At 73.2% G+C, this 112,763-nt stretch carries 99 protein-coding genes (2 of these 99 cut by a window edge); 48 read left to right on the top strand and 51 right to left on the bottom strand.

Going from position 1 to position 112,763, the window contains the following annotated elements; all coding sequences use genetic code 11:
* From HD595_RS27080 to HD595_RS27105, 6 genes are all read right to left on the bottom strand, one after another.
* Positions 1–316, bottom strand: partial view of an LLM class flavin-dependent oxidoreductase gene (locus tag HD595_RS27080; RefSeq protein WP_253773737.1) — the beginning only. 743 nt of this gene lie to the left of the window's left edge; only the first 316 of its 1,059 coding nucleotides appear in the window; its start codon is at positions 314–316; its stop codon lies off the left edge, out of view.
* 97 nt (positions 317–413) lie between these two features.
* Positions 414–1,283: a TauD/TfdA dioxygenase family protein gene (locus tag HD595_RS27085; RefSeq protein ID WP_253773739.1), complete on the bottom strand. Its 870-nt coding sequence runs from the start codon at positions 1,281–1,283 to the stop codon at positions 414–416.
* A gap of 22 nt (positions 1,284–1,305) precedes the next feature.
* Entirely contained in the window at positions 1,306–2,097 is a 792-nt protein-coding gene (locus tag HD595_RS27090; RefSeq protein WP_253773740.1) for an ABC transporter ATP-binding protein, read from the bottom strand.
* On the bottom strand, positions 2,081–3,115 hold the full coding sequence (locus HD595_RS27095; RefSeq protein ID WP_253773742.1) for a taurine ABC transporter substrate-binding protein: 1,035 nt from the start codon (positions 3,113–3,115) through the stop codon (positions 2,081–2,083). Before HD595_RS27095 ends, HD595_RS27090 begins: the two co-directional genes overlap by 17 nt.
* Positions 3,116–3,146: 31 nt before the next feature.
* A complete protein-coding gene (locus tag HD595_RS27100) occupies positions 3,147–4,025 on the bottom strand; it encodes an ABC transporter permease (protein WP_253773744.1) in 879 nt (292 codons plus the stop codon).
* Between the two features lie 160 nt (positions 4,026–4,185).
* Positions 4,186–4,812, bottom strand: coding sequence for a lactate utilization protein (locus HD595_RS27105; protein WP_253773746.1), 627 nt, complete (start codon positions 4,810–4,812; stop codon positions 4,186–4,188).
* A 117-nt stretch (positions 4,813–4,929) separates the two neighbouring features.
* Between HD595_RS27105 and HD595_RS46095 the strand changes: the two genes are divergently transcribed.
* Positions 4,930–5,361 (top strand): winged helix-turn-helix transcriptional regulator, encoded by a 432-nt coding sequence (locus HD595_RS46095; protein WP_301309607.1) that lies wholly within the window; start codon positions 4,930–4,932, stop codon positions 5,359–5,361.
* 286 nt (positions 5,362–5,647) lie between these two features.
* Here the strand turns inward: HD595_RS46095 and HD595_RS27115 are convergent, their stop codons facing one another.
* Positions 5,648–5,980 (bottom strand): DUF3140 domain-containing protein, encoded by a 333-nt coding sequence (locus HD595_RS27115; protein ID WP_253781324.1) that lies wholly within the window; start codon positions 5,978–5,980, stop codon positions 5,648–5,650.
* Entirely contained in the window at positions 5,980–6,210 is a 231-nt protein-coding gene (locus HD595_RS27120) for a hypervirulence associated TUDOR domain-containing protein (protein WP_253773748.1), read from the bottom strand. Before HD595_RS27120 ends, HD595_RS27115 begins: the two co-directional genes overlap by 1 nt.
* Before the next feature lie 154 nt (positions 6,211–6,364).
* On the opposite strand from HD595_RS27120, the gene HD595_RS27125 reads away from it, so the two are divergent.
* The gene (locus tag HD595_RS27125) at positions 6,365–6,919 is read left to right on the top strand and encodes a hypothetical protein (protein ID WP_253773749.1); all 555 of its coding nucleotides are present in this window, start codon (positions 6,365–6,367) and stop codon (positions 6,917–6,919) included.
* A 12-nt stretch (positions 6,920–6,931) separates the two neighbouring features.
* Here HD595_RS27125 and HD595_RS27130 read toward each other — a convergent pair whose 3' ends face one another.
* Positions 6,932–7,645, bottom strand: a complete 714-nt coding sequence (locus tag HD595_RS27130) for an ArsR/SmtB family transcription factor (RefSeq protein ID WP_253773752.1) — start codon at positions 7,643–7,645, stop codon at positions 6,932–6,934.
* A 73-nt stretch (positions 7,646–7,718) separates the two neighbouring features.
* Between HD595_RS27130 and HD595_RS27135 the strand changes: the two genes are divergently transcribed.
* Both HD595_RS27135 and HD595_RS27140 read left to right on the top strand, forming a co-directional pair.
* A complete protein-coding gene (locus HD595_RS27135) occupies positions 7,719–9,062 on the top strand; it encodes an MFS transporter (protein WP_253773754.1) in 1,344 nt (447 codons plus the stop codon).
* A gap of 271 nt (positions 9,063–9,333) precedes the next feature.
* Positions 9,334–10,737: a mycothione reductase gene (locus HD595_RS27140; protein ID WP_253773756.1), complete on the top strand. Its 1,404-nt coding sequence runs from the start codon at positions 9,334–9,336 to the stop codon at positions 10,735–10,737.
* A gap of 125 nt (positions 10,738–10,862) precedes the next feature.
* On the opposite strand, the gene HD595_RS27145 is transcribed toward HD595_RS27140, so the two are convergent.
* Complete coding sequence (locus HD595_RS27145) at positions 10,863–11,426, bottom strand: hypothetical protein (protein ID WP_253773758.1); 564 nt, start codon at positions 11,424–11,426, stop codon at positions 10,863–10,865.
* A 272-nt stretch (positions 11,427–11,698) separates the two neighbouring features.
* A complete protein-coding gene (locus tag HD595_RS27150; RefSeq protein ID WP_253773760.1) occupies positions 11,699–12,700 on the bottom strand; it encodes a hypothetical protein in 1,002 nt (333 codons plus the stop codon).
* A gap of 403 nt (positions 12,701–13,103) precedes the next feature.
* Here HD595_RS27150 and HD595_RS27155 point away from each other — a divergent pair, with 403 nt between their 5' ends.
* Positions 13,104–14,225, top strand: a complete 1,122-nt coding sequence (locus HD595_RS27155; RefSeq protein WP_253773762.1) for a sensor histidine kinase — start codon at positions 13,104–13,106, stop codon at positions 14,223–14,225.
* 115 nt (positions 14,226–14,340) lie between these two features.
* Complete coding sequence (locus HD595_RS27160) at positions 14,341–14,982, top strand: response regulator (protein ID WP_308211242.1); 642 nt, start codon at positions 14,341–14,343, stop codon at positions 14,980–14,982.
* 122 nt (positions 14,983–15,104) lie between these two features.
* On the opposite strand, the gene HD595_RS27165 is transcribed toward HD595_RS27160, so the two are convergent.
* Both HD595_RS27165 and HD595_RS27170 read right to left on the bottom strand, forming a co-directional pair.
* Complete coding sequence (locus HD595_RS27165; protein WP_253773764.1) at positions 15,105–15,806, bottom strand: helix-turn-helix domain-containing protein; 702 nt, start codon at positions 15,804–15,806, stop codon at positions 15,105–15,107.
* Between the two features lie 755 nt (positions 15,807–16,561).
* Positions 16,562–17,779 (bottom strand): helix-turn-helix domain-containing protein, encoded by a 1,218-nt coding sequence (locus HD595_RS27170; protein ID WP_253773765.1) that lies wholly within the window; start codon positions 17,777–17,779, stop codon positions 16,562–16,564.
* 194 nt (positions 17,780–17,973) lie between these two features.
* On the opposite strand from HD595_RS27170, the gene HD595_RS27175 reads away from it, so the two are divergent.
* Complete coding sequence (locus tag HD595_RS27175; protein ID WP_253773767.1) at positions 17,974–19,188, top strand: FAD-dependent monooxygenase; 1,215 nt, start codon at positions 17,974–17,976, stop codon at positions 19,186–19,188.
* Positions 19,189–19,234: 46 nt separating this feature from the next.
* Here HD595_RS27175 and HD595_RS27180 read toward each other — a convergent pair whose 3' ends face one another.
* Complete coding sequence (locus HD595_RS27180; protein ID WP_253773769.1) at positions 19,235–19,579, bottom strand: VOC family protein; 345 nt, start codon at positions 19,577–19,579, stop codon at positions 19,235–19,237.
* A gap of 85 nt (positions 19,580–19,664) precedes the next feature.
* Complete coding sequence (locus HD595_RS27185; protein ID WP_253773772.1) at positions 19,665–19,922, bottom strand: VOC family protein; 258 nt, start codon at positions 19,920–19,922, stop codon at positions 19,665–19,667.
* Between the two features lie 158 nt (positions 19,923–20,080).
* Here HD595_RS27185 and HD595_RS27190 point away from each other — a divergent pair, with 158 nt between their 5' ends.
* Together HD595_RS27190 and HD595_RS27195 are read left to right on the top strand one after the other, a co-directional pair.
* Positions 20,081–20,548, top strand: a complete 468-nt coding sequence (locus HD595_RS27190; protein ID WP_253773774.1) for a cupin domain-containing protein — start codon at positions 20,081–20,083, stop codon at positions 20,546–20,548.
* Between the two features lie 130 nt (positions 20,549–20,678).
* Positions 20,679–21,752, top strand: coding sequence for a hypothetical protein (locus HD595_RS27195; protein ID WP_253773776.1), 1,074 nt, complete (start codon positions 20,679–20,681; stop codon positions 21,750–21,752).
* Between the two features lie 54 nt (positions 21,753–21,806).
* Here the strand turns inward: HD595_RS27195 and HD595_RS27200 are convergent, their stop codons facing one another.
* On the bottom strand, positions 21,807–22,280 hold the full coding sequence (locus HD595_RS27200) for a hypothetical protein (RefSeq protein WP_253773778.1): 474 nt from the start codon (positions 22,278–22,280) through the stop codon (positions 21,807–21,809).
* A gap of 83 nt (positions 22,281–22,363) precedes the next feature.
* Here HD595_RS27200 and HD595_RS27205 point away from each other — a divergent pair, with 83 nt between their 5' ends.
* Both HD595_RS27205 and HD595_RS27210 read left to right on the top strand, forming a co-directional pair.
* A complete protein-coding gene (locus HD595_RS27205; protein WP_253773780.1) occupies positions 22,364–23,011 on the top strand; it encodes a TetR/AcrR family transcriptional regulator in 648 nt (215 codons plus the stop codon).
* A 35-nt stretch (positions 23,012–23,046) separates the two neighbouring features.
* On the top strand, positions 23,047–23,811 hold the full coding sequence (locus HD595_RS27210) for an NAD(P)-binding domain-containing protein (protein WP_253773782.1): 765 nt from the start codon (positions 23,047–23,049) through the stop codon (positions 23,809–23,811).
* Between the two features lie 32 nt (positions 23,812–23,843).
* Here the strand turns inward: HD595_RS27210 and HD595_RS27215 are convergent, their stop codons facing one another.
* Together HD595_RS27215 and HD595_RS27220 are read right to left on the bottom strand one after the other, a co-directional pair.
* On the bottom strand, positions 23,844–24,680 hold the full coding sequence (locus HD595_RS27215) for an SDR family NAD(P)-dependent oxidoreductase (RefSeq protein WP_253773784.1): 837 nt from the start codon (positions 24,678–24,680) through the stop codon (positions 23,844–23,846).
* A gap of 89 nt (positions 24,681–24,769) precedes the next feature.
* A complete protein-coding gene (locus HD595_RS27220; RefSeq protein ID WP_253773786.1) occupies positions 24,770–25,357 on the bottom strand; it encodes a TetR/AcrR family transcriptional regulator in 588 nt (195 codons plus the stop codon).
* A 70-nt stretch (positions 25,358–25,427) separates the two neighbouring features.
* Here HD595_RS27220 and HD595_RS27225 point away from each other — a divergent pair, with 70 nt between their 5' ends.
* Complete coding sequence (locus tag HD595_RS27225; protein ID WP_253773788.1) at positions 25,428–26,975, top strand: FAD-dependent monooxygenase; 1,548 nt, start codon at positions 25,428–25,430, stop codon at positions 26,973–26,975.
* 95 nt (positions 26,976–27,070) lie between these two features.
* Positions 27,071–28,081: a BtrH N-terminal domain-containing protein gene (locus HD595_RS27230; RefSeq protein WP_253773790.1), complete on the top strand. Its 1,011-nt coding sequence runs from the start codon at positions 27,071–27,073 to the stop codon at positions 28,079–28,081.
* A 100-nt stretch (positions 28,082–28,181) separates the two neighbouring features.
* Here the strand turns inward: HD595_RS27230 and HD595_RS27235 are convergent, their stop codons facing one another.
* From HD595_RS27235 to HD595_RS27260, 6 genes are all read right to left on the bottom strand, one after another.
* Complete coding sequence (locus HD595_RS27235; RefSeq protein ID WP_253773792.1) at positions 28,182–28,757, bottom strand: hypothetical protein; 576 nt, start codon at positions 28,755–28,757, stop codon at positions 28,182–28,184.
* 194 nt (positions 28,758–28,951) lie between these two features.
* Positions 28,952–29,458 carry a DUF1707 SHOCT-like domain-containing protein gene (locus HD595_RS27240; RefSeq protein ID WP_253773794.1) on the bottom strand — a complete coding sequence of 169 codons (507 nt, stop codon included), beginning with the start codon at positions 29,456–29,458 and terminating at the stop codon, positions 28,952–28,954.
* Positions 29,455–30,258, bottom strand: coding sequence for an ABC transporter permease (locus HD595_RS27245; RefSeq protein WP_253773796.1), 804 nt, complete (start codon positions 30,256–30,258; stop codon positions 29,455–29,457). The genes HD595_RS27240 and HD595_RS27245 overlap by 4 nt, the downstream gene beginning before the upstream one ends.
* A complete protein-coding gene (locus HD595_RS27250; protein ID WP_253773798.1) occupies positions 30,255–31,220 on the bottom strand; it encodes an ATP-binding cassette domain-containing protein in 966 nt (321 codons plus the stop codon). Before HD595_RS27250 ends, HD595_RS27245 begins: the two co-directional genes overlap by 4 nt.
* Before the next feature lie 31 nt (positions 31,221–31,251).
* Entirely contained in the window at positions 31,252–32,157 is a 906-nt protein-coding gene (locus HD595_RS27255; protein ID WP_253773800.1) for a DUF4097 family beta strand repeat-containing protein, read from the bottom strand.
* A gap of 32 nt (positions 32,158–32,189) precedes the next feature.
* Positions 32,190–32,708, bottom strand: a complete 519-nt coding sequence (locus HD595_RS27260; RefSeq protein ID WP_253773802.1) for a toxin-antitoxin system HicB family antitoxin — start codon at positions 32,706–32,708, stop codon at positions 32,190–32,192.
* 160 nt (positions 32,709–32,868) lie between these two features.
* Here HD595_RS27260 and HD595_RS27265 point away from each other — a divergent pair, with 160 nt between their 5' ends.
* The 3 genes from HD595_RS27265 (at position 32,869) to HD595_RS27275 (ending at position 34,397) form a co-directional block, all read left to right on the top strand.
* Positions 32,869–33,057: a hypothetical protein gene (locus HD595_RS27265; RefSeq protein WP_253773804.1), complete on the top strand. Its 189-nt coding sequence runs from the start codon at positions 32,869–32,871 to the stop codon at positions 33,055–33,057.
* Positions 33,054–33,797, top strand: coding sequence for a YqjF family protein (locus HD595_RS27270; protein ID WP_253773806.1), 744 nt, complete (start codon positions 33,054–33,056; stop codon positions 33,795–33,797). The genes HD595_RS27265 and HD595_RS27270 overlap by 4 nt, the downstream gene beginning before the upstream one ends.
* A gap of 129 nt (positions 33,798–33,926) precedes the next feature.
* Positions 33,927–34,397, top strand: a complete 471-nt coding sequence (locus HD595_RS27275; protein WP_253773808.1) for a cellulose binding domain-containing protein — start codon at positions 33,927–33,929, stop codon at positions 34,395–34,397.
* Between the two features lie 10 nt (positions 34,398–34,407).
* On the opposite strand, the gene HD595_RS27280 is transcribed toward HD595_RS27275, so the two are convergent.
* From HD595_RS27280 to HD595_RS27295, 4 genes are read right to left on the bottom strand one after another with little or no spacing between them, the layout of a single operon-like run.
* On the bottom strand, positions 34,408–35,541 hold the full coding sequence (locus HD595_RS27280) for an NAD(P)/FAD-dependent oxidoreductase (RefSeq protein ID WP_253773810.1): 1,134 nt from the start codon (positions 35,539–35,541) through the stop codon (positions 34,408–34,410).
* Positions 35,542–35,562: 21 nt separating this feature from the next.
* Positions 35,563–36,327, bottom strand: coding sequence for an amino acid ABC transporter ATP-binding protein (locus tag HD595_RS27285; protein ID WP_253773812.1), 765 nt, complete (start codon positions 36,325–36,327; stop codon positions 35,563–35,565).
* Positions 36,324–37,169, bottom strand: a complete 846-nt coding sequence (locus HD595_RS27290) for an amino acid ABC transporter permease (RefSeq protein ID WP_253773814.1) — start codon at positions 37,167–37,169, stop codon at positions 36,324–36,326. Before HD595_RS27290 ends, HD595_RS27285 begins: the two co-directional genes overlap by 4 nt.
* Before the next feature lie 2 nt (positions 37,170–37,171).
* A complete protein-coding gene (locus HD595_RS27295; protein WP_253773816.1) occupies positions 37,172–38,062 on the bottom strand; it encodes an ABC transporter substrate-binding protein in 891 nt (296 codons plus the stop codon).
* Positions 38,063–38,294: 232 nt separating this feature from the next.
* On the opposite strand from HD595_RS27295, the gene HD595_RS27300 reads away from it, so the two are divergent.
* Positions 38,295–39,221 (top strand): LysR family transcriptional regulator, encoded by a 927-nt coding sequence (locus HD595_RS27300; RefSeq protein ID WP_253773818.1) that lies wholly within the window; start codon positions 38,295–38,297, stop codon positions 39,219–39,221.
* A gap of 67 nt (positions 39,222–39,288) precedes the next feature.
* Here the strand turns inward: HD595_RS27300 and HD595_RS27305 are convergent, their stop codons facing one another.
* Complete coding sequence (locus tag HD595_RS27305; RefSeq protein ID WP_253773819.1) at positions 39,289–40,443, bottom strand: CU044_5270 family protein; 1,155 nt, start codon at positions 40,441–40,443, stop codon at positions 39,289–39,291.
* Positions 40,440–40,994 (bottom strand): RNA polymerase sigma factor, encoded by a 555-nt coding sequence (locus tag HD595_RS27310; protein WP_253773821.1) that lies wholly within the window; start codon positions 40,992–40,994, stop codon positions 40,440–40,442. The genes HD595_RS27305 and HD595_RS27310 overlap by 4 nt, the downstream gene beginning before the upstream one ends.
* Before the next feature lie 175 nt (positions 40,995–41,169).
* Between HD595_RS27310 and HD595_RS27315 the strand changes: the two genes are divergently transcribed.
* The 3 genes from HD595_RS27315 (at position 41,170) to HD595_RS27325 (ending at position 44,067) form a co-directional block, all read left to right on the top strand.
* Entirely contained in the window at positions 41,170–42,414 is a 1,245-nt protein-coding gene (locus tag HD595_RS27315) for a hypothetical protein (RefSeq protein WP_253773823.1), read from the top strand.
* Positions 42,415–42,589: 175 nt separating this feature from the next.
* Entirely contained in the window at positions 42,590–43,135 is a 546-nt protein-coding gene (locus HD595_RS27320) for an RNA polymerase sigma factor (RefSeq protein WP_253773825.1), read from the top strand.
* Positions 43,132–44,067, top strand: coding sequence for a hypothetical protein (locus HD595_RS27325; protein WP_253773827.1), 936 nt, complete (start codon positions 43,132–43,134; stop codon positions 44,065–44,067). Before HD595_RS27320 ends, HD595_RS27325 begins: the two co-directional genes overlap by 4 nt.
* Before the next feature lie 19 nt (positions 44,068–44,086).
* On the opposite strand, the gene HD595_RS27330 is transcribed toward HD595_RS27325, so the two are convergent.
* The 4 genes from HD595_RS27330 to HD595_RS27345 form a co-directional block, all read right to left on the bottom strand.
* Positions 44,087–44,485, bottom strand: coding sequence for an ADP-ribosylglycohydrolase family protein (locus tag HD595_RS27330; protein WP_253773829.1), 399 nt, complete (start codon positions 44,483–44,485; stop codon positions 44,087–44,089).
* Between the two features lie 75 nt (positions 44,486–44,560).
* Positions 44,561–54,205, bottom strand: coding sequence for a non-ribosomal peptide synthetase/type I polyketide synthase (locus HD595_RS27335; protein ID WP_253773831.1), 9,645 nt, complete (start codon positions 54,203–54,205; stop codon positions 44,561–44,563).
* On the bottom strand, positions 54,202–58,899 hold the full coding sequence (locus tag HD595_RS27340; protein WP_253773833.1) for a non-ribosomal peptide synthetase: 4,698 nt from the start codon (positions 58,897–58,899) through the stop codon (positions 54,202–54,204). Before HD595_RS27340 ends, HD595_RS27335 begins: the two co-directional genes overlap by 4 nt.
* Before the next feature lie 157 nt (positions 58,900–59,056).
* The gene (locus HD595_RS27345) at positions 59,057–59,779 is read right to left on the bottom strand and encodes a GntR family transcriptional regulator (RefSeq protein WP_253773835.1); all 723 of its coding nucleotides are present in this window, start codon (positions 59,777–59,779) and stop codon (positions 59,057–59,059) included.
* Between the two features lie 77 nt (positions 59,780–59,856).
* Here HD595_RS27345 and HD595_RS27350 point away from each other — a divergent pair, with 77 nt between their 5' ends.
* Positions 59,857–60,558 (top strand): N-acetylmannosamine-6-phosphate 2-epimerase, encoded by a 702-nt coding sequence (locus HD595_RS27350; RefSeq protein ID WP_253773837.1) that lies wholly within the window; start codon positions 59,857–59,859, stop codon positions 60,556–60,558.
* Positions 60,555–61,466 (top strand): ROK family protein, encoded by a 912-nt coding sequence (locus tag HD595_RS27355; protein ID WP_253773839.1) that lies wholly within the window; start codon positions 60,555–60,557, stop codon positions 61,464–61,466. Before HD595_RS27350 ends, HD595_RS27355 begins: the two co-directional genes overlap by 4 nt.
* Positions 61,467–61,573: 107 nt before the next feature.
* Here the strand turns inward: HD595_RS27355 and HD595_RS27360 are convergent, their stop codons facing one another.
* The gene (locus HD595_RS27360; RefSeq protein WP_253773841.1) at positions 61,574–63,742 is read right to left on the bottom strand and encodes an MMPL family transporter; all 2,169 of its coding nucleotides are present in this window, start codon (positions 63,740–63,742) and stop codon (positions 61,574–61,576) included.
* Between the two features lie 65 nt (positions 63,743–63,807).
* Between HD595_RS27360 and HD595_RS27365 the strand changes: the two genes are divergently transcribed.
* On the top strand, positions 63,808–64,269 hold the full coding sequence (locus tag HD595_RS27365; RefSeq protein WP_253773843.1) for a MarR family winged helix-turn-helix transcriptional regulator: 462 nt from the start codon (positions 63,808–63,810) through the stop codon (positions 64,267–64,269).
* 31 nt (positions 64,270–64,300) lie between these two features.
* Here the strand turns inward: HD595_RS27365 and HD595_RS27370 are convergent, their stop codons facing one another.
* Entirely contained in the window at positions 64,301–65,245 is a 945-nt protein-coding gene (locus HD595_RS27370) for a diacylglycerol/lipid kinase family protein (RefSeq protein ID WP_253773845.1), read from the bottom strand.
* Positions 65,246–65,343: 98 nt separating this feature from the next.
* On the opposite strand from HD595_RS27370, the gene HD595_RS27375 reads away from it, so the two are divergent.
* Together HD595_RS27375 and HD595_RS27380 are read left to right on the top strand one after the other, a co-directional pair.
* Complete coding sequence (locus tag HD595_RS27375) at positions 65,344–66,093, top strand: phosphatase PAP2 family protein (protein WP_253773847.1); 750 nt, start codon at positions 65,344–65,346, stop codon at positions 66,091–66,093.
* Positions 66,077–66,784, top strand: coding sequence for a phosphatase PAP2 family protein (locus HD595_RS27380; RefSeq protein WP_253773849.1), 708 nt, complete (start codon positions 66,077–66,079; stop codon positions 66,782–66,784). The genes HD595_RS27375 and HD595_RS27380 overlap by 17 nt, the downstream gene beginning before the upstream one ends.
* Here HD595_RS27380 and HD595_RS27385 read toward each other — a convergent pair.
* The 4 genes from HD595_RS27385 to HD595_RS27400 all read right to left on the bottom strand — a co-directional run bounded on the left by HD595_RS27385 (position 66,763) and on the right by HD595_RS27400 (position 74,295).
* Positions 66,763–67,644: a DNA-3-methyladenine glycosylase family protein gene (locus HD595_RS27385; RefSeq protein WP_253773858.1), complete on the bottom strand. Its 882-nt coding sequence runs from the start codon at positions 67,642–67,644 to the stop codon at positions 66,763–66,765. The genes HD595_RS27380 and HD595_RS27385 overlap by 22 nt on opposite strands.
* A 101-nt stretch (positions 67,645–67,745) precedes the next feature.
* On the bottom strand, positions 67,746–70,796 hold the full coding sequence (locus HD595_RS27390) for an N-6 DNA methylase (RefSeq protein WP_253773860.1): 3,051 nt from the start codon (positions 70,794–70,796) through the stop codon (positions 67,746–67,748).
* Between the two features lie 223 nt (positions 70,797–71,019).
* Positions 71,020–71,910: a diacylglycerol/lipid kinase family protein gene (locus HD595_RS27395; protein WP_253773862.1), complete on the bottom strand. Its 891-nt coding sequence runs from the start codon at positions 71,908–71,910 to the stop codon at positions 71,020–71,022.
* 234 nt (positions 71,911–72,144) lie between these two features.
* Complete coding sequence (locus HD595_RS27400; RefSeq protein ID WP_253773864.1) at positions 72,145–74,295, bottom strand: protein kinase domain-containing protein; 2,151 nt, start codon at positions 74,293–74,295, stop codon at positions 72,145–72,147.
* A 214-nt stretch (positions 74,296–74,509) separates the two neighbouring features.
* Between HD595_RS27400 and HD595_RS27405 the strand changes: the two genes are divergently transcribed.
* Positions 74,510–75,340: a hypothetical protein gene (locus HD595_RS27405; RefSeq protein WP_253773866.1), complete on the top strand. Its 831-nt coding sequence runs from the start codon at positions 74,510–74,512 to the stop codon at positions 75,338–75,340.
* A 46-nt stretch (positions 75,341–75,386) separates the two neighbouring features.
* Positions 75,387–76,895, top strand: coding sequence for a cobyric acid synthase (locus HD595_RS27410; RefSeq protein ID WP_253773869.1), 1,509 nt, complete (start codon positions 75,387–75,389; stop codon positions 76,893–76,895).
* A 43-nt stretch (positions 76,896–76,938) separates the two neighbouring features.
* Here HD595_RS27410 and HD595_RS27415 read toward each other — a convergent pair whose 3' ends face one another.
* Positions 76,939–77,565, bottom strand: a complete 627-nt coding sequence (locus HD595_RS27415) for a LysE family translocator (protein WP_253773871.1) — start codon at positions 77,563–77,565, stop codon at positions 76,939–76,941.
* A 90-nt stretch (positions 77,566–77,655) separates the two neighbouring features.
* Between HD595_RS27415 and HD595_RS27420 the strand changes: the two genes are divergently transcribed.
* Positions 77,656–78,870 carry a low temperature requirement protein A gene (locus HD595_RS27420; protein ID WP_253773873.1) on the top strand — a complete coding sequence of 405 codons (1,215 nt, stop codon included), beginning with the start codon at positions 77,656–77,658 and terminating at the stop codon, positions 78,868–78,870.
* A 4-nt stretch (positions 78,871–78,874) separates the two neighbouring features.
* Here the strand turns inward: HD595_RS27420 and HD595_RS27425 are convergent, their stop codons facing one another.
* On the bottom strand, positions 78,875–79,822 hold the full coding sequence (locus tag HD595_RS27425; RefSeq protein WP_253773875.1) for a quinone oxidoreductase family protein: 948 nt from the start codon (positions 79,820–79,822) through the stop codon (positions 78,875–78,877).
* Positions 79,823–80,039: 217 nt separating this feature from the next.
* Here HD595_RS27425 and HD595_RS27430 point away from each other — a divergent pair, with 217 nt between their 5' ends.
* Genes HD595_RS27430 through HD595_RS27455 form a run of 6 tightly spaced genes read left to right on the top strand, consistent with a single transcriptional unit; the run spans position 80,040 to position 85,486 of the window.
* Positions 80,040–81,650, top strand: a complete 1,611-nt coding sequence (locus HD595_RS27430; RefSeq protein ID WP_253773877.1) for an ATP-binding protein — start codon at positions 80,040–80,042, stop codon at positions 81,648–81,650.
* A 7-nt stretch (positions 81,651–81,657) separates the two neighbouring features.
* Positions 81,658–82,113, top strand: a complete 456-nt coding sequence (locus HD595_RS27435) for a roadblock/LC7 domain-containing protein (RefSeq protein WP_253773879.1) — start codon at positions 81,658–81,660, stop codon at positions 82,111–82,113.
* Positions 82,110–82,460, top strand: a complete 351-nt coding sequence (locus HD595_RS27440) for a DUF742 domain-containing protein (protein WP_253773881.1) — start codon at positions 82,110–82,112, stop codon at positions 82,458–82,460. The genes HD595_RS27435 and HD595_RS27440 overlap by 4 nt, the downstream gene beginning before the upstream one ends.
* On the top strand, positions 82,441–83,019 hold the full coding sequence (locus HD595_RS27445) for a GTP-binding protein (protein WP_253773883.1): 579 nt from the start codon (positions 82,441–82,443) through the stop codon (positions 83,017–83,019). The genes HD595_RS27440 and HD595_RS27445 overlap by 20 nt, the downstream gene beginning before the upstream one ends.
* Complete coding sequence (locus HD595_RS27450; RefSeq protein WP_253773885.1) at positions 83,016–84,341, top strand: cytochrome P450; 1,326 nt, start codon at positions 83,016–83,018, stop codon at positions 84,339–84,341. The genes HD595_RS27445 and HD595_RS27450 overlap by 4 nt, the downstream gene beginning before the upstream one ends.
* Positions 84,245–85,486, top strand: coding sequence for a cytochrome P450 family protein (locus HD595_RS27455; protein WP_253773887.1), 1,242 nt, complete (start codon positions 84,245–84,247; stop codon positions 85,484–85,486). The genes HD595_RS27450 and HD595_RS27455 overlap by 97 nt, the downstream gene beginning before the upstream one ends.
* A gap of 275 nt (positions 85,487–85,761) precedes the next feature.
* Here HD595_RS27455 and HD595_RS27460 read toward each other — a convergent pair whose 3' ends face one another.
* Both HD595_RS27460 and HD595_RS27465 read right to left on the bottom strand, forming a co-directional pair.
* Positions 85,762–86,703, bottom strand: a complete 942-nt coding sequence (locus HD595_RS27460; protein WP_253773889.1) for a Vgb family protein — start codon at positions 86,701–86,703, stop codon at positions 85,762–85,764.
* Positions 86,694–88,658 (bottom strand): ATP-binding cassette domain-containing protein, encoded by a 1,965-nt coding sequence (locus HD595_RS27465; protein ID WP_308211244.1) that lies wholly within the window; start codon positions 88,656–88,658, stop codon positions 86,694–86,696. The genes HD595_RS27460 and HD595_RS27465 overlap by 10 nt, the downstream gene beginning before the upstream one ends.
* Positions 88,659–88,797: 139 nt before the next feature.
* On the opposite strand from HD595_RS27465, the gene HD595_RS27470 reads away from it, so the two are divergent.
* Positions 88,798–89,379 (top strand): TetR/AcrR family transcriptional regulator, encoded by a 582-nt coding sequence (locus HD595_RS27470; protein ID WP_253773891.1) that lies wholly within the window; start codon positions 88,798–88,800, stop codon positions 89,377–89,379.
* 80 nt (positions 89,380–89,459) lie between these two features.
* Here HD595_RS27470 and HD595_RS27475 read toward each other — a convergent pair whose 3' ends face one another.
* The gene (locus HD595_RS27475; RefSeq protein WP_253773893.1) at positions 89,460–91,157 is read right to left on the bottom strand and encodes a serine/threonine-protein kinase; all 1,698 of its coding nucleotides are present in this window, start codon (positions 91,155–91,157) and stop codon (positions 89,460–89,462) included.
* 210 nt (positions 91,158–91,367) lie between these two features.
* Here HD595_RS27475 and HD595_RS27480 point away from each other — a divergent pair, with 210 nt between their 5' ends.
* Together HD595_RS27480 and dnaE are read left to right on the top strand one after the other, a co-directional pair.
* Entirely contained in the window at positions 91,368–91,634 is a 267-nt protein-coding gene (locus HD595_RS27480; protein ID WP_253773895.1) for a DUF6504 family protein, read from the top strand.
* Positions 91,634–95,503, top strand: coding sequence for a DNA polymerase III subunit alpha (dnaE, locus tag HD595_RS27485; RefSeq protein WP_253781327.1), 3,870 nt, complete (start codon positions 91,634–91,636; stop codon positions 95,501–95,503). The genes HD595_RS27480 and dnaE overlap by 1 nt, the downstream gene beginning before the upstream one ends.
* 61 nt (positions 95,504–95,564) lie before the next feature.
* Here dnaE and HD595_RS27490 read toward each other — a convergent pair whose 3' ends face one another.
* Positions 95,565–96,275: a DUF4328 domain-containing protein gene (locus tag HD595_RS27490; protein ID WP_253773897.1), complete on the bottom strand. Its 711-nt coding sequence runs from the start codon at positions 96,273–96,275 to the stop codon at positions 95,565–95,567.
* Positions 96,276–96,321: 46 nt separating this feature from the next.
* Complete coding sequence (locus HD595_RS27495) at positions 96,322–96,969, bottom strand: response regulator (RefSeq protein ID WP_253773899.1); 648 nt, start codon at positions 96,967–96,969, stop codon at positions 96,322–96,324.
* 91 nt (positions 96,970–97,060) lie between these two features.
* Here HD595_RS27495 and HD595_RS27500 point away from each other — a divergent pair, with 91 nt between their 5' ends.
* Together HD595_RS27500 and HD595_RS27505 are read left to right on the top strand one after the other, a co-directional pair.
* The gene (locus tag HD595_RS27500; RefSeq protein WP_253773901.1) at positions 97,061–97,738 is read left to right on the top strand and encodes an ABC transporter ATP-binding protein; all 678 of its coding nucleotides are present in this window, start codon (positions 97,061–97,063) and stop codon (positions 97,736–97,738) included.
* Positions 97,735–99,732 carry an FtsX-like permease family protein gene (locus HD595_RS27505; RefSeq protein ID WP_253773903.1) on the top strand — a complete coding sequence of 666 codons (1,998 nt, stop codon included), beginning with the start codon at positions 97,735–97,737 and terminating at the stop codon, positions 99,730–99,732. Before HD595_RS27500 ends, HD595_RS27505 begins: the two co-directional genes overlap by 4 nt.
* A 95-nt stretch (positions 99,733–99,827) precedes the next feature.
* On the opposite strand, the gene HD595_RS27510 is transcribed toward HD595_RS27505, so the two are convergent.
* Positions 99,828–100,829 (bottom strand): LLM class F420-dependent oxidoreductase, encoded by a 1,002-nt coding sequence (locus HD595_RS27510; protein WP_253773904.1) that lies wholly within the window; start codon positions 100,827–100,829, stop codon positions 99,828–99,830.
* A gap of 79 nt (positions 100,830–100,908) precedes the next feature.
* On the opposite strand from HD595_RS27510, the gene HD595_RS27515 reads away from it, so the two are divergent.
* Complete coding sequence (locus HD595_RS27515) at positions 100,909–102,360, top strand: sulfatase family protein (protein ID WP_253773906.1); 1,452 nt, start codon at positions 100,909–100,911, stop codon at positions 102,358–102,360.
* Between the two features lie 19 nt (positions 102,361–102,379).
* Here HD595_RS27515 and HD595_RS27520 read toward each other — a convergent pair whose 3' ends face one another.
* A complete protein-coding gene (locus HD595_RS27520; protein WP_253773908.1) occupies positions 102,380–103,081 on the bottom strand; it encodes a FadR/GntR family transcriptional regulator in 702 nt (233 codons plus the stop codon).
* 71 nt (positions 103,082–103,152) lie between these two features.
* Between HD595_RS27520 and HD595_RS27525 the strand changes: the two genes are divergently transcribed.
* Genes HD595_RS27525 through HD595_RS27535 form a run of 3 tightly spaced genes read left to right on the top strand, consistent with a single transcriptional unit; the run spans position 103,153 to position 105,859 of the window.
* Positions 103,153–103,890 (top strand): (Fe-S)-binding protein, encoded by a 738-nt coding sequence (locus tag HD595_RS27525; RefSeq protein ID WP_253773910.1) that lies wholly within the window; start codon positions 103,153–103,155, stop codon positions 103,888–103,890.
* Positions 103,887–105,272, top strand: a complete 1,386-nt coding sequence (locus HD595_RS27530; RefSeq protein WP_253773912.1) for a lactate utilization protein B — start codon at positions 103,887–103,889, stop codon at positions 105,270–105,272. Before HD595_RS27525 ends, HD595_RS27530 begins: the two co-directional genes overlap by 4 nt.
* Positions 105,269–105,859, top strand: a complete 591-nt coding sequence (locus HD595_RS27535; protein WP_253773914.1) for a LutC/YkgG family protein — start codon at positions 105,269–105,271, stop codon at positions 105,857–105,859. The genes HD595_RS27530 and HD595_RS27535 overlap by 4 nt, the downstream gene beginning before the upstream one ends.
* Before the next feature lie 69 nt (positions 105,860–105,928).
* Here HD595_RS27535 and HD595_RS27540 read toward each other — a convergent pair whose 3' ends face one another.
* Together HD595_RS27540 and HD595_RS27545 are read right to left on the bottom strand one after the other, a co-directional pair.
* Positions 105,929–106,945: a baeRF2 domain-containing protein gene (locus HD595_RS27540; RefSeq protein WP_253773916.1), complete on the bottom strand. Its 1,017-nt coding sequence runs from the start codon at positions 106,943–106,945 to the stop codon at positions 105,929–105,931.
* 3 nt (positions 106,946–106,948) lie between these two features.
* Positions 106,949–107,356: a DUF2795 domain-containing protein gene (locus tag HD595_RS27545; RefSeq protein ID WP_253773918.1), complete on the bottom strand. Its 408-nt coding sequence runs from the start codon at positions 107,354–107,356 to the stop codon at positions 106,949–106,951.
* Between the two features lie 87 nt (positions 107,357–107,443).
* On the opposite strand from HD595_RS27545, the gene HD595_RS27550 reads away from it, so the two are divergent.
* From HD595_RS27550 to cobA, 5 genes are all read left to right on the top strand, one after another.
* Positions 107,444–108,523, top strand: a complete 1,080-nt coding sequence (locus tag HD595_RS27550; protein WP_253773920.1) for a GNAT family N-acetyltransferase — start codon at positions 107,444–107,446, stop codon at positions 108,521–108,523.
* A 136-nt stretch (positions 108,524–108,659) separates the two neighbouring features.
* Entirely contained in the window at positions 108,660–109,835 is a 1,176-nt protein-coding gene (locus tag HD595_RS27555; protein WP_253773922.1) for a bifunctional cobalt-precorrin-7 (C(5))-methyltransferase/cobalt-precorrin-6B (C(15))-methyltransferase, read from the top strand.
* A 66-nt stretch (positions 109,836–109,901) separates the two neighbouring features.
* Positions 109,902–110,744 carry a sirohydrochlorin chelatase gene (locus HD595_RS27560; RefSeq protein WP_253773924.1) on the top strand — a complete coding sequence of 281 codons (843 nt, stop codon included), beginning with the start codon at positions 109,902–109,904 and terminating at the stop codon, positions 110,742–110,744.
* Between the two features lie 34 nt (positions 110,745–110,778).
* Positions 110,779–111,849: a nicotinate-nucleotide--dimethylbenzimidazole phosphoribosyltransferase gene (cobT, locus tag HD595_RS27565; protein ID WP_253773926.1), complete on the top strand. Its 1,071-nt coding sequence runs from the start codon at positions 110,779–110,781 to the stop codon at positions 111,847–111,849.
* Positions 111,850–111,983: 134 nt separating this feature from the next.
* Positions 111,984–112,763, top strand: the 5' portion of a protein-coding gene (gene cobA / locus HD595_RS27570; protein ID WP_253773929.1) for a uroporphyrinogen-III C-methyltransferase. Its footprint extends 453 nt past the window's final position; only the first 780 of its 1,233 coding nucleotides appear in the window; the start codon lies at positions 111,984–111,986; the stop codon falls past the right edge of the window.

The following is a 112,763-nucleotide window of genomic DNA, read 5'->3' on the forward strand; positions in this document are numbered from 1 at the left end:
TGATCAGCACCCGTCCCCCGCTGAGATGGTCGAGGGTCGCGGCGGCGGAGGCGAACTTCGCCGGATGCCAGTAGCCGGGCCGGACGGCGATCAGCGGCTGGAAAGTCGTCGTCCGCGCGGCCAGGGCGGTGGCGACCGTGAAGGTGTCGGGCCGTCCCCAGCCGGTGCCGATGAGCGCCCCTGCCCATCCGTGCTCCTCGAGGGCCTTGGCCTGGCTGGTGAGGGTCTCCAGGCTGTTGTGATTCTCGATGACGACGTCGCCGCGGTGCCCGGGCTGCGCTTGGTTGGGGATGTACCAGAGGAACCGGAGATTCATCAGTCGGTCTTCCTGCTCGGTGGTCCAATGACTCAGATCGCTCTGGCCCGGTGCGTTCGGCCACCGCCTCCGGCAGGCAGGGGGTGGGCCGTTCCCTTCAGCGGGGGGACGATGGCCCGAACGGGCGGTCGCCGCGCAGAGTGATGCGGTGCATGACCCGGTGGGCGGTGCTGTAGTCGCGGTTGGCGTAGTGAGATGTGCTGCGGTTGTCCCACATGGCCACGTCGCCGATGCTCCAGCGGTGGCGGACGATGTGCTCCGGCTTGGTCAGGTGAGCGTAGAGCAGGTCGAGGATGTGACGGCTCTCGGCCTCGGAGACGCCGACGACGTGCGAGGTGAAGCCGGGGTTGACGAACAGGCCCTTGCGTCCGGTCTCGGGGTGGACGCGTACGACGGGGTGCTCCACCGGGTCCAGCCGGGTGACGACCTCGCCGTCCCAGACGCTGCCCTTGCCGCCGCGCCGCTGGGCCAGGTAGTAGCCGAACTCCCGGTTGCCGTCGTGCACCGCGGTGAGCTGGTCGGCCAGTTCCCGTACGGGCGCGGCAAGGGAGTCGTAGGCGAGCTGGCTGTCGGCCCAGCTCGTGTCCCCGCCGGTGGGAGGCAGGACCACGGCACGCAGGATCGAGCCGAGCGGTGGGCGGGGCATGAAGGTGACGTCGGTGTGCCAGACGTCGGCGAAGCCGTTGTCGGCGCTGTCGAGCGCGTAGATCTCCGGGTGCGCCTCGTCCACGCCGCCGACGACGGGGTGGGATGCGGTCAGCTCGCCGAGGCGGCGGCCCAGGGCGACTTGGCCGTCCTCGTCGAGGGTCTGCCCGGAGAAGAAGAGCACCTTCCGCTGGACGAGTGCGGCTCGTACCGCGGCCAGCTCCTCGTCGTCGGCGGTTGCCAGGTCGAGCCCTTCTATCTGAGCGCCGAAGTGCGGTCCGAGCGGGCGCAGGGTGAGCTTGGCGGCCAGGGGTGTGGACATGTGCGCTCCTGTTCTGTGGTGGTCATCCGGCGGCGTCGCGGACGGCATGGCTGACGGTGGCACGCAGGGCCGCGTACTCGGGGAGGGCGCGGAGTTCGTCGGGCTCCAGGCCGGTGCGGGGCAGAGGGACGTCGAGGTCGAGGGCGATCTGGCCGGGCCTGCTGGTGAGCACGACGACGCGGCTGCCGAGGAAGACCGCCTCCTCGACGCTGTGGGTGACGAACACGGAGGTGCGGCCCGTCTGCTCACTGACCCGGCGCAGGTCCTCCTGCAGCCGCTCGCGGGTGAGCGCGTCCAGGGCCGCGAACGGCTCGTCGAGCAGCAGCAGCGGATTGTCGCCCGCCAGCGCCCTGGCGATGGCCACGCGCTGTTGCTGACCGCCGGAGAGCTGCCAGGTCCGGCGGTGGGCCACGTTGTGCAGGCCGACCCGTTCCAGGAGTTCCGGCACCCGGCGGGCGCGTTCCTCGCGGGGGACGCCGGCGTAGCGCAGCGCGAGCCCGACGTTGCCGCCCACGCTCTTCCAAGGGAACAGCCGGGGCTGCTGGAACACGATCCCGGCGCCGGCGCCGGGCACTGGCGGAGCTCCGGCGGTGCGGACGACGCCGGCGGTGGGCCGCTCGAAGCCGGCGATCAGGCGCAGCAGCGTGCTCTTGCCGCAGCCGGACGCCCCGACGATCACGAGGAACGAGCCCCGGGGGACGTCCAGCGAGATCGGGCCGAGCGCGGTCACGGCGTCCACGCCCGTCCCGTACACGTGCACGACCTCCTCCACGTGCACGGCGGCGTCCGTACCGAGCTCAAGGGGTGAGGACATCGGGCAGGCCCTTGTTGTAGACGGCGTTCCGCACGGTCGCCAGATCGGGGACGGCTTCGATCTTCTGCAGGTCCTTGAGGAACTGCGCGGCGCTGACGAGGTTCTCGGCCAGCGCGCCCGGCCGCTCCGGCGTGCCGAGCCATTCGGCGGAGGCCAGGTCGGAGGGCTTGAGGAAGACGCCCTGGGTGAGCTGGTCCTCGGCGTCCGCCTTGGTCAGGTTGAGCTCGGCGGCGACGGCCGCGGCGGCCTCGGCGCGATTGCCGGTGATGAGCTGGAGAGCCCTCGCCTCGGCCTTGCGCCAGGCGTCCACCGCGTCCGGATGCGCCTTGAGGAACGTGGTGGACACCACCCCGAGGTCCAGCGTGGGCTTGCCGGCCGTGGCCAGCTCCCGGCTGGTGATCAGGACCTTGCCGTCCTTCTCCAGCTCCTTCAGGGTGGGCAGCCAGGTGTAGGCGGCGTCGATGTCGCCGCGCGTCCAGGAGGCGAGGATGTCCTGCGGTTCGAGGTCGACGATGGTCAGCTCCGACTCGCGCACCCCCGCCCGGTCGAGCGCGGCCAGCAGGCTGTAGTGGGAGGTCGAGGCGAACGACGTGGCGACCTTCTTCCCGCGCAGGCCCTCGATCGCCGACACGCCGCTGTCGTTCCTGACGACCAGGGCCTCGTTGTCGCCGGCCACGTCGAGCACGAACGCCACCTGGTACGGGATGTTCAGCGGGGCCGACAGTCCGCGGGCCACGGGGCTGGAGCCGATGGCGGCGATGTCCACGCTGCCGGCCACGAAGGCGGTGTTGATGCTGGCGCCGGAGTCGAACTTCGTCCACTGGATCTGGTAGCCGGGCAGCGCCTCCTCCAGCCACCTCTTGTTCTTGACGATGAGGTCGCCGCTGGGGAACGCCTGGTAGGCGAGGCGGATGCGGTTGGCCGCCGCGACGGCACCGCCTCCCCGGGACGCGGTGCCGTCGCCGCAGGCGGCCAGGACCGTGATCAGCACGAAGGACAGCAGGAATCTCAGACGCATGGCGGTTTCCTCGTGAGGGACGTGCGGCGGGTCACGAGCGGCCCCGCCAGGGGATGAGCCGTTTCTCCGTGACCCGCAGAAGGCCGTCGATGAGCAGGCCCGACAGGCCGATGGCCAGCAGTCCCAGCACCACGACGTCGGTCTGCAGGTAACGCTGGGCGTCCCGCACCATGCCGCCGATGCCGGGCACGCCGTTGACCGTCTCGGCGGCGACCACGGACGAGTACGCGATGCCGACGGCCAGGCGCACGCCGGTGAAGATCTCCGGCAGGGCGTTGGGCAGCACCACGTCCCGGATGACGTCGCGCCGCCTGGCGCCCAGCGCCCTGGCGGCCTCGACCAGGTCGGACGGCGCGCCGTGCACCGCGGCGGCGGTGGCCACCGCGACCGGCGGCAGCGCTGCGATCGCCAGCAGCCACAGCTTGGGCGTCTCGTCGATGCCGAACCAGATGATGAGCAGGCTGAAGTACGCCAGCGGTGGTAGCGCCCGCACGAACGTGATCACGGGCTCGGCCACGACGCGGATCCACGGCACGGTGCCGAGCACGGCGCCCACGACGAGCCCGCCTGCCACGCCGATCGCGGATCCGATGAGGATGCGCCGCAGGCTGATCCCGAGGTGCTCGATGAGCAGGCTGCCGCTGTAGCCGCGGATGCCGTCGTGCGTCGTGGACAACCGCAGGAGCTGCTCCCACACGGCGCCGGGGGAGGGGATGAAGGAGGGGTTGGCCGCCGCGGTCGCGGCGAGCTGCCACAGGCCGAGGAGTGCGGCCGCGGCGAGCACGCGCACCACGATCCTGCGTGTCGCCGGTCGCCGTCGCCGGGTGGCGGACGCCGGTCCGCCGTCGGGAAGGGCGGTCGAGGGGGCGGCCGTCGAGGTGGGCGAGGTCACCGTCTCAGACGGGCTCATGACCACGAAGCTACGGCGACACCTCGCTAAAGTCAACATTTCCTACTAGTTTTATGGGTTATCCCCCGCCTCGCCCGAGCTGCGGGCCGGCGTGCTCGGGGGCTGCGTGACCCACATCTTCCTCTGATCGTCCGGGTCCGGGCCGCGGCGCCGTGCGCGCTCAGAAGCCGATCGGCTCACGCACCAGCACGACCGTGGCCCGCTCCGGCAGGGCCTCGCGCTCGACGATGAGGATCTTGCCGATGAACGACGACTGCCCGAACTTTTGGAGGCGCCGGTGCTCGCGCGGCAGGCTGTACGAGCGGACCCGCCGCAGCGCCGTCTCCAGGTCCGGCACCACCTTCTGGGCGCCGGCCACCCAGACGACCTTGCGCGCTCCCGACGCGTACGGCGCGAGCTGGCTGCCGCTGGCCGAGGCGATGACCAGGTGGCCCTCCTCCGTCACCGCGTGCACGCTGCCCACGACGTACTCGGCCGTGGCGCCGAGGCGGACGACCGCCTGCACGTCGCCCTTGGGGTCCTCGGCCCCGGCCCGGACGGAGGCGAACCGGCCCGACTCGTCGAGGTCCGCGGCGATGCCGGACAGCCGGAGCGTCTCGCTGGAGGTGGTGAAGACGCTCTCGTCGCCGGGGATCAGTCCGGTGACGAGCTCGCGGGCCTCGGTGGCGCTGTCCACGACGTGCACGATGAAGCCGTTGTCGCGTAACGCGGCGGTCGCGCGGTCCAGTTGCCCGGCGGGCGCGGGGGCGGCGAACGTCTCGTCGGGCACGACAGTTTTCACGGACATGATGTATCCCCTGAGATGAGCAATGGTTCCGACTGGTAACCGGCACCATTCTGAGTAACGCTGAATCCCTACCGGAAGTAGGCACTTTTTTCTGCCTCAGTGAAGCGGAGGGAACCCATGAACGCTGACGGACCCGCCGGCGGCGCGAGCTCCGTGCTCCAGGCGCGCGACGAGACGACCTGCCAGGTGCGCGACGTCCTGAACCGTGTGGGGGACAAGTGGACCCTGTCGGTCGTCAACGAGCTCGGAGCCGGCCCCCGCCGCTTCAACGAGCTCAGGCGCACCGTTCCCGGCATCAGCCAGCGCATGCTGACCGCCACTCTGCGCGTGCTCGAACGAGACGGGCTGGTCACCCGCAGCGTGTACGCCGAGGTGCCGCCCCGCGTCGACTACGAGCTGACCCCGCTCGGTCGCACGTTGCTCGAGCGGGTCTGGGGGCTGATCGACTGGGTCATTGAGCACCACGAGGACATCGAGGGTGCCCGCAGCCGCTACGATGCCCGGCGCGCGCCTGACGGATCACAACCTACGGAAACAATCGGAACATAGCCGCGTGCAGGATCAGGTCCGCCGCCGTAGACGAGGAGCACCGCAGGCACCTCGCCGGGTACCTGGCCGTACGTAGGCGGTGGCCGGCTCGCCGCTGCAGGCCGAGCGCCACGAAGAGGTCAAGGGCGGTCCCGCCCGGGCCCCGACCCGAAGAGCGCGCTCATTCGATGCTCTCCTTGACGCTTCTCCGACAGACCGACCGAGACAGGGCGCTACACCTACACCGTCGAGTGGACGGGAAACGCCGGCTATACGCCCGCGAAGGGGCCGGGCGGGGGCGTCAGCGTCACCTGAGAGGGTCGTGGCCCCAGTTCATCAGCGAATACCGCCACCTGGTCTCGCGGACGTCACCCGAAGGCCGTTGCGCCAGGTGACGGTGGACGTAGCCGATCACCTTACGCATGTGCGCGTAGTCCGGTTCGGTGAGGGACGCCTTCTTCGCGTGCAGCAGTTCGACGATCTTGCGACCGGACTCGTGCCCGGTCGACTCGCCGCCGTCGCTCTTCTGCCCCACCGCCTTGGACTCGTCGGTGGCCAGCCAGCTCTCGAGCTCCTCGGCGGTCATGTTCACCACCTGCCCGAACTCGGCCGCGATCGCCCGCTCCTCCTCCTCGGTCATCACGAGCCCTTGTCCTTGCGCAGGGCCGACGGCTTGTGGACGGCCTTCTTGCCGCTCTTCTCGCTGCGTACCACGTACTGCGGGTCGTCGGGCGAGGCGGCGACGGTGCGTCCGGCCTCCTTCCGCCGGTCGGTGATCTTCTTCTCGACCTTGCCCCGGGCGGTGGATCCATGGCTCTGCCAGGTGACCTCGTCGCCCACCGCCGGGTCGTCCTCGTTCTTCTTCGCCATGAGCTGCGCCCTACCCCGACGTCCGCGCGCACGCCGCGCCGCGGTCATGGATACGCCCAACTCCGGGTCAAGGAACGTGGGTTCCCCCGGGCGGGGGGGACCGGTCGCCCGCTCAGGTGATCTGCCGAGGCCGCCGGCTGAAGACGCTGGAAGCATGACGATCAAGCTGCTGCACAGGGCGCCCGTCGCGAGCGACACCGAGCGCGACGTCCCCCGCTGGGCGCTGCGTGCCGCCTACGCGGTTCCGCTGCTGGTGCTGCCCTCCTGTCTCTGGCGGCTTCCGTTCGTCCTCGACTTCCCGATGGGCCAGATCCACGACGCGCACATGCCGGCGCTGTGGATCAGAATCCCCTACATCTTGGGGCTCAGTACGCTGTCGGAGCTGGCGGCGTTGCTGAGCATCGGGCTGGTGCGCCGGTGGGGTGAGGTCGTCCCGGGCTGGGTGCCGTTCCTCGGGGGCCGGCGCGTCCGGCCGATGGCGGCGATCGTTCCCGCGGCGGCCGGGGGTGTGATCCTGTCGGTGCTGCCGGTGCAGACGGTGCTCCAATGGATGGGCGCCGTCGACGAGGTCCCTTACGAGAACGTCTGGTGGAAGATCCTGGCCAACGTCTGCATCACCCCGCTGAACCTGTGGGGCCCCCTCGTGCTCGCGCTCACCTGCGCGTATTACGTGCGCCGGTGCCGCCCTGGCATGACGATGCGAGCCTGACCCACTTCGGCGTCATTCCGCCTCGTCCCAGTCGAGCGGCACGCCGAAGGTCTCGTTCAGGCCGGTACGTCCCTCGTCGGTCAGGTGCACCACCCGCCGCGCCCGCCCCCGCCGCAGCCACCCCAGGGCGAACAGCCGGTCGGCCACGGCCGCGCCCAGGGCGCCCGCGAGGTGGTGGCGCCGCTCGCCCCAGTCCACGCAGTAGCGGATCGCGGGCCGCCGCCGCGAGAACTCCTCGACCTCGATCCCGAACGCGGCCAGCCTGCCGAGCCCCGCGGCCGTGATCCGGTAGCCCCCGGCGGCCGTGCCCGTCAGGACGTCGCCGTCCACCAGCGCGGCCAGCAGCACGACGCCGAGCCGTCCCGCGAGATGGTCGTAGCACAGCCGGGCCCGCATCAACGCCTGGTTGCGTACGCTGTCGCGCAGGGACGTCACGGGCAGCGGCCGGGCGATCCTGGCCAGTTCCTCCAGCGCCCGCGCCACGTCGGTGCTGGCCAGGCGGTAGTAGCGGTGACGTCCGTCGTGCTCGACGGTGAGGAGCTTGGCCTCGCGCAGCCGGGCCAGGTGGCCGCTGATCGTGGACACGCTCACCCCGGCCTCGGCGGCCAGTGCGCTGGCGGGCAGGACGCCGCCGCCGGCCAGCGCCATGAGCACCTTGGCCCGCGACCTGTCGCCGATGGCCGCCGCCACCTCGGCGATGTCCGCGTCCGTCGCCGTCTGCCACATGCCTCCAGTCTAGGCAGTCCAGAACGGCGACATTTCGGTGAACGCCGTAGCGATCGCGTACCAGGTTGGAGGTATGACTCTCTCCACGCTTTCGAGGCTTCCGCTGGTGGCGGTCTGCCTCGGGTACTTCCTGGTCATCCTCGACGTCACCGTGGTCAACGTGGCCGTACCGGTGATGGGGTCGGACCTGCGGACCGGATTGACGGATCTGCAGTGGATCGTGGACGGGTACACGCTCACGTTCGCCGGACTGCTGCTGCTGTGCGGCGGGCTGGGCGACCGGCTCGGCGGCAAGCGCGTGTTCCTGGCGGGGCTGGCGGTGTTCGTCGCGGCCTCGGCCGGGTGCGGGCTGGCGCCGTCCGCGGGCCTGCTGACCGGGGCGCGGCTGGTGCAGGGGGCCGGGGCGGCGATGATGGTGCCCGCCTCGCTCGCGCTGCTGGCGGGCGCCTACCCGGAGCGGGCGGCGCGGGCGCGGGCGTTCGGGGTGTGGGGCATGGTCGCCGGGTTCGCCGCCGCGGCCGGGCCGGTGCTGGGCGGGGTGCTGGTCTCGGCGGTCGGCTGGCGTGCGGTGTTCTTCGTGAACCTCCCCTTCGGGCTGGCCGGGCTGTTTCTGACCGCCCGGTACGTGCCCGCGGCCGCCCCGGCAGGCAGCCGTGACGGCCTCGACGTGCCCGCCCAGCTCGCGGGCGCGCTCTGCCTGGGCGGGCTGACCTGGGCGCTGATCGAGGCCGGGCCGCACGGCTGGGCCTCTCTCCCGGTGCTGGGCGGCCTGGGGGTGTCCGCGTCGGCGTTGCCGGCGTTCGTGCTGCTCGAACGGCGGGCACGGGCGCCCATGCTGCCCCTTGAGCTGTTCGGCGCGCGGCGGTTCTCGGCGTCGGCGGTGGTCGGCGTCCTGCTCAACCTCGGCTTCTACGGCCTGCTGTTCGCGGTGCCGCTGTACTTCCAGCGGGGGTGGGGGCTGAGCGCGTCCATGACCGGGCTGGCCATGGCGCCGATGGCGGCGATGCCGATGCTCTCCTCCTCGCTCAGCGGCCGGGTCGCCGCGCGGACGGGCCCGCGGGCGCCGATGGCCGCCGGGCTGGTCATCGGCGGCGCCGGCCTGCTCGCCTGGCTCGCCGCCGGCCGCGGCACGAGCTACTGGACGTTGCTCGCGCCGCTGGTGCTGACCGGGTTCGGCGTCGGGTTCACCATGCCGGCGGCGACCGCGTCCATCATGGAGGCCGCCCCGGCCGCGCTGGCCGGGGCGGCGTCGGCCGTCTTCAACGCCGCCCGCCAGACGGGCAGCGCGATCGGTGTGGCCCTGGTCGGCACGCTGGTCGCGCACGGCGGCCTCGTCGCGGGCCTGCACGCCGGTGCGCTGATCGGCGGCCTGGGGTTCCTGGCCGGCGCCGCGCTGACCTGGGCATCGGCCAGGTGACCCACGACGAGGGTGAGGGCGTTTCCGACACGGGTGCCTCCTGGTGATCGTTGCTCTCGGTGTTCGTGGGAGCCGGCCCGCCCCGTGCGGGAAGAGGGGCGGGCCGGTGCGGTGTTCAGCACAACCGGACCCCTCAGGAGGTGCACGACATGTCAGGACCCGACGGCCGGCCCTTCGGAGAGCGAGCGGCCATGTCCGCACTGGCGGCGTCCCCCGCCCCGAACAGCCGCGACAACCCCCTCACCCCCACCAGCCGTTAGGGATCCCCTCCATGGACCAGCATTTCGACCTCGTCGTCATCGGCTCCGGCTCCGGAAACCCGATCGCCGACAAGCGGTTCGCCGACTGGAAGGTCGCCATCGTCGAGAAGGGCGTCGGCCCGTTCGGCAGCTTCGGCGGCACCTGCCTCAACGTCGGCTGCATCCCGACCAAGATGTTCGTGCACACCGCCGACACCGCGCGCGCGCCCGAGCACGGTGCGGCGCTGGGCGTCGACCTGGAGCTGCGCGGCGTCGACTGGCCCGCCGTACGCGACCGGATCTTCGGCCGCATCGACCCCCTCGCGGCCGGAGGCGAGCGCTACCGCGCGACCGGGCGCGAGAACGTCACCCTCTACCGCGGCACGGCCCGCTTCACCGGCGAGCGCCGCCTGGTCGTGGACACGGCGGACGGGCCCGTCACGATCACCGCGGACCAGGTCGTGGTGGCCGTCGGCAGCCGCCCGGACATCCCCGACATCCCCGGCCTGGACCAGGCGCTCGGCTACCACACCAGCGACACCGTCATGCGCATGGACCGGCTCCCGCGCCACCTGACCATCCTCGGCTCAGGGTTCGTGGCCACCGAGATGGCCCACGTGTTCTCCTCCCTGGGCGTCGAGATCAGCGTGATCGCCCGCAGCGAGCTCCTGCTGCGGCACGAGGACATGGACGTGGCGCGACGCTTCACCGAACTGGCGCGCGACCGCTGGGACGTCCGCCTGAACCGCAAACTGCTGAGCGCCGCCAGACAAGGCGACAAGCTGCTCCTCGACCTCGAAGGGCCCGCGGGCGCGGAACTGCTGGAGACCGACGAGCTGCTGGTGGCCACCGGCCGCCGGCCCAACTCCGATCTCGTGGACGCCGCCGCCGGAGGGCTCGCCCTGCACCCGGACGGCCGTGTCGTCGTGGACGAGCGGCAGGCGACCTCGGTGCCCGGAGTGTGGGCCCTCGGCGACGTCTCCTCCCCCTGGCAGCTCAAGCACGTCGCCAACCACGAGGCACGCGTCGTCCAGCACAACCTGCTGCACCCGGACGACCTCCGCGCCTCCGACCACCGTTACGTCCCCCACGCGGTGTTCTCCTCCCCGAGGATCGCCTCGGTGGGCCTGACCGAGCAGGAGGCGCAGGCCGCCGGGCGCGCGTACGTGACCGCCATACGGGAGTACAGCGGCATCGCGTACGGCTGGGCCATGGAGGACACCACCAGCTTCGCCAAGGTGCTGGCCGATCCCGCCACCGGTGAGCTGCTCGGCGCGCACATCATCGGCCCCGAGGCGCCGGCGCTGATCCAACCGCTGATCCAGGCCATGTCCTTCGGCCTGGACGCCCGCTCCATGGCCAGGGGGCAGTACTGGATCCATCCGGCCATGCCCGAGGTGGTGGAGAACGCCCTGCTCGATCTGCCGCTCGACTGATCGAGCGGCAGTCCATGGTCGTGGCCGCGGCCCAGCCCCCCGGCGCCGGCGAACCCGCCCGGAACCAGGCGCCGGTGGGCCCGGTCAGCTCACCGGACGGCGTCTCCAGTTCGGCCGCATTGCGTTCATCCGAGGTGAGGTCGACCACAGGGGGCCGGCCCGGGGTTCGCGGTGAAGTACGGGCTCAGCAACGGGCCCAGCGCGGTCGCCATCAACAGGTCACTCGGCTCGATGGCGCGCCGATCACCGTCGAACGGCACCCCCAGGGTGCTGACCGCGCCCGTGGCCGGGGACCTGACGACGATCTTCAGCATGTCGTCGATGCCGTGGTGGCGCAGGAACGTGTCGGAGAAGTCGCGCTCCGGCTCGGTCGCCCGCGGGCGGAGTCGTCCGAGCGTCGCCACACCATGGCGGGTCAGGCAGGCGATCCCGTCGCGCGAGGCGAAGGGGTTGCTCAGGCGCCAGCGTTCGACGTATTCCTCCACGAAGGCCGGCCGGAACATGGTGAGGTACTGTTCCTCGCCGGCGCCTCCCGGCGCCAGATACGCGGGGTTCTCGGCCACGAACGCGTCGATCCACCCGAGATGGACGGCCACGGCCTCGGCCAGCACCGGATAGAGCTCTCCCTGCCGAGCCCCGGCCACTTGCTCCAGCACCTTGATGAGCCTTCGGTATTGCAGCTGTTCCACGGATCCGCCATCGCACTCTGTTGATCGCTTCGGGGGAGCAGCCGGTACGGCGGGCTGCGGCGTTCTCGCCTGCTCAAGGATTCCGTAACGGGTGGCCGTTCATCCATCACTTGGCCAAGGAATCCTGTTCGAAGGCTCATGTCTCATGGCGCTCCCCGGTCGCGAGTGATGGCAGATCCGGCAAATACTCCAATCGGCGGAGCGCCCGCCGCGAGGGCCGGGCGCTCGAACCGCTCCGTCGTCAGGGACCCGCCGCCGCGCCGCACGCCGTGTCAGCGCGTACGCCTGGCGAGCAGGGCCAGCAGGACGGTCATGACGACGCCGAGCGCGGCGAGCGACACGCGGTCGGTGGTGGTCGCGCCGTTGGCGATCACCCCGAACGCGGTGTGCGCCACCAGCGCCCCGCCGGCCAGCGCCAGGCTGTGCCGGTCGCGCCATCCGCCGTGCGCCGTCCACCGGCGCAGCAGCAGCCCCGCCGCCACCGCCAGGAGCGCCGCCGCCGCCATCGGGACCGCCACCCAGCCGCCCCGCGTGAAGGCCGGGTGGTGGGCGCCGCCGAAGGGGAACAGCAGCCCGAGGTATCCGAACGCCGCCACCCCGGCCAGGCACGCGATGACCGGCGGCGCGGGGACAGTCCGGGGCGCGGCGGCCGTCCGGGGCGCGGCGGCCGGCGGGTTCGGCGGGCGGGGGAGGACCCGCAGCGCGAGCACCGCGAGCGCCGCGATCACCAGGACGAACGCCACCAGCGCCGCCGGCGGCGCCTGGTAGCCGGGGTCGACGAACGCCGTCGTCCACCGCAGCAGCAGGGCGCCCAGCACGAACACCACCGCCGCCACGACCAGCCCCGTGCGCCCGAGATAGGGCCGGTGGCGAAGGGCCGGGACGACGAGATCCACCAGCAGGATCGGCAGCGCCACGCTGAAGACCGCGTGGTAGGGGATGTTCAGCTCGGTGTAGGCGCTGTTGAGGCCGAGGACCCTGGGCGCCCAGCCGGCCACGCCGTAGAGGGTCGGGCTGGTGAGCGCCTGCAGCGCCAGCCCCTCCTCGACGATCCCGTACGCCGCCCCGAGCAGCAGGACGGCGTACCAGCCCCGGCCGGCGCGGCGTACCAGCTCGCGGATCAGGACGGTGCCGGCCCCGTAGATCGGCGTCCACAACAGCAGCAGCCACGCCTGGCGGAGCGGCGGATTGCCGAGCGTGAGCTCGGCGACGACCGGGGTGAGCCCGGCCAGCAGGAGCGCGGCCCACCGGCCGCGTGCTGGTGAGGTGACCATGCGCTCACGGTCTCCCGCGGCGGGCGGGGCGCGCTGCTGCCGTGGGGCCGGTCCGTGGCCCCTTCGGTCGCTACCGGGTGGTGACTTTGGTTGCCATGGCGGGGCGGCGATGGAGACCTTGGTTGCTTACCGGGCGGAAGGCCGGTGGATACGATCCGTGGTTGTGTTCGCAGCACAGGGTCACGCGGAGCAGGGCCGGGACGAGCGCCGAGGGGGCTCGGCGGCGGGTGGTGGCGACCCGGGTCGCGGGCGGTCGTGGCGTGACCGGGCGGCCGGTGGTGAGCCGAGTCCGGGGCGGTCGTGGCGTGATCGGCTGGCGGGTGGTGATTCTGGTCTGGGGCGGGCTCGGCGTGATCCGGCGGCGGGTGGTGAGCCGGGTCCAGGGCGGGCGCGGCGTGACTGGGTGGTCGGGGTCGGCGGCGTCGTGCCGGCCGTGGCCGGGGCCGTCGCGGTGGTCTGGGGCGACCTGGTCCCGGGGACGCCCGGCTGGTACCTGTGGGCCGACCTCGCCGGCGGGGTCCTGGCGTGTGCGGGGCTGTGGCTGTGCCGGCGGTGGCCGATCGCCGCCTCGCTGGCCGTCGTCGCGCTGTCCGTCCCGGCCGCGGCCGCGTCGGTGGCCGCGGGGATCGCCACGCTGGTCGCGGCGCTGTACCGGCGACCGCCGGCGGCCGTCGCGGTGGGGGTGGCGTGGGTGGCGGCGACGCTGGTCAGGTTCGCGCTGCGGCCCCCAGGGCTGGCGCCCTATCCGGTGTGGGCGCTGGTCGGCGTGCTGTTCGGCGGGGCGATCACCGGTTGGGGCATCCTGGCCAGGACCCGGCGGGAGCTGCTGGCGTCCCTGGCGGAACGGGCCCGCCGCGCCGAGGCCGACCAGCGGCTGCGCGCGGAGGAGGCGCGCCGCGCCGAACGCCTCGGCATCGCCCGCGAGATGCACGACGTGCTCGCCCACCGGCTGTCGCTGCTGGCGGTGCACGCCGGGGCGCTGGAGTTCAACGCCGGTGCCAGGCCGGACGAGGTCGCCGAGGCGGCCGGGGTCATCCGGGCCAGCGCCCACCAGGCCCTGCAGGAGCTGCGCGGCGTCATCTCCGTGCTTCGCGAGAGCCCGTCGGCCGAGTTCCCGCTGACCGGGCTCGCGCCGCTGGTGGAGGAGTCGCGACGGGCCGGGATGCGCATCGAGCTGCGCGAGCACGACGTCCGATTCGCCGACCTGCCGGAGGCGACCCGGCGCACCGCGTACCGCGTCGTGCAGGAGGGGCTGACCAACGCACGCAAGCACGCGCCCGGCCGGCCCGTCACCGTCGTGGTGTCCGGCGCGGCCGGTGGCGAGCTGACGGTCGAGGTGCGCAACCCGCTCCTCGCCGGGCGGGAGGCGGAGGGACTGGCCGAGACCGGGGCCGGGGCGGGGCTGGCCGGGCTGGAGGAGCGGGTCACGCTGGCGGGCGGGAACCTGGAGCTGGGACCCGCCGACGGGGGCTGGTTCCGGCTGGCGGCGCGGCTACCATGGCCACGTGAGCGGCCCGATGAGTGAGCCGGTGAGCGAGGCGGTGGGCGAGCCGATGGGTGAGCCGGTCAGTGGGTCCGCAGGGTCCACTGGGTCCGCGGGGACGCCCGGGGGTGCGTCCGCCGCGATCCGGGTTCTCATCGTGGACGACGATCCGCTCGTCCGCGCCGGGCTGACGCTGATGCTCAAGGGCGCGCCCACCCTCCAGGTCGTGGGCGCGGTGGCCGACGGCGCGCAGGTCCAGGCCGCGGTCGCCGAGCACGCCCCCGACGTGGTGCTCATGGACATCCGGATGCCCGGCGTCGACGGCATCGACGCGACCCGCAGGCTGCGCGCCCGCAGGGACGCGCCCGAGGTCATCATCCTGACCACGTTCGACGCCGACGAGCACGTGTTCCGGGCGCTGCGCGCGGGTGCCGGCGGGTTCCTGCTGAAGGACACCTCGCCCGAGGGGATCGTCGAGGCGATCCGGCGCGTCGCCGCCGGCGAGCCCAGCCTGTCGCCGAGCGTCACCCGGCGGCTGATCGCCCACCTGATGCCCGAGGAGGACGACCGGCGGCGGGCCGACGCGCGGCGGGTGCTGTCGGCGCTGAGCGAGCGCGAACGGGAGGTGGCGCTCGCGGTCGGCCAGGGCAAGACCAACGCCGTCATCGCGGGTGAGCTGCACATGAGCGTGGGCACGGTCAAGGGCTACATCTCCCGCATCCTCACCAAGGCGGGCCTGGACAACCGCGTCCAGCTCGCCCTGGTGGTCCACGACGCCGCCCAGGACGGCCGGCCGTAGTCCAGGAACAGGGTGTCGTGCCCGCCCCGTTCGAGCTCGGCCTCCCGCTCGGCGCCCCGGCGGAGGCGGTGGAGCCACGCGCGCACCCAGTGGATGATCTCGCCGACGCGTTCTCGGCCGGGTCACGATATGCCGGGTGGAAGGTCGTTGATGAGATCCAGCCCCGCTGTGGTTCTCGGGAGGGCCGCATCCTCCAGAACACGGCTGTCGCCGCGTCGCCTGCGCTCCCTCGTCGCCGGAAACCGAGCGAAGGGCATGTCCGGCGTGTTCGCGATGTCTCTCATGCGTCTCGGGTTGAGTATCGACAGTGAAGAGTAGCCGGTGTCCACCAGGCCGTCGCGGCGCCAATGCCCGAGAACACGGGCGACCGAGGAGTCGCTGGCGCCCACCCACGCGGCCAGATCCGCCTGCGACAACGGAGGAGCGAGCGCGTTGCGGTCCTTCAGTGTCCGCTCGCCGAATCGATAGAGCAGGTGGAGCAGGAGGCGGGCGAGACGTACCTCTACATCGAGTCGGGCGGCGGCGCGCAATTGCACGACGAAGTGCAGATGTTCGCTCTGCAGTACTCCGATGAGTCGCGTGACATTGGGCAGATCCCCGAGCACCACGGGGACGATCTCACCGGCCACCTCAAGAATGTGGCCGCGGGAAAGGACGCGTCGCTCGATTCCCGTCAGCTCTCCCAACCAGTGAGGGGCGTCCGGATGCGTCGCGTGGATGGCACTGCAGAGGTCGCCGGGGCCGGCTATGTCGATGATGCCGCGAGCCGCGGCCGAGCGGCCGGTCTGCAGGCGGATCCAGCAGCCGGACATCAGGACCGTCATGCTGCAGCCTTCGGGAACGGCCAGCGTGTCGCCTGCGTAGACGCGTCTCCTGGACCCGAGGCGTTCGAGGGCCTCGCGTTCCAGAGGGGAAAGGCGGTTCCAGAAGTTGAGCTGTCCTGCTCCTCGAAGGGGTAGTGGTTCCATGGGCCGGCCGATCATGCCCCGTAGAGGGCGTAAAGGATCGGGGGGATGGCCCCGAGCGCGAGCGCGAGCGCCAATAGTGCGCGTACGAGCGCTTTGGGCGCGGATTGGGCGAGTTTGATGGCGGCGTAGCTCACGACGCACACAATGGCGATCGCTACTGCGGCGCAGATGCCTGTTATGTACAGATTTTGCATCTCGGATCCAATTGCCTCATGTGCCAAGCATGTTGGGTATGCCGGGTTGGTAGGGGTCCGGCGCCGTGCATGACCTTAGAGGCAACGCCGTGTTCTGTGCCAGTGGCGGACAATCACTCACGGAATTGCGTGGGAACCGTGCTTTTCACCTGCGGGAGCGCCAATATTCTGCTTCATGTGACAGGGTTCGCGGAGCAATAAAGCACTCCCATGGGAGGAGCCTTCCTGCTTGGAGGAGAAGGAAACTCTCCTGAGCATTCCGTGTCGTAGTAAGGTTCAGATTGCGCGCTGATGTCTCATGCCTCTTTGCCAAGCATGTTGGGCTTTCAGTTTGCGACGGGGTGAGGATGCGGGGGTGGTAGCCCGCGTCCTCACCCCTTACTCCGCCGCCGGAGCGCCGGGCTCGGCGGCCGGTCTTCATTCGCCGCCGGTGCGGGCCAGTGACTCGGCGGCGTGGCGCCAGATCTCGGCGGCCAGGTCGAAGTTGGCCCGCTCCTGCGCCCGCTGGGCCAGCGCGCGCAGCCCCCGCATGCCTTCGTCCTGCCTGCCGTCCAGCAGCAGGAGCTGGTTGCGCAGCACGTCCAGGCGGACCTGTTCCTGGTAGGCCAGGTGGTCGTGGGCGTCGGCGAGCCGGTCGAGCAGGGCGCGGGCCTCGTCGGTGCGCCCGGTGTGGAAGGCCAGGCGCGCGCGCAGCGCGAGCAGCTCCTGCTCGACCGTGGGAGTGCCGGCGAACGGCAGGCACGCCTCGACCTCCTCGATGCGGCGTCGCGCGGGTTCGGTCTCGGGCGGGGTGCAGTTGAGGTGGAGGCGGGCGGCGACGACGCGCAGCCGTACCCACATGGCCGGGTCGAGGCGGCCCTGGAGCTGCTCCAGCGCGTCGCTGACCAGCTTCAGCGCCACCTGGGGCTCGCCCTGCCGGAGCCGGACGCCGGCCACGGTCCACACCGCCTCCGCCAGGAGCCTGCCGGCGGGCAGGGCCGCGACCAGGGCGAGGAGCTCGTCGGCGTGCTGCCGCGCCTCCGCCATGCGGCCCGCCTCGGCCAGCGCGGACACCAGCGCCAGGAGGGTGTCGGCCACGATGCGGGGCGACAGGCCCTCGTCGCTCGCCAGGCGGTAGGCGCTGAACGCCGTCTCGACCGCGGCCGGCACCTCGCCCGCCGCGCGCTGCGCGCGCGCCAGCCGGGCCCGGGCGCGGGCCCGCAGCTCGGGCAGGCCCAGCTCGTCGGCGAGCGTCACCAGCTCGTCCAGGCAGGCGCGCTCCTCGTCGTGCTCCTCGTTGTGACGCCGCCATTCGGCGACTTGCCACAGCGCTTGCCAACGCAGCAGGGGGTCCTCGCCACCCGCCGTACGCAGGGCGCGGGCCAGCGGCTCGCCCGCCTCGTCCACGTCGAGGCCGGCGGTGGAGGCCAGGCTGCGGGCCAGTGACCAGTCCGGCTGTTCGGCCAGGTCCTCCGGGGCGACGCCGAGCTGGCGGGCCAGGTGGGCCACGGCGTCGTCGGTCGGGGGACGGGCCCCGGACTCCAGGCGGGAGAGGTAGCCGGTGGACATGCCCTCGCCCGCGAGCTCGGCCTGGGTCAGGCCGCGCTCGGTCCTGAGCTGTTTGAGCCGTCGGCCGAAGGCCGGCTGCGTCAGCATCTGTCGTCTCCTTGCCAGGTCGGAGCGCGGGCCGCGCGGCCCTCCGCCGCAGCTCATGTTAGCCACCCCGATACCCGGCTGGCAAACAGTTGCCAAGGGCTTTGGCGGGTCTGGCGAGGCTGGTCCGACCCTCCCTGGCAATCGCTGAGGAAAGCTGTTGCCAATCGCTTGGCAAGACTGTTACGGTTTTTGGCATGACGAACTCACGGCGACTCGCCAACCGCACCGTCCTGATCTCCGGCGCCAGCGTGGCCGGCCCCGCCCTGGCCTTCTGGCTGCGCCGCCACGGCTTCACCCCCACCGTCGTCGAACTGGCCCCGGAGCTGCGCGAGGGCGGCTACAAGGTCGACCTGCGCGGCGTGGCCATGCAGGTCGTCGAGCGGATGGGCATGCTGGACGCCGTCCGGCGGTCGAGCACCGCCATCCGGGGCGGCTCGTGGGTCGCCAGGAGTGGCAAGCCGCTGGCAACCCTCGGCCCCGACCTCATCGGCATGCGCGCCCCCGGCGACGACGAGGTGATGCGCGGCGACCTCGCCCGGCTCCTCCACGAGGCGACGCGTGACAGCTGCGAATACCTGTTCGGCGACACCATCACCGGCCTCCACGAGGGCCCCGACGGGGTGGACGTCACCTTCCGCCACGCCCCGCCCCGCCGCTTCGACCTCGTCATCGGCGCCGACGGCCTGCACTCGACCGTGCGCCGCCTGGTGTTCGGCCCGGAGGAGCGCCACGTCCACCCCCTCGGGATGCACGCGGCCGTCTTCACCGTCCCCAACCACCTCGGACTCGACCACTGGGAGCTGCTCTATCCGACGCCCGGCAAGGTGGTGAACGTCTACGCCACCCGGCCCGACACCGCGAAGGCGCAGTTCGTCTTCCCCAGCCCGGCCGTCCTGCCCGGCCGCTACGACCGGGCCGCCCAGCAGCGGATCCTGGCCGAGGCGTTCGCGGGCGTCGGATGGGAGAGCGAGACCCTGCTGCGCGCCATGCCCCACTCGCCCGACTTCTACTTCACGCCGGTCAGCCAGGTCCGCATGGACCACTGGTCCGCCGGCCGGGTCGTGCTGGTCGGCGACGCCGCCTACAGCCCGTCCCCGCTGTCCGGGCAGGGCACCAGCCTCGCGCTGGTGGGTGCGTACGTGCTGGCCGGTGAGCTGAGCGCGGCGGCGGGCGACCACCGTGCGGCCTACGCCGGATACCGGGAGGCGATGCGCTCGTACGTGGACGTGAACGTGGCGCTCGGCGCGAGCAACGCCGCGCAGATGGTCGCGGGCAGCCCGATGCAGATCAAGATGCAGACCACGATGATGCGGCTGGTCAACCGCCTGCCGTGGAAGGACCTGGCGATGCGGCCGATCATGAAGCCGCTCAACGAGGCCGCCAACGCGCTCACGCTCGCCGCGTACTGAGGGGTGTGCCGACGATGGCGCGCGCGGGGGCCGGCCGGGAGGCCGGCTACCGGGTGGGCGCCTGCGCGAGCGACAGGCTGTTGCCGTCCGGGTCGAGGATCTCCACGTGGCGCACGCCGTTGCCGTACGTCTCCACCGGCTCGTGCCCGATGCCGTGTGCGGCCAGCCGGGCCAGGATGTCGTCGAGGTCGGACACGCCGAGCGTGATCATGGTGCCGCCCACCCGGGCGGCCCGCATGTGCCGGTCGTCGACGACGACCCACGCGTTCTCACCGACCTGCCACAGGTGCTCCTCGCCGATGACCTCGTCCGCCGGCCGCCCGAAGAAGACTTCGTACCACTTCCGCGATGTCGCCCGGTCACGTACGCACACGACGCTGTACAGGTCCACCGGAGCCGCTCCTTCCCGTCGTTCCGGAAGTGAGACCCCTCTCGCTTCCGGAACTCATCGGCGGCCGGACGCGGCACCGGCCCGCTCACCGGACCGGCTGGCCGCCACCCAGCAGGTTCCCCTCGCTGTCGCGGAACCAGGCGCCGCGCTCGCCCCGCGCGTCCTTGCTCGGGTAGTTCCCCTCGATCTCCGCGATCCCGTCGCGGGTCGGGAATCCCGGTGCGTCGACCTCCTCGAACACCACCCCGCGCCGCCTGAGCTCCGACACGACGGCCTCGATGTCGTCCACCTCCCACGCCATCTGGGTGAACGTGTCGGGCGAGGATCCCGTCGACCGGAACACCACGAACTCCGCGCCCCCGCACCGGTACAGCAGCCCGCCGGGCCGTTCCTCGACCGGCTCCAGGCCGAGCCGCTCGGAGGAGAAGCGCCGCGCCCGGCCCAGGCGCCGCGGCGGGCCTGCCCGAAAGCCTTCCGGCGCTTTCGGCCGATAATGCTGGGATGATCGACAACCAGATGCCGGAGCCGCGCGCCCTGCTGCGCCGCCCCGAGGACGGCGAGCTGATCGACGTGGCCGGAGTGGCGCACTTCTTCCGGCTGACGGGCGAGCACACGGAAGGCCGCTTCGCGTTCGAGGAGTTCACCCTGGAAGGGGGCACGATCGGGGCCCGCCCGCACGTGCACCACGGCCACGACGAGTACTTCTACGTCCTGCGGGGCGAGCTGACCCTGCACAACGGCGACGGCGAGGTGACGGTCGGCCCCGGGAACCTGCTCGCCGCCGTCCGCGGGACCCCGCACGGCTTCCGCAACGCCGGCACCGAGCCGGTCCAGGCCCTGTGCCTGTACACGCCGGCCGGGTACGAGGGCTACTTCCGCGAGGTGCACGCCGCCGTGGCGGCCGGCGCCGAAGTGACCGACGAGCTCCTGGCGGAGTTCCGTGCCCGCCACCGCACGACCTCCTACTAGACACCGGGCCAGGGGCGTCCGGCGGGACGCCCCCAGGGGTTGTGCGCGGTTTCGCGGACATCCGCGGTCCCGGCCGAATACGGTGGCCCGTGGACGACCGGCCACGCCCGTAGACCCCCGGAGCTTCACCATGCGCACCGCAGCGGCAATCCTCTCCTTCGTCCTCGCCGTCACGATCCTGCCCGCGGGCTCAGCCGCGTCCGCCGCGTCGGAGTCCGCCGCTTCCGCTGCTTCCACCTCGGCCGCGGTCGCCGCCACGTCGCTGCCGGGAGGCAAGGCCACCTTCGTCGTCTCGCAGGGCCACCTGAAGGCCGCGTCCCAGCAGAACTGGGTGCGCCTGGGCACCTACCGCTTCGCCGCGAACGGCACGGTCAGCGCCGCCATGTACCTGTGGTGGCAGCGTCATCCCACGGCCAGGCAGCGCACCGGCACCGTCCCCGACCCGAGCTGCACCACCAGGGCGGGCGGCAGGCAGTCGCGACCCCGCGCCTGCGAGGTGCTGACCGCAGGTGGCTTCACCGGCGCCCCCGGCGAGAGCCGGACCGGGGCGTACACCGTCGCGGGCAACGTGCTCACCATCCGGTGGAACATCGCCCAGCAGTGGACGGAGCAGTGGTACGTGCGGACCTCGTCCGACGGCAAGCTGGCCCGCCTGGACCTCAAGCAGAGCACGCTGGCCACCAACGGCTACGGCTACGGCAGCAACGCCGCGATCGACACCCGGCGCGCGATGAGCTCGGTGCGGGCGTTCCCCGGCTCGCTCAGGCAGGACCTCACGAGCTGGGCGAGCGGCAGGCTCGTCACCTCCGGCGACCAGCCGTTCGGCCACTCCTCCTTCCGCGCCTGCGCCGCCACCACCTCGTGCCTGACGTACCTGCAGCCGTCCTCGCGCGGCGCGTGCCAGAAGTCCGGCGGCTGCCCCCGCTACGGCGGCGGGACGCGGGCGAACATCAGCTCCATCCAGTACTACCTCACGATGATCTCCAAGACCGACCGGCGGGACACCCTGTGGCACTGGTGCACCTGCCTGGCGATGGAGCGCCACGAGTTCTGCTACACCGGCAACTCCCACGTCAAGCCGCTCATGCAGATCATCGACGACACGGGCGCGTTCCGTGGCTGGGTCGGCGTGGAGGCGTCCTTCTCGACCGGCTCGCGGGCGACGGACATGCTCGCGGTGCTGCGCATCTCCGACTTCCGCTGATCTGACCTCCGCTGATCCGACCTCCGCTGAGCGGCCGGGCGCCGGTGGCGGCGGTCACCGCCGCGGGGCCGGCCGGCCCCGCCGCCAGACGGAGACCACGGCGGCGAGCCCGGCGAGGCAGGGCAGCAGCGTCAGCGTCCCGTAGGCGTACGGCACGATGACGTCGTAGTGGTCGCCGCCCAGGCCGAGGTCGGTCAGCGCCACGAGGGCGCCGGCGGCGAAGGCGGCGGTGGTGGCGGCGCGGCCCCAGCGCCTGCCGGTGGTGACCGCCCAGGTCGTCAGCAGCCACAGGAGCGTCCCCACCGCGCCGGTGGCGACGAGGTAGATCGCGATCGCGTCGCGATCGGCCTCCACCAGGTTCGGGGGCCAGCCGGGGTACGCGTCGCGGACGTGGCCGGACAGCGTGTCGACGGTGGCGATGTCCAGCAGCGGCGCGAGCGTGGCGAGGACCGTCAGCGCGAGCCCGACGTACATCGCGGTGGGGCGCCTGGCGTGCGTCGAGGAGGGACGGCCGGCGGTTGTGGTCATGGCATGCTCCTTTTAAATCTACGTCGTAGGTTTCGCTCGGCACGGTATATTCTACGGCGTAGGTTTGCAAGGGAGGAGTGGACGTGGCCAGACGCACGCGCGGCACCTCGGCGGGGCTCGACCGCGAGCGCATCGCCGCCGCCGCCGTCGCGCTCGTCGACCGGGACGGCCTGGAGCGCTTCGGGGTCCGGCGGCTCGCGGAGGAGCTCGGGGTGGACCCGATGTCGATCTACCACCACATCAGGGGCAAGGCGGCGCTGCTGGACGCGGTGTCCGAGGCCGTGCTCGCCGAGGTGGCGGCCGACGCGGGCGAGGCGTCGTCCGGCTGGGAGGAGGTCGCCCGCCGCACGGCGCACGGCTACCGGGACATGGCCTACCGGCACCCCAAGGTGTTCCCGCTGCTGACCACCCGCGCCCAGACCTCGCCGGTGGCCCTCGCCGCCCTGGAGCGGCTCTTCGCCGCGATGCGCGCGGCCGGGCTGCCCGACCAGGTGGTCGCGGACGCGCCGATGGTGCTGTTCAGCTTCCTCAACGGGCACCTGCTGGCACGCACCGGCGGCGGTCCCGACGGGCCCGGTCCCATGCCACCCCTCGACGCCGGGGCGCACCCGACGATGGCCGCCCTGGCGCCGCTGCTCGCCGACTTCGGGTCCGCGGCGGAGTTCGACCGGATGCTCGACGTCGTACTCCAGGGCATCCGGGACCGGGCCGCCCGCGAGGAGACCCCGTGAACGAACGACCACCGGCAGAACGACAGGGAGACACAGTGCGGGACATCGGCATCATCGGCGTCGGCGAGATCGGCCGGGCCATCGTGGACGGCCTGTGCGACGGCGTCGAGGACCCGCCGCGGATCCACCTCTCGCCGCGCGGCGCCCGGACGGCCGCGGAGCTGTCCGAGCGCCACGAGGGAGTGCGGGTGTGCGCCGGCAACCAGGAGGTGGTGGACAGCTCCGAGATCGTGGTCATCGCCGTACGCCGCCAGGACCGGCACGAGGCGCTGGCCGGCCTGAAGGTGGACGACGGCAGGATCGTGGTCAACGTGATGGCCGGCGTCGGCAACGACGACCTGCGCCGGACGCTGGCCACCGACGCCCCGCTGGTACGGGCCATCCCCCTGCCCGCCGTGCGCGAACGCCGCTCGGTCACGGTGACGTACCCGTCGCACCCGGCCGTGGACTCGCTCTTCGAGCGGCTGGGCGGGACGCTCCCGGTCGCGGACGAGGCGGCCTTCGACGTCTTCTCCGCGCTGACGGGAACGCTGACCACCCACTACGCGTACCTCGCCACGCTCACCTCGTGGGCCGCCGGCCACGGCATCCCGCCCGAGGCCGCGGAGACCTATGTGCGCGGCCTCTTCCAGGGCGTCGGCCGCTCCCTGGGCGACGGGACGCGTTCCCTGCGGCGGCTGGCGGCCGATCACGAGACCCCGAACGGCAGCAACGAACGCATCCGCACCACGTGGTTCGACCGGGCCAACTCCGAGGCCCTGACCAGGGCGCTCGACGCCCTCCTCGCCGATCTCGCGTAGCCGGGCCGGCGAGGCGGGCGCCGGTGCCCGGCTCAGGCGGCCGGGGTCGCGGGGGTGTGTCCGTGCGCCTCCACCGAGAGGGCCTGCCAGTCGGCCCAGGTCGTGAGCCGGTCGGCGTAGACCTGGCGGACGATGTCGTGCCCCTGGGTGCCGAAGAACACGCGCAGGGGCGGGTTGGCGGAGTCGGCGATCCGGAGGAGCGCCCGGCCCGCGGCGGCCGGGTCCCCGACGTCGAGCGTCCCGGCGAACGCGGCGAAGCTCTCCCGCAGGCCGTCGTAGTGCGGGTCGGCCTCGGCCCGGACGACGGCGGCGTTCACGCCCGTGGCGTAGGAGCCGGGCTCGACCAGGGTCACCTTGACGCCGAAACCGGCGACCTCCTGGGCGAGTGACTCGCTCAGCCCTTCGAGGGCCCACTTGGAGGCGTGGTATCCGCCGCCGAGCGGCATCGCGGTGACGCCGCCGACCGAGGATATCTGGATGATGTGGCCGCCGCCCTGCTCGCGCAGGTGCGGCAGCGCGGCCTGGACGACCCACACCGTGCCGAACAGGTTGGTCTCCAACTGGTCGCGCAGGTCGCGCTCGCTCAGCTCCTCGACCGCGCCGAACAGGCCGTAGCCCGCGTTGTTCACGACGACGTCGAGCCGGCCGAAGCGCTCCCTGGCCCGCCGCACGCTCGCGAAGACCGCGGCCCTGTCGGTCACGTCCAGCTCCAGCGCGAGCACCGCGTCACCGTAGGAGGCGACCAGCTCGTCCAGGCTCGCGGTGTCGCGGGCGGTCGCGGCCACCCGGTCGCCGCGGGACAGGGCGGCCTCGACGAAGCTGCGCCCCAGGCCGCGGGACGAACCGGTGACGAACCAGACCTTGCTCATGATGTGCTTCCCTTCGCTCTCCAGACGCGCATGTCTGTCTCCGCCACCCGGGACGAGACAGCCCGCCCGCCTGTGACATGCGACCCGTGTCACACGGCGCCGAGGAGCGGGAGCCACACCTCGTCCACGATCTCGACGATCGACTCGTCCGGCACCGCGCGCATCGTCGTGAGCAGCTCATGGCGCAGCAGGTCGAACGGCAGGTTCACCACGCGGGGCGAGCGGGCCACGTCGGGCAGCTCGCCGCGCCCGACCGCTTGGGCGACGATCGTCTCGAACGCGGTCGCCCGCCCCGGCGGGAGAAGGGTGTCGCGCAGCTCGCCGAAGCTGCTGCCGGCGTCGCGGAAGTAGTCCGCGAGCTGCACGGTCAGCAACGTGATCGTGGGCGCGCGGTCGGCGTTGGCGTTGCGCAGGAAACCGATCGCGTCGTCGCGGAGGCTGCCGGTGTCGGGCACCGCGATCGGCCGCCAGAACCGGGTGAGGGTGGCCAGCAGCAGGTCGTCGCGCCGCGGCCAGCGCCGGTAGAGCACCGGGCGGCTCGTGCCGGCGCGGGCGGCGACCGCCTCGAAGGTGAAGCCGTGGTAGCCGTGCTCGACCAGCACGTCCCACGCGGCGTCGAGGATCGCGTCCTGGAGTCCGGGACCGCGCCGACGGGATGCGCCGCGTTTTAGATTCACTTGCGTATCTTATCGCGCTGATCTACGGTGGCCGCCATTAGATACGGCTGTGTACCTTAAGGATGCGTCAATGACGTTCGACGTCGTCATCGTCGGCGGTGGACCCACCGGCCTGTTCCTGGCCTGCGAGCTGCGCCTCGCGGGCGTCCGCCCTCTTGTGCTGGAACGGCGACCGGACCCCGACCCGGCCGACAAGGCGCACGGCCTCACCGGCCAGGTCGTGCGGTTGCTGGACAACCGCGGCCTCTTCGAGCGCTGCGGGGGACGCGGGGTTCCGGCGCCCGCGCCCGGGTTCTTCTTCGGCGGGATGCCGCTGCCGCTGCACGTGCTGGGCGCGGACAACCCGATGCACCTCCTGCCGGTCAACCAGCGTGATCTCGAACGGGTGCTCCACGAGCGGGCGGCGGAACTCGGCGCGGACGTCCGGCACGGCTGGGACGTGCTGTCCTTCGGCCAGTCCGACGACCAGGTCGACGTCGTGGTCCGCGCGGCGGACGGGACGGAGACGACGGTGACGACCCGGTATCTCGTCGGCTGCGACGGCGCCCGCAGTCTGGTCCGCAAGCAGGCGGGGATCGCATTCCCCGGCGACGGCGACGACGGCGTCGTGGACCGCTCGGCCCTGATCGGGCCGAGCGACAGCATCCGGCCGGTGCCGGGGGGACGGGTCGTGATCGACGGTCTCGGTGAGATCCCGGCGCACTTCCACCGCACCGACAGGGGGGTCTTCACGCTCCTCGCGCACGACCCGGAACGGCCGCTGGTCAACACGGCCGAATGGGAGGACGACCCCGCGGGCGACTTCCCGGGGCCGGGCGCGCCGATGACGTTGGCCGAGATGGGGGACAGCGTCGAACGGGTCCTCGGCGTGCGCCTGCCCCTGACCGCGCCGCCCGAGGGCGCGCCCACCATGCTGCGCCGCCTGTGCGGCCGCACCTTCCGGCTCGCCGACCGCTACCGCGCCGCGCGCGTCCTCATCGCCGGGGACGCCGCGCACGTGAGCCACGGGCCGACCCTGAACCTGGCGCTGCAGGACGCCGCCAACCTCGCCTGGAAACTCGCCGCCACCCTGCGCGGGCAGGCCCCGGAAGGTCTGCTGGACAGCTACGAGAGCGAGCGCCGCGCGAGCGGCGAACGCGTGCTCATGCACACCCGGGCCGCGAGCGCGCTCATGGCGCCCGGAGGCGGCGTCACCGCACTGCGCCTGCTCTTCGCGGAGCTCCTCGGCAGCGCCGAGAACCTGCGCGCGGTGGCGGCCCTGATGGCGGGCGCCGACGTCCGCTACGACATGGGGGAGGAGCATCCCGCCGCGCCCACCGGCTGGTTCGTGCCGCCCCTCGACCTGATCACCGGCGACGGACGCGCCCGGCGTCTCGCCGAGCTCCTGCGCGACGCGCGCCCCCTGCTCCTCGACCTGACCGGCGGGAACGACCTCGCCGTCGCCGCGGAGCCCTGGGCCGACCGGGTACGCCGCGTGGCCGCGACGGCCGACGACGCCCCGGCGCCCGCGTTGCTCGTCCGGCCCGACGGCTACGTCGCCTGGGCGGGTGAGGACCCCGACGGCCTGAAGGCGGCCCTCACCCGCTGGTTCACCCCGGAGCGGACGTCCTCGGGCTGACCGCCGGCCAGGGCGACCTCCTCTGGACGGTCGTCACCCGCGACTCCGGCGCGTGGTTGGACTCTTCCCTCGTGGGAGGGTCCACCATGAGGGGCATGACCAAGGTGAAGGACATCGACGCCCGCGGTACGCAGCACTGCGAGACGTCGGCACTGGGAGTGCTGCTGCGGCACCAGGGGCTGGACCTGTCCGAGCCCATGCTCTTCGGCCTCGGCTCCGGTCTGTCCTTCGTCTACTGGGACAGCAAGGGCATGGACTTCCCGTTCCTCGGGGGACGGGTCAAGCCGTTCGAGCTCACCGAGAACCTGGCCGCCAGGCTCCGGCTGGAGCTCGTGGTGCGGGAGACCGGCTCGCCCCGCAAGGCGTGGGAGAACGTGGCGGCCGTCATCGACGCCGGCCACCCCGTCGGGCTGCAGCTCGACAGCTACCACCTCGACTACTTCGGGTCGAAGGTGCGCTTCGGCGGTCATGTCGTCGCCATGTACGGCTACGACGACCACGACGCCTACCTGGTGGACACCGACCAGCAAGGCGGCGCGGTGTCCACGAGCCTGGCCGGCCTCGCCGAGGCCCGCGCCGCGCGCGGCCCGATGACCGCCAGGCACCGCTCGTTCACCCTCACCGTCCCGGGGAGCATGCCCACCCCGCGGGAGCGGATCGTCCCCGCCATCACCGCCTGCGCCGACGCCTTCCTCGACCCGCCCATCGCCAACCTGGGCCACCGCGGCATCGCCAAGGCCGGCAAGCTGGTGCCCACCTGGCTCCAGCGGGCCGGCGACCCGCTGCGGGCCCTCCCGCAGGCCGCCCTGCTGATGGAGCGGGGCGGCACCGGCGGCGCCCTGTTCCGCAACCTCTACCGCGACTTCCTCGCCGAGTGCGCCGGGCTGCTCGACAGCGGCCACCTGCGCACCGGCCACCGGCTGTACGCCGAGGCGGCCGCGATGTGGACCGAGGTCGCGGCGCTGATCGCCGAAGCCGGCGAGTCGGGCGACGCGCGGTGCCTCGAACAGGCGGGCGCCGTCCTGTGCGACCTCTCCCGCGTCGAGCGCGAGGCCATGCTGGCGCTGAGCCGCCTCGGGAGCGAGACTCCCGGTACCGGGGCTTGAGCCGCCTCGGGAGCGAAGCCCCCGGCGCCGGGGCCTGAGCCGCCTGGGGAGCGAGTCACCCGGGCGCGCTCCGACGCTCCGGCCCGGACCGGCGGGCCCGCTACGCGACCGAGTGGCGGACGACGCCGGTGTAGGTGCCGGCCACGGCCTGGGCGGGGACGTCGATGACGATCGTCGGGTTCCAGGTGGCGGAGTTGTTGCCCGAGCCGGTGGTCTTGGAGAAGGCGATGCGGGTCTGGTCGAGCACCACGGAGGAGGCGGCGTTGGCCTGGCCGGGGACGAAGGTGCCGGTGCCGGTGGTGGCGGTGGCCGGGCCGGACCAGTAGCTGACGCGGGAGTTGGCGATGGTCTCGGCGGCGCTGCCGCCGCCGGTGGTGAAGTCGGTCGCGACCACCTGCGCCACCCAGGTGGCGGTGACCGCGGCCCGCTGGTCGGAGACCGTGATCGAGCCGAGCTGGCCGCTGATGGTGCCGCCCGGGCTGCCGGTGCCGACGCTGAGCGGCCCGTTCGGCACCGTGATCTGCAGCCCCGCCCCGGCGCTGACGGTGAAGGTCACCGTGGTGTTGCAGTTGACCGAGGCCGCGCAGGTGTCGGCGCGGGCGGGCACGGCGGTCGCCGTGGCCGCGAACGCGACGGCCAGCGCCGTCGCCACGCCGCGGCGGCGGATGTGGGACATGACCGGAACTCCTACAGGCTGCCGGGGGCTCATCGTCAGTGATCGCATCGTGGACGCCGGACGGCGGGAACACCGCGCCCGCCGCGCGACATGAGGGCGCCGTTTGCCGTGATCTGTCATGTCTTGGCGTGAGCGGCGGTTTGCCGGGTGTGCCCGCGATCCGGAGCCGGGTGTGCCCGCGATCCGGAGCCGGGTCACCTTCGGGCGGCGCGGACGGTCAGGCGGCCGTAGGTGAGTTCTCCGGTGACCCGGACGTGGAGCGTGTCCGGGCGGGGGCGGCCCGGCGCCTTGCAGGCCACGCGGCCCCACGCGGTGCGCACGCCGTCGGTGTTCGCGCTCGCCCCCGCGGGCAGGATGATCACCGCGCCGCCGTAGGTGAGCCGGAGCTCGATGTCCACCCGCCCGTACGGGACGTGGGCCCGGGACAGGTCGAGCCGGGCTCCGCCGTACTCGGAGTCGACGATCAGCCGGCGCGGGACCTGCCAGTCGCCCGCCCGCGTGACGCGCCCGCCGGTGGTGGTGAGCCGGACCACCTCGTCCGGCAGGTCGGCGACCACCGGCTCCAGGTCGCGGGCGGAGGTGGCGGTGAGCGCGCGTTCGAGCCGCCGCTCCAGCTCGGCGGGGTCGAGCCGGCCGTCCGCGTACGCCTGCTGGACCAGCTCGACCGCCCGCTCGCGGTCCACGTCGGGAAGGGCGTTCATCGGCTGACGGCCCTCTGGTACAGCCGCGTGGCCAGCGGCACGAACACGACCAGCAGCAGGAGCGACCACAACAGCGACACCGGCACCGCGTGCCGCAGCGGCCAGGCGGCGGGCACGGGCAGGGCCGGGCTGGTGTTGCCGAACAGCTCGCGCGCGGCCTGGACGAGCGTGGAGACCGGGTTCCATTCCGCGACCGCCTTCAGCGGCCCCGGCAGGCGCGAGCTGTCGACGAACGCGTTGGACAGGAAGACCAGCGGGAACGACAGGATGGTCGCGAGGTTGTTGAAGACCTCGGGCGTGCGCAGGGCCAGCGCGACCGTGGCCGTCACCCAGGAGAAGGCGTAGGCGAACAGCAGCAGCATCAGGAACCCCAGGGCGGCCTCGGCCGGGGAGGAGCGGACGCGCCACCCGGCGAGCAGCCCCACGAGTGCCATGGTGACGATGCTGGTCACGTTCATGATCACGTCGCTGACGGTCTGGCCGGTCAGCACCGCCGAGGGCGACATCGGCAGGGTGCGGAACCGGTCGAAGACGCCCTTCTGGAGGTCCTGCGTCAGCGTGTAGCCGGTGATCTGCGCGCTGGTGACGATCGTCATGACGAAGATGCCGGGCAGCAGGTACTCCCCGTACGACATGCCGGGCAGGCTGATCATGCTGCCGAAGACGTAGGTGAACAGCAGCACGAACACGATCGGGAGCATGACCACGCCGCCCAGCAGGTCGGGGGCCCGGCGGATCTTCAGGGCGTTGCGCCTGGCGATCGTCATGCCGTCGGCGACGGCGAGCTGCACGGCGTTCATCGGACGCTCTCCTCGGTCTTCTCGTCGGCCTGGTGTCCCGTGAGGCTCAGGAACACGTCGTCCAGGGTCGGCCGGCGCAGGCCGGCGTCGCGTACGGTGATCCGCTCGGCGGCCAGGCGGCCGAGCGCGCGGGTGAGCGCGGCCACGCCGTCGGCGACCGGGATCGTCACCTGGAGGGCGGCGGCGTCGATCCGCAGGTCGCCGGCCGCGAGCGGCGCCAGCGTCCGGGCGGCGTCCTCCAGGCCCGCCGCGTCGGCCAGCGAGAGCTCGACGCGCTCGCCGCCGACCTGGTGCTTCAGCTCGTCGGCGGTGCCGAGCGCGATCACGCGCCCGTGGTCGACCACCGCGATGCGGTCGGCCAGCCGGTCGGCCTCCTCCAGGTACTGGGTGGTGAGCAGCACGGTGGTGCCCTCCGCGACGAGCTCGGCGATGACGTCCCACAGGCCGATCCGGGCGCGCGGGTCGAGCCCGGTGGTCGGCTCGTCGAGGAACAGCACGGGCGGGGCGGCGACCAGCGCGCCGGCCAGGTCGAGCCGGCGTCGCATGCCGCCGGAGTAGCCCTGCACGGGGCGGTCGGCCGCTTCGGTGAGGTCGAAGCGCTCCAGTAACGCGCGGGCGCGCCGGCGGCTGTGGCCGGCGCCGAGGTGGTAGAGGCGGCCGACCATCTCCAGGTTCTCGGCGCCGGTGAGGTGGTCGTCCACGGCGGCGTACTGGCCGGAGACGCCGATGTGGGCGCGCAGCCGGGCGGCGTCGCGGACGACGTCGAACCCGGCGACCGTGGCGTGCCCGGCGTCCGGCCGGAGCAGCGTGGTGAGGATGCGCACCGTGGTGGTCTTGCCGGCGCCGTTCGGGCCGAGCAGTCCGAGCACCGTCCCCTCCGGGACGGCCAGCTCCATCCCGTCGAGGGCCGCCACCTCGCCGTACTTCTTGACCAGCCCCTCGGCTGTGATCGCGTCAGGCATGACCATCTCCTCGGTCGTCGGGAACGGGTGTTCAGGAACGGTGGATGGCGATGTCGCCGTACGTGGTGTGGGCCCGCACCTCGACGGTCCGGTCCGTCTGGGCGGGGGCGTCGGCGGGGGAGAGGGAGACGTCCACGGTGCCGTGCGTGGAGCTCACGTCCAGCCAGGCGGCGGTGCCCTCGCGGACGCCGAGCTCCAGGCCGCCGCCGGTGGTCTCCATGACGACCGAGCCGGACGTCACCTCGCCGATCTCCACGCTGCCGTACGACGTCCGGGCGGTGACGCCGGCCCCGGCCCGGTCGACGGTGACGTGGCCGTGGGCGCTGTTGAGCCGCAGCTCGCCGGTCACCTCGCCGATGCGGACGTCGCCGTGAGAGGTCCTGACCGCGGCGGTCCCGTCGATCTCGCCGATGCGGATGTCGCCGTGGGTCGTGGTGACCTCGGCGGGCCCGGACGCGTGGCTGACCGAGATCTCGCCGTGGGTGCTCTTCAGCCGGAGCCGGCCGGCCCGCTCGATCCGGACGTCGCCGTAGGACGAGGTGAACGACACCTCGCCGAGCGGCCCCCGGCAGCGCAGGTCGGCCGCGGACCTGGCGTCGACGCTGGAGCCGGCCGGCAGGCCGATCGTCACGTCGATCGAGCCCGGGCCGTGCAGCAGCGAACGCGCCCAGTCGGCGGGCGACTCCACGAGCTTGTCGAGCGACAGTCCCCAGCCGGAGCCGGGGCCGGCCTGGTCCTTGCCGGCCCGCACCAGGAGCCGGCCGTCGGCGTACTCGACGTGCGTGTGCCGGGCCGCCCGCACGTCGGCGTCGTTGTGCTCGTCGCTCGGGCGGACCTCGACGACGGTGTCGGCGCGGTCGCCCGCGTCGATCCTGATGGTGGCGCTCGCCAGGTCGAGGACGGCGACGATGGGGTCGGGGGTGTCGAAGGTCGGCATTGCGGTTCCCCTGTCGTGGGTCGGCGTGGTCATCAGCGCACCCAGCCGCTGTAGCGGTTGCCGCTCTGCCGGGTCCGGGGCGGGCCGGAGCGGCGGGCGGCGTCGCCGGGGTCGAGCGCGGCGGAGACGGCGCGGACCAGCCAGGCGTTGACCGACAGGCCGTCGCGGGCGGCCGCCTCCTCGATGCGCGGCTTGAGGTGCTCGGGGACGCGGAGCGAGATCCGGGACGTCCCGCCCTCGTCGGCGTCCGGGGGCGGGGGCGGGGCGGGCGGCCCGATCTCGCCTTCGTCGGCGAAGGGACGGGCGCTCGGCGGCGGGGTCACGACGAAGGCGGGCTCGCGCCCGCGCAGCCGCACCTCGACCGAGCCGGGCGCGAGGTCGTGGGTGATCTCGTCGGCGGCGGCCGAGAGGGCCTCCAGCAGCGCCAGCCGGGTGGCCGACTCCAGCGTGGCGGCCAGGCGTTCGGCCAGCGCCCGGGCCTCCTCGCCGCCCGCCCCGGCGGCGATCGCGAGCTCGCGGCGGAGGTGATCGACATACGGCGAAAGATCCATGGCGTCATAGTGACACCACTTTGACGTCATTACAACCGTCTTCATGCACTGGCTTGACGTCATGTGGCGTCACTGCGGGTCGGGCTTCCGGTCGGGCGCGTGCGAAGGCGTGCCTCGCCTCCCGCCGGGTAGCCGACGCGGACACGGAGGAGGCGCTGCCATGACGGCCCACGAGACGGCTTTGGAGACGACCGACCAGACGGACGTCATCGAACTCCTGCTGGCCCAGCACAGCATGATCAGAGACCTGTTCGACGAGGTCGAGAAGGCGCCCGCCGACCGGCGGGCGGAGGCGCGCGCCCGCGTCGTCATCCGCCGGGCCATGGGCAAGAAGCCCCGACGTCCATGACTCGACGCGACGATTCGGCTCGCCACCAGGCCCCGCCCCCTCCGCGGGTCGCCTGGCCGGTGATGTATCACCGCTGGTCGCAGATCACGTTCCTGCACTGGCGCTACCCGGTCGAGGCGGTGCGGGCGCTGGTGCCGGAGTCGCTGACGGTCGAGACGTTCGACGGGACGGCCTGGGTGGGACTGACGCCGTTCCGCATGGACGACGTGCGGACGCCGGGCCTTCCCACGCTGCCGTGGCTGTCAAGCTTCCCGGAGACGAACTGCCGCACCTACGTGCGCGACGAGCGCGGCCGGCCCGGCGTCTGGTTCCTGTCGCTGGACGCCGGAAGGCTGGCGGCCGCGATGGGCGGGCGGGCCGGCTTCTGGCTGCCGTACTTCTGGTCCGACATGTCGGTGCGCACCGAGGGCGACCGCAGGCGGTACCGGTGCCGCAGGCGGTGGCCGGGACCGGACGGGGTGCGGTGCGACGTGGACGTGCGCGTCGGCCCGGCGCTGGCCGAGGCGGAGGACGACGAGCTGGCGCACTTCCTGACCGCCCGCTACCGGCTGTTCAGCGTCGTGGCGGGACGGACGGCCGCCGCCGAGGTCGAGCATCCCGTCTGGCCGCTGCGGCACGCGGAGCTGACCGGCCTGGACCAGAACGTGCTCCAGACCGCCGGCCTGCCGGCGCCGGCCGGCGACCCGGTCCTGCACGCCTCGCCGGGAGTGCCGGTGCGCGTCGGCATGTGGAGCTGGTGACGCGGCCCCTCGCTGAAAGTTTCAGCCTTCCCGGCGTGTTCTCCCAGCTCGCGCCCACCTCCGCTTGACCGCCCGGCGTCCCGCGGGGAGGTTCGTTCGGGTGCGGGACGTCACGGACAGGGGGGGCGCGTGTACAGCTTCACGCTCCCGGCGGCCTGCGACCCGCGGTGCGGCGCGGCGTACACCAAGGTGAGCTACACCACCTCGAACGGCTCCACCCCCGCCCCGACCCCCGCCCCGACCCCCACCCCGACCCCCACTCCGACGCAGACCGCCACCCCCACGCCGACGGGCGGCACCGGCGTCTCCTGCGGCGTGACCTACCAGGTCGCCAACGCCTGGCAGGGCGGTTTCACCGCCGACGTCACCGTGCGCAACACCGGGACCACCACCTGGAACAACTGGGCGCTCACGTGGACGGCGCCGGCCGGTGTGACCCTCACCAACGCCTGGAACTCCACCATCACGCCGTCGGGCGGCACCTGGACGGTCAAGGCGCCGAGCTGGGCCACGAGCCTGGCGCCGGGCGCGTCGGCCGCCTTCGGCTTCCAGGCCGGCGGCCCGTCCACGCCCGGCCCGTCCGGCATCACCTGCACGTAGGGGCGGGTGCTCAGCGCGTGGTCATGAGGGTCAGGCTCTCGTCCTTCACGGACGTCGCGACGCCACGGGTGACGCGGTAGTCGGCGAGGCCGGGCCCGTCCCCGCCGATGATCTCCTGAGCCGCGAGGCGGCCGAGCTCGGGCGCGAGGTTGACCCCGCTGTGGGTGACCAGGTGGTACAGGCCGGGGACGCCGGGGTGCGTGCCCGCCAGCGGCAGGCCGTCCGCCGGGACGGGCCGGACGCCGAGGCGGACGCCCGCCAGCCGGGCGGCGCGCAGCGCGGGAAGGACGCGCTGGCCGCCGGCGTGCAGTCGCCCCGCCAGGGCGTCGTCGTCCTGGCCCGCCAGCAGCGCGTCGACCGGCCAGGAGATGGAGCAGATCCGGTCGCCGGGGGCGGGCCGCAGGTCCACCTCGGGCGTGGCCAGGATGGCGCCGAGCCGGAGGCCCGGGATCGGGGTGCTCTCCCCGACCAGCCCGGGGATCCGGGTCATGGGCAGGTCGGTGCCGGCGAGCGCCGCGACGCGGTCGGCGTCCGGGCCGGTGCAGTTGACCACCCAGTCGGCCTCCCAGCGCCGCGTGCCGGTCTCGACGCCGGTGACGGCGTCGCCGTCGCGGATCAGCGCGTGCGCCCGCAGACCGTACCTGATGTCGGCGCCGAGCTCGGCGGCCCGGTCGAGCAGGCGCTGGACGAACAGCGGGGCGTCGTACCACGCGCTCTGGTCGTGGACCACGAGCTCGTCGGCCGTGCACGCCGCGGGATCGACGTCGGGGGCCAGCTCGCGCAGCTCGGACGGGTCGGCGATGCGGCAGGGGTGACCCCAGGCCATCAGGCGGACCGCGCGCTCCCTGAGCCCCCGCCGGCTCTCCTCGCTGTCGCCCCACTGGATGGCGGGCATGGGGTGCCGCCACGACGGGCCCCCGAGCTCCTCGGCCAGCGTGGCGTGCAGGGCGGCGCTGGCGCGGTTCAGCTCGTAGTAGGCGCGCGGGGTCTTCAGATGGGTGACGTCCATGGAGAAGGTCGCGCTGGAGGTGCCGGCGGCGGGGCCGCCGGCCTCGATGACGACGACCTGGGCCCCGGCGACGGCCAGGTGGTAGGCGACGGAGGCGCCGAGCACTCCGGCGCCGAGGACGATGACGCGGGACACGTGGGTATCCACCCTTCGGGGTCAGAGAACCTTGCTGAGGAAGGCCCGGGTGCGCTCGTGCCGGGGGTCGCCGAGCACGGAGGCCGGCGGGCCGGATTCCACGACGACGCCGTCGTCCATGAAGACGATGGTGTCGCACACCTCGCGGGCGAATCCCATCTCGTGCGTGACGATGATCATGGTCATGCCGTCGGCGCGCACGAGGTCGCGCATGACGTCCAGGACCTCGCCCACGAGCTCGGGGTCGAGGGCCGAGGTCGGCTCGTCGAACAGCATGAGGCCGGGCCGCATCGCCAGGGCGCGGGCGATGGCGACGCGCTGCTGCTGGCCGCCGGAGAGCTGGTCGGGACGGCTGTGCGCCTTGTCGGCCAGGCCCACCCGGGCCAGCAGGGCGTGGGCGCGCTCGCGCACCTCGGCCTTCGGCTCCTTCTTGACCATGACCGGCGCCATCATGACGTTCTCGAGCGCGGTCATGTGGGGGAAGAGGTTGAAGCGCTGGAAGACCATCCCGATGTCCACCCGCTGGGCGGCGATGGCCCGGTCGGGCAGCTCGTACGCCTTGCCGCCGCGCTCCTCGTAGCCGATCAGGCGGTCGCGGAAGTAGAGGCGGCCGGCGTCGATGCGTTCGAGGTGGTTGACGCAGCGCAGGAAGGTGGACTTGCCCGACCCGGACGGGCCGATCAGCGCCAGCACCTCCCCTTCGGCGAGCTCCAGGTCGATGCCTTTGAGCACGTCGAGCGTCCCGTAACGCTTGTGCACGCCTTCCGCGCGGACGAGGGTCGTCATCTGCTGAACCTGCGTTCGATGTAGTGCTGACCGGCGTTCATGACGGTCGTGGCCACGAGGTACCAGAAGCACGCCACGGTGAGCAGGGGGACCTGCTGGAAGTTCCTGGAGTAGATGCCCTGGATCGAGGTCAGGAGCTCCGGTACGGCGATGGCGAAGACGAGGGAGGTGGTCTTGAGCATGGAGACCACCTGGTTGCCCGTCGGCGGGATGATGACCCGCATGGCCTGCGGAAGGACGATCTTCCGCAGGGTCTGGGCGCGGGTCAGCCCCAGGGCGTGGGCCGCCTCCGTCTGGCCGGGGTCGACGGAGGCGATGCCGGCCCGCACGATCTCGCCCATGTAGGCCGCCTCGTGCAGGCCGAGCCCCAGCACCGCCGCGGTGAGCTGGGTGATGATCATGTTGGTGTCGAACTGCACGAACGTGGGGCCCCAGGGCACGCCCAGCCCGATCGTCGGCACCACCGCGGACAGGAAGTACCAGAACAGCAACTGCACCAGCAGCGGCACGCCGCGGAAGACCCAGATGTAGAACCCGCTCAGCGACGACAGCAGGGGGTTGGGCGACATGCGCAGCACGGCCAGGACCACGCCGCCCGCGATGCCGACGACCATGGCGAGCAGCGTGAGCAGCAGCGTGGTGCCGACCCCGCTCAGGACCGCCGGGGAGAAGAGGTACTCGCCGACCACCTCCCACTGCATGCGCGGGTTGGCCACCCAGCCCTGCACCAGGAAGATCACCACGAAGCCGAGCACGCCCGCGCCCACCCAGCGCCCCGGATGGCGCAGCGGCACGGCCTGGATCTCCGCCCGGGCGGCGGGGCGCGCCGTCTGCTGGCTCACGGTCACGACTCGCCGCCGTTGATCACCGCTTGGTCGAGGGCGCCCGGCGACATCTTCCACTTGGCGAGGATCTTGGCGTAGGAGCCGTTGTCCATCAGCTTCTGCAACGCCTGCTGCACGGCCTTGGAGAGGTTCTGGTCCTCCTTGTTGACGAGGATCCCGTACGGCAGGAAGCGGTACGGCTCGCCCACCTGCTTCATCCGGCCGCCGGACTGCTCGGCCTGGTAGGTGATGGTGGGGGTGCCGCCGATGAAGGCGTTGGCCCGGCCGGTGGAGACGGCCTGCAGGCAGCCGACCGTGTCGGGGAACACCAGCACCTTGACCGCGGGCTTGCCCGCCGCCGTGCACTTCTTGTTCTGCTGCTCGGCGTCGTCGGCCTGGGCGGTGCCCTGCTCGACGGCCGCCGTCCTGCCGCACAGGTCGTCGAGCGACGTGATCGCCTGGGCGTCCTTGTCCTGGACGAGCAGCGAGCTGCTGGTCTTGAAGTAGTCGACGAAGGTGACCTTCTCGCGGCGTTCCGGCTTGTCGAGCATCGCCTGGATGGCCAGGTCGTACCGGCGCGCCTGCACGCCGGCGATGAGGCTGTCGAAGCTGGCCTGACTGAAGGTCACCTCGACGCCGAGCACCTGGCCGACGGCCTTCATGAGCTCGGGTTCCAGGCCGACGACCGACTTGTTGTCGGTGCCGAGGAAGACCAGCGGCGGATAGTTGTGACCGGCGGCGACGTTGAGCGTGCCGCTCTTCTTGATCTTGTCGGGCAGAAGGTCGTGGAGTTCCTGACTCTTCTGCTGCGCCGGCGCGGCCGCCTGGGAAGCGGCGTCGCCTCCGGAGCAGGCGGTCAGGGACAGGAGTCCCGCCAGGCCGAATGCGGCGGCTGCTTGGGTGAACCGCATCGCGCAGGACACCCCCTCTCGGGCTTGGTGCTACGTTCCGTGCACACCAATATTGGGGGTCCGTTCAGATCCGACAAGGTGATGGAGCATGCGCGTTGGTGCACATGCTGTTCACTCCTCCTTATCCTTTTCGCCGATCTCACCAGCCCTGTCGTTGCTGCTGAGCGATCGCGGGGCCCTCCGGTGGCCGGCGATCTGGTGATGCAAGTGGCCGGACTGTTAAGTTGGGGCGATGCTCACCCCGGTCCAGTTGCAGGCCATCCGCGAAGTGGTCGCCACCGGCTCGCTCCGGACGGCCGCCAAACGCCTCGGGTTCACGCCGTCGGCCATCTCGCAGCAGGTCTCCTCGCTGGAGCGAGCCCTGGGAGTGCAGCTGTTCGAGCGCCTGCCGCGCAGCGTCCGGCCCACCGCGGCGGGGGCCGAGCTGGCCCGCAAGGCCGCCCGGCTGCTGGCCGACCTGGAGGCGGCGGAGGAGGAGATGCGTTCCTTCGCCACCACCCACCGGGGCAGGCTGCGGCTCGGCAGCTTCTGGTCCGCCGGGTTCCGGCTGGTGCCCGCCGTCCTGGCCGAGTTCCTCCGCGACCGCCCCAACGTGGACATCCGGTACGAGGAAGGCGACCCGCACCGGACCATCCCCGCGGTGAACGAGGGGCGGCTCGACCTGGCCGTGGTCTTCGAGTACGGCATGGTGCCGCACACCTGGCCGAAGGACCTGACCATGACGTTGATCATGGAGGAGCCGCTCTACGTGCTCGTGCCGCCCGGCCACCGGCTGGCCGGGCGCAAGCGCATCCAGTTCCGGGAGCTGTCGGACGAGCGGTGGATCTCCTACACCGAGGGCATGGACGCCGCGCTCAACCTGTCGCACATCTGCGCGGCCAGCGGCTTCGACCCCGACGTGCTGTTCCGCACCAACGACTACAACCTGCCGTTCGAGCTCGTCCGCAAGGGGCTGGGGGTGGCGATCGTGCCGGAGCTGGCGATGATCGAGTCGCACGACGTGTGCGTGTTCCGGCTCGGCGACACCTCCCACGTGCGCCGCGTCTTCACCGTGTGCCGCGCCACCGACCCCAATCCGCTGCTCGGCCACGCCACGACCATGCTCATCAACGCCGCCGAGTCCCTGCACCTGCGCACGGACCTCCCCGTCGCCGTGTGAGCCGGGGTGACCGGTGAATCCACGGCCCCGCCGCACCACCCGGTCCGGCGGGGCCCTTGAGCCGGGATCAGGAGGGCTTGGCGTCGGTCCAGCCCGCCTCCAGGACGGTGGTGGAGCCGACCACCGTGCCGGGCTCGAAGTCCGCCCGCCGGCCCCCGGGCTCGACCACGACGCTCTGGATGCCGAGGGCCTGGCCGGTCGCCATGTCGAGGATCAGCCGGTGCTCCAGCACGCCGGAGCCCTTGACGCGCTCCTCCACGGCGACCGCCGTGCCCTGGCGGCCCTCGCCGTCCACGACGTTCTCGATGACCTTGACGGTGTCGAGGCCGGCGAGCATGCGGAAGGCCGCCCCCCGCACCCGCGGCGTCACCGGCATGTCGGTGATCAGCCCCACGCTGACCCGGAACAGCCAGGTGTCGGAACCCATCGGGACGCTGGACGACTCCGTGTCGTGCCCGTCGTACGAGCGCAGCAGCCACCGCTTGAGCCCGCCCGGGTCGCTCGGAAGGCCGCGCAGGTCCTTCATCGTGACGTTCCTGCCCAGCCAGAACACCTTGTCGCCGTCCACCAGCGGGCCGTGGCTGGTCCGCGCCTTGCCGGCGGAGGTCTTCAGCTTCAGGGGCCCGCCGGCCTTGCCCGGCACCACGACGTCGATCTCGCCGGGGGAGCCGGCCCGCTCCCACGCCTGGCGGTCCTCCTCGGTGGCCGGGCGCGCCCCGAGCGTCTGGTCGCGCCCCCACCGCTCGCCGCCGGCGGCGGCGGGCGTCCACAGTTCGCTGCGCTGCAGGTCCATGACCCGGTAGCCGCCCCGCGCCGCGCTGTAGACCGAACGGGTCACCGACGCCGTGTGCCAGTAGGCGCCGTCGCCCTCGCTGCGCCGGTCGGCCTTCTTCGCGGCGGCCAGCAGGACGTCCCGGGCCGACAGCCGCACCCGCGTCCCCGGCACCGTACTGGGGCTGACGGCGACCGGACGGCCGCCGTCGGGTCCCCGTGGCGTCGGCACGGTGCCGTTCCCCGACACGACCACGACCACCGCGGTCACGGCGGCCGCCGCCCCGGCCAGGCCGAGACCCCACGCGGGCCTGACCGTCACGCGCCGGCGCCGCGCCGGCCGCGGCCTCGCCATGGCGCGGGCCAGCTCGGCGTCCCTGGTGCGCGGGTCCACCGGCCGGTCGCCGAGATGCGCGGGCCGCGCCGCCCGCAGCTCGTCCATGAGGTTCATGACCACTCCTCGCTGAGGTTCCGTACGGGGGACAGGGACGGCTGGGCGGGCTCGCCGCGACGCGGTCCGGTGGCCGGTTCGCCGGCCACGGCCTGCCTGAGCCGCTTGCGGGCCCGGTGCAGCCGCACGCGGAAGGCCGCCGACGAGCAGCCGACGACGCGGGCGGCCTCCTTGGGGGACAGCCCGTGCCAGGCGACCAGGACGAGGATCTCCCGGTCGTCCTCCGGCAGCGCGGCCAGCGCCCGCAGCAGGCCCATCCGCTCGGTCACCTCGTCGGCCACGTCGCCCTCGGTCCAGCACCGCAGCTCGGCGGCCAGCGCCTCCCTGCGGGCCTCGGCCCGCACGTTGTCGCGCAGGACGTTGCGGGCGACGCCGAGCAGCCACGGCAGGGCGTGTTCCGGGACGTCGTCCAGCCGCCTCCAGGCGATGGCGAACGTCTCGCTCACCACCTCGTCGGCCACCTGCCGTCCCGCGCGGCTGACCACGTAGGCCCAGACCCGTTGTCGGCATTCGTCGTACATACCGGTGAACCGGTGCGCATCGTCCGTCACCACCCAGCCCCTTCGATCGGGTGCGTTCTCTGACATCAGGTAGTGGTGCGGACCTTCCGCTCGTTACGTCTGACCTGAAACTCTCAGCCCGTGATCACGGTGAGGCACTTTTCGGCTGCGCCATGTGGTCATCAGAAACCGCCCGAAACATCGGGCCTCCCCGGCACACTACGTGGTGCCGAAGCATCGCCTCCGCCGCCGCACGGCGGGGGCGGAGCCAGTACCGACCATCTCGGAGCACGACATCAAGACATCATCCCCGCAAGGCACCGAAGACCGCCGGCGCTTCCGGCTCGCCCGCGCGCTGGTCCGGAGCTGCCTGTCCGCCGCCGTCGCCCTCGCGTGCCTCGCCGCCCTGTCCACGAGCGTCGTCCCCGGCGGCGAGTTACGGACGGTGGGCGCGGAGAAGGCCGTCAGCGCCATCGGCGCCCGCCCCAACGACGGTTCCGGCTACTGGCCGGACTTCTCGAACACCGGTTACGCCCACACCCCGGCCAACGCCGGAGGGCTCGGCCTGGGCGCGTACCCGGGCAAGCTCACCGACTACGCGAAGGGCATGAGAGCCGACAAGCCGCTGCGGCTGGAGTTCCCTGACAACAGCGTCATCTCCTTCAAGCGCTTCCTCGCCGTGAAGGTGATGATCTACGGCGACAACCTCACGTTCGTCGGGTGCCTGTTCGAAGGCACCAACCCCAACGACAACCTCGTCCAGATCTACTCGGACAACAACATCAAGTTCCTCTACTCGACGTTCAAGCCGAGCTCCTACAAGATGCCGCCCGGCAACGACGGCACGGTCTCGTCGTCCCCCACCAAGCCGGGCACGCCCTTCGGGAAGTCCTGGCAGCTCGCCACGACGATGAAGGAAGCCGTGGCCGTCATGGACCACAACGACATCTGGGGCAACGCGGGCATGATCATGGTCACCGGTTTCCCGGGCCGCCCGTCCACGTGGACGAACAACTACATCCACGACATGGCCGATACGTCGCATGACGAATACCACCACGACGGCATAGGCCCGCAGAGCGAGGGCAACGGCGGCCCCATGATCGTCCGCCACAACACCCTGGCCTCCCTGGGCAACACCAACGCCCTGGCCCTGCAGGGCGACGGCGTGTACGACCACATCTCGGTCACGGACAACTACGTCTCGGGCTGGGGCTACGCGCTGTCCATCGGCGTGAAGAACAACGCCAAGAACATCACCGTCACCGACAACGTCTTCTCGGCCGAGCTCGAACAGCTCTACGGCTTCCTGTACGGCGGCATCTGGGGCGGCAAGGCGCGTGGCTCCACCTGGCGCCGCAACCTCGTCCAGGCCCGCACGGGCGACGACAACCGCGCCTACACGACGGCCGACAACGGCAAGTACCTCTGGCCGGACGGCAAGACCCACGCCACCGACTACACGGGCTGAGCCGCTTCCCCCGTGAGGATCGCCTCGCCGCTCCCCGTGCGCCACTCCGCGCCGGGGAGCGGCGAGGCCGTCCAAGATTCTCCGGTTCCGGCAGAAATGATCGGGGTGCCTCCACCCATGAAAAGGGCGTTCGCATCCGTACCGGAAGTGGAGGACGTCCTGATGGGAACCGCCGGTGTCAGCTGACACGCACAGGTTCGAAGCGGTCTACAAGGCGACCTACGACCAGATCACCGCCTACGCCGGCCGGCGCTGCGACTCGCCGCAGGACGCGGCCGACGTGGTCGCCGATACCTTCACCGTCGTCTGGCGCAGGATCGACGAACTGCCCCCTGGCGCGGAGGCGAGGCTCTGGGTGTACGGGGTGGCCCGCAACGTGCTGGCCGACCACCGCCGCGGCGCGCTCCGCCGCCGGGCGCGGCACCGGGACCTCGACGCGGAGATGGCCGACCTCTACGGCGATCCCGCCGACCACAGGGTCGAGAGGTCCGCGATCGCCCAGGCGTTCAGGACGCTTCCCGACGACGACCGCGAGCTGCTCGCGCTGGTCGCGTGGGAGGGCCTGGACCGCGCGGAGATCGCCACGATGCTGGGCCTGTCCCGCAACGCCGTCCGGATCCGGCTGCACCGCGCGCGCAGACGGTTCTCCCGGGCGCTCGACGAAGCCGACGTCCGGCGCACGCTGACCGACACCGTCGTACCCGTGGGGAGATCGCTGTGAGGGACATCGATGAGATCGGCGAGCTGCTGAGGCCGCTGGCCCGGATCACGCCCGACGAACCGGGCGGACGCGCCGGCGGGGCCCGCGCGCGGGCGCTGTTCGCCGACATCGTCGCCCAGGACCGGGACGCGACGACGACGGCGGCGCGAGACGCGATGACGACGGTGGCGCTCCCGCGACGCCCGCACGGGTGGCGCACCGGCCGCGGCCGCCGCGCGCTGCTCGGGCTCGCCGCCTCCGCCGTCCTCGCGCTCGGCGTCGTGCTCGGACCGGGCCTGGCCGGCGCTGGCGCGACCTCCTACGCCAACTCGGCGGTGGAGATCCACGAGGAGGCCGGCACGTACGTCGCCCGGATCAAGGACCCCTACGCGGACCAGCGCGAGTTCTCCGAGGCGTTCCGCGCCCTCGGCCTCGACGTCGAGCTCAACGTGATCCCGGTCTCGCCCTCCGCGGTCGGCGAGATCGTGCGCATGGGCGGTTCCGCCGAGACACCGCTGAACGTGCCCTACGGGGCTCGCAAGGAGCCGGCGGACTGCGACCTGGCCGACCGTGGGTGCTTCATGGTGGTGACGGTCCCGGCGGCGATCAAGGGCACGCCCGGCGTGCTGCGCTTCGAGCTGGGGCGGCCGGCCAAGCCGGGTGAGTCCTACGAGAACGACTGGCAGTCGGTCACCCGTCCCGGAGAGCCGCTGGCCGGGGTCAAGGTGAGCGGCCGGACCGTCGAGGACGTGCTGGCCGAGGTGCGCAAGCGCGGCCTGGCCGCGGAGTTCCGCCTCGTCGTGGTCCATGAGGGCGGGTACGAGGTCAAACCACTGGCGGCGGACGAGGTGGGCGACGACTGGATCGTCTTCAAGGTCACCCCGGCGCGCGAAGGCGTGGTCACCCTGGAGGTCACCGCCGAACGCCAGGGGGGTTTGGAGTACGCGGACTGACCCCCGGCGCCTCCGGTCCTCAGGAGCCGCCGGCCCAGTCCGGGAGCGGTTCGCGCCGGCTGCTCCATTCCGCCGGCGGGCGCGCGTCCGGAGCCGCCCCCACGATGCCGCCGACGATGGCGCACGTGGTGTCGACGTCCCCGCCGGCCGCCGCGGTGGTCCACATGGCGGCCGCGAAGTCACGGCGCTCGCGGGCCGCCACCCACAGCGTGAACGGGACCGTGTCGTGAGCCGTGACCCGCCGCCCGTTGCCGAGCATCCGGGCGGCCAGTACGGGGTCGCCGATGGTGAGGAGCTCCCGCGCCTCGGCGATGCCGTCGCGGACCATGCTCGCGGGCACGTGCTCCGCGACCCGGTCCAGGAACGGCCCGGCGGGCAGGCCCACTGCCACGGGGCGGGTGGCAGGAGGCGCGGACATCTCCTCGCATCCAACCGCATCTCCCGGTACGGCACCAGCCGTACCGGGAGCCGGCCGTACCGGGAGAACGTGCGGTCAGGCGATGAGCTGCTTGTCGGCCTGCTGCTGGATCTCGTCCTTGTCGGTGATGACCACCGCGTCCGGGATCGCGTCGGGCAGGTCGTCCTCCAGGTGGCGGACCGGCCGGTAGCGGAAGGCCGCCAGGCCGATCAGCACCGTCACCGCGCCCGCCACGATGGTCAGCAGGCCGATGCCCCGGCCCTGGGCGGCGCCCGCGATGGGGTTGAAGACGTGCTCGACCAGCGGGCCGGCCAGCAGGAAGCCGACCGGGACCATGGCCCAGCTGAGCATCAGGTTGGTGGCGATGACCCGGCCCTGCAGGTCGAGGCCGACCTTCTGCTGCACGATGGAGAACCAGTGCGCGTTCAGCAGCGCGGTGAGCAGCCCGACGAGGAACAGCCCGATCGCGGGCAGCACCGGGTTGGGTGCGATCCCGATGATCGCGAAGGCGACACCGAGGGCCATGAAGCAGCCGAGGATGCCGTGCGTGCGGCGCGCCAGACCGCCCGTCACCGTCATGATGAGGCTGCCCACCACGAGTCCGACGCCGCTCATCGAGAGCGCCAGCCCCAGGCCGCGGGTGTCGGTGAGGCTGAGCAGCAGCGGCGTGGACAGGACCTCGACCATGGCGAACGGGAAGTTCAGGAACGAGGTGAACAGGATGATCGCCAGCAGGCCGTGCCGGCGGGAGATGTAGCGCCAGCCGCCGGTCACCTCATGCCAGAACGGCTCCTCCCGCTTCTTGAACAGCGTGTCCGGGAAACGGACCGCCAGGGTCACGGTCACCGCGAAGGCGAACGTGGACAGGTCGATCACGACGATGCCGCGCAGCCCGACCACGGCCATGAGCGCCCCGCCCAGGAGCGGCGCCAGGACGGTTCCCGCCGCCTGTCCCAGCTGCGCCAGGCCGTTGGCTCTGCCGTAATAGCGTTTGGGCACGAGCTGGGCCACGGCCGCCATGTACGCGGGCTGGTGGAAGGCCGTCGAGACGGCGCCGACGGCGACGATGGCGTAGATGTGCCAGAGCTGGAGCCCGCCCGTCCAGAGCAGGGCGGCCAGCGCGATGGAGCCGCACCCCGCCGCCGAGTCGGCGGTGATCATGACGAGCCTGCGGTCCAGCCGGTCGGCCACCGCTCCGGCGATGGGCGCCAGCACGACGGCGGGCAGCAGCGCCATGACCGACACGATGGAGAACATCGTGATCGACTGCGTCTGCTGGTAGACCCACAGGCCCAGGCCGAACGTGGTCAGTCCCGTGCCCACCAGCGACACGAGCTGGCCGAACGCCACCAGGAAGAACGTCTTCAGGCTGGGCTGACGGCGGCCCGCCGGCGGCGCGGCCGGCGCGGGAGCGGGCGCGGGCGCGGGGACGTCGGCGTCGGCGCCGGTGAGGATCTCGGCCAGTTCGGGCGCCTGGTGCTTCTGGAAGTAGTGGCCCGCCTTGGGGATCACCTCCAGCGACACCGAGTCGGAGAAGGCCTCCCACTCGCGGTAGCGCTCCTCGTACAGCTCGGTCGCCCGGTCGTTCTCGCCGACCACGCACACGAGCGGCGCCGACAGCTTCTCGATGGGGTTCTTGTAGAGCTCGGTGTAGTAGTCCTCGCCCTCCTGGGTGTCGTGGAGGAAGACGCCCATGATGAAGTCCCGCTCGCCGGGGTCCAGCGCCTCGGTGAAGAAGCCCATGGCCCGCAGGAACTCCAGCGCCTGCCGCTTGGACGTCCACCGCTCCATCGGGAAGACCTTGCGCATCCAGGCGAACGCCTTGCCGGGCAGGCGGGGCGCCGGGAAGTGCCCGCCGATGACGACCTTGACCAGGTCGACGCCCTCCTCCTCCAGCCGGCGCGCCAGCAGGGTGGTGAGCGCGCCGCCCATGCAGTGGCCGTACAGGGCGACGGGCCCCTCGACCCGGTCCTTGATCTCCTTGACGCAGCCCTCGACGAGCTCGTGGAAGGGCAGGACCGGCTCGCCGGGGTTGCCGGTGTCGTGGCCCGGCGGCTCCAGCGCGAGCATGGTGACGTGCTCGGGCATGGCCGCGGCCAGCGGCTGGTACGTGATCGCCCCGCCGCCCGCGAACGGCACGCAGACCAGGGTCAGCGTGGCCGCGGTACGCGGCGGCGTCAGCTCGTGCAGCAGGCCGCCGCCCCGGGACGACGACCCGTCGAGCGTGGCGAACGCCCGGATCGTGGGGTGCTTGAACAGGTCCAGCACGGTCGCCTGGATCCCCGAGTCCCGTACGGCCCGCACGGCCTTGAACGAGTCGCCGCCCATCGCGAAGAAGTCGTCGTCGATCCCGATGCCCTGGACGCCCAGGATCGCCGACCAGAGTTCGACCAGCCTGACCTCGGCCGGGGTCCGTGGCGCCGCGCCCTCGGCGCGCGCCTGGCCCACCGGCTCGGGCAGCGCCTTGCGGTCCACCTTGCCGTTCGGGGTGAGCGGCAGCGTGTCCAGCGGCACGAACGCCGACGGGATCATGTAGTCGGGCAGCTTGCGCCGCAGGTGATCCCGCCAGTCGTGCTCGGCCCCGGGGTCGGTGACCAGGTAGGCGGCGATGCTCTTGTCCTCGTCGGAGCCGCGCACCACCACGGCCGCCTCGCGGACCGCGGGATGCGCCAGCAGCAGCGACTCGATCTCGCCGAGCTCGATGCGGTAGCCGCGGACCTTCACCTGCCCGTCGGCCCGGCCGAGGAACTCGATCGAGCCGTCGGCCCGGCGGCGGGCCAGGTCACCGGTGCGGTACAGCCGGGCGCCGTCCCGCCAGGTGACGAAGCGCTCCGCGGTCAGCTCGGGCTGGCCGAGGTAGTCGCGGGCCAGGCCGTCCCCGCCGATGTACAGCTCGCCGACCACGCCGGTGGGCACCAGGTTCATGGCGGTGTCGAGCAGGTGGATCCGGGTGTTGGCGATCGGCTGGCCGATCGTGATGGGCCCGTCGGTGACCCGGGTGAGCGTGGACCAGATCGTGGTCTCGGTCGGCCCGTACATGTTCCACAGCTCGGCCACCCGTCCGCGCAGGTCGGTGGCCAGGTCGGCGGGCAGCGCCTCGCCGCCGCACAGCGCCTTCAGGGTCGGCTTGCCCGCCCAGCCCGCCGACAGCAGAAGCCGCCAGGTCGCCGGGGTGGCCTGCATGACCGTCGCGTCGTCCAGCAGGGCGGCCAGCCGCACCGGGTCGTAGGCCGCCTCACGGCCGGCGATCACCACGTGGCCGCCGACCGTGAGCGGCAGGAACAGCTCCAGCACCGAGATGTCGAAGGCGAACGTGGTGACGGCCAGGAGCGTGTCCTCGCCGGTCAGGCCGGGCTCGCGGCTCATCGAGGTGAGGAAGTTGACCACCGAGGAGTGCTGGACGCGCACGCCCTTGGGCCGTCCGGTGGAGCCTGAGGTGTACAGGACGTAGCAGAGGTTGTCGCGCGTGGCCGAGGCGGGCAGCCGCCCCGGGCTCTCCTCGGGGAAGCCCTGGTCCGTGAGGATGAGCTCGCCCTGGAAGCCGGTGTAGCGGTCGGCCAGCTCGCGCTCGGTGACCAGCACGCCGATGCCGGAGTGGTCGATGATGTAGTCCTGACGGTCCCGCGGGTACATCGGGTCGAGCGGCACGTACGCGCCCCCCGCCTTCAGCACGCCGAGCAGGGTGACCAGCATCGTGGCCGACCGTTCCAGCGCCACGCCCACCAGCGTCTCGGGGCCCACCCCGGCCGCCCGCAGGCGCCGCGCGACCCGGTCGGCCCGCTCGTCCAGCTCCCGGTACGTCATCGAGGCGCCCTCGAAGGTGACGGCCACGGCGTCCGGCGTACGGTCGGCCTGCGCCTCCACCAGCTCGTGGACGCACCGGTCGGGCACCTCGACGGCCTGGCTGTCGAGCTGCTCGGCCAGTTCCTCGCCGGTGAGCAGGGCCAGCTCGGACAGCGGGGCCGTGGGGGTCGCGACGATCCCGGAGAGCAGGGTCTCGTAGTGCCGCAGCAGCCGCCGCGCGGTGCCCGCGTCGTAGAGCGCGGTGTTGTACTCCAGCCGGCACAGCAGCTCGTCGCCCTGCTCATAGACGTAGAGCACCAGGTCCACCTGGGCGGTGCCGGTCTCGACGGCCCTCTCCGCGACGGTCAGCCCGGCCATGTCGAGGTCGCTCTTGGGCAGGTTGAGCAGGTTGAACAGCACCTGGAAGAGCGGGTTGCGCGACAGGTCCCGCGGCGGGTTGAGCTCCTCCACCAGCCGTTCGAAGGTCACGTCCTGGTGGGCGTACGCGCCGAGCGCGTACGCGCGCACCTGCGCGAGGAGCTCCGTGTACGGCAGGTCGCCGTCCATCGTGGCCCGCATGACGAGGGTGTTGATGAAGCAGCCCGCGAGGTCCTCGAACTCGGGGCGGGTGCGGCCGGCCACGGGGGAGCCGACGCAGATGTCCTCCTGGCCGCTGTAGCGGTAGAGCAACGCGTGGAGCGCGGCCAGCAGGGTCATGTAGAGCGTGGCGCCGCGCTCCTGGCTCAGCCGCCGCAGGCCCCCGGCCAGTTCGGCGGGCAGCGCGTGGGTGGCGACGGCCCCCTCGAAGGTCTGCATCGGCGGGCGCGGCCGGTCCGTGGGCAGGTCCAGGCTGTGCGGGACGCCGCGCAGCTTCTCGGTCCAGAAGCCGAGGTCCACGGCCTGCTCCCGCTGCCAGCGCGCGTAGTCGCGGTACCTGACGGCCGGTTCGGGCAGCGTCCGGCCGTTGTACAGCGCCGCCAGCTCGGTGCGCAGCAGGGTGATCGTCCAGCCGTCCACGACGATGTGGTGGAAGGCGAGCGACAGGACGTGGTGGTCCGGGGCGAGCCGCAGCAGCCGGGCCCGGAACAGCGGGCCGCGCGCCAGGTCGAACGGCCGGGCCGCTTCCTCGCTCAGCGCCCGCTCGGCGTCGTCGCAGTCGTCGACCGGCAGCGGCACCTCGCCCGCGGGCAGCACCACCTGCTCCGGCTCGCCGTCCGGAGCGCGGAAGACGGTCCGCAGCGACTCGTGCCGCCGCACCAGCTCGCGCAGGGCGTCGTGCAGCCGCTCGGTGTCCAGCTCGCCCCGCAGGTCCAGCGCCGTGGCCACGGCGTAGGCGGCCGATCCGTGCACCTGGTCGATGAACCACATGCGCCGCTGGACGAACGAGACGGGCGCGGGACCGGGGTCCTCGACCACCGGGATCGTCTCGCGGGCCGGCGCGGAGGCGGCGGCCGGGGCGAGCCCGGCGACCGGCGTGGCGACGGCGGCCGGGACGATTTCGGCGCCGGGCGCGGCGGTGACGGCGGGGACGACCTCGCGGGCGGGCGCCGCCGCGGCGACGAGCGCCCGCTGGCCGCCCAGCGTGGGATTGTCGAAGATCGCCTCGATGGGCAGGCCGAGCCGGGAGGCGAGCTGCGTGGCCACGAGGGAGTCGCCGCCCAGGTCGAAGAAGTCGTCCCGCGGGCTCGCCGGCGCGATGCCGAGCACGTCGTGCCAGGCGGCGGCGACCGCGTCGGCCTCCTGGGCCGCCGCCTCACCGAGCGGCGCCGCCACGGGCAGCGGCGCGGGGGCCGCCGCCGTGACCTCGAAGCGCCGGGTGCGCGGCTCCACCCAGTAGCGGCGCCGGTCGAACGGGTACGTGGGCAGCGGCACCCGCCTGCCCGGCGGGGCGAAGGCCGCCCAGTCGACGTCGGCGCCGTTCACCCACAGGCGGCCGACGCCCTCCAGCAGGGCGGCCCGCCCACCGTCCGGCTCGGTGAACGGGGCGATCACCGCCTTCCCGCCCTGGCGGCGGACCAGCGTCGCCAGCGTGCGGCCCGGCCCGGCCTCCACCATCGCGGCGTCGGCCTCGACCAGCACGCGGGCGCAGTCGGCGAAGCGCACGGTCTCCCGCAGGTGGCGCACCCAGTACGCCGGATCCTTGGTCTCGGCGCCGGACACCCAGTCGCCCGTGACGTTCGACAGGTACGGCAGGCCGGGAGCGCCGAGCCGCACCGCGGCGACCTCGGCGGCGAAGGCGTCGAGCACCGGGTCGAGCATGGCGGAGTGGAAGGCGTGGGAGGTGCGCAGCGCCCGGCAGGCGACGCCCTGCCGGGTCAGCCGCCGCTCCAGCTCGGCGACGGCCCGCTCCGGTCCGGCCACGACACACGTCTCGGGGGTGTTGACCGCCGCCAGCGAGAGGTCCTCGCCGAGCAGCCCGGCCACCTCCGACTCGGGCAGCGGCACGGCCAGCATCGACCCGGGCGGCAGGCTCTGCACCAGGCGGCCGCGCGCCGCGACCAGGCGCAGGGCGTCCTCCAGGGTGAAGACCCCGGCCAGGCACGCGGCGACGTACTCGCCGATGCTGTGACCGGCCATCATCGCCGGGCGGACCCCGCGCTCCATGAGCGTGCGGGCCAGCGCGTACTCCGTGACGAACAGCGCGGGCTGGGTGAGCCGGGTCTGGTCGAGGTCGCCGGCCTCGCCGTACAGGGCCTGGCGCAGGTCGAGGCCGAGGTACGGCTCCAGGACGGCGGAGCAGGCGTCGACCGTGGCGCGGAAGACCTCCTCCGACCGGTACAGGCCCGCGCCCATGCCCCGGCGCTGCGCCCCCTGGCCGGGGAAGAGGAAGGCCACCTCGCGCCGCTGCGACGCGCCCGTGACGAGCTCGGCCTCCTGGGCCGAGCGGTGGTCCTCGGCGACCAGGAATCCGCGGTGGCGCAGCCGGCGGCGGCCGTGCCGCAGGGTGGTGGCGACGTCGCCCAGGTCGAGGTCCGGGTGAGCGCGCAGGTGGGCGCGCAGCCGGGTGGCCGACTCGGCGAGCGCGGCGTCACCGGCGGCCGACAGGACGAGCAGGTGGGGGCCGGCCGCCGGGGGAGCGGGGATCGGCGCGGGCGCCTCGGGCGCCTCCTCCAGCACGACGTGGGCGTTGGTGCCGCCCATGCCGAAGGCGCTGACGCCCGCCCTGCGCGGTCCGTCGCCCGCCGGCCATTCGGCGCGGGTGGTGGGCACGTGGAACGCGCCGAAGTCGATGCGCGGGTTGGGCGTCGCGAAGTTGACCGTGGGGGGCAGCGTGCGGTGCTTGAGCGCCATCACGGTCTTGATCAGCCCGGCCATCCCGGCGGCGGCGTCGGCATGGCCGATGTTGGACTTGACCGAGCCGAGCGCGATCCGCCGGTCCCCGGTGAAGACCTGGGACAGCGCCGCGATCTCGATGGGGTCGCCGAGCGCGGTGCCCGTGCCGTGCGCCTCGATGTAGCCGATCGTGCCGGGCTCGACGCCGGCCGCGGCCAGCGCCGCGGTGATGACCTCGGCCTGCCCGTCCACGGCCGGCGCGGTGTAGCCGACCTTCCGGGTGCCGTCGTTGTTGACCGCGGAGCCGCGGACGACGGCGTGGATGGTGTCGCCCGCGGCGAGCGCGTCCTCCAGCCGCTTCAGCACGACGACGCCGACGCCGCCGGCGCCGATCGTGCCCTGGGCCTCGGCGTCGAAGGGGCGGCAGTGGCCGTCCGGGGAGCCGATGCCGCCGCTCTGGTAGAGGTAGCCGCGGCGGGACCAGGCGTTGACCCGTACCGCCCCGGCCAGCGCGACGTCGCAGTCGCCCGCGATCAGGCTCTGCCTGGCCAGGTGGAGGGCGACCAGCGAGGTCGAGCAGGCGGTGTTGACGCTGACGCTCGGGCCGCGCAGGTCGAGCTTGTACGAGGTCCGGGTGGGCAGCGAGTCCTTGTCGTTGCCGAGCATGACCTGGTACGCGCCCACCGCCCTGAGCACGTCGGGCGCGGCCAGCAGGTTCTCGATGTAGTAGGTGCTCATCGCCGAGCCGGCGAAGACGCCGATCCGTCCGGTGACGCGGTCGGGGTCGCAGGCCGCGTCCTCCAGCGCCTCCCAGGCGGTCTCCAGGAACAGGCGCTGCTGCGGGTCGAGGATCTCGGCCTCGCGCGGGGTGAACGCGAACAGCTCGGCGTCGAACAGGTCGATGCCGTCGAGCACGGTCCCCGACCGGACGTAGGCGGGGTCGGCCAGCAGCGCGGGGTCCTCGCCGTCGGCGAGCAGCTCCTCGTCGGTGAAGTCCTGGACGGCCTCGACGCCGTCGCGGATCGCCGCCCAGAACTCCTCGGGCCCCGTGGCGCCGGGGAAGCGGCAGGCCATGCCGACGATGGCGAGCGCGCCCGAGGGGGGCGCGCCGGTCGTCGTGGCCGTCTCCCGCGCCGGGCCGTCCGGGCTGAGGAACGCGGTCAGCGAGGCGACCGTCGGGTACCTGAACAGGTCGGTGACCGTGAGGCTGAACCGCTTGCGCAGCCGCTCGTGCACCTGCAGCACGAGCAGCGAGTGGCCGCCCACCTCGAAGAAGTTGTCCTCGGGGCCGAAGGAGGAGGTGCCGAGCGCCTCCCGCCAGGCCCGCGTGACCAGCCGGGCGACCTCGTGGCGCGGCGTGTCCGCGGCCGTCTCCGCGCCCGTCGCGGCGGGGGACTCGTCGCCGTCCATGGCGCCGGCCAGCACCTGGCGGAGGTCGGCCACCAGGCTGCTGATCGTGCCCGCGTGGTACAGGTCCGTGTTGTACTCCACGAGCCCGTCCAGCGTCTCGCGGACGCCCACGGTGAGGTCGAACTTGGCCGTGCGGTCGGGGATCTCCACCGGGGTGACCGTCAGGCCGGTCAGCTCCAGCTCCGCCGTGGCCTCGGGCAGCATGTTGAACATCGTCTGGAACACCGGGCTGCGGTCCAGGCGGCGCTCGGGGTTGAGCTCCTCCACCAGCCGCTCGAAGGGCATGCCCTGGTGGTCGTGGGCGTCGAGCACCGCGTCCCTGACCCGCTCGACCACCTCGGCGAACGACGGCTCGCCCGACAGGTCGGCCCGGATGGCCAGGGTGTTGGTGAAGAACCCGATCAGGCCCTCGGACTCGATCTCGTCGCGGTTGGCGACCGGCGTGCCCACCACCAGGTCGCGCTGCCCGGAGCGCCGGGAGAGCACCACGAGGTAGGCCGCGAGGAGCACCATGTACGGGGTCGCGCCCAGGCTCCGGCAGTACGCCCGGAACTCCTCGCGCGGGAGGTCCAGGGAGAAGGGCAGCTCGGCGCCCGCGTACGTCTGGACGGCCGGCCGGGGCAGGTCCGCCGGCAGCTCGGTGACCGGCGGCGCGCCCGCCAGCGCCGCGCGCCAGTAGGCGAGGTCCTCGCCGTGGTCCCTGCCCCGCTGCCGGATCGCGTAGTCGGGGTACTGCTGGGACAACGGCGGCAGCTCGCGCCCGTCGTAGAGCGCGCTCAGCTCGCGGCGCAGCACGTCCAGCGACCAGGCGTCGGCGACGATGTGGTGCAGCGTGAGGTGCAGGACGTGCCGCTCGGGGCCCTCGCGCAGCAGGTGCGCGCGGATGAGCGGGCCGGTGGTCAGGTCCATCGGCGTGGCGTCCGCGGCGTCGGCCAATTCGACGGTGAGCGAGTCGGCCACGATCTGGTACGGGCCGTCCTCGTCCATGGCGAACGTGGTGCGCAGGCTCTCGTGCCGGGCCACCAGGGCGTTCAGCGCGCGGTGCAGCGCCTCGCGGTCGAGGGGGCCCTCGATGCGGAAGGCGAGCGGGATCAGGTAGTGCGCGGCGCCCGGCGCCATCCTGTCGAGGTACCAGGCGCGGAGCTGGGTGAACGACATCGGCAGCCGGTCGGGCCTGGACCGTGCGGTCGCGGCCTGCTGCTTCTTCTTCCGTAACGCTTCCAGGAGCTGGCGCTGCTGGTCTGACAGACTCATTGGGGACCTTCCATCGACCGCAGCAGGGCTTCGGCCTCGTCGTCCGAATACGCCGCGACCATGAGATAGAGCTCCGCGGCCGCCTCCACGTCGGGCGACGTGAGGTCAGCGGCGAGCTCGGCGACGGTCGGGTGGGAGAACAGTGTGCGCAGCGGGACCCGCACCTCCAGGGCGTCGCGCAGCCGGGAGGCGATCCGGGTGGCGTTGAGCGAGTGGCCGCCCAGCTCGAAGAGGTTGTCGTGCCGTCCGACCTGCCCGCCCAGCACCTCCTGCCAGACGGCCGCGACGACCTGCTCCAGCGGGGTGACGGGGGCGGTGAAGGCGCGCGCCCCCTGGCCGGGGTCCGGCAGGGCGTGCCGGTCCACCTTGCCCGAGGGGTTGACCGGCAGGGCGTCCAGCGGGACGAACGTGCTCGGCACCATGTACTCGGGCAGCCGCTCGGCCAGGTACGGGCGCAGCCCGGTGGTGTCGTCGGCGGCCACGTACGCGACCAGCCGGTCCTCCCGCGCCATGACGAACGCCTCGCGCACGGTGGGGTGCCCGGCCAGCACCGCGGCGATCTCGCCGGGCTCGACCCGGTAGCCGCGGATCTTGACCTGGTCGTCGGCGCGGCCCAGGAACTGGATGTCCCCGGCCTCGTCGAGGCGGGCCAGGTCGCCGGTCCGGTACAGCCGGCGGCCGTCCCGCCAGGTGATGAACCGCTCCGCGGTCAGCTCGGGCTGGCCGTGGTAGCCCCGGGCCAGGCAGGCGCCGCCGAGGTGCAGCTCGCCGGGGACGCCGTCGGGCGTCTCGTTGCCCAGGCGGTCGAGGATCAGCGCCTGGACGCCCGTGACCGGCCTGCCGATGGGCGGCAGCCGTGGCCAGTCCTCCGGCGGGCCGGTGAGCGTGTGGGCGATGTCGATGATCGCGCCCTCGGTCGGCCCGTACTGGTTGTGCAGCGTCATCCACGGCCTGATGAACCGTTCGAGCTGCGGCGTCACCTGGAGCTGCTCGCCCGCCGTGATCACTTCGCGCAGCGTGGCGGGCGGCTCGGCCCCGGCGCCGGCCAGCGACTGCAGGGCCACGAACGGCAGGAAGATGCGCTCCACCCGGTGGCGGGCGATGTGGTCGAGCAGCGCGGCCGGGTCGCGCCGCACCTCGTCGCTGACCATGACCAGCGTCCCGCCGTACGCCCAGGTGCTGAACATCTCCTGCACGGAGACGTCGAAGCCGAGCGCGGTGAACTGCAGGCTGCGGTAGGCGCCGCTGTGCCAGGCCATGAGGTTGGCGACGGGGCGGTGCGGCATCGCCACGCCCTTGGGCTGTCCGGTCGAGCCGGAGGTGAACAGGATGTAGGCCAGGTCGTCGGGGCCGGCGCCGCCGTCCGGCCGGTGGTCGGGCCGGCCGTCGAGGTCGGTGTCGACGTGGACGGGCCGCTCGTGCGGCAGCCCGCCGGCCAGCGCCCGGTGCGTCACCAGGACCGGGGTGTCCACCCGGCCGAGCACCTGCGTGAGACGGCCCTCGGGGTAGGAGGGGTCGAGCGGCACGTACGCGCCGCCCGACTTGAGGATCCCCAGCAGCGCCACGGGCAGGTCGAGCGAGCGGCGCACGTGCAGGGCGACCGGCACCTCGGGGCCGACGCCGAGCTCGCGCAGCAGGTGGGCGAGCCGGTTGGCGCGCCGGTCGAGCTCGGCGTAGGTGAGGGCGGCGCCCTCGAACTCGACGGCGACCGCGTCGGGCGTCCGGTCGGCCTGCTGCTCGAACAGCCCGTGCAGGGTCCGGTCGGGGCCGCGGCCGGCGGGGCCGTGGTCACGGGTGAGCAGCGTGGAGACCGGCGCGGCCGGGTCGGCCGCCACCTGCTCCAGGACGCGCACGTAGTGGCCCAGCAGGCGCTCGGCCGTGGCGCGCTCGAACAGGTCGGTGGCGAACTCCAGGCTCATCTCGCGCCCTTCGGCGTACAGCACCAGGTCGGCCTTGGCGCCGCCGTTCTCCACCTCCTCCAGCATCCGGAAGGTCACCCCGTCGGCCCGTAGCGCGGCCGGGGGTTCCTGCATCGCGAACATCACGTCGAAGGGCGGCCGGCCGTCCGGGCAGAGCTCCCGCACGATCTCCTCGAGCGGCACGTCCGTGGGCGTGGCGAGCACACCGGCTCGTACGCGGGCCAGCAGGCGCTCGAACGACGGGTCGCCCGCCAGGCCGGTCCTGATCGGCAGCGTCTCCACGAAGAACCCGATCGCGGCGTCCGCGCCCGGCGCCTCCCGGCCGGAGAACGGCACGCCCGTCACGATGTCGTCCCGGCCGCTGTAGCGGTGCAGCAGGGCCTGGAACGCCGCGAACAGCACCATGAACGGGCTGGCCTGAGCGCGCCGGCCCAGCGACTCCAGCTCGGTGAGCAGTCCGTCGGGCAGCGTGGCCCGCACCCGGCCGCCGCGCCGCGACGGGCCGGACGGTCCCGGGCCGTCGGCGGGCAGCCCCAGCCGCTCGGGCGGCGACTCCAGGAGCTTCCTCCAGTACGGCATGCCGTCCGCGCCCCGCGCCCGCCGGTGCGCTCCGGCCGGCGCGGGCAGGCTCTCGCCCGCGTAGAGCCGCGCCAGCTCGTCCAGGAAGACCCCGGCGGACCAGCCGTCGAAGGCGATGTGGTGGACGTTCACCAGCAGCCGGTGGCTGTCGTCGGCGAGCCGCAGCAGCAGCGCCCGCAGCACGGGGCCGGTGCTCAGGTCGAAGGGGTCACGGGCGGCGTGCTTGGCCAGCGCGGTCGCGCCGCGCGGGGTGGCGTCCATGACCTTCAGCGGTACGGTCACCGCCGGCTCCACCACGGGCACCGGCTCGCCGTCGCGCTCCTCGTAGCGGGTGCGCAGGGGCGCGTGCCGGCGGACGATCTCGTTGATCGCCGCCTCCAGGCGCCCGGTGTCGAGGGGGCCGTCGAGGGCGTACAGGATGGGCACGTTGTACTGCGCGCCGGGCGCCACCTGGTCGATGAACCAGAGCCGGCGCTGCGCGGGCGTCAGCCCGCCCCCGTCCTCGGTCGCCGCGGCCGTCCGCGGCAGGCCGTCGACCGCGCGGGCCAGTTCGGCGACCGTGGGGTGCTCGAAGAGCATCCGGGGCTCGACGGGCTTGCCCAGGCTCTCGACGGCGCGGGCGGCGATGCGCATCGCCAGCAGCGACTGGCCGCCCAGGGCCAGGAAGTCGTCGTCCGCGCCGACGGTGCCGGCGTCGAGGACGTCCTGCCAGATCTCGGCGAGTGCCACCTCGGTCGGGGTGCCGGGCGGGACGGTGGAGCGGGACTCGCGGACCGGGTCGGGCAGCGCGGCGCGGTCGACCTTGCCGTTGCCGGTCAGCGGGAGCTCGTCCAGGAACACCCAGGCGGTGGGGATCATGTAGTCGGGCAGGAGCCGGCGCAGGTGGACGCGCATCTCCTGCTCGGTCGCCGTCCCCACGACGTAGGCGACCAGGTCGCGGCCGCGGACGGCGGTGGTGACGGCCCGCACGCCCTGGTGACGGCCGAGCACGGTCTCGATCTCGCCGAGCTCCACCCGGTTGCCGCGGATCTTGACCTGGTCGTCGAGCCGTCCCAGGAACTCGAACGCGCCCGCCGGATCGCGGCGGGCCAGGTCTCCGGTGCGGTAGAGGAGCCGGCCGTCCTGGTCGCGGACGAAGCGCTCGGCCGTGAGGTCCGGCCGGCCGAGGTAGCCGAGGCCGACGCACACGCCGCCGAGGTGGATCTCGCCCTCCTCGGCGGGCCGCATCTCCTCGTCCAGCAGGTGGACGGTGACGCCGGGCAGGGGTGTGCCGAGCGCGGGCGGACGGCTCCGGTCGTCCCGGGGCGGCACCTCGCCGGCGATCGCGTTGACCGCGCACTCGGCCGGGCCGTACAGGTTGACCAGCTTGAAGGGGAGCCCGGGGCGCGGGTAGGTGGTGAGCCGGTCGCCGCCGGTGCTCAGCGTCGCCAGCCTGGTCTCCGCGGGCCAGGACAGGCCGAGCAGGCCCTCGGCGATGGGGGTGGGCGCGTAGCAGGTGGTCAGCTCCTGCTCGACGATCCAGTCGCGCAGGGCGGGCAGGGAGAGCCTGGTGCGCTCGTCGGGGATGACCATCGTGGTGCCCGCGGTCAGGTACATCCAGATCTCCCAGACCGACGGGTCGAAGTTGGGGCTGGTGAGCAGCGGGGCACGGCCGCCCAGCCCGAAGGTCTCGTGCGACCACGCGATCAGGTTGGCCAGCGCGCGGTGGGGGACGAGCACGCCCTTGGGAGTCCCGGTCGAGCCGGAGGTGTGGACGACGTAGGCCGGATCCTCGGGCCCGGCGTCGGGAAGGGGCGGCGCGTCCGCCGCGGTGAGCTCGTCGATCACGGGGATGCCGTCGGGGACCAGGGATCGCCACTCCGGCGCCGTGACCACGGCCGAGGCTCCCGCGAGCATGGCGCGGATCCGCTCGGCAGGGGTGGCGGGGTCGATCGGCGCGAAGGCGAGGCCCGCCTTCATGGCGCCGAGCTGGCCCGCGACCAGCCGGGTGGAACGGTCCGCCAGCACGGCGACCCAGGGCTGACCGGTCGTCGTGAAAGGACGCAGCCGCACGGCGAGGCCGTTCGCGAGGCGGTCCAGGTCACTGTAAGTGAAGTGATCTTGACCGGCCGAAATGGCGATCCCTTCTGGGGTCTCGCGCAGCCGATCCTGGTAAAGCCGCAGAACAGATGCGAAAGGTGATGCATCTGACGTCATTGTCGCGCCTGCCGATTGTTGAGTTTTTTGCGCCGTTTTCGGCACGCCGCGGATCAGGATGATTGATCACCAGATCGGTGTCAACCCTCTTGCGATCACCCCGCTGGCTCCTCCAAGCGGCCCGCAAGACAGGCGCCACCGGGCTCCAAGAGGCCCCCTATCGGGGGTCGCGGTAGATGGTGAGCCGGTAGGAGTAGCGGTCGCCCCGGTAGAGCGAGTCGGCGCGCTCGACGGCCCGGCCGCGGGCGTCGAAGCCGGTGCGCTGCACGAGGAAGGCCGGCGAGAACGGCGGCGCGTCGAGCGCCCGGGCGTCGTCCGGGCCGAGCACGGTCGCCCTGATCGTCTGCTCCGCGCGGTGCAGGGTCAGCCCGTGGCGGGCCGACAGCACCTCGTACAGCGAGCCGTCCAGCTCCGGCTCCAGGTCGTCGGGCACGAGCTCGGCGGGCAGGTAGCTGTGCTCCAGGCACATCGGCTCGTCGTCGGCGGTGCGGACCCGGCGGATGTGCAGGACCTCCGCGGACGGGCTGATCCGCAGGGCGTAGCCGATGTCGGCGCCCGCCGGGATCCGCTCGCAGCTCACCTCCAGCGACCCCGGGCGCAGGCCGCGCGAGCGCATGTCCTCGGTGAAGGAGGTCAGCTCGACGGACTTGTGGATGCGCGGCTCGCTGACGAACGTGCCCGAGCCCTGCACCCGGTAGACTCGCCCTTCCCGTTCGAGCTCGTCCAGGACGCGCCGCACGGTGAGCCGGCTGACGGAGAACTCCTCGGCCAGGCTGCGCTCGGTGGGCAGCCGCTCGTGCGGGGCCAGCTCGCCGACCAGCAGGCCGGCCAGGTGCCGACGCAGCCGATCGGACTTGGCCGGGGGGCGCTCCGTCGTCATGGTCCAGGAGTCTAGGCCCTCGATTGGTGTACTCCAATAGCTTGACCGTGAGAGGAACCCGCATCTATACCAGTCTGATGCGACAGAATGGGCATGCCCTCATGGGTTCCGGCGGGCGGGAGTGGATGAACCGGCTGCGCGGCGGCCTGATCGTCTCCTGTCAGGCTCCCGAAGGTCACCCGCTCCGGGACCCGGAGGTGATCGCCCGCCTGGCCGAGTGCGCCGTGCTGGGCGGCGCCGCGGGCCTGCGGATCAACTCGGCCGCGGACGTGCTGGCGGCCCGCGGGCGTACGGACGTCCCCGTGATCGGCCTGCACAAGGTCAGGCACGGCCACCGGGATGTGATCACGCCGACACTGGAGCACGCGGCCGGGCTCGCCGCCGCCGGCGCCGACATGATCGCCGTGGACCTCACGCCCGAGACCCCCGGCCCCGGCCTGAAGCTGATCGAACGGATCCACGCCCTGGGAGTGGCCGTCATGGGCGACGTCTCGACCCTCGGCGAGGGCCTGGACGCCTGGGAGGCCGGCGCCGACGTCGTCGGCACCACGCTGTCCGGCTACACCGCGCGCCAGCTCCCCACACCGGACGAACCCGACCTCGACCTCGTCGGCGCGCTCGCCGCGCGCGGCGTGCGGGTGGTCGCCGAGGGCCGCTACCGCACCGAGCGGCAGGTACGGCAGGCGTTCACGGCGGGCGCGTGGGCCGTGGTGGTCGGCGGCGCGATCACCGACCCGGTCTCCATCACCCGGCGGCTGGCCGCCGCGGCGCCGCGATGACCCGGCTCGCGTCGGCCGTCGGGGCCGCCGCGATGACCCCGCTCGCGCTGGCCGTCGACATCGGCGGCACGAAGATCGCGGCCGGCCTCGTGGCCCCGGACGGCACCCTCCTCGAACGGCGCAGGACCCCCACCCCCGGCCGTGGGCCGGAGATCCTGCGGGCCGTCGCCGGGCTCGCCGGGCCGCTGGCTGAGCGGGCCGCCGTGTGCGGCATCGGCACCGCCGGCACCGTCGACCCGACGGGACGCATCGCCTCGGCGACCGACCTGCTCGCCGACTGGGCGGGCACCGACGTCAAGGGCGCGGCGGAGCGGGCGCTGGGGCTCCCGGTGCTCGTGCTCAACGACTGCCACGCCGCCGGGGCCGCCGAGGCGCGCGCCGGAGCGGCCCGCGGCGCCCGCACGGCGCTGGTCGTCGCCATCGGGACGGGCGTCGGCGGGGCGGTCTGCGCCGAGGGACGGGTGCTGACCGGTGTCTCCGGCACCGCCGGGAGCATCGGCCACCTGCCCGCCCCCGCCGACGCCGGCGTCCGCTGCTCGTGCGGGGCGCTCGACCACGTCGAGGCGTACGCGTCCGGCCCGGCCATCGAGCGCGCCCACCGCGAGCGGACCGGGCAGGCGCTGCCCCTGGCCGAGATCGGCCGGCTCGGCTCCCCGGTCATCGGCGAGGCGGCGCGGCTCATGGGCCGGGTGCTCGCCGGCGCCGCCAACCTGATCGACCCCGACGTGATCGTCATCGCGGGCGGGGTCTCGATGCTCGGCGCGGCGCTGCTCGGCCCCATGGAGGCGGCCTACCGTGCCGAGGCGCTGCCGGGCCCGTCCGCCGTGCCGCTCCGCCGGGCCCGTCTCGGCGAGGACGCGGGGCTGGTGGGGGCGGGCCTGGAAGCCCTGTCTCACCTGGCCCCGTAGCGCCCCATGGCGGCGTCCGGGCGGTCCCGCGGGCGCCGTCAGGGGCGCTGGCCGTCGCGCGGCGGCCGGATCCGCGGACCGGTTCACGGACCGGTTCACGGACCGGTTCACGCGCGGGACGATGCCTTCTCCGGCGCGCCGGTTCCGGCGCGCGCCAGGCGGCTCGGCCACCACGCCCGCCCGCCCAGGTCCCGCACCAGCGCCGGCACCAGCAGCGAACGCACCACCAGCGTGTCGAGCAGCACCCCGAAGGCGACGATGAAGGCGATCTGCACGAGGAACGCCAGCGGGATCACCACCAGCGCGGCGAAGGTGGCGGCCAGCACGACACCGGCCGAGGTGATCACCCCGCCGGTGGTGACCAGCCCGCGCAGCACGCCCTCCCGGGCCCCGTGGCGGGCGGTCTCCTCGCGTACCCGGGACATGAGGAAGATGTTGTAGTCCACGCCCAGCGCGACCAGGAAGACGAACCCGTACAGCGGCACCGACGCGTCGCTGCCGGTGAAGCCGAGCAGGTGCGTGAAGACCAGCTCCGAGACGCCGAGCGTGGCCAGGAAGTTCAGGGCCACGGTCGCCACCAGCAGCAGCGGCGTCGTCAGCGAGCGCAGCAGGGCGACGAGGACGACCAGGATGACCGCCAGCACGACCGGGACGATGAGCAGTGTGTCGCCCTTCGCGGTCTCGGTCGTGTCGTAGCGCTGGGCGCTGTACCCGCCGACCAGCACGCCGTCCTCGGCCCGGAACGCGGCGCGCAGGCGCTTGACCGTGTCCTGGGCGGCGTCGCCGTCAGGGGAGTCGCGCAGCGTCGCCTCCACCAGCACGAGCCCGTCCACGACCTTGGGGGCGTCGCCCGGCCGCCCGCTCCGCGTCACCGCCGCGGCCTCCGACACGCCCTCGGTGCGGCGGGCCGTCGCCACCACGGCCGCGGCCCGCCCCTCGGGGGCCACGACGACCGCGGGCTGTCCGGACCCGCCGGGGAAGTGCGCGCCCAGCGCCGCCTGCGCCGCGACCGACGGCGCGTCGTTCACGAACGTCTCGTCCAGCGGCACGCCCCTGGCGTCGAAGCGCGGCGCGAGCAGGGCGAGGGCGGCGAGGGGCAGGACGGTCGCGATCCACAGCCGGCGCGGACGGCGGTCGACCAGGGCGGCCACGCGCTCCCAGATCCCGCGGGCGCCGGCGGCGGCCGGACGCGGCCGGCGCGACGCGGACGGGGACGCGGACGGGGACGGGGACGGCAGCGGGGGAGTGGCGCCGCGCACGGAGCCGGGCGCCGGTCGCGCCGGCCACAGCGCGGCGCGGCCGAGCAGCATGAGAGCCGCGGGCAGGAAGGTCAGCGCGCTGAGCGCGGCGCAGGCGATGCCGATGGCGCCCACGGGCCCGAGCGCGCGGTTGTTGGTCAGGCTGCTGAGCAGCAGCGCCAGCAGCCCGAGCACCACCGTGGCGGCGCTGGCGGCGATCGGCTCGAACGAGCGCCGCAGCGCGACGCGGCCGGCGGCGAAGCGGTCGGCCCCGGCCGCCAGCTCCTCGCGGAAGCGGGCGGTCAGCAGCAGCGCGTAGTCGGTGGCCGCGCCGATGACCAGGATGAACAGGATGCCCTGCACCTGACCGTCCACCCGGACGACGTCGTGGTCGGCCAGGACGTACACCACGGCGCAGGCCACGCCGAGCGCGAAGACCGCGCCCGCGATGATGACCAGGGGCAGCAGCACGCTGCGGTAGACCGCGAGCAGGATGACCAGCACGGTGATCAGCGCGACGCCGAGCAGCAGCCCGTCGATGCCGGCGAACGCCCCGGACAGGTCGGCCCGGGTGGCGGCCGGCCCCGCGAACCGTACCCGCAGGCCGTCGACCCGCACCGCCGGGCCGATCCGGTCGAGGGTCTCGCGCAGGGAGCCGCCGGAGGCGGGGCCGAGCGGGACGACGCCCCGCAGGGCGCGGTGGTCGTCCGAGCCGAGGGCGGGCGAAGGGACCCCGGCGACGCCCTCGGCGCCGCGCAGCGCGGCGAGCCGCCGGGTCGCCTCGGCGCCCTGCTCGGCGGTGACGTCCTTCCCGTCCGAGGTCCACACGACGATCAGGGGCTGCGCCTCGCCCTCCCGGAACCGGTCCTGCACCTCCAGCACGCGCGTCGACTCCGCGCTTCGCGGCAGGAACGCCGCCTGGTCGTTGGTGGACACCTCGGTGAGCCGGCCGGCGAAGGGCCCCGTCCCGCCGCCCGCGGCCAGCCAGGCGAGCACGAGCAACGCGGGAACGAGCCACCGGACCGATCGCCGCGCCATAGAGTCGCCTCCACATAACTCAATCAGCAAATATCTCAATGATTGAGTTAATGTAGCATTGCGTCATGGAGGGTGGCACCGGGGGGGACATCGACCTGCGGTCGTTCGCGGTGCGCCTGCGCCGCATGACCGCGGAGCTGAACCGCATCGCCCAGGAGTTCGCCGCCGCGTACGGGCTGCACACCACCGACCTCCGGGCGCTGATCATCATCTTGGACGCGCCCACGCCGATCACGCCGAGCCGGCTGCGCGAGGAGCTCAACCTCACCTCGGGCGCGGTCACGGCCTGCCTCGACCGGCTGGAGCGCGCCGGGCACATCCGCCGGGTCCGCGACGCGCATGACCGCCGCGTCGTCCACCTGCACTACCTCGACGCGGCCAAGGAGTTCGCCGCCGCCTTCTTCCGGCCGCTCGGCCGCAGCACGGACCAGGTCGTGCGGCGGTTCAGCCCGGAGGAGCTGCGCACGGCGGCGGCCTTCCTCGACGCCATGAACGACGAGCTGATCGCGCTGCGCGACGCGCCCTGACCCTCAGCCCCTGACCCTCAGCCCCTGACCTTCAGACCCGCCCGGCTTCGGCCGGACGGGACCCCTCGGCCGGGCGATCGGCTTCGGCCGGGCGATCGGTCCCGGGCAGGCAGAGGGTGAGGGCTCCCGGCACGGCCTTGGCCTTGAGACGGGTGGTGGGCTCGCGTTCGCCCCCGTCCAGCTCGTACGTCAGAGGCGCGCCGAACCGGGCCGACACCTTCCTGGCCCGGGTGATCCGGACGAACGGCGACTCGTCCGAACGACCCGCGGCCATCTTGCCGAGCACCCGGGCCCACTGGAGCGGCCCCTTGGCCGTGGAGACGCCCACCTCCAGCCAGCCGTCGTCGGGCCGCGCGTCGTCGAAGGCGTCGACGCCGCCGGCGATCGTGCTCACGTTGCCCAGCAGCAGGCAGCTCGCCTCTCCCTCGAACCAGGTCGTGCCGTCCACCTTGATCGTCATCGGCACCAGCGGCCCGCCGACGTGCCGGACCGCCGCCTTGACGTAGCTCAGCTTGCCCAACCGCCTCTTGGCCTGCCCGTCGGCGTCGGCGATCATCTCGGCCTCGAACCCGGCGCCGGCCATCACCGCGAAGTGCTCGCCGTTGAGCAGACCGAGGTCCAGCTTCTCACGGCGGCCGTGGAAGCCGATCCGCACCGACTCCTCCAGGTCGATGGGGATGCCGAGGTTGTTCGCGAACAGGTTGGCGGTGCCGGCCGGCAGGATGGCCATCGGCACGCCGGAGCCGGCCATCGCGTCGGAGCAGCGCTGCACCATGCCGTCGCCGCCCCAGACGAACACCAGCTCGGCACCCTGCTTGAGCGCCTTGCGGACCTTCTTCGGCGCCTTCTTGCTCTTGGGCACCTCGTACCAGAGCAGGTCGCCGACGTGGTGTTCGGTGATGAGCACGCGGAGCCGGTCCAGGCCCGCGCCCAGGATCTTCTTGCGGTGCGCCACGACCGCCACAGTGGGGGACATGCCACCGGCACTACCCGCGCCGAGCCCCTTCAGGCAGGAATCATCGGCCGCCGGCGGGGTAGCCGAGGGCCCACGCGCATCGGAGGGAGGCCACGACCATGGGACGACTACAGCCGAGGACTCACGTCGAGGGTGACCGCCGGCTGGGGCTGCGCCTGACGGTGGCCAGCCTCGCGGTGGCGCTCATCATGATCCCGTTCAGCCTGCTGCTCGTCGTGGCGAAGATGCCGGTCAACGGGCTGGACGCGGGGGTCGCCGAGCGGCTGCACGCGTACGCACTGGCCCATCCCGGCGTGACGCGGGTGCTCATCGTGTGGACGGACCTGTTCGGGCCGTGGCCGTGGCGGATCGCGGTGATCGCGTACGCCGCCTGGCTGCTGTACAGGGGGGCGCCGCGGCTGGCCGTCTGGGCGGTCACCACCGTGACCGTGGGCGGGCTGCTCGGCCTCGCGCTGAAGATCGTCGTCGCGCGGGCCCGGCCGCACCTTCCCGACCCCGTCGCGCTGGCGCCGGGCGACTCCTTCCCGTCGGGCCACGCGGTCAACGTGACGCTCGGCGCGGGAGTGATCGTCCTGCTGCTCCTGCCCCACCTGTCCCGCTGGGGCAAGGTGCTGGCCTGGACGCTCGCCTGGTTCCTCGTGCTGTCGGTCGCCTACACCCGCGTCGCGCTCGGCGTGCACTGGGTGAGCGACGTGGTCGCCGGGATCGTGCTGGGCGCCGCGGTGGTCGCCGCCACCGCCGCGGGATTCGAGACGTGGCGGCGTGAGCAGGGCCGCAGGCCCGCCTCGCCGCTGACCGAGGGAGTGGAACCCGAGACGGTGAAGGTGAGCCATGTCCACAAGAACTGAGCACGTGAAGTACTACGCGCTGGCCGTCTTACTGCCGCTGCTGGTCCTGGCCGGCGTGACGTACGGTGTGGGCGAGCTGATCCTCGCCTGGCCCACCGGCGAGGCCGGGGTCAGCCGGGCGCTGGCCGCCGACCGCACCCCGCTGTGGAACACGCTCACCGACTTCGGCAGCAGCCTGTCGGACACGCCGTACATCGTGGCGCTCACCGCGATCGCCGCGATCGCCTTCCGGCTGATGTACGGGCGCTGGCGCGAGTCGATCTTCCTCATCGTGGCCGTCTGGAGCCAGTCGCTGGTCTTCCTGGCCGTCACCGAGGTGGTCGGGCGGCACCGGCCGCCGGTGGAGCACCTCGACCCGGCCCCGCCGACCTCCAGCTTCCCCTCGGGGCACGTCAGCGCGGCCGTCGCGTTCTACTGCGGGTTCGCGCTCGTCCTCAGCACGCACCTCCGCAACCGGGCACTCCAGGTGCTGGTCTGGGTGCTCGGGATCGCCGCCCCGCTCGCCGTCGCCTTCTCCCGGCTGTACCGCGGCATGCACTTCCTGACCGACATCACCTGGGGGCTGCTGCTCGGCGTCGTCTGCGTCGTGGTGGCCGCCCGCGCGATCCTCTATCGGCGCGAGGGACGGGCCGTGGCGCGCGACTCCCGGCCGCGGGTCCGGCCGGGCGCTCAGTCGTCCATGACGCCGTAGGTGGAGGCCCGGAAGGCGAAGGAGGCCCAGGAACGGTAGGGCCGCCATGCCTCGGCCAGCCTCCGGTACGCGGACGGGGGCGCGTCCTCCGGCAGGCCGTACGCCTCGCGCAGGATCGCGAACAGGCGCGGCTCGTCGCCCGGGAACGCGTCGGGCGCGCCCGCCCCGCGGATCAGGATCAGGCCGGCGGAGAACGGCCCCACCCCGGGCAGGGCGCGCAGCTCGGCCAGGGCCTCCTCCGGGGCGAGCGAGCGCAGGTGCTCGGTGGTCAGGACGCCGTCGAGCGCCGCCCGGGCCAGCCCGCGCACCCACTCCTCCTTCTGCGCGGGCAGGCCGAGGCCGCCGGCGTCGGCCAGCGTCATGGGCGGCGGGAACGCCGTGCACGCCCGGCCGTCCACGCCGACCGTCGCGCCGTACCGCTCGGCGATGCGCTGCTTGATCCGGGACGCGATCAGCATGGAGGAGCGCTGCACGATCACCGCCCAGCACGCCGCCTCCCACGGGCTCCAGAAGCAGACCGGCCGCAGGCCGGGGCGGCGGCGCTGGAGGTCGCCGAGCACCGGGTCTGCCTCGCCGATCTTGGCGAACCCGGCGCCGTCCACGTCGAGCGAGAGGATGCGCGCCACCTCGCGCCGGATCGCCGGGCCCGCCGCCCGCGTCGTGGTGACGGCGACCCCGCCCGGCGCGCCCGTCACGCTCACGCCGATCGGCAGCCAGTCGGCCTCCGCGCAGTAGGCGAAGCGCAGCGTCCGCCCGTCGGAGGGCAGCGCGCTGGTGGCCGGCCAGTCCTCGACGAAACGCAGTGAGGCGGCGAAGTCGAACGGGCCCTCGGCGGTGAGCCCGAAACCGTGCGTCGTCATGCGCGCATGCTACGAGGTGCGCGGGCCAAGTAATGAGCTCGCATCAGACCGACTGGTTTCAAATTCGATCTTGCAAGTCGATTCCGAGCTGGATGCCTCGGCTATTGGTCCAGCAGGAAGACCACAAGCTCGTTGATCTCGTCCGCGTACGGTCCTGCGGCCAGAGCCTTGCGGACGAGGCGGCGTAAAGTGATGAAGTCGGCGTTTTCGTCGAGTCCCAGCCTGTCGACCAGTGCCGCTTGGCGCTGGCCGAGTTCCGCGAGACGGCTATGAAGATCATCCGTCCCGTCGAACAACGGGATTGGCAGCTTCCAGACGTGCTTGTCGATGTGGCGTTCATCCTTGCCGTACGACATGAGAGGCCGGACGAGTCTGGTGAGTGAGGGGCTATTGAGGATTGCGCATAGGTAGTGGCCTTCCGCTCGACTGTTGACGGTGCCCCAGTAGAGTGCCTTGTCGCAGAGCGGCACAGGGTCGTCAACCAAAGCGGCAGCCACATGCATCCCCGACGCTCCGTAGACCACCCGCAGCGGGGACGGCTGCATTTGAATGGACAGTTTGCTACGGAAGTCGAGCTGCTCCGCGAGGCTCAGGCGCTCGCTAGGGCGGTTGTCCAGCCAGATCTTCTCAGCTCTGCGCCACCAACGGGCGAGATCGGGATAGAGATCAAGCTGTGGATGTACGCCGTCGAGAAGCTGGGTGCCCTGGATGGGAACGACAACTTCACGAGGTGGCAGAAGGCGGTAGGGAAGGACCGTCTCTCCCAGCAATATGGGTCGCAGGAACTCGCTCTCGACGACACCTTCCAGAGATGGAAGATGCTTCCACGGGATCTTCTCTTTGGCGCTGCGCTCAGATCTGACTGCCCGTCTACCCGAAGGTAAACCCAGGGGGCCGGTGGGCTTGCGTTCGACTAGAAAGAGCACTCGGGGAATGAACGTTGCCCCCTGGAAGAAGCGGGGTTCGTAGGGAGACTCCAATGTCATCGAGTCGTGGAGTACCAGCTGGGCGGGTTCGAATGTGAGGGATGGGGCTACCGCATTCCAGGTATTCCCCTGCTTTGGGATTCTGCCGATCCAGCGCAAGGTGGATATGGGCAGCTCGGACGCCCCCCTGTCCGGCCCCGTGCGCTGTCCGAAGACGACAGCCGCACCACGTGGGAAAAAGTGAGGCCGCAACCTGCGGAGGTCCCACGATCGGGTGAAGGCCACGGTGGTGAGCTCTACCTTGTCGGCGTAGAGGCCGGAGCGGAAGCCGGCGAAGTATCCCCGGTCAAGCGCCGCGTTCGGCATCACGAAGGCGAACGTACCACCCACGGAGAGGAACTGTTGGACCGTCCGTGCGACGAAGAGACCGGACAGGTCCTGGTGCGTGGCGACCTCCTTGCCATGCCACAGGCCCCGTGTCTCGCACAACTCGCGGAATCTCCGCTGCATGTCCGCGGGCATCCGGCGGTAGGCCAGCCACGGGGGATTGCCCACGAGTACGTGCACGCGGTTCTCCGGGCGACTCAACCACCGTGGCCGGGCCAAGTTGCGCACGTAGTAACCCCAGATGTGGTCGCGTCCATCGTCGTGTAGCCGGCACAGCAGGGCGAAGTTGTTGCTGATCGGCTCGCGGTGCTCTGGTGGGATGGCCCTCCGGTTGAACAGTGCTGTGAGGGAAGGGATCGCGCCGGGCCGCCTGGGGGAGGCAGCAAGTTCGGTCAGTTCGTCGACGAGGTTGTCGAACCCCGCGGCATCGGCGAGCAGCGTCTCCGGGAAACGCAGTTTGTTGTCGTACAGCTGCGGGCCCTCTTCCACCGTGGCGATCACGACCTGACCGTCGGAGAACAGATCATCCTCGTCCTCCGGTCTCCACTGAACGCTGTCACCGAGATAGACGGGCACGTGCACGCTGCGCCGCCTCTCGTCCCGGAGGCGATCCCTTCCAATCGCCAACAGGTATGTCACCCGAGCCAGAGTGACGGCCACCGGATGCAGATCAAGACCGTGGACGTTTCTGGTGACACCCTCGATGGCGTCGGCGAGGTCCATGCCCGCCTGCTCGGCGGCGGTCAGGTAGCGACGTACGGCATGGAAGAGGAACGTTCCAGACCCGCAGGCAGGATCCAGAACACGTTGCCGCAGCGGGTCGGTGACCGTTTCCGCGACGACCTGTTCGGCGAGCCAGTCGGGCGTGTAGTACTCCCCGAGCCGGCTTCGGGTCTCGGCGCTGATGATGGACTCGTAGAGCACCTTCAGCACGTCGTGCTCCACTTGCCGCCAGTCGAAGCGAGCCAGGCGGCGGGCGAGGGTCCGGATGAACGCCTCTCCGCCGGGCACTTCCAGTACCCAGTCGAAGAAGTCATGCTCCACCACGCCGGAGATGCGAGCCAGCCGGAAATGTTCCCCGCCGAGGAGCGTCCCTGGCTGGAGATCGGCCACGTCGAACCCGAGGACCATGTGAGCGATGATCTCGGCGCTGTTTACCAGTAGCGTGTGCTCAAGGAAGAGCTCAGTGCTCTCAGCGAACTGGGTGCCGAACGCGCCTCGCAGCAGATCGGCCCAGAGTTGTCGCTTGAGCTGGACGGTCGGCATGGAGCCGTGGGCGTGGAACAGTGCGGCCAGTCCTGCCTTATCGAGGGCAAAGGAGGTGCTCTGCGCACCCAGCCGTTCACGGATCTCGGCGGGGGTCGGTGAGATGCCTGCCCGAGTGGCAAGCACGCCTTCCAGCCAGTAGAGCAGAGAGGTCAGGTCAGGTCGTCCGGTCTTGAGGGTATATCGGGATGCCTCAGTTAAGACTCCATCGTGTATCTGGTAGGCCCGCCACTCCCTTCCATCGGTGAGGATGCCGACGTAGCGTTGGCCTGTTTCCCGCGTGCGCAGATCGACGTAATCGGCGAGCTGGATTTCCGCGTCCCGCACGGTGGCCATGCTGGCAAGGCTCTTCTTGACCTCGATCACCGTGTAGCCGACCTCGATGTCGATGCGCCTCCGCCCGCCCACCTGGCTTTCCAGGTTGACCTCAAGATTTTCTTCTGCGAGGCCGAGGCCGCCTGTGAGCAGAAGCTGACGGATATCGGCCTGGACGGTGGCCTCGCTGCAGGCGGACTTCCGGTTTGATAGTCGCTGGAGAGTGTCCCGTAGGGGAACTGCGATATCAGTCGGCACTAACAAGAACTACCATGGCCATCGAAAAGAGAGAAGAAGTATATATTCTCACGTATAGGGCCAGTGTGTTATCCGCTGCTCTGTGCTAGCTGGGGAGGCGTGCCGCCACTACTTCGATCGATTGCCTCCGCTAAGACAGTTGCGGTACTCCGTGCGACCGAAAGTTCGGGCAGTTCAATGTAAGTGGAACCAACTGCTGCGAGTCTCATGGCCAAAAAGGTGGTTATCGTCCGCGGGGCAGGGTCAGACGCCAGGCGTGGGGGAGGACGGTCCAGGTGCGCGCGGTGTACGGGCCGGTCAGCTCGCCGTCGGCGTTGACGTGCACCCCGGGCCCGGACAGGCGCACGCGGCGGCCCCGGACCGTCACCACGTCCGTCCGCCGGGTGTGCCGGCCCAGCTTCAGCAGCAGGCCGTAGCCCAGGCGGCGCAGCGGACCCGTGGCGAAGGACACCATCACGTCGGCGAGCTGGTCGTCGGGGCTCGCGCCGGGCGCGATGGGCGTGCCGCCGCCGATGGTGCGGCCGTTGCCGATACCGACCATGAGCACGCGGCGGCGCCCGTCCGCGACCACCCGGCCGTCCACCTCCACCCGCAGCGGCGTGCCGCGCGTGCGCACGCCGGCGATCACGCTGCCCGCGGCGTAGGCGAAGCGGCGCAGGAACGGCTTGAGCGGCCGGGCCGTCCGGGCGGCCTCGACCCCTACCCCGGCGTGCACGGCGTTGACCACGATGCCGCCGTCGTCGTCGCGCAGCAGGTCCAGCGGGTGCGGCTCCCCGGTGGCCGCCACCCGGGCCGCCTCCACCGGGTCGAGCGGCAGCCCGACGCCCCGGGCCAGGTCGTTGCCGGTGCCCAGCGGGACCAGCCCGACCGTGCGCGACACCAGCTCGCCACGCTCGGCCAGCGCCGTCACCAGGCAGTGCAGCGACCCGTCGCCGCCGAGCACCACCGGGTCGCGCCCGGGATGCTCCCCCAGCAGCGCGGCCAGCTCGGACGGGTCCTTGATCCGGGCCTCCACGGTGTCGGCGTGCCCGGCCAGCTCGGACAGGACCCGCGACAGCACGTCGTCGTCCGTGCCCCCGGCCGAGGAGTTGACGATGGCCACCAGTCGGCGCACGAGCGCTCCTTTCGTCACCCCGCGCCGTCTACCCCGATCCGGCCCGGTGAGTCGGCGTCCGCCCGCCGCGTCGCGGCCGGCCTCGACGGGCCGCCTTGCTGGATGGCCCGCCTTGGTCGACGGGCCGCCTTGCTGAATGGCCCGCCTTGGTGGACGGGCCGCACTGCTGGACGGGCCGCAATGTTGGACGGGCCGCCTTGGCTCGACGCGCCGCTGACGGCCGGCCGGTCAGGATCAGGCGGGTCCGATGTTCCAGGTGCGCAGCGTGCGGTCCTCGGTGACGCCCGCCACCACCGGGACGCCCGCCGTCTCCGACAGCGTGGCGGTGCGGATCGCGCCGCCGGGTCCCGGCCCGAGCGTGCCGACGACGTCGCCGCCCGTCAGGTCCCAGACCCGGACGAGGACGTCCTCACCGGCCGCGTCGTGCACGGCGACCGCGATGGGCGTCTCGCCGGTGCGGCCCGTGGCCAGCGCGGCCACGCCCCGGTCGTCCGGGCTGCCCGCGCTGAAGGCCCACTTCTCGCGGCGCTTGCCGGTCGCCAGGTCGTACACGCGCAGGGTGGCGTCCAGGTGCGTGGAGACCAGGACGGCCCGGCCGCCGATCTCGGCGCAGGCCAGCCGCTCGACGCCGCCGATCTCCCCGGTGCCGAACGTGCGCGTCGCCTTGCCGTCCGACAGCCGCCGCACCTGGATCCGGTTGTGGCCGTCGCCCGTGACCAGCACGTCCTTCCCGTCGAGCGTGCCGAAGGCCAGCCCGTTGACCCCCTGGAAGTGGTCGGTGACCGCGGGGCCGATCTGCTTGCCGGTGGCGGCGTCCCACAGCCGCACGACGCTGTGGAGGTCGCGGAGGCTGTCGTACTTCTGCGACACCGCGACCACCCGGCCGCCGGCGACCACGATCCCGATGATCGGGTCGGTGGCGCGGTGCGTGGCCAGGCTCTCGCCCGTCGCGCTCCACAGCCGCATCCGGCCGTCGCCGTGGCCGGAGGCCACCACGGGCGCGCCGCCGCGCTCGCCGCACGCCACGGCGGTCACCGCGGCGCCGCCGTCGCCGAGGCGGGTGGCGGCCGGTCGCCCGGTGGTCCAGGCCAGCACGGTGCCCTTGTCGGTGCCGCAGGCGACGAGCGGGCCCGTGGTGGTGAGCCCGGTGGTGGTGGGCCCGGTGGTGGTGAGCACGGCGGCGGCGAGCACGGTGACGGCGCCCCAGTCGCGGGCGAGCGGGACGGGCTCGGTCAGCGGCGTGCCGAACGGCTGCTTCGCCGGCGTCGCGGACGGCGTGGGCGTCCCGGTGGGGGCGGGGGAGCGGTCGTCGCTCACCCGGCGGACGGGCTCGTCGCGCCCACCCAAGAGGGCGAACGCGGAGACCGCCGCGGCGGCCGTGACCGCGGCACCGCCGATCAGGGCTCGCCGGCTGAACGTCCTGGGCCGGCTCGGTGAGGTCGGCGCCTCCCGGATGTCCGAGGGCGGGCGGACGGGCGCGTTGACCGGAGAGACCCCGGGGACGCCCGGCGCCGCCGGTCCCGTACGGCCGATCAGCCGTTGCAGCAGCGCGGCGGGCGTGGGGCGGGCGGCGGGATCCTTGGCCAGGCACTCCTGGATCGGTCCCACCAGGTGCGGCGGCACCCCGGTCAGGTCGGGCATCCCGCTCAGGACCTGGTTGAGGATGGCCGGCACCGTCTCCCCGCGGAACGGCGGCCGCCCGGTGGCGGCGAACACCATCGTGCCCGCCCACGCGAAGACGTCCGACGCCGGCCCGACCCGCTCGCCCCTGAACTGCTCGGGCGACATGTACGTCGGGGTGCCGACGGGACCGGAGGCCATGGTGGTGGCGTCGAGGGCCTTGGCGATGCCGAAGTCGATGACGATCGGGCCCTCGGGACCCATCAGCACGTTGGCCGGCTTGAAGTCGCGGTGCACGATGCCGGCCTCGTGGATGGCGGCCAGCGCGGTCAGCGTCGAGATGGCGAGCCGGTCGAGCACGCCCGCGGTCCGCGGGCCCCGCTCGCGGACGACCGCCTGCAGGGTGTCGCCGGCGACGTACTCGCTCACGATGTACGGCCGGCCGTCCACCGTCCCGACGTCGAGCACGGCCGCCGTGCAGAAGGCCGCCACCCGGCGCGCCGCCTCCACCTCGCGCAGGAAGCCCTTGGTGACGTCGGCGTCCTGGCTGAGATGGCTGTGGACGACCTTGACCGCGACCTCCTTGACCGCGCCGTCCTTGACCGCGCCGTCCTTGACGGCGCCGTCTTTGGTCGCGTCCCCGTCTCCACCGTCGAGCTCGCCCTTGTAGACGACGCCCTGGCCGCCCGAGCCGAGCACGCCGACGATGCGGTACGGGCCGATCCGCTCGGGATCGCCCGGCCGGAGCGGGCGTGAAGCCGGCATCCCGCTCCCTTCCATCCTCACGCGGGCCCTCACTCGGGCCCTCAGGCGGGCGATCCACACCCTAGGGCCGCGCGCCCGTCCCCCGGAAGCCGGGGCCGCCGGGCCGATCACGACCCCCGAGGTGGGCGCCACGGACCCGTATGAGGCAGTATGGGGAGAACGTGACCGGACGGCGCCCATCCCCGCGCCCCACCTCGACCCCGGCTCCCACCCCATGCTTGACGACTTCACGCATCACCGTCCCGAGTCGCCGGCCCTGACCCGCGACGACCCCATGGCCATGCCCCTCACCTATCCCGGCCTGCTCCCGCCGGGTCCGGGCGTGCTGTCAGGCCGCCAGTTCCTGCCGCTGACCGGCCGCGACGGCGGCTGGCACGTGGAGGGCTCGCCCCTCGACGCCTGGCTGGCCGCCCGCGGAGAGGCGCCGATGCGGGCGCGGCACGCCGTGGTCGCCGTGGGGTCCAACGCCGCCCCGGCCCAGCTCCACCGCAAGTTCACCCGCCACCGGGTGCCCGCGGTGGTGCCGCTCACTCGGGTGCGGGTGCATGGCCTCGCCCCAGGCGTGTCGGCGCACATCAGCAGGTACGGCTACATCCCCGCCGCCCCGGTGGCGGCGCCCGGCGTGTCCGAGCTGTTCGTGTCCTGGGTGGACGACAGGCAGCTCGCCGCCCTCGACCGCACCGAGCCCAACTACCGGCGGCGCGTCCTCGACCCCGGCGCCCACCCCGTGTCCTTCGACGGCCCGGCCGATCCGCTGGAGGGCCCGGCCGGCCCGCTGGAGGAGGCCGGGGCGGTCCCCTGTCACGTGTACGACGGCCTGCACGGCTGCCTCGCGGACGAGGCGGGCCGCCCGGTGCGCCTGGCGCCGCAGCGACGGCTGATCGGCGCGCTGCTCGGCGCGTCGGCCGAGCTGGCGCGGGTGTGCGGCGGCACGCCCGAGGAGTTCGTGGTCCGGGTGCGCGACCCCCGGGTCCGCGACACCGCCCAGAGGCTGCTGCGCCGCGGGCGGCGCGTCACGGGCCCTGCGGCCCGCGCCGCCGCCTGACGCCACCCACCTCCTCGCGAATCGGGAGATGTGGGAGGATCCGGGCGTGCGAAGCGTGCGGGCGGTCAAGGGCGCGCTGCTCGTCGCGGGGACCACCTCCGACGCGGGCAAGAGCGTGGTCACCGCCGGAATCTGCAGGTGGCTGGCCCGGCAAGGGGTCCGCGTGGCGCCGTTCAAGGCGCAGAACATGTCCCTCAACTCCTACGTCACGACCGATGGCGCCGAGATCGGGCGGGCCCAGGCGATGCAGGCGCAGGCGGCCGGCATCGAGCCCGACGCGGACATGAACCCCGTCCTGCTCAAGCCGGGCAGCGACCGGCGCAGCCAGGTCGTGCTGCTCGGCCGTCCCGTCGCCGACGTGGACGCGATGGAGTACGGACGGGTGCGCGACATGCTGCGCGCCACCGCGCTGCGCTCGCTCGACCGGCTGAGGAGCCGGTACGACGTGGTGATCTGCGAGGGCGCCGGCAGCCCGGCCGAGATCAACCTGCGCCGCGGCGACCTGGCGAACATGGGTCTCGCCCGAGCCGCCGGGCTGCCCGTCGTCGTGGTGGGCGACATCGACCGGGGCGGGGTGTTCGCCGCGTTCTACGGCACGGTCGGGCTCCTGGAGGCGGCCGACCAGGCGCTGGTGGCCGGGTTCGTGGTCAACAAGTTCCGCGGCGCCCCCGAGCTGCTGCGGCCCGGTCTCGACCAGCTCTGCGCGCTGACCGGCCGCGAGGTGTACGGGGTGCTGCCGTGGGCGGACGGCCTGTGGCTGGACGTCGAGGACTCCCTGGCCCTCGACGCGCGCCCGGCCGCGACCCGCGAGCCGTACGGGCGGCAGACGTTGCGCGTGGCCGTGGTCCGCCTGCCGCGGATGTCGAACTTCACCGACGTGGACGCGCTGGCGGCCGAGCCGGGGGTGGTGGTGCGGTTCGTCACGGCCGCGGCCGACCTCGACGACGCCGACCTGGTCGTGCTGCCCGGCTCGCGGGCCACCGTGGACGACCTCGCCTGGCTGCGGCGCACCGGCCTGGCCGCGGCGCTGCTGGCGCGCAAGGGGCCGATCCTGGGCGTCTGCGGGGGCTTCCAGATGCTCGGCCGGGAGATCGTGGACGAGGTCGAGTCGGGCGCCGGGCGGGTGGACGGGCTCGGGATGCTGCCCGCGCGCTTCGCGTTCGCCGCGGACAAGGTGCTCGGCCGGCCCTCCGGCCACGCCTACGGCCAGCCGGTCTCCGCGTACGAGATCCATCACGGGGTGGCGACGGTGGACGGCGGCGAGCCGTTCCTGGACGGCTGCCGCGTCGCGAACGTCTGGGGCACCACCTGGCACGGCGCGCTGGAGAACGACGGCTTCCGCCGCGCCTTCCTGGCGGACGTGGCCCGGGAGGCGGGGCGCGACTTCACGCCCGCGCCCGGCACGGACTTCGCCCGGCTGCGCGAGGAGCGCCTCGACGCGCTGGGCGACCTCGTCGAGCGGCATCTCGACACCGACGCGCTGCTGCGCCTCATCGAGCACGGCCCGCCCGAGTTGCCCTTCCTCCCGCCGGGCGCGCCCGACCCCGTCCCGTGACACCCCCGGTGGGAAAACCTGGAGCGGCCGAGACCGGCCGGGGTCACCTCTCGACGGCCAGGCGCAGGCCGAAGCCCACGATGACCACGCCCGTGACCCGGTCGAGCAGCCGCCGGACCCGGTCCGTGCGCAGCACCCCGCTCATCAGCGTCGCGAACCCGATGAGCACGGTGCTCCACACCAGGCCCTCGGCGGCGTGCACGCCGGCCAGCAGCAGGCCCATGACGGCGTGCGGGGCGTCGTCGGGGATGAACTGCGGCAGCATCGCCACGTAGAAGGCGCCCACCTTGGGGTTGAGCAGGTTCGTGACCAGCCCGCGCCGGAACCCGGTCCGGAAGCGCGTCTCCCCCCGCCCCTCCTCCTCGGGCGCCGCACCCGCGGCTCCCTTCGTGAGCAGCATGCGCACACCCATCCACAGCAGGTACGCGGCCCCGGCCCAGCGCAGCACGTCGTACGCGAGCTGGGAGGCCGCGAGCAGCGCGGACAGCCCGGCCGCGGTGAGCCCGCCCCACAGCAGCGTGCCGAGCTGGACGCCCAGCACGACGCCCCAGGCCGGGCGGCGTCCGGCCATGACGGTGGTCCGCAGGATGAGCGCCGTGTCGAGGCCCGGCGTCACCGTGAGCAGCGCGACGACCAGAGCGAACGAGGCGACGGAGGCACCGATCTCCATGGTGCCGAACCCTACCGAAAGCCTCTCGAATGGAGCGGATCACCCTCCCCTGGACACATGGGCCGCGTCGGCGATCTATTCTCATGTGCCGTGAGTGAAGCGGGAGAGCGCCACGCGAGCTGGCTGGAACTGTTCTTCGACCTGGTCGTGGTGGTGGCGGTGGCCCAGCTCGCGCACCGGCTCCAGCACCCGACGTGGGCGAACGTCGCCCTGTTCGCGGTGCTCTACTACGCCGTGTGGAGCATCTGGACGTCGTTGACCCTGTACGCCAACGTCCGGGCGGAGCAGACGCACACGCGCAGCATGCTTATCGGCATGTTCGGCATCGCCGTCATGGCGGCCGCCGCGCCCGACGTCGCGCACGAGATCTCCGGGGTCGGCACGCACGACGGCTGGTTCATCGCCGCCTACATCACCTGCCGCGTCAGCGCCTCCCAGTCGCTGCAGGCCGCGGGCACGGTCATGACGGCCTGGCCGGCGGCCCAGCTCGGCGCGGGACTCGCCCCGTGGTTCGCCTCCATCTGGATGGAGCCGCCGGGCCGCTACGTCATGTGGGGGCTCGGCGTCGTGCTGGACGTGGCCTTCTCGGTGCTGCAGAGCCGCCGGCCGGAGAAGTTCGTCGACGAGATGCGGCGGCAGGCCGAGCGCCTGGAACGTCGTGAGCGGCGCAGGCTGCTCAACGGCCGGTCCGCGCACGTGGTCCGGACCGCCGTCCCGGCCGTCCTCGACCCGGCCCACCTGGGGGAGCGGCTCGGCCTCTTCGTGATCATCGTGCTGGGCGAGGCGGTCATGCAGGTCGTCGTGGCCGCCTCCGGCCACGACTGGGGGGTGCCGCTCGGGCTCGCGGCCGTGGCCGGGTTCGGGCTGATCGTCTCCCTGTGGTGGCTCACGCTCCACTACGGTCTGAGCGCCGTCCCGAACGCCGGCGAACACGGGCTCAAGTCGTACATCGCGCTGCCCGCGCACTTCGCCATGACGGCGGGCATCACCGCGACCGCCGCCGGCATGGGCGTGGTGGCCGCCGCGCCCGAGGAGCACCTGCACGGCGGCACCGGCTGGGTCATGGGCGGCGGGCTGGCCGTCTACTTCGCGTCCTCCGCCGTGCTCGGCGTGGCGGCGCGGGCCGGTCGCGTGTGGATCTGGGTCTGGGCGGTGCCGTCCATCGTGCTGCCGCTGGCCGTGGCGGTGATCTCGGGACTCCTGCCGGGATGGGGCGTGGTGGCGCTGCTGCTCCTCGTCGCCCTGTGGCGCGTGGCCTACCGCCCCCGCGGCGGCGGGGCCGTGGAGGCGGCCGCGGCGGCCTGACCCGTTACGGGATCAGCAGCAGCTTGCCGGTGGTGCGGCGGGCCGTCAGGTCCTCGTGGGCCCGGCTCGCCTCCGCCAGCGGGTAGCGCGCGGAGACGTTGACGCGCAGCCGTCCCGTGCGGATCCACTCGAACAGGTCGGAGGCGCGCTGGAGCAGCTCCTCCCGCTCGGCGATGTAGTGGACCAGGGTCGGGCGGGTCAGGAACAGGGAGCCGTTCCCCGCCAGGACCTGCGGGTCCAGGGGCGGGACCGGGCCGCTGGCCGCGCCGTACAGGGCCATCAGGCCGCGCGGGCGCAGCGCCTTCAGCCCGCCCTCGAACGTCGTGGCGCCCACGCCGTCGTAGACCACGTGCATCCGGCCGCTCAGGGCCTCGGCGAAGTCGTCGTAACGCAGCACCTCGTCGGCGCCCGCCTCGCGGGCCAGCTTCTCCTTCTCGGGCGTGGACACGGTGCCGTGCACCTTGGCGCCCTTGAGCTTGGCGAGCTGCGTGAGGAGCTGCCCCATGCCGCCGGCCGCGGCGTGGACGAGCACCTGGTCGCCCTCGCGCACCGCGTACGTCGAGTGGGTGAGGTAGTGGGCCGTCATGCCCTGGAGCATCACGGCGGCGGCCAGCTCGGCGCTCACGCCCTCGGGGACCGGCACCACCCGTCCGGCGGGCACCACGGCCTTCTCGGCGTAGCTGCCGAGCACGCTCGCCCACGCCACCGTGTCGCCGACGGCGACGTCGCGCACGCCCGGGCCGACGGCGGACACGACGCCCGCGCCCTCGGAGCCGATCGTCGTGGGCAGCTCCAGCGGGTACGCCCCGGAGCGGTGGTAGACGTCGATGTAGTTGACCCCGCTCGCCGCGACGTCGACCACCACCTCGCCCTCGCCCGGCTCGGGGTCGGGACGTTCGACGTACTCGAGGACCTCTGGCCCGCCGTTGGCGGAGATGACTATGGCACGCATGCTCCTAGTCAACCCCGGAGTCCGGCGCCGGATTCCACCGGGCGGCACCGGCCGCGCCGACCTGGCGATCCTCCACGGGCCCTTACGGACAGTTGACTAATGTGACTAAAACGGAATACTGGGACACCTGATTCGGCCGCTGCGGACGGACGGACGGCTTCCTCCGTGCTGCCGCCGTCCCGCCGGATGTCCCCCTCCCCCCGACCCCAGGATTCTCATGCCGCAAGACCCCCTCATCCTCGCGACGGTGATCGGCGTCGCCGTGCTGGCCGTCGCGGGCGTCCTGTTCGTCCATCTCCGCGTACGGCGGGACCTCGTCGAGGCCCGCGCGCAGCTCGCCCAGGCCCGGCAGGCGCAGGAGCACCTGTCCCGCGAGACCAACGCGAGGGACCAGCGGCTGAGGGAGGCCGAGCGGCAGGTCCACGAGGCCGAGCGGCAGGTCCATGAGGCCGAACGGCAGGTCCGCGAGGTGGCGGAGCGGCAGGCGCTGGAGGCCGCCGAGGCCGTCCGCGAGGCCCGCGGCCACTACGAGCAGATGTGCGCCGAGACCGCGTACCTGCTCGACAAGCGGATCCCCGCGCTGGTGTCGCACCTGCGCTCCCCGCACGTCATCGTGCCCGGGCTGCGCGACGCGACGCTGGCCGGCACCGACGTGGACCGGCTCCACCGCGGCATCCTCGACGCGCTCGCCCGCGCCATCCGCGAGGAGGGGGAGCGCGTCGACGAGGCGGCCCAGGCGGTCGTGCGCGGCGCGATGTCCCGCGTGCAGACCCAGGCGCTGCGCGCCCAGGACCTGCTCGCCGACGTGCAGCGCCGCTACAGCGGCGACGAGCACACGGCGCTGCTGCGCGAGGTGCTGGGCCTCGACATGTTCAACGAACTGATCATCCGGCGCGTCCAGGCGACCGGCATCGCCTGCGGCGCCACGCCCGGCCTGTCGCGTGACGACACCTACCTCGTGGACCTGGTGGTGGGCGCCATCTCCCGCGTGGAGAACTTCGAGCAGCGCGTCGAGGGCCCGGCCAACCACCTGCGCCGCCGGGTCGGCGTGGCCGCCCGCGCCGCCGAGCCGATCCTGTTCGTCACCTCCGAGCTGCTGGCCAACGCGGTCCACCACTCGCACGGCACGCTCAAGGTGTCCATCGCCGTGCACGAGACCAACACCGGCGCGGCCATCGTCATCGACGACGCCGGGGTCGGGCTGAACGAGGAGCAGTTCGCCCGCGCCACCCGCCTGCTGAACGGCACCCACCCCGTGCGGCTGGTGGACCTGGGCAACCCGCCGCACACCGGCTGGGCGGCGATCGGCCGGCAGGTCGCGCACTACGGCATGCAGGTCACGGTCAAGAAGAGCGCGTTCGGCGGGGTGCAGGCGGTGGTGGGCATCCCCAACGGGCTGCTGGTGGAGATGCCGGAGCACAGCCGGCCGTCGGTGCTGGCGCCCGAGCCGGTCAGGGCGGTCGCCGCCGCGTCGCTGCGCCGCGAGCCGGCCGCGACGCCGGCCCGGGCCGCCGCTCCGGACCCCCGGCCGGTCCCCGCCCACGCCGCGAGCGCAACGCCGGCCACGGCCGAGGACACCGAGGAGCAGGCCCGGCCGGAGAGCGCGGAGCCGCTCCCCGGGCTGCCCCAGCGCCGCCGCCAGTCGCCCCGCGCCACGCCCGCCCGCGCCGCCCGCCCGGCCGCCGGACACCCCGGCACGACCGCGGACCGGGCGCTCACCACCCCCGAGGAGGCGCAGAGGCGGTGGGGAGACTTCCAGACCGGCGCCGAAGCGGGCCGCCGCGAGGCGATCCCGTCCCAGCCGCACGACATCACCGAAGGGAACTGACCACCCCATGGACGCCCACTCCGCAGCCACCACCGCGCAGACCAGGGGCCGCCCGCTCTCGCTCGACGTGTCCTGGGTGCTGGCGCCGCTGCTGGCGCTGCCCGGCGTCGCGAGCGGCGTGGTGCTGAGCCGTGACGGGCTCATCCTCGGCGGCTCCGCCGGCCTGTCCGTCGAGGCGGGGGAGCGCTCCGCCGCGATGACCAGCTCCGTGCTCGGGGCCGCGCGCGCCCTCTGCGCCGGGCTCGGCGGCGCCGCCGACGGCGAGGTGGTCGACATCGTCATCTCCACGGGCGCCGGCTACACCTACATCGCCCCGGCCGGCGAGCGGGCCGCCATCGTCGTGTCCGCCACCGGAGGGGTCAACATCGGCTCGCTGGCGTACGAGGTGCAGCTCCAGGTGCAGAAACTGATCAAGGCCCTCGACGAGGCCAGCGCGGCCAGGACGCCGGGTCCGCGCGCATGAGCTCCGGACGGCAACGGCGGCGTGTCGTACCGGACTACATGGCCGCCGCCAGGGTGAGCGTCCCCGAGCACATCAGCGTCGAGCGGACCACCCTCGTCTACGTCGCCCCCGACGTGGTCGCCGACGGGCTCGACCCGCCCGCCTCCCACCTGCTCACCCTGCTGGCGGAGGGGCCGCTGTCGGTGTACGAGTGCGCGGCGCACCTCGGCCTGCCGTACTGCGTGGTGCGGCTGCTGGTCGCCGGGCTGGCGGCCGGCGGAACCCTGCTGACCCGCGACCCGCCCCCCGCCGACCTGCCCGACCTGGAGATCTTGGAGTTGGTGATCAGTGGCCTCCGCGCGCTCTGACGGCCGCATCAGCGCCGACCACGTACCGGTCAAGCTGGTCATCGCCGGCCCGTTCGGCGTGGGCAAGACGACCATCGTCAACGCCCTGTCGGAGATCGAGCCGCTCAACACCGAGGAGGTGCTGACGCAGGCCGGCACGCTGGTCGACGACCTCACCGGCGTGAACGAGAAGACCACCACCACGACCGCCATCGACTTCGGCCGCCTCACGCTGCCCGGGGTGGTGCTCTACCTGTTCGGGGCGCCCGGACAGACCCGGTTCCAGGTGCTGTGGGACGAACTGGTCCGCGGCGCCCTCGGGGTGCTGGTGCTGGCCGACACGCGCCGCATCGACGACAGCTTCGCCGTCCTGGACCTGGTGGAGAACGCCGGGATCCGCTACGCGGTGGCCGTCAACCACTTCCCCGACTCGCCCCAGTACCCGTCCGACGCCCTGCGCCAGGCGCTGGACCTCGACCCGCGCACGCCGTTGCTGGTGTGCGACGCACGCGACCCCGTGTCCGCCCGCGCGTCCCTGATCGCGCTGGTGGAGCACATCAGAGAACTGGTTCTGTCATGACGACGCGCTACATCCCCGACGCCGGCCGCCTGTACGGGCCGGAGTTCGCCCGCGACCCGCAGGCGGTCTACGCGGAGCTGCGCCGGCGCTACGGCCCGGTCGCGCCCGTCGAGATCGCGCCCGGCATCGGGGCGCACCTCGTGCTCGGCTACCAGGCCGCCGTGGACGTGCTCACCGACGCGGGCGGGACGTGGAGCAAGGACTCCCGCGCCTGGATGGCCACCCTGCCGGAGACCCCCGAGGCGGCCGGCGCGGTCGGCATGCTCGGCTACCGGTCCAACGCGCTGTTCTCCGACGGGGCCGAGCACGCCCGCTACCGCAAGGCGATCATCGACTGCTTCGGCATGGTCCAGCCGCACAAGCTGCGCCAGCTCGTGATCGAGGTGGCCGACTCGCTCATCGCCCGCTTCGCCGCGAACGGCGAGGCCGACCTGGCCGGCGACTTCGCCCGGCCCATCCCGCTGAAGATCTTCAACCGGCTCTTCGGCCGTCCCGACTCCGACAGCGACGCCCTCATCAGCGCCCTGTCGGACCTGATGGAGGCCGACGGCGAGGCCGGCGCGCGCGGGCTGGACGCCTTCAGCCGCTACCTCGGCGAGCTGGTCGCGGCCAAGTACGCCGAGCGGGGCGACGACCTCACCTCCTGGCTGATCGACCACCCCGCCGGGCTGACCCAGGAGGAGCTCATCTGGCAGCTCGTCCTCGTCGTGGCCGCCAGCTACGAGCCCACGGCCAGCCTCATCTCCAACGCCGTCTCCCGCATGGTCAGCGACGACCGCTACTACTCCTCGCTCACCAACGGGGCCCTCAGCACGTACGACGCCCTGCTGGAGGCGCTGCGCGCCGAGCCGGCCATGGCCAACTACGGCCCCTACTTCGTGCGGCAGCCCGTGCACTTCCACGGCACCTGGATCCGCCCGGCCGAGCTGGTCCTCGTCTCCTACGCCGGGGCCAACACCGAGCCGACGAACGTGCCCGACGAGCTGCGCTCCGACGGCGGCGCCTACCTCGGGTTCGGCGCGGGCCCGCACCGCTGCCCCGCCAGTGACCCGGCCATGCTCATCGCGATGACCGCGATCGAGCGCCTGACCTCTCACCTGTGCGACCTGGAGCTGACCGTGCCCCGCGAGGAGCTGTCCTGGCGGCCCGGCCCGTTCCACCGGTCACTGGCACACCTGCCGGTGCGCTTCACCCCCATCCGTCCTGACCAGCCTGGAGAATCCCCTTGGGCAGCGCAGCCCCCGTCGTCCTCGATCCCTTCGGCCGAGACCTTCCCGGCGAGGTCCGCAGGTTACGTGACCTCGGCCCCCTGGTCCTCGTAGAGCTTCCCGGAGGGATCCCCGCCTGGGCCGTCACCCGCCACGACCTGCTCAAGGACCTGATCCTCAACCCCCTGGTCAGCAAGGACAAGCGGCACTGGCGGCTGCTGCCCCGGGCCGCCGCCGAACCCGCCTGGACCTGGATCCTCACCTGGATCGGCGTGTCCAACATGCTGAGCGCCTACGGCGAGGAGCACCGGCGGCTGCGCCGGCTCATCGCCCCCAGCTTCACCGCCCGCCGCACCAAGGCGATGCAGCCGATCGTCGAGGGGATCGTCGCCGAGCTGCTGGACGCCATGGCCGCCCTGCCGTCCGGCCAGGCCGTGGACCTGCGCGCCGCGTACGCCCATCCGCTGCCGATGCGGGTGATCTGCGAGCTGTTCGGCGTCCCCGCGCACATGCGGGAGGAGATGGCCCGCATGATGGAGGCCATCATGGACACCACCGCCACCCCTGAGCAGGCGGCGGCGACGGCGGCCCAGATCGGCACGGTCCTGCCCGCCCTGGTGGCCTACAAGCGCGAGCACCCCGGCGACGACCTCACCACGGAACTGATCAACGTCCGCGACAACAGCGCCGCCGGCGTCGGCGGAGGCGCGTCGCTGAGCGACGACGAGCTGCGGGACACCCTGCTGCTGCTCATCGCCGCCGGGCACGAGACCACGGTCAACCTGATCGGCAACGCCGTGCACGCCCTGCTCACCCACCCCGACCAGCTCCGGCGGACGCTCGCGGGGGAGATCGGCTGGGAGGCGGTGATCGAGGAGACCCTGCGCTGGGCCCCGTCCATCGCCAACCTGCCGCTGCGCTTCGCCATCGAGGCCATCGACGTGGACGGCGCGCGGATCGAGGCGGGCGACGCGATCATCACCACCTACCTCGCCGCCGGGCACGACCCGGACCAGCACGGCCCGGACGCGACCCGCTTCGACGCCACCCGTCAGGGGGAGGAGCACCTCGCGTTCGGGATCGGCGTGCACCGCTGCATCGGCGCCCCGCTGGCCCGCCAGGAGGCGCTGGCGGCGCTGCCCGCGCTGTTCGCCCGCTTCCCCGAGCTGAGCCTCGCGGTGGAGGAGGACCGGCTCGCGCACGTGCCGTCCTTCATCGCCCACGGCTGGAACGAGCTCCCCGTCCACCTGCACCGCTGACGCCGTGCGGGCTCTCCGTATCTCTCACGATCAAGAGCGAGAGCGCGACCAGCCCGCCCGGCTCGGGGACCGGCCACCCGCCCCTGGACGCCGTCTCGCCGCACCGCCGTCCCGGCCACGGCGTCGCCGCCATCCCCGCCCAAGCCGACGCCACCCGTCCGATCAGATCCTGCCTGATCAGACCCTGCCCGGTCAGGCCCCGCTCGATCAGGTCGCACAGAGGCTGGTCAGGGGCCGGGCGGCGTCGGCTGTCCGTCGCGATGCGCCCGGAGGCGTCAGGGGATCTCGACCCGGGCGAGGGCTCCCGCTTCGAGGGCCACCCAGATGGCGCCGTCGGGCCCGACGGTCAGGCCGTGCGGCTCGGCGCGGACCGTACCGGCGTCCGCCCCGGGACCCGCCTCCCCGCCCGCACCCTCCGACGAGGACACGGAGGACGACGGCGGGGACGACGGCGGAAGCGGGAGGTCGTACTCGTCCACCTTGCCCTCCGGCGTGATGCGGCCGAGGCGGTCGGCGGCCCACTCGGTGAACCACAGCGCCCCGTCCGGTCCCGAGACGATGGCGTGCGGACGGCACGCGCGGTCGGGCAGCGGGAACTCCGTCACCTCACCCGCCACGGTGATGCGCCCGATCTGCCCGGCGCCGATCTCCACGAACCACAGCGCCCCGTCGGGCCCCGCCGTGATGCCCACGGGCGCGGCTCCGGACGTGGGCAGCCGGTGGATCGTCATCTCCCCGTCGAGCGAGACCCGGCCGACGGCGTCGCCCTGGTTGAGCGTGAACCACAGGGCGTCGTCCGGTCCGGCGGTGATGGTCGAGGGCATGCCGCCCTTCACCGGTATCTCGAAGTCGGTCACCGTGCCGTCACCGGCGATCCGCCCGATGCGGTCGTCCTGCAACTGGGTGAACCACATCGCCCCGTCCGGCCCGGCCGCGATGCCGTAGGGCGCGCCGACCGTGAAGGACGTCACCTCGCCCGTCTCCGTGACCCGCCCGACCCGGCCACCCTGGAATTCGGTGAACCACATCGCCCCGTCGGGACCGGGTGTGATCACGGTAGGCCCGCCGTCGGCCGGGTCGAGCCGGTGGACGACCGGTTCGCCGCCGGGCACGAGCCTGCCCACCATCCCCTGATGGACCAGCGTGAACCACAGCGCCCCGCCGGGGCCGGTCGCGACGCCGTAGGGGGCGCCCTGCGGGATCATGGTCAGTGACATACGCGTCCTCCTGAGACTTCGAGCCGCGTGCCCCGGAATCGCCGCCGGAGGGCGCGGTCGTGCGTGACCACCACGAGGGTGCCCGTGAAGTGGTCGAGGGCCTGTTCCAGTTCCTCGGCGAGGTCCGGGGACAGGTGGTTGGTCGGCTCGTCGAGCAGCAGCACGTCGTGCTCCTCGGCGAGCAGCCGGGCCAGCGCCAGCCTGCGCCGCTGGCCCACGGACAGGGCGCCCACCCTGAGGTCGAGCGTCTCCGCCCGGAACAGGCCGGTGGCGAGCAGCGCGGCCCGCCGCCCGTCGGGATGGCCGTGGCCGTACGCCTCCAGCACCGGCAGGGACGGGTCGAAGGACGTCTCCTGGGTGAGGTGACCCACCCGGCCATGGGCCCGCTCGGCGACGGCCCGCAGCAGCGTGGACTTGCCCGCGCCGTTGTGCCCGTGCACGAGCAGCCGGTCGCCGGACCGGATGACCAGCGACTCCACGCGCAGCCGGTCGGCGACGCGGACGTCACGCAGCTCGGCCACCACCGCACGTGCGCGTGTCGGGGCGGCGGATGGGAGACGGAGGTCGTGCGGTTCCCGGGGACGGAGGTCGTGGGGGTCCGGGGGAGGGGTGGTCCGGCTGCTCTCGGAGGCGGCGTCCGCGCTCGTCACGGTCGTGGCCTCGGGGGAGGGGGCGGTGAAGGCGCCGTGGAAGCGGAGCGGGTCGGGGGGCCGGGGAACCGGGTCGGCCTCCAGGCGGCGCAGGCGTTCCTGGGCGTTGCGGACACGGGTGGCGATCGAGCTCTGGACGCGGCCGGCGTTGCGGTCGTAGGCCATCTTGTTGTTGTCGCGCATGGCGCGGCCGGCGGCCACGCGGTGGGCGGTCGTCGCGGCGTGCTCGCGCACCTGCCGGACCTCCTCGCGCCACGCGGTGTACGCCTGCTCCCAGCGGGCCCTGGCCGCCGCCTTGGCGGTCAGGAAGCCGGCGCAGCCCCCGCCGAAGCGGGTGACGCCGCCGCCCTCGACCTCGATCACGGCGGTGACCACCCGGTCGAGGAAGATCCGGTCGTGCGACACGACCACGACCGTGCCCGGGTAGCCGGCCAGCCGCTCCTCCAGCCAGCCGAGCGCGGACTCGTCGAGATGGTTGGTGGGCTCGTCCAGGAGCAGCGTCGCGGGGGCGGCGGCCAGCACGCAGGCCAGCCCGAGTCGCGCCTGCTCGCCCCCCGACAGGCTCCCCAGGGTGCGGTCACGACCGCCCGGCGCCAGGTTCCCCGGCAGGTCCAGGCCGTCCGTCCCCTCCCGGTCCTGCCTGGTGGGTTTCTCCTGGGCCGGGCGGTCCGTTCCCTCCAGGCCCCGTCTCGTGGGTGCCTCGTTGCCTTGCCTTCCGGGTTGCTCCCGGTCGTTTCCTGAGCGTCCCTCCCCGCCCTGCCTCATCGCTTCCTGCCCGTCGTGTCCCGAAGGCGTGCCCGTGCCGGGCCCTGAGGTCTCGTCCGCGGCCTCCTGAAGACGGGTCGCGGCCTCGTCGCCTCGCATGCTGGGCTCGCCGGTCGCCGACGGGCGAGAAGGGGCGGGGCCGGTGGCGAGGTGGGGGAGGCCGAGGGCGTGCAGGGACCTGTCGACCCGGGCGTCGGCCTCGTAGCCGCCCCGCGCCTCGAACGCCGTGAGCAGCTCGCCGTACTCCTCCAGCAGCGCGTCGAGGCCCGAGCCGGGGTCGGCGGCGAGGGCGGCCTCGATCTCGCGCAGGCGGCGCTCCATCGCCCGGAGCCCGGCCAGCGCGGCGTCGATCGCCTGCTGGACGGTGAAGTGCGGCGGCAGCCCCAGCGTCTGGCCGAGGTGACCGATCTCGCCCGTCACGACGACCTCGCCGGAGTCGGGCCGTTCGGCGCCGGCCAGGAGTCGGAGCAGCGTGGACTTGCCCGAGCCGTTCTCGCCCACGATGCCCAGGCGCTCGCCCGGCCGGACGGACATGGACACGCCGGACAGAACCCTGCGGTGGCCGTAGGACTTGGTGATGTCTCGAAGCAGGATGGTCAGGATGGAGCTCCAATCGCAACTGGTGTAGCTTTAGTGTGGCAGAGGTGAAGAGTTAACGCAACTGGAGTTGTCTTTGGAAGTGACGAAGCGACCCGGCGGACGCAGCGCGCGGGTCCGTGACGCGGTGCGGAACGCCACGCTGGCGGAGCTGGCCGAGCACGGGTTCCGCGGCCTGACCGTGGAGAACGTGGCGGAGCGGTCCGGTGTCCACAAGACGACCGTCTACCGGCGATGGGGCAGCGTCGAAGGGCTCATCGCCGACGCGCTGGAGCTGGCCGCCCACGAGCCGTGGCCGGTCCCCGACACGGGCACGGTCGAGGGCGACCTGCGCGGGGTCGTGGAGCTGGTGCGCAGCGGGTTCGAGGACCCGGAGCTGGGGCCCGTCTCGTCGGCGTTCGTGGCGGCGGCCATGCAGAGCCCCGAGGCCGCGCGGGCGCTGCACGCGTTCTTCGAGGCCCGCCACGACCAGTCGGCCCAGGTCGTACGGCGGGGCGTGGAGCGGGGGGAGCTGCCCGTCACGGTCGACGCCCGCGAGGTGGTCCGGGTCGCGGTCGCGCCCGTCTACTACCGGTTGTTCGTCGCGCACGAGCCGGTGAGCCGGGAGGACGCCGACCGGGCCGCCGACGCCGCCCTCGCCGCCGCCCGCGCCGGAGTCCTGTAGCCGACAGCCGACCCAGTCCTGCTGCGGCCCGCCCGCGCCGGGGTCCCGTGCAGGCGGTCCTCGTGCGGCCGGAGGCGGGCTCAGGTCTGCTTCTGGCCGCGCAGTTCGAAGTCGTCGAACGACATCCTCAGCACAGAGTCGTCCCCCTTGGGGGTGCGGGCGAACAGCCCCACGTACCCGTTGCCGAGCCCGCTCGGATCGTCCACCTGCTGGACCTGCTCGCCGTTCACCCACATCGTGAGCCGGACGTCGTCGCCGCGCTGCTCGCACGACGCCTCGATGCGGACCCGGCCCGGTTCGCCGCCGACCTTGACGGGCTGCGCCAGCGTGCCGCCCGAGCCGTCCAGGACGCGCCGGATGCGGGCCTGCCCCTTGGTGTCCAGGCCGAACTCGTACGACGTCGAGTCGTCGGCCGAGCGGCAGTACACCCCGTACTCGCCGCCGCCCACGACCTGCCGCACCTGCGCGGTGACGCCGACGACCACGCTCGCGGGCATCATCGGCGTCGGCGTGCTCGACGGCAGGGGCGCGCCCGTGGGCGAGGCGATGAGGTACGACGTGGGCGCCTTGATGCGGCGCTCCTCGTAGGTGTCCTCCACGTCGACCCCGAACGTGCCGTCGCTCCGGTAACCGTAGGACGCGGTCTCGTCGGAGTCGTAGGTGCCGCCCCAGCCGCCGGAGGTCTGGGTGAAGTCCTCCTGGAGCAGCACCGGGCCCTCGGGCGGGCTGCCGGGCGAGAGCAGCGCCCATCCGGCGATCCCCGCCCCGGCGAGGGCGACCGTGACGGCCGCGATCCCGGCCACCAGCCGGCCCCGCGACGTCCAGCGCCCACCCGAGGTCCCGCCATCGAAAGAGGCCCCGCCGAAGGACGCCCCGCCGCCGAAAGACGTCCCAGGTCCGCCGGGCACCCCCGGATGGGTGAACGGCGTCGTCCCCGGCTGTTGCCAGCTCAGCTGCACCGTCCGCGCCGTCTGCTCCGGCGCCGCCGAGCGGCCCACCAGGTGGTCGAGGAGCTGCTGCGCCGTCGGCCGGGCCGCCGGGTCCTTGCGCAGGGCCGCGGCGACCAGTTCGCGCAGCCCGGGATCCACCTGGCTCAGGTCGGGCTCGGTGTTGAGCACCTGGTAGACGATCGCCGGCAGCGTCTCGCCGCCGAACGGGGCCCTGCCGCTGGCCGCGTACGCCACGAGGCAGCCCCACGAGAACACGTCGCACGCGGCGGACACCGGATCGCCCCGCAGCACCTCGGGCGCCATGTAGCGCGGCGTGCCGACGATCTCGCCGGTGCCCGTGACCCCGCCGAGCGTGTCGAGCGCCCGCGCGATGCCGAAGTCGATCACCCGGGGGCCGACGGGCGACAGCAGCACGTTGGACGGCTTGAGGTCGCGGTGGACCACCCCGGCCCCGTGGATGGCGGTGAGCGCGGTGGCCACGCTCACGGCCAGCGCGTCGAGGCTGGACCCGCGCAGCGGCCCCGACTGCTCGACGGCCTGCTCCAGGTTGGGTCCGGGCACGTACTCGGTGACGACGTAGAGGAGCTGGCCGTCGAGGTCGGCCTCCAGCACCGCGGCGGTGCAGAACCTGCGCACCCGCCTGGCGGCGTCCGCCTCCCGGCGGAAACGCATGCGGAACTGGTCGTGCTGGCTGAACTCCGGGTTGATCACCTTGATGGCGACGCGCTGCCCCGCGGTGTCCTCGGCGAGGTGCACCGTGCCCATCCCGCCCCTGCCCAGCACGCTCAGCAACCTGTAGCGCCCGATGTGGGAGGTTTCACCGCTCACGGCGGGTTAGCTTACCGATATCGGCCTCGTCCGGGCGGGCCGACACGGGCTCCCCGCCGACACGGGCTCCCCGGCCGGCTCACCGCACCGGCCGAGCGGGCGTGAGTGACTTGCGCTCCACGCCGCGAAGAACATATGTTCGATATGTAAGAACACCCGCCTTCCCCCGGGTGGCTGGACACAGTCGACGAAGCCGCGGGGAGAGGCGTCTTGAGCAGACTCTATGGCGATCCGATCGAGGTGTGGACTCGCGACGGCGAGCCCAGCCAGTTCGTCTGGCGCGACCGGCTCTACCTCGTGCGCCGCGTCCTCGACCACTGGGTGGTGGCGCGGGAGTGGTGGAAGGTCCGGGAGGGCGATCCCGGTGAGCGTCAGTTCTGGCGGGTCGAGGCCAGCCCGGGGCGCGAGCCCGGCTCGTACGAGCTGAGGTTCGACACCGCCAGCGGCGGATGGCTGCTCATGAGGGCGTGGGACTGATGGCCGCGCCGTTCCCGCACCTCAACGTGGCCTCCGCCTACTCGATGCGGTACGGCACCGCGTTCCCGCGCGAGCTGGCGCGGCGGGCGGCCGACGACGGCATGGACATCCTCGCGCTGACCGACCGCGACGGTCTGTACGGGGCGGTCAAGCACGCGCAGGCGTGCGCGGACGCGGGGATCGGGCCCGTCTTCGGCGTCAGCCTGGCCCTCGCCGAGCCCGACGGCACCCTCGACGGCCTCGGGTACGGCGGCACCCTCGACGGCGCCCTGGACAGCGCCCTCGACGGCGCGTTCGGCGGCCTCGGGCATCCGGGAGCGAGCCGCGGACGGCACCGCCCCCGCACCCGCCCCCGCACTGGGGCCGACGCCGAGGACCGGATCACCGTGCTGGCCCGTTCGGGCGGCTGGTCGCGCCTGGCGCGGCTGGTCACCGACGCCCACTACGCGGGCGAGCGCGGCGAGCCCCGCGTGACCCGCGAGATGGTGGCCGCGTGGGCCGGCCCCGGCGACACCCCCGACGACGGGCTCGTGGTGCTGCTCGGCCCGAGGTCCGACGTGGGCCGGGCGATGGCCGCGCGCCGCGACGACCGGGCCCGGGCGCTGCTCGCCCTGTGGCGCTCCATGGTGCCCGGGGTGGTGGTCGAGCTGGTCGACCAGTACGGCTTCCGCGACGCCGTCACGGCCGTCCACATGCTGGCCCTGGCCGAGTCCGCCGGCGTGCCCGCCGTGCTCACCAACGCCGTCAGGTACCTCGACCCGGACGACCACCAGGTGGGCGACGTGCTCGACGCGGCCCGCCAGCTCGTCCCCCTGCACCCGCGCCATCTGGAACGCACCACCTCCCACGCCTACCTCAAGGGCTCCAAGGACATGGCCCGGGTGGCCGCCCGGATCTGCGGCTCCGACTCGCGCCGGGCAGCCGACCTGCTGCGCGCCACCCGCAGGGTCGCGGAGCAGTGCGTGATGGACCCGGGCGAGCTGCTCGCGCTGCGCGCCGACCCGCCCGCCCTGCACCTGCCCGAGATCGGCGCCGACCCGGTGCCGCTGCTGCGCCGCCGGGTGGAGGACGGGCTGGCCGGGCGCGGCCTGGCCCGCTCGCGCGAGGCCCGGGAGCGGCTGCGGGACGAGATGGACATCATCGAGCGCAAGCGCCTGTCCGGCTACTTCATCGCCGTGTCCGACATCACGGGCATGATCCGGCGCATGGGCGTCCGGTGCGCCATCCGCGGCTCCGGCGCGGGCAGCCTGGTCAACTACCTCATCGGCATCGGCGAGGTGAACCCCCTCGACCACGGCCTGCTCATGGAGCGCTTCCTGTCGGAGGGCCGCGTCGGGCTGCCCGACATCGACGTCGACGTGGAGTCCGCGCGCCGGCTCGACTGCTACCAGGCCATCTTCGACCGGTACGGCGAGGCGCGCGTGGCCTGCGTGTCCATGATGGAGACCTACCGGGCCCGCAGCGCGATCCGCGACGTGGCGGGCGCGATGGGCCTGCCCCCGTACGAGATCGACGCGATCGCCAAGGCGTTCCCGCACATCCGGGCCAAGCAGATCACCGCGTCGCTGAGCGACCTGCCCGAGCTGCGTGACAGCAGGCTGGGGGAGGCGGGGCTGGACCGGGTGTTCAAGCTGGCCGAGAAGCTCGACGGGCTGCCCCGGCACATCGCGCTCCACCCGTGCGGGGTGCTCATCGGCAACGCCGGGCTGCGCGACCGCACGCCGGTGGAGCGCAGCCTGCTGGGCTTCCCGATGTCGCAGTTCGACAAGGAGGACGTGGAGGAGGCGGGGCTGCTCAAGCTGGACGTGCTGGGCGTGCGCATGCAGTCGGCGATGGCGTACGCGCTGGGCGAGATCGAGCGCGTCGACGGCGTCAGGGTCCGGCTGGACGAGCAGCGCGCCCCCGAGGAGGCCCACGAGGGCGCGCAGGTGCGGTACGTGCCGCACGACGACCAGGACACCTACGACATGATCTGCGCCGCCCGCACCCTGGGCTGCTTCCAGATCGAGTCGCCCGGCCAGCGCGAGCTGGTCGCCAAGCTGGAGCCGCGCGCGATGCACGACCTGATCGTGGACATCTCGCTGTTCCGGCCGGGGCCGGTGAACTCCGACATGGTCACCCCGTACCTGGAGGCCAGGCACGGGTGGCGGTCGGCGTACTACCCGCACGAGCGGCTGCGCGAGCCGCTGAAGGAGACGCACGGCGTCGTGGTCTTCCACGAGCAGGTGCTCAAGGTCATCGCGGCGATGACCGGCCGCGACCTGTCGTTCGCCGAGATGCTGCGGCGCTCGCTGGGCACGCCCGAGGGGCGGGAGCTGGTCCGCAAGACGTTCGGGCCGCTGGCCAGGGCGAACGGGTTCGACGACGCGACCGTGGAACGGGCCTGGAAGGTGCTCGACGCGTTCGGCGGGTTCGGGTTCTGCAAGGCGCACGCGGCGGCGTTCGCGCTGCCCACGTACCAGTCGGCCTGGCTCAAGCGGCACCACGCGGCGGCGTTCTTCGCGGGGGTGCTCACGCACGAGCCCGGCATGTACCCGCAGCGGGTCATCATCGACGAGGCCCGGCAGTGCGGGGTCGCCATCCTGCCGCTCGACGTGAACAGGTCGGGCCGCGACTGGCAGGTGGAGCGCCTCGGGCCGCGCCCGCCGCTGCGGCTCCAGGTCCGGGCCGACGCCCTGGGAGAGGCCGGCGTCCCAGGAGAGGCCGGCGCTCCGGGAGAGGCCGGCGCTCCGGGAGAGGCCGGCGCTCCGGGAGAGGCCGGCGCTCCGGGAGAGGCCGGCGTCCCGGGGGAGGAGGAGAGGCCCCGGCGCGTCCCCTTCAAGGCCGAGGAGCTGGGCAAGGGGTACGCGCTGCGGGTGCCGTTCTCGGCGGTCAAGGGGGTGAGCGAGGCGGAGGTGGACCGCATGGTCGCGGGCCGGCCGTACACGTCGCTGGCGGACTTCTGGGACCGCGCCCGGCCGTCGCGGCCGGTCATGGAGCGGATCGTGCAGGTGGGCGGGATGGACGCGCTGCACGGCCTGAGCCCGGGCGGCCCGGGCGAGCGCTGGCGGCCCGGCCGCCTGACCCGCCGCGACCTCGTCGCCCAGGTCGGCGCCCTCGAACGCGCCTCCGCCGCCTCCGGCGTGGGACACGCCACCGCGGGCCGCTCCCGCCGCTACGCCCCGGCCGGGCCCGCCCCGTCGGGCGGCGGGCGCGAGGGGGAGGCGGCGGCCGTGCAGCTCCCGCTGGGGTTCGGCGAGCACGTGCCGCCGGGCGAGCTGCCCGAGATGACCGAGGCCGAGATGGTGGAGGCCGAGCTGGAGATCCTCGGCATCGACGTCTCACGCCACGTGATCAGCTTCCACGACGACCTGCTCGACGCGCTCGGCGTGGTGCGCTCCAAGGACCTGCTGCGCCAGCGCAACGGCGCCGAGGTGCTGGTCGCCGGGGTCAAGGTGGCCACGCAGACGCCGGCGGTGCGCTCGGGGCAGCGGGTCATCTTCACCACGCTCGACGACTCGACGGGACCGGTCGACCTGACGTTCTTCGAGTCGGTGCAGGGCAGGTGCGCGGCGACGGTGTTCGGGGCGTGGCTGCTGGTGGCCAGGGGCGTGGTCCGTCGCACGGGGCCGCGGGCGGTGTCGCTGCGCGCGGTGGACTGCTGGAGCCTGGCCGACCTGGACCGGGTGTGGCGTTCGGAGGGGATCGAGGCGGTCCGGGCGCTGATGTCCCGGGAGGGAGTGCCGCGGGGCGGCGTCGGCGGGCGGCCGATCGAGTACGCCAACGGCTTCCGGCTCTCGCCGTACTCCGACATCGGCCCGGCGGTCACGTCGCCGCCGCGCCGGCTGTGGCACGCGAGCCCCGGCAGCTCCGGCCCGACGGCCGCGTGAGGACCCCGGCCGCAACGGGCGGGGCCGGGTCGCCCGGCCCAGTCGCGCCGACTGCGCCGGGTCAGCTCGCCTGGCCGAGCGGCGCCGACTCCGGCGGCGTCGCCGGCCGGCGCAGGCGCAGCAGCGTGGGCACGGCCACCCCGCGCGCCGCGCACTGCGCGGCCGTGATCTCCCGGACGGTCGCCGCGCACAGCAGCGCCGCCGCTGACAGCGCCACCAGCTCCGGCACGCCGACCCCGGTCAGCCCGTCGGCCGGCGTCTCCAGCGGCAGCCGTACGGTCACCAGCGCCAGCGTGGTCAGCCAGCTCGCCCACCACGCCGCCAGCAGCACGAGCCGGCGGCGCCGGCGGCCGTCCGGCGGCAGGGAGTCGCGCCACAGGGCGTTCACCAGCAGGACGGGCGCCACGAGGTTGACGCCGGGGATGAGCCAGGCGGCGGCCACCGGCCCGGCGGGGGCGTGCCGGTCGCCGACGTGCCGGGCACGGATCAGCCAGGTGGTGTACGCGGTGGCGCAGGCGATCGTGGCCACGCCGAGCAGCAGGATCAGGACGGCGAAGAGCGTGACGGCGCCCACGACGGCCTCCGCCTCGGCGCCGCGGGGACGCCCGTCGAACGCCGCGAGCTGGGCGGCGAGGCTGCGACCGCGGACCAGTTCGAAGGTCACGAGCGCGGCCAGGCAGAGGACCTGCGCGGCGAGCGACGCGTACACGGCGGAAGCGGCTCTCGTGGGCGGTGCCTGGGCGTGGCGCACGTTGTTCTCCCCCCGGGCCATGCGCTGAGGTTCTGCTTCACTTCTATCCCGCCGAGCTCGCGGTTAATCAGCGCACCACGCCGGATTCCCACGCCCAAGCTGCGATTTCCACCCGATTCCGGACACCGAGTTTGGCCTGGATGCTGCCGAGATGCGTCTTGACCGTGGACAGCGAGACGAACAGCTCGGCGGCCACCTCCTGGTTGGTGCGGCCCCGGGCCACCAGCCGCACCACGTCGAGCTCCCGTTCGGTCAGCGGCTCGTCGGGCGCGGGGGCGCCCCGCTCGGGCCGGGACAGGTGCCGCAGCAGCCGCACGGTCACCGACGGCGACACCAGCGCCTCCCCGCCGGCCGCCGCCCGGACCGCCTCCAGCAGCAGCGTCGGGCCGCTGTCCTTGAGCAGGAAGCCGGTGGCCCCGGCACGCAGCGCGCCGTAGACGTACTCGTCCAGGTCGAAGGTCGTGACGATGACCACCCGCATCGGGTTCTCCACCCCCGGCCCGGCCAGGGCGCGGGTGACCTCCAGCCCGTCGAGCTTCGGCATCCGGATGTCGAGCAGGCACACGTCCGGTCGTAGCCGCCTGGCCTCGGACACGGCCTCGGCGCCGTCGGCGACGGCCGCCACGACCTCCATGTCCGGCTGGGCGTCCAGGATCATCTGGAAGCCGGTACGCACCAGTTGCTGGTCGTCTGCGATGAGAACCCGAATAGTCACGGCGAACACTCTAGGATCGGCCGTTCGGCCGAGGCACAACCGGACGCACGGCCGATCCGCCGGAGGGGGCCGCGCCGGAAGACTCTCCGGCATGAACGACGTGCTCGCTGGACGAGCTCTGACCAAGAGGTTCGGGCAGACGGTCGCCCTGGCGGGCGTGGACATGGCGGTGCGGCCCGGCGAGGCCGTGGCCATCATGGGGCCGAGCGGCTCCGGGAAGTCCACGCTGCTCCACTGCCTGGCCGGCATCATGAGGCCCGACGCGGGCGAGGTGCGCCTGGAGGGGACCCGCATCGACGACATGGGCGAGCGCAGGCGCAGCGCCCTGCGCCGCACCCGTTTCGGCTTCGTCTTCCAGTTCGGCCAGCTCCTGCCGGAGCTGCCCGCCGACGAGAACGTGGCGCTGCCGCTCATGCTGGGCGGCGTGACCCGCGCGGAGGCGGTGCGGCGGGCCCGGGAGTGGTTCGCCCCGCTCGGCCTGGGCGGCATGGAGGCGCGGCGGCCCGGCGAGCTGTCCGGCGGGCAGGCGCAGCGGGCGGCCATCGCCCGCGCCCTGGTGACTAAGCCGGCGGTGGTCTTCGCCGACGAGCCGACCGGCGCCCTCGACCAGACGACCGGCCACGACACGATGCGGCTGCTGGTCGAGGCCACCAAGCACAACGGCGCCTCGCTCATCGTGGTCACCCACGACCCGGGCGTGGCCGGCTGGTGCGACCGCACGGTCGAGGTCCGGGACGGCGTGCTGCTCGCCGCGGGGGCGCGCGCATGAACGTGGGCCTGACCTGGAGGCTGCTCAGGGGCGGCGGGCGCAGGGGCATGCTCGGCACCTGGCTCACCCTGGGCGCCGTCGCCGTGTCCACGGCGCTGCTGCTGTTCGCGGTCGCGGTGGACTTCGCCTTCGCGGCCCGCGCCGACCGGGGCGCCTGGCGCAACCCGGTCGCGGCCGGCTCGCGCCCGGCCGTCGCGGTCGAGGCGAGCCGGCACGACTACGTGCGCGGCAGGGAGATCACGGTGGTGGACCTGGCGGCCCTGCCGGGCAGGAGCCCCGAGCCGCCGCCCGGCCTGTCCCGCTTCCCCGCGCCCGGCGAGGTGTGGCTCTCGCCCGCCCTCGCCGACCTGGCGGACCGGCTGCCCGCGGCCGAGCTGGCCGCCCGCTACCCCAAGCGGGCCGGGGTGCTCGGCGACGAGGCGCTGGTCCACCCGGACGAGCTGATCGTGCTCGCCGGACGCGCGCCGGACGCGCCGGAGCTCACGGCCACGCGCAGCTCCGACTGGATCGTCGGCTCGCAGCCGGTCAAGGTCGCCACGCTGGCGGGGGAGCCGACGGAGGACGCCGAGGGCTACCAGGTGCTCGCGCTCATCGCGAGCGTGCTCATGGTGGTGCCGCTGCTGGTGTTCGGCGGGGCCGCGGCCCGGCTCACGGTGGCCCGGCGGGACCAGCGGCTGGCCGCGCTGCGGCTGGTCGGCGCCACACCCGGGCAGGTGGTGGCCATGACCGTGGCGGAGGCGGTGATCGTCGCGTTCGCGGGCGCGCTGGCGGGGGCCGTGGCGTACGCGCTGGCCGTGCCGCTGCTGTCCCGCGTGCGGATCGACGGCGGCCCGTGGTTCGTCGCCGACCTGTGGCCGCATCCCCTGGTGATGGCGGGGGCCGTGGTCGCGGTGCCGCTGCTGACCGGCCTGTCGGCCGTGGCTGGCCTGCGCCGGGTCGTGGTCAGCCCGCTGGGCGTGGCCAAGAGGGAGACGCCTCCCGGCATGCGGTGGGTGCGGCTGCTCGCGCTGGTCGCGGTGCTCGCCGCCGTCCCGGTGGTCTCCCGCGGCGACAGCGCCGGCCTGATCGCGGTGGTGATCGGGCTGGCGTTCCTCTCCATCAACCTGGTGGGCCCGTGGGTCGTGGGCCTGATCGGCCGGATCACCGCCGCCTCGGCCCGCCGCCCGGCCCGGCTGCTGGCCGGGCGGCGGCTGGTGGACGACCCGCGCTCGGCCTGGCGCACGGTGAGCGGCGTGGCCCTGACCGGCTTCGTCGCGGGCTTCCTCGGGCTGCTCAGCCCCGGGACCCTGGTCGGGACGCAGGACACCGGCCACCTGCGGGTGAGCGCGCCCGCCGGGCGGGCCGCGACCGTGGCGCAGGAGGCGCGGGACCGGCTGAGGCACGCCGGGGTGGCGGCCGCGGTGACGACGCGGAAGGACGTCGTCGTGATCGCCCTGAAGGACGCGACCCGGATCACCGGCGACGGCGCACGCCGTGAGGCGCCGGACGGGCCTCTCCTGCGGGCGGAGCCCGCGGCGCTCGACCGGGCGCGGACCGCGCTCACGGGCCTCGTGCCCGGCCGCACGCCGACGACCCAGGCCGACGACGAGTACTTCGGGGGCGAGATCCTCGGTGACATCGCCGTGGGAACGGTCGTGGTGCTGTCGGTGTCGTTCCTGGTGGCGATCGCGAGCGCGGGCATCACGGCCGCCTCGTCCGTGCTGGACCGGCGGCAGACGTACGCGCTGCTGCGCCTGGCCGGAACGCCGCTGGAGGTGCTGGACCGGGCCCGCCGCGCCGAGACGCTGATCCCGCTGGCGGTCATGGGCGGCGGGGCGATCCTGGTGGGCGCCTTCTGCGGGATCCCCTTCATGATCACCGACCCGAACCTGTCGGGGCTGGTCACGCTGGTCGTGTGCGTCGCCGCCGGCTTCGCGGGGGTCGTGGGCGCGGGGGCGCTCAGCAGGCCGCTGCTGCGCTCGGTGACCGCCGACCCGGCGCCCCGGCCCGACTGACCTGCGCGCCGGTGCCCTCCGGCCGCCGGTGCTCTCCGGCGGCCGGTGCTGTCCGGCGGCGGGGTTTGTCCGGCGGCCGGCCGCGCCCGGTTAGGTCAGCCCAGCACCAGGTCGCGGATCACGGCCAGTTGCTCCTCGTCGCGCGGCCCCATGACGAGCAGCGACGTCACGGGGGAGGCCCGCCAGAGTTCGAGCCGCTCCTTGATGCGCTCCGGCGGCCCCACGAGCGCGATGCCGTCGGCCAGCTCGTCCGGGATCGCCTGGAACGCCTCGTCCTTCCGCCCGGCGAGGTACAGCGCCTGGATCCGCTCGGCCGCCTCGGCGTAGCCCATCCGGCCCATGATGTCGGCGTGGAAGTTGCGGTGCCGCGCGCCCATGCCGCCGATGTAGAGCGTGAGCATCAGCTTCACCCCGTCGAGCGCGGCCCGCACGTCGTCGGAGATGACCACCATGACCATGGCGGCGATGTCGAAGTCCGGGCCGCGGGCGGCGAGCGCGTCGCCGTACATCTCCTCGATCTTGGAGGGGAACGTGAACAGCGGCAGCCACCCCTGCGCGACCTCGGTCGCCAGGGCGACGTTCTTCGGCCCCTCGGCACCGAGGTAGACGGGGATGTCCGGGCGCAGCGGATGCGTGATGAGCCTGAGCGGCTTGCCGAGCCCGCCCGGCAGGGGCAGCGGGTAGTGCGGGCCGTCCGAGGTCACCGGCTCCTCGCGCCGCCACACCTTGCGCATGATCTCCACGTACTCGCGGGTGCGCGCCAGCGGCCGGGCGAACGGCTGGCCGTACCAGCCCTCGACGACCTGTGGCCCCGAGGCGCCGACGCCGAGCAGCAGCCGGCCGCCCGTGAGGTGGTCGAGCGTCATGGCGGTCATCGCGGTGGTGACCGGGGGGCGGGCCGAGAGCTGGGCCACGGACGTGCCAAGCTTGATGCGGGACGTGCGGGCCCCGTACCACGCGAGCGGCGTGAAGGCGTCGCTGCCGTAGGCCTCGGCGGTCCACACCGAGTCGTAGCCGAGCCGTTCGGCGGCCAGCACGAGGTCGGTCGCGTCATTGGGGTGGCGCTGCCAGTAACCGAGGTTGAGGCCGAGTCTCATGACACCTCCAGAATTTAGTTCCATTACGGCAACGGCGGCCTCGCGTGTCAACGCATGATCTTCCGGGGAGGTCTGAGCTGTGCTCAAGGGTCTGCGCCACATAGCCTCTGCCCTGGTCGTTCTCGCGGCCGGGGCCGTTCCCGCGGCCGTTCCCCGCGCGGCCTGCGCCCAGGGCCCGGCGGCCAAGCCGAACATCGTCATGGTGCTCGCCGACGACCTCGAATCGGGCACCCTGCCCTACTTCCCCAACATCACCCGGGAGCTGGTGCGCCAGGGCGCGTCCTTCGACCGGTACTTCGTGACCAACTCCTGGTGCTGCCCGTCCCGCTCGTCGATCCTGCGCTCGCAGTACGTGCACAGCCACGGCGTGTGGACCAACACGCCGCCCGAAGGCGGCTTCGACAAGTACCACACCAGTGGTTTGGAACGTTCCGACCTGGGCCTGTGGATGCAGCAGGCCGGGTACCGCACCGGGCTCATGGGCAAGTACCTCAACCACTATCCCGGCCACAGCGCCGAGGAGACGTTCGTGCCGCCCGGCTGGAACGAGTGGGACGTGCCCGTCCGCCGCCTCTACGAGGAGTACGGCTACCGCCTCAACGAGAACGGCACCACGGTCGACTACGGCTGGGCCGAGGACGACTACCTGTCCGACGTGCTCGCCCGCAAGGCCGGCAGCTTCGTCGCCGCCTCCGACCAGCCGTTCTTCCTCTACCTGGCGCCGGTCGGGCCGCACAATCCGGACAACCCGGCCGTCCGTCACGCCGACGCGTTCATCGGCGCGCAGGCGCCGCGCACACCCTCGTTCGACCAGCCGGACGTCAGCCGCGAGCCCGCCTGGCTGCGCGAGCGCCCGAGGTTCTCCGAGCACGTCATCGACCGGATCGACGAGCGGTACCAGGCGCGGATGCGGGCGATGCTGGGCGTGGACGACCTCGTCGGCTCGCTGGTCGAGTCGCTGCGCGCCGCGGGCAAGCTGGAGAACACCTACATCGTCTTCACCAGCGACAACGGCTTCCATCTCGGCACCCATCGCCTCAAGCAGGGCAAGACCACGCCGTTCGAGGAGGCGATCCGGGTGCCGCTCGTGGTGCGGGGGCCGGGCGTGCCGGCGGGTTCGGTGATCCACGAGATGGCGCAGACCGTGGATCTCGGGCCCACCTTCGGCGAGCTGGGCGGGGCCACGCTGCCGCCCTTCGCCGAGGGGTGGTCGCTGCTGCCGCTGCTGCGCGGGCAGCACCCGACGCCGTGGCGCAAGAACGCGCTGGTCGAGTTCTCCAGACCCGCCGACAAGTCCTCCGCCGCCCAGACGCCCGTGCCCAACTACCAGGCGCTGCGCACCGAGAGCTACACCTACGTCAAGTACGCGACGGGGGAGACCCAGCTCTACGACCTCACCAAGGACCCGTACGAGCTGACCAACCTGGCCGCGGACGCCGACCCGGCCCTGCTGCAAAGTCTCCAGGACCGGCTCCAGGCGATGGTCTCCTGCTCGGGCGCGACCTGCCGGCAGGCCGACGTGCGCGAGTGAGCCCTGTGGCGGTGGTCCGTCACTCGCCGCAGAGGTCGGGGTAGGCCCGCGCCAGGTGGGCCGTCACCGCCTCGGTGGCCTCGTCGGGGTCTCCCTCCAGCACGGCCCGCAGGATGCGGCGGTGGTCCGTCTGCAGCCCCGAGGTGTCGCCCAGCCGCACGACGGCCTCCACCGCGTACCTGCGCAGCGAGTCGCGCAGCGAGCGCATGAACGCGGCGATCAGCCGGTTGCCCGACGCCTCGGCCAGCGCGCAGTGGAAGGCCGTGTCGTGCTCCACGAACTCCTCCGGCGAGGCCGCCCGGTCCATCCCGGCGATCGCCTCGGCCAGCACCGAGACGTCCGGCCGGGTCAGGGCCGCCCGCGCCGCCGCCCAGCGCTCGATCATCAGCCGCGTGTCGATCACCTCGCGGGGCTCCAGCGAGGCCAGGCCGAGATGCAGCCGCAGCAGGTCGGTCAGCGCCGCGTCGGGCTTGGAGACGAGCACGGCGCCCGCGTCCGGGCCGCGGCCCACCTGCGAGGAGACCACGCCGAGCGTCTCCAGCACGCGCATCGCCTCGCGCACCGACGACCGGCTCACGCCGAGCTGCTCGGCGAGCTGCCGCTCGGCCGGCAGCCGGTCGCCCGCCATCAGCCCGTCCTCGGCGATGCGGCGCTCGACCTGCGCGAGGACGTCCTCGAACGTGCGGGTCTTCCTGACGGGCTGCCAGCCGGTGCCGGTCAACGGTCCCCCCTGATGCTATGGTCTGACCATACTGTGGTCTGACCATACCTCGAATTCTCGGAAGGAGAGCGGTGCGAGTCGCCCTGTTCATCACGTGCGTGAACGACACGCTCTTCCCCGGCACCGGCAAGGCCGTCGTGTCGCTCCTGCGCAGGCTGGGCTGCGAGGTCGACTTCCCCGCCGCCCAGACGTGCTGCGGCCAGATGCACGTCAACACGGGCTACCGCGAGGAGGGCGTGCGCCTCGCCCGCCACTTCACCGAGGTGTTCGCCGGGTACGACGCCGTCGTCGCGCCGTCCGGCTCCTGCGCCGCGATGGTGCGCGAGCAGTACCCCAAGCTCGTCAAGCCGGGCAGCCGGGGCGCGGCGGCCGTCGCCGCGGTCGCGCCCAAGGTGTACGAGCTGACCGAGTTCCTGCTCGACGTGCTGAAGGTCGAGGACGTCGGCGCGTACTTCCCGCACCGGGTGACCTACCACCCGACGTGTCACTCGCTGCGCGGCCTGCGCCTCGGCGACCGGCCGGCCCGGCTGCTGCGCAACGTCCGCGGCCTCGACCTGGTCCCGTTGCCCGGGGCGGAGGAGTGCTGCGGGTTCGGCGGGACGTTCGCGGTCAAGAACCCGGCCGTCTCCTCGGCGATGGGGGCCGACAAGGTGCGCGGCGTCCTCGACACGGGCGCCGAGGTGCTCTGCGCGGCCGACAACTCCTGCCTCATGCACATCGGCGGCATGCTGGGCCGCCAGCGGACCGGCGTCCGGGTCATGCACCTGGCCGAGATCCTCGCCTCCACCGAAGAGGTCAAAGCATCATGAGCGCCACCTTCCTCGGCATGCCCGGAAATTTCCCGAAGAACTCCGCGCGGGCCGTGCAGAACTCGCAGCTCCGCTACAACCTCCGCAAAGCCACGCACACCATCCGCGGCAAGCGCGCGAGCGTCGTCGGCGAGCTGCCCGACTGGCAGGAGCTGCGCGCGGCCGGCAAGGCGATCAAGGACGAGACCCTGCGCCACCTCGACCGCTACCTCCTCCAACTGGAGGCGGCCGTCACCGCGGCCGGCGGCCACGTCCACTGGGCCAGGGACGCCGCCGAGGCCAACCGCATCGTCGCCGGCCTGGTCAAGGCCACAGGCGAGCGCGAGGTGGTCAAGGTCAAGTCCATGGCCACCCAGGAGATCGGGCTCAACGAGGCGCTGGCCGCCGAGGGGATCACCGCGTACGAGACCGACCTGGCCGAGCTCATCGTCCAGCTCGGCGACGACTTCCCCAGCCACATCCTGGTGCCCGCCATCCACCGCAACCGGGCCGAGATCCGCGAGATCTTCCTCGACCGGATGGCCGACGCGCCGCCCGGCCTGACCGACGAGCCCGCCGCCCTGGCCGAGGCCGCCCGCGTGCACCTGCGCGAGCGGTTCCTGCGCAGCAAGGTCGCCGTCTCGGGCGCCAACTTCATGATCGCCGAGACCGGCACCCTCGTCGTGCTGGAGTCCGAGGGCAACGGCCGCATGTGCCTCACCCTGCCCGAGACGCTGATCAGCGTGGTCGGCATCGAGAAGGTGCTGCCCACCTGGCGCGACCTGGAGGTGTTCCTCCAGCTCCTGCCGCGCAGCTCCACCGGCGAGCGCATGAACCCGTACACGAGCACGTGGACCGGCTCCGCCGAGGGACAGGACTTCCACCTCGTGCTCCTCGACAACGGCCGCACGGACGTGCTGGCCGACGAGGTCGGCCGCCAGGCCCTGCGCTGCATCCGCTGCTCGGCCTGCCTCAACGTGTGCCCGGTCTACGAGCGGGCGGGCGGCCACGCGTACGGCTCGGTCTACCCCGGGCCCATCGGCGCCATCCTCACCCCGCAGCTTCGCGGCATGGGCTCGGAGCTCGACGCGTCGCTGCCGTACGCCTCCAGCCTGTGCGGCGCCTGCTACGACGTGTGCCCGGTCGCCATCGACATCCCCGAGGTGCTCGTGGACCTGCGCGCCAAGGCCCCCCACGGCGCGGCCGAGCGGGCCGGCATGCGCGTGGCCGGCTGGGTGCTCAACGACCAGGCCCGGCTGGCGGCGGCGCAGCGGGCGGCCTCGCGGCTGCGCGGGCTGGTGCCCCGGCGGCTGCCGGGCCCCCTGTCGGCCTGGACCGACACCCGGGACCTGCCCGACATCCCGGAGGAATCCTTCAGAGACTGGTGGGAGCGAGAAGGGTGAGCAGGAGCGCGCGCGAGGACATCCTCGCCCGGATCAGGCGGGCCGTGGACGGCGCCCCGGAGGTGGACATCCCCCGGCGCTACCGCGCGACGGCCGAGGTCGGCGACCTGGTGGGGCTGTTCGCCGAGCGGGTCGGCGACTACCGGGCGATCGTCCACGTCGTCCCCGAGGCCGAGGTCCCGGCCCGGATCGCCGAGATCGTCGCGGGGCGGCGCATGGTCGTCCCCGAGGGCCTGCCCGCCGGGTGGACGCCCCCGGACACGTCGGGCGCCGGCCCGGCCGACCCGTACACCGCGGACGGCGTCGTCACCGGGTGCGCCGTCGCGATCGCCGAGACCGGCACGATCGTCCTCGACACCGGGCCGGGCCAGGGCAGCAGGGCGCAGACGTTGGTGCCCGACTACCACCTGTGCGTGGTGCGGGCGGACCAGATCGTGGCCGGGGTGCCCGAGGCGGTCTCCCGGCTCGACCCGGCCCGCCCGCTCACCTGGATCAGCGGGCCCTCCGCGACGAGCGACATCGAGCTCAACCGCGTGGAGGGCGTCCACGGCCCCAGGACGCTGGAGGTGCTGATCGCCACCGCGTGAGCCCCGTTTGAGCCCCGTTTGAGTCCCGTGTGAGCCGCTGGGTGAGCCGCTGGGTGAGCCGCCGTGTGACTAGTACCGGATGACGGCGGCGACCTCCGCCACCTTGTCGGTGAACCACAGCTCCGCGTCCGTCATCGCCGCGGCCCTGGCCAGCGCCGAGTCGGCGCGCTCGCGCACCGGCTCCTCGACGCCCCACAGGCGCAGCTCGCCCGCGTCGGTGGAGACCTGCGTGCCTCCCTCGCCGATCCACACCTCCTGGGGCAGCTCGCCGGGCGACAGCACGGCGTGCACGCGCCCCTCGCGCAGGGCATGGAACACCTGGGCCGGCCCGGACGGCCCGGACGACTCGCGGTGCCGGTCGAGCAGCTCGGCGCGCCTCTCCTCCAGCCACGCGTCGAGCGCCTCCTCGACGTCGCGTTCGAACGTCCCGTGATCGGAACGGCTGCCGTGCTCGACCATGACCACCCGGTCCGACGTCTTCGTGCCGAGATGGTCGGTGAGCATGGCCCGCGACCTGGGCTCGCCGGCCACGAGGACGAGCTCCGCGCCGATGCGGCGCACCTGCTCGTCCACCTCCTTCGCCACGGCCGCGGCGTTCTTCTCCCAGGTGTCCTCGACCGCGCTCTCGTAGCGCCGCTGCGACCAGCCACCCTGCGCGGTCTTCTGCAACGGCCAGTCCTGCGCCTGCACGACGGCCGTGCGCGGCGAGCCGCCGCCGAACACCGTGACCTCGGCACCCGCGTGGTCCACGATGACCCGCAGGTGCGGCACGTTCTCGCCCCTCGCCAGGAGCAGCGGCGTCACGTGCGGCAGCGGCGACCAGACCGCCAGCTCGCTCGGCGGCGGCTCGGCCAGCGGCTCGGCGAGGACGACGTCGCCGTGCGTGGCGAACACCGCCTCGCCCGCCCCGGGCCGCAGCGCGTGGCTCTCCAGGGCCTTGACCGTGTGGGAGTCCGCCACGGTCTCCAGCCGGTCGCGCACGGCGTGCCAGCGCGACTCACGGTCCCGCTCGGTCAGCGCGCCGGTGTAGACCGACGCGTACGGCCCGCGGCGCTCGTACAGCGGCCGGATGAAGTCGAGCCGCACGGCTCACCACCTCCGCCTCTCCTTGCCGAGTCCCAGCGCGTCGGCCACCTGGGCGACGTTCTCGAACTCGCGGTCCGGCAGCGAGCGCACCATCTCGACGATGTGGTCGGGCGCGTTCGCCTCCTCGGCGTGCCGCACCAGCTCGCCCTTGGCGGAGGGGAAGTGGGTGTCGCTGAGCCATCGGGCCAGGTCGCTGCGGGCCTCCACGCCCTCCTGGGTGATGCCCTCGGGGGTGCCGGGCTCGTGTCCGGGCGGGTAACGGGTGTGGTCCTGCTCACCGGGGGCCGGCGTGGGTTCGGTCTCCTTCCACTCCTCCGCGTGGGTCGGGCCGCCGCCGCGTACCATCCCCTCGGTCTCGTGCTTCTGCTGCTCGTCGACGCGACGGGTGTGCTTGGCGCTTCCTCGATCCATGTCTCTGCCTCCTCTCCCTGGCGCCCCTACCCCCGCTTTCATGGGCAAACATCGCGAACGACATCGCGGATGTGTACGCTGCCGGTCGTGTTCGATGCCGACGTGAAGGTCGTCACACCCCGGCTCACGCTGCGCCCCTTCGGCCCGGCCGACGCCCCGCGCGTCAGGTCGATCGTGGAGTCCGGCGCCCGTTTCCTGCCGCCCGGAGCGCCGACGCACGTGGCCGGCGTCCCCCGCTGGCTGGAGAGCGGCGTGCACGAGCTGCGCGACTCCGGCCAGGGCGTCCACCTCGCGATGACCGACGCCGAGGGGCGCATCGTGGGCGCCATCGGCCTGTTCAAGACGTCCTGGGGCGCGGGCACGACCGAGATCGGCTACGGCGTCCACCCGCTGCACCGCAACCGCGGCTTCGCCACCGAGGCCGTACGCGGGCTGACCGAGTGGGTGTTCGCGACCACCGACCTGCGCCGCGTGGACCTCACGGCCAACCTCGACAACCTCGCCTCGCTGCGCGTCGCCCAGAAGGCCGGCTTCACCTGGGAGGGCGTGCTGCGCGAGGCCAGCCTGGAGGACGACGGCCCGCACGACCTCGTCGTCTTCGGCCTGCTCCGCCAGGACGGCCGCGCCCCCGCCGAGATCCTGCCCGCCGCCGAGCTGCGCACCGAACGCCTGCTGCTGCGCCCCTTGTCGGAGGAGGACGTGCCCGGGCTGACCGCCACCGGCGCCGACGCCTTCACCCAGGCCATGACCGGCGTGCCCCGAGGCTACTCCGAGGCCGACGCCCGGGCCTTCGTCGCCCTCCGGGAGCGGAGGCGGATCAAGGGGGAGGGCATGGCCTGGGCCGCCGTCGAGCTGGACGGCGGCCGCTTCGCCCTGAACGTGGACCTGCGGGACCTCGACTGGCGCAACGGCTCGGCCGAGGTCGGCTACATGACCGCGCCGTGGGCGCGCGGCAACGGGTACGCGGGGGAGGCGGTGCTCGGCATCGCCCGATGGCTGTTCGAGGTGCGGCGCTTCCAGCGGCTCGTGCTGCGGGCGGCCGTCTCCAACCCCGCCTCGCAGCGCGTGGCAGAGAAGGCCGGCTTCGTCCGCGAGGGCGTCGCCCGCGGGGCGCTGCGCGGCGAGGACCTCGTCGTCTACAGCCTGCTCCCGTCCGACCTGCCCTAGCCTTCGCCCCCGGCGGCCTCTGGTGAAAGCGCCGGGAACCCTGGTGAAAGCGCCGGGAACCCTGGTGAAACCACCGGGAACCCTGGTGGAACGACCGGGAAGCCGTCACTCTTGGTGGTGAGGACGGTGAGGCGGCATGATCACGGTGGTCGGGTGGGACGGATCGGAGCTGTCGGCCAAGGCCGCCGACCGCCTCCACGCCGCGGAGCTGGTCGTGAGCCCTCCGTCCCTGGCCGGCCGGTTCGGGCCGGCCGCTCCGGCCGTCCCCGACGACGCGCTGCTGGAGACCCTCGACCGGCACATCGGCGAGGGCGGGGGCCCGGCCGTCGTCGTCACCGAGGGCGACCCCGGCTTCTTCGGCGTCGTCCGCGCCCTGCGCCGCCACGGCCTGGAGCCCGAGGTGCTGCCCGCGACCTCGCTCGTCACCCGCGCCTTCGCCTGCGCCGGGCTCAACTGGGAGGACGCCCTCGTCGTCGCCCCCGCCGGCCCGCGCCAGCTCGACCGGGTCGTCAACGCCTGCCGCGCCCACCCGAAGGTGGCCGTCCTCGTCACCCCCGGCGTCGGCCCCGGCGAGATCGCCCGCGAGCTGGCCCCCACCACGCCGCGCGCCCTGCTGGTCTGCGAGGACCTCGGCGGCCCCGACCAGCGCGTCACCCACAGCCGCATGGGGGAGGCCACCACCCGCCCGTGGAAGGACCCGGAGGTGGTGCTGGTCATCGACCCGCTGCACCGGGCCGGACCGCCCGGCTGGGTGGCGGGCGCGCAGCCCGGCCCGGCCGAGTGGGCGCTGCCGCTCGGCGGCCCGCTCCCGCCGGAGGTCAAGGCGTACATCCTCGCCAAGCTCGGCCCCCGGCTCGGCGACCTGGTGTGGGACGTCGGCGCCGGCTCCGGCGAGATCGCGGTCGAGTGCGCCCGGCTCGGCGCGGCCGTCATGGCCGTCGAGCGCGACGAGGAGTCCTGCGCCCGGCTGCGCTCCACCGTGCTGGCCCACGGCGTCAAGGTCGCGCTCACGCGCGGTCAGGCGCCTCCCGCGCTGGAGCCCCTGCCCGACCCCGACGCCGTCTTCGTCGGAGGAGGCGGCATCGACGTGATCGTCGCCTGCGCAGCGCGCCGCCCCCGCTCGCTCGTGTGCGCCGTCAGGACCCTGGAACGCGTGCCCGCCGTCCTCGACCGGCTGCGCGAGCACGGCTACCGCGCCGAGGGCACGCAGATCCTGGCCTCCAGGTTCACGGTCCAGCCGGACGGCTCCCACGGCCTGGCCGCCACCGACCCGGTCTTCGTCGTCCACGCGGTGCCCGCGTACCCCGCGTGACCTGTCGCTCACGGGCGCGCATCGGTTATCCTCGCGTGTCTTTGTCTACCTCCGGAGAATCCCTCGATGAAGCCGCCGCTCCTCCTGATCGGGCAGGGCTCGAACGATGACGCCGACTCAGCGGAGTTCGGCAGGTTCGTCCACCGGCTCCGCTGCCGGCTGGACCAGCGTGCCGCCGACGTCTCCGGCGGCTACCTGGAGCGGGCCACGCCGCGGTTGAGCGAGTCCGTCGCCTCCCTGGTCGCCCGCGGACACCACCGCCTGGTCGCGCTGCCGCTGAGCCTCAGCCGCGTGGGCGAGGACTGGCCCGCCGCGCTGGAGGCCGAGGCGCGCCGCCACCCCACGCTGATGTACGACTACGGCCGTCCCCTCGGCCCCGACCCCCGCGTGCTCGCGCTGCTGGCCGAGCGGCTCAAGGACGCCGCGACCGAGATGCCGCGGCTGCGGCCCCTGGAGGCCGTGGGCGGCAGGTACCGCCAGCTCCGCGCCGTCGACACGCCCCCCGACCACCAGCTCGGCCACGTCGAGCCGGGCGAGACCGCGGTCGTGCTGGTCGGCGAGGGCTCGACCGACCCGGCCGCCAACGCCGAGATCCACCGCGTGTCCCGGCTGTTCTGGGAGACCCACGCCTACGACTTCATGACCGTCGAGACCGCGTTCGTCTCCGTCACGCCCCCCGGGGTGCCCGGCGGCCTGGAACGCTGCCGCCGCCTCGGCGCCAAGCGGGTCATCGTGGTGCCCTACCTGCTGTTCGCGGGCGGGGTGCTGGAGCGGGTCTGGGCGCAGGCGCTCGCCTACGGCGCGGGCCACCCCGACCTCGACATCCGCTGCGCCGAGGTGATCGGCGACTGCGACACCCTGGCCGATGTGGTCATCGACCGTTACGAGGAAGCACTCCAACTCGCCTGATCCCCCCGCCCGCCTGATCCCCCGGAGGTTCGCCGTGCTCGCAGAGACGCTCGCCGCGATCCGTCCCGCCGATCCACGGGCGCTGGCCGAGGCCCGCGCCCATCAGGATCGGCTCACCAAGCCCAAGGGCTCGCTCGGGGCGCTGGAGGAGGTCGCCGTACGCCTCGCCGGGGCGGCCGGCCTCTGCCCGCCGCCCATGCCCGAGCCCGCGGTGCTCGCCATCTTCGCGGCCGACCACGGCGTCCACGCCCGCGGCGTCACGCCGTGGCCGCAGGAGGTGACGGTCCAGATGGTCGCCAACTTCCTGTCCGGCGGCGGCGTGGCCAACGCCTTCGCCGCCCAGGCGGGCGTCTCGGTGACCGTGGTGGACGTCGGCGTCGCGGCCGACCTGCCCGACGCGCCGGCGCTGGTCAAGCGGAAGATCGCGTACGGTACCGCCGACCTGTCCAAGGGCCCGGCGATGACCGTCGACCAGGCGGCGCGCGCCATCGAGGCGGGCATCGAGGTGGCCCGCGACCTGATCGCCCAGGGAGCCCGCTGCCTGATCACCGGCGACATGGGCATCGCCAACACCACGGCCTCGGCCGCGCTCGTCGCCGCCTTCACCGGGGCCGACCCCGCCGAGGTCACCGGGCGCGGCACCGGCGTGGACGACGCCACGTACGAGCGGAAGGTCGGCGTCGTCCGTGAGGCCCTGCGCGTCAACGGCGTCACGCGGGCCGGCTCCGAGGCGAGCGACGCGCTGCGCGTGCTCGCCGCCGTCGGCGGGTTCGAGCACGCGGCCATCGCCGGCTACATCCTGGGCGGCGCCGCCGCGCGCGTGCCGGTGATCCTCGACGGCGTCATCGCCGGGGCCGCCGCCCTCGCCGCCGCGGCTTTGGACCCGGCCGCCGTCGACCACTGCCTCGCCGGGCACCGCTCGGCCGAGCCCGGGCACGCCGTCGCGCTGACCGCCCTCGGGCTGCGGCCCCTCGTCGACCTGGAGCTCCGGCTCGGCGAGGGGACCGGCGGCCTGCTCGCCCACCCCATCGTCTGCGCGGCCGTACGCGTCATGCACGAGGTGGCCACGTTCGACTCGGCGGGAGTGACGGAGAAACCCGTGTGACGGGTGACGTCCCGTGATGGCGGCTGATGACACGGGTTGACGCGGGTTGACACGGGCGAAACACCGGGCGGGCCAGGACCCGGTAGGTTTACCTCCTGACACAGCCCAACCTTCGCGAACGGGAGAATCCCACCATGGGCCCCTACCTCCTCGGCCTGCGGCTTTCCGGTCGCCGGGTCCTCGTCGTGGGAGGAGGCCACGTCGCCCAGCGCAGGGTGCCCGCCCTGCTGGAGGCGGGCGCGGTGGTCACCTTGGTGTCGCGCACCGTCACCCCGGCCCTCGACGACCTCATCGCCGCCGGTCGTGTCACCTGGCACGCCCGGCCGTACGAGGTGGGCGACTGCGACGGCGCCTGGCTCGTCCAGGCCTGCACCGACGACCGGGCCGTCAACACGGCTGTCGCCGCCGAGGCCGAGGCCAAGCACATCTGGTGCGTGCGCGCCGACGACAAGGACGCCTCCGCCGCCTGGACCCCCGCCTCCGGGCGGGTCGACGAGATCAGCGTGGCGGTCACCGCGGGCGGCGACCCGCGCCGGGCCGCCGGCATCAGGGACGCCGTGATCGGGGCGCTGCGCGACGGCACCGTGGACGCCCGCCGCAGCCGTACCAAACCCGTGGGCGTCGCCCTCGTCGGCGGCGGGCCCGGCGACCCCGGGCTCATCACCGTGCGCGGCCGCCAGCTCCTCGCCCAGGCCGACGTCGTGGTCGCCGACCGCCTCGCGCCGCGCGCCCTGCTCGACGAGCTCGCGCCCGACGTCGAGCTCATCGACGCCGCCAAGGTCCCGTACGGCAGGTCGCTGGCCCAGGACAAGATCAACGAGATTTTGGTGGACCGGGCCCGGCAGGGCAGGTTCGTGGTGCGGCTCAAGGGCGGCGACCCGTTCGTGTTCGGCCGCGGCGGCGAGGAGATGATC

It is taken from the genome of Nonomuraea roseoviolacea subsp. carminata (genome assembly GCF_024172185.1).
Classification (GTDB): domain Bacteria; phylum Actinomycetota; class Actinomycetes; order Streptosporangiales; family Streptosporangiaceae; genus Nonomuraea; species Nonomuraea roseoviolacea.

What these genes read in the sequence shown, in the direction of transcription:
- HD595_RS27085 (WP_253773739.1), bottom strand. Translation starts at nt 1,283, where the DNA reads ATGTCCACACCCCTGGCCGCCAAGCTCACCCTGCGCCCGCTCGGACCG.
- HD595_RS27090 (WP_253773740.1), bottom strand. Translation starts at nt 2,097, where the DNA reads ATGTCCTCACCCCTTGAGCTCGGTACGGACGCCGCCGTGCACGTGGAG.
- HD595_RS27095 (WP_253773742.1), bottom strand. Translation starts at nt 3,115, where the DNA reads ATGCGTCTGAGATTCCTGCTGTCCTTCGTGCTGATCACGGTCCTGGCC.
- HD595_RS27100 (WP_253773744.1), bottom strand. Translation starts at nt 4,025, where the DNA reads ATGAGCCCGTCTGAGACGGTGACCTCGCCCACCTCGACGGCCGCCCCC.
- HD595_RS27105 (WP_253773746.1), bottom strand. Translation starts at nt 4,812, where the DNA reads ATGTCCGTGAAAACTGTCGTGCCCGACGAGACGTTCGCCGCCCCCGCG.
- HD595_RS46095 (WP_301309607.1), top strand. Translation starts at nt 4,930, where the DNA reads ATGAACGCTGACGGACCCGCCGGCGGCGCGAGCTCCGTGCTCCAGGCG.
- HD595_RS27115 (WP_253781324.1), bottom strand. Translation starts at nt 5,980, where the DNA reads ATGACCGAGGAGGAGGAGCGGGCGATCGCGGCCGAGTTCGGGCAGGTG.
- HD595_RS27120 (WP_253773748.1), bottom strand. Translation starts at nt 6,210, where the DNA reads ATGGCGAAGAAGAACGAGGACGACCCGGCGGTGGGCGACGAGGTCACC.
- HD595_RS27125 (WP_253773749.1), top strand. Translation starts at nt 6,365, where the DNA reads ATGACGATCAAGCTGCTGCACAGGGCGCCCGTCGCGAGCGACACCGAG.
- HD595_RS27130 (WP_253773752.1), bottom strand. Translation starts at nt 7,645, where the DNA reads ATGTGGCAGACGGCGACGGACGCGGACATCGCCGAGGTGGCGGCGGCC.
- HD595_RS27135 (WP_253773754.1), top strand. Translation starts at nt 7,719, where the DNA reads ATGACTCTCTCCACGCTTTCGAGGCTTCCGCTGGTGGCGGTCTGCCTC.
- HD595_RS27140 (WP_253773756.1), top strand. Translation starts at nt 9,334, where the DNA reads ATGGACCAGCATTTCGACCTCGTCGTCATCGGCTCCGGCTCCGGAAAC.
- HD595_RS27150 (WP_253773760.1), bottom strand. Translation starts at nt 12,700, where the DNA reads ATGGTCACCTCACCAGCACGCGGCCGGTGGGCCGCGCTCCTGCTGGCC.
- HD595_RS27165 (WP_253773764.1), bottom strand. Translation starts at nt 15,806, where the DNA reads ATGACGGTCCTGATGTCCGGCTGCTGGATCCGCCTGCAGACCGGCCGC.
- HD595_RS27170 (WP_253773765.1), bottom strand. Translation starts at nt 17,779, where the DNA reads ATGCTGACGCAGCCGGCCTTCGGCCGACGGCTCAAACAGCTCAGGACC.
- HD595_RS27175 (WP_253773767.1), top strand. Translation starts at nt 17,974, where the DNA reads ATGACGAACTCACGGCGACTCGCCAACCGCACCGTCCTGATCTCCGGC.
- HD595_RS27190 (WP_253773774.1), top strand. Translation starts at nt 20,081, where the DNA reads ATGATCGACAACCAGATGCCGGAGCCGCGCGCCCTGCTGCGCCGCCCC.
- HD595_RS27195 (WP_253773776.1), top strand. Translation starts at nt 20,679, where the DNA reads ATGCGCACCGCAGCGGCAATCCTCTCCTTCGTCCTCGCCGTCACGATC.
- HD595_RS27200 (WP_253773778.1), bottom strand. Translation starts at nt 22,280, where the DNA reads ATGACCACAACCGCCGGCCGTCCCTCCTCGACGCACGCCAGGCGCCCC.
- HD595_RS27215 (WP_253773784.1), bottom strand. Translation starts at nt 24,680, where the DNA reads ATGAGCAAGGTCTGGTTCGTCACCGGTTCGTCCCGCGGCCTGGGGCGC.
- HD595_RS27225 (WP_253773788.1), top strand. Translation starts at nt 25,428, where the DNA reads ATGACGTTCGACGTCGTCATCGTCGGCGGTGGACCCACCGGCCTGTTC.
- HD595_RS27230 (WP_253773790.1), top strand. Translation starts at nt 27,071, where the DNA reads ATGACCAAGGTGAAGGACATCGACGCCCGCGGTACGCAGCACTGCGAG.
- HD595_RS27235 (WP_253773792.1), bottom strand. Translation starts at nt 28,757, where the DNA reads ATGTCCCACATCCGCCGCCGCGGCGTGGCGACGGCGCTGGCCGTCGCG.
- HD595_RS27240 (WP_253773794.1), bottom strand. Translation starts at nt 29,458, where the DNA reads ATGAACGCCCTTCCCGACGTGGACCGCGAGCGGGCGGTCGAGCTGGTC.
- HD595_RS27245 (WP_253773796.1), bottom strand. Translation starts at nt 30,258, where the DNA reads ATGAACGCCGTGCAGCTCGCCGTCGCCGACGGCATGACGATCGCCAGG.
- HD595_RS27250 (WP_253773798.1), bottom strand. Translation starts at nt 31,220, where the DNA reads ATGCCTGACGCGATCACAGCCGAGGGGCTGGTCAAGAAGTACGGCGAG.
- HD595_RS27255 (WP_253773800.1), bottom strand. Translation starts at nt 32,157, where the DNA reads ATGCCGACCTTCGACACCCCCGACCCCATCGTCGCCGTCCTCGACCTG.
- HD595_RS27260 (WP_253773802.1), bottom strand. Translation starts at nt 32,708, where the DNA reads ATGGATCTTTCGCCGTATGTCGATCACCTCCGCCGCGAGCTCGCGATC.
- HD595_RS27265 (WP_253773804.1), top strand. Translation starts at nt 32,869, where the DNA reads ATGACGGCCCACGAGACGGCTTTGGAGACGACCGACCAGACGGACGTC.
- HD595_RS27270 (WP_253773806.1), top strand. Translation starts at nt 33,054, where the DNA reads ATGACTCGACGCGACGATTCGGCTCGCCACCAGGCCCCGCCCCCTCCG.
- HD595_RS27285 (WP_253773812.1), bottom strand. Translation starts at nt 36,327, where the DNA reads ATGACGACCCTCGTCCGCGCGGAAGGCGTGCACAAGCGTTACGGGACG.
- HD595_RS27295 (WP_253773816.1), bottom strand. Translation starts at nt 38,062, where the DNA reads ATGCGGTTCACCCAAGCAGCCGCCGCATTCGGCCTGGCGGGACTCCTG.
- HD595_RS27300 (WP_253773818.1), top strand. Translation starts at nt 38,295, where the DNA reads ATGCTCACCCCGGTCCAGTTGCAGGCCATCCGCGAAGTGGTCGCCACC.
- HD595_RS27305 (WP_253773819.1), bottom strand. Translation starts at nt 40,443, where the DNA reads ATGAACCTCATGGACGAGCTGCGGGCGGCGCGGCCCGCGCATCTCGGC.
- HD595_RS27330 (WP_253773829.1), bottom strand. Translation starts at nt 44,485, where the DNA reads ATGTCCGCGCCTCCTGCCACCCGCCCCGTGGCAGTGGGCCTGCCCGCC.
- HD595_RS27335 (WP_253773831.1), bottom strand. Translation starts at nt 54,205, where the DNA reads ATGAGTCTGTCAGACCAGCAGCGCCAGCTCCTGGAAGCGTTACGGAAG.
- HD595_RS27340 (WP_253773833.1), bottom strand. Translation starts at nt 58,899, where the DNA reads ATGACGTCAGATGCATCACCTTTCGCATCTGTTCTGCGGCTTTACCAG.
- HD595_RS27345 (WP_253773835.1), bottom strand. Translation starts at nt 59,779, where the DNA reads ATGACGACGGAGCGCCCCCCGGCCAAGTCCGATCGGCTGCGTCGGCAC.
- HD595_RS27350 (WP_253773837.1), top strand. Translation starts at nt 59,857, where the DNA reads ATGCGACAGAATGGGCATGCCCTCATGGGTTCCGGCGGGCGGGAGTGG.
- HD595_RS27355 (WP_253773839.1), top strand. Translation starts at nt 60,555, where the DNA reads ATGACCCGGCTCGCGTCGGCCGTCGGGGCCGCCGCGATGACCCCGCTC.
- HD595_RS27360 (WP_253773841.1), bottom strand. Translation starts at nt 63,742, where the DNA reads ATGGCGCGGCGATCGGTCCGGTGGCTCGTTCCCGCGTTGCTCGTGCTC.
- HD595_RS27365 (WP_253773843.1), top strand. Translation starts at nt 63,808, where the DNA reads ATGGAGGGTGGCACCGGGGGGGACATCGACCTGCGGTCGTTCGCGGTG.
- HD595_RS27370 (WP_253773845.1), bottom strand. Translation starts at nt 65,245, where the DNA reads ATGTCCCCCACTGTGGCGGTCGTGGCGCACCGCAAGAAGATCCTGGGC.
- HD595_RS27375 (WP_253773847.1), top strand. Translation starts at nt 65,344, where the DNA reads ATGGGACGACTACAGCCGAGGACTCACGTCGAGGGTGACCGCCGGCTG.
- HD595_RS27380 (WP_253773849.1), top strand. Translation starts at nt 66,077, where the DNA reads ATGTCCACAAGAACTGAGCACGTGAAGTACTACGCGCTGGCCGTCTTA.
- HD595_RS27385 (WP_253773858.1), bottom strand. Translation starts at nt 67,644, where the DNA reads ATGACGACGCACGGTTTCGGGCTCACCGCCGAGGGCCCGTTCGACTTC.
- HD595_RS27400 (WP_253773864.1), bottom strand. Translation starts at nt 74,295, where the DNA reads ATGCCGGCTTCACGCCCGCTCCGGCCGGGCGATCCCGAGCGGATCGGC.
- HD595_RS27405 (WP_253773866.1), top strand. Translation starts at nt 74,510, where the DNA reads ATGCTTGACGACTTCACGCATCACCGTCCCGAGTCGCCGGCCCTGACC.
- HD595_RS27415 (WP_253773871.1), bottom strand. Translation starts at nt 77,565, where the DNA reads ATGGAGATCGGTGCCTCCGTCGCCTCGTTCGCTCTGGTCGTCGCGCTG.
- HD595_RS27425 (WP_253773875.1), bottom strand. Translation starts at nt 79,822, where the DNA reads ATGCGTGCCATAGTCATCTCCGCCAACGGCGGGCCAGAGGTCCTCGAG.
- HD595_RS27430 (WP_253773877.1), top strand. Translation starts at nt 80,040, where the DNA reads ATGCCGCAAGACCCCCTCATCCTCGCGACGGTGATCGGCGTCGCCGTG.
- HD595_RS27435 (WP_253773879.1), top strand. Translation starts at nt 81,658, where the DNA reads ATGGACGCCCACTCCGCAGCCACCACCGCGCAGACCAGGGGCCGCCCG.
- HD595_RS27440 (WP_253773881.1), top strand. Translation starts at nt 82,110, where the DNA reads ATGAGCTCCGGACGGCAACGGCGGCGTGTCGTACCGGACTACATGGCC.
- HD595_RS27450 (WP_253773885.1), top strand. Translation starts at nt 83,016, where the DNA reads ATGACGACGCGCTACATCCCCGACGCCGGCCGCCTGTACGGGCCGGAG.
- HD595_RS27460 (WP_253773889.1), bottom strand. Translation starts at nt 86,703, where the DNA reads ATGTCACTGACCATGATCCCGCAGGGCGCCCCCTACGGCGTCGCGACC.
- dnaE (WP_253781327.1), top strand. Translation starts at nt 91,634, where the DNA reads ATGGCCGCGCCGTTCCCGCACCTCAACGTGGCCTCCGCCTACTCGATG.
- HD595_RS27490 (WP_253773897.1), bottom strand. Translation starts at nt 96,275, where the DNA reads ATGGCCCGGGGGGAGAACAACGTGCGCCACGCCCAGGCACCGCCCACG.
- HD595_RS27500 (WP_253773901.1), top strand. Translation starts at nt 97,061, where the DNA reads ATGAACGACGTGCTCGCTGGACGAGCTCTGACCAAGAGGTTCGGGCAG.
- HD595_RS27505 (WP_253773903.1), top strand. Translation starts at nt 97,735, where the DNA reads ATGAACGTGGGCCTGACCTGGAGGCTGCTCAGGGGCGGCGGGCGCAGG.
- HD595_RS27510 (WP_253773904.1), bottom strand. Translation starts at nt 100,829, where the DNA reads ATGAGACTCGGCCTCAACCTCGGTTACTGGCAGCGCCACCCCAATGAC.
- HD595_RS27530 (WP_253773912.1), top strand. Translation starts at nt 103,887, where the DNA reads ATGAGCGCCACCTTCCTCGGCATGCCCGGAAATTTCCCGAAGAACTCC.
- HD595_RS27545 (WP_253773918.1), bottom strand. Translation starts at nt 107,356, where the DNA reads ATGGATCGAGGAAGCGCCAAGCACACCCGTCGCGTCGACGAGCAGCAG.
- HD595_RS27555 (WP_253773922.1), top strand. Translation starts at nt 108,660, where the DNA reads ATGATCACGGTGGTCGGGTGGGACGGATCGGAGCTGTCGGCCAAGGCC.
- HD595_RS27560 (WP_253773924.1), top strand. Translation starts at nt 109,902, where the DNA reads ATGAAGCCGCCGCTCCTCCTGATCGGGCAGGGCTCGAACGATGACGCC.